The organism is Christiangramia sediminicola, assembly GCF_031344135.1.
Taxonomy (GTDB): Bacteria; Bacteroidota; Bacteroidia; order Flavobacteriales; family Flavobacteriaceae; genus Christiangramia; species Christiangramia sediminicola.
The window spans coordinates 519,042-634,384 of the sequence record NZ_JAVJIU010000004.1 but is presented as its reverse complement, the minus strand read 5'-3'; the positions used below and the strand labels follow the sequence as shown (position 1 = coordinate 634,384).

Here is a 115,343-nt window from a genome sequence, read left to right as displayed (position 1 = left end):
TATATTATGAAATTTTAGAATTAGGTTAGAAAAACATTTCTATTTATATCAATTGAAATCATTTGATACTAATGGTAATTGCCATTTTCAAATCACCTAATTCTGTACTTATTCTGTACTAATAGAAATAAAAAAAGGCTTCCGATTTCTCGAAAGCCTTGTCTTGCTTAGTAGCGGGAACTGGACTCGAACCAGTGACCTTCGGGTTATGAGCCCGACGAGCTACCTACTGCTCTATCCCGCGATATTGGACGGCAAATATAATATCATTTTTGTGATTACACCAAACTTTTTTGCAAAATTATAAAGAGATCCATTGAATTGCTTCCAATCGGTCTTTAAGGTCGAATGTGCGTACATCTACATCCAGCAAACTATCAGACAGATTCACAGCATTTTGAAACCAGGAACTATCAGTAACAATAGCAATTTTATCGAAATGATCAGAATTGGAATATTTAAAAATTATCCCTTTCCATAAGGCCTTAAAAGTGATATGCCTCCCCTTTTCAAGTTCGATGAAGACATTTATTTTATCGTGGATTTCGAGTTTGCTTTTTACTTCAGCGATTATTTCATCGACGATATCATCGGTAAGATCCCGATCTACGATCAATCCGACCACGTGGCCGGCAAGGTCAAAAGTTGATAACATTTAGTTTTGTGTAGAATATGGCATAAATTTAACCAAATATCTCTATTGAGTCCTAGTCCGAAAATAAAATTTTATTGCTCTATATCTGAAGCCTGAAATTCAACCAGTTCATTTTCTTCAAATGCCACCTGAAATTCTATAGGTCTACAACATACTTCACAGTCTTCAATATAGGTCTGTTTCCTTATGGAGGGATCTAGTAATACTGAGATTTCTTCCCAACAGTATGGACATTGAAAAAAGTGCTCGTACATAACTAAAGTTCTACATTCAACAATTGCCCGGTTAACTGAAGTAGTTGTAATTCTGAAAGCTTAGCGTCGTATTTGGCAAGATTAAGACTTGTTCTAGCATCTAGAAGATTGATCTGCGCCTGCCTGAATTCTATCGAAGTAATTCTACCAAGTTTATACTGCTCTTCAGAACGATTAAAATTATCAAGATTGGTACTTACGTTCTCTTCCTGAACCTTCAGAATATAAAGTTTATTCTCATAAGTGCCTAAAGCATTGGCGATATCACGCTGAATTTCGTTTTCCAGTTGCTTCTTACGTATTTCCTGGTTTTCATACCTTATTTTGGAATTCTGAATCAGCACATTCGTTCTTCCGCCATCAAAAATATCCCAACGCAAGCTAACACCTGCAGCAAGTCCATCTGTGGTGGTCGTAGAACCTGGAAAGAAAGCCGTAGCGGCACTTCTGTTCTTATTCCATCCGTATGAACCTGTTAGATCTATTGTGGGCAGATAACCCGATTTATTGATCTTGATATCATATTCACTTATTTCCAGATCCTGCTCAATTTGCAAAATGGAAACGTTATTTGTTTCAGCTTCATCAATAAAACTTTCGAGTTCAAGTTCAGAAACAAAATTCACGGTGGTATCTACCATAAATTCATTGGCGCTTATCTCGCGATTCAGCAATACATTGAGATCTCTTTTGGTATTTCTAAGCTGCTGTTGTGTTTCCAGTAAGGCCACACTATCATTATTTACATCTACCCTTGCGTTTAAAACCACAAGATTGTTAGACTGACCGTATTCAAATTGATATTGTGCCCTGGTAACTCTATTCTTAGAAATTTCCAATGTTTCTTCCAATACATCAATATTTTCTGAAAGCCTGGCAATTTCATAGTAAACACTCATGATCTGAAGCACAGAATTCTCGATGGTTTCTCTCGCCTGAAGTTGCGAAAGATTATATTGCTCCTTTAAACTCTTATAATTATAAAATCGGCCCAGACCATCAAAAAGCGTGTAGCCTAAATTTATTGACGCATTGTAACGATTGCTTTCGATCCCACGCTGATCTACGATATCTCCGCCATTAGGTTCTGTAAGTCGGTTATTAAGATCATAATTAGCTCCGGCAAGGCCTGTTACTGTTGGGAGATATCCTGAATTCCAGATGCTCTGGTTATTTTCAGCTATCTCAACTTCATTATTGGCCAGTTTAATTCCGAAATTTTCTTCCAATGCTCGTGAAATGACCTCCTGTTTTGTTAATAGACTATCCTGAGCAAAACTTTCAGCATTACTTAAAAAGACAATAGAAAAGAATATTATGAATTGAATTGATTTCATTAAATATTATTTACCCTGAGATTGATGATTATTCTGTCCGTTCGCCTCTGCAAGTTCATCATTACGTTTCTGTTCGTCATGTTTTTCCTTAATGGAGCGCTCTACAGATTCTCTGCTAACCTTTTCGCCAGTCTTTAGCCATTTTGCCCTTATTTTGGTAGAATTGGTAATAGACAATAATAACGGTAGTACAAGTAAAGTTAAGAAGGTAGCTACCAGAATTCCATAAGCAATAGAAATCGCCATTGGTTTAAGGAATTGTGCCTGCCTGCTTTTCTCCAGTAATAGCGGAGCAATCCCGGCAATGGTAGTTAATGAAGTAAGGAAGATCGCTCTAAACCTGGATTTTCCAGCTTCAATTAGCGCTGTTTCGAATTTCATACCTTCCCGAAGATAGTTATTGAATTTACCTATTAACACCAGGCCATCATTTACCATAATACCAATAAGGGCGATTATTCCCAGAAGAGACAGAATATTTACTGGAAAACCATGGATAAAATGTCCCCAGGCCACCCCAATAATACTGAATGGGATCATTAGCATTAACAAGAATGGCTGACTGTAGCTTCTGAAAGTAAACGCGATCACTGCGTATATTAAAAACAGGATCACAGGAAATACCTTCTCTGCAGATTTAGTAAGTTTTTCCGCTTCACGATTCTGACCTTCGTAGGAAACAGAGACACTTGGATATTTAGAAAGAATATCCGGCAGTATGTTTCCGTCTATGTTCGCAATCGCATCAGTGGCGCTCGCATCAGGATCTTCCATATCGGCTTCTACTCTAATTTCTCTCAAACCTTCAAGGTGACTAATAGATTCTGTTCCCCTTCTTATCTGGTAGCTGGCAATTTCACCAAATGGAACTCGATTTCCATCTGGAGTTACGATACGCATATCATCAAGATCGTTGATAGATTCCCTGTTTTCGCGATCATATCTCACCCAGACACGAATCTCGTCCTGTCCTCTCTGGAAACGCTGTGCCTGTAGACCAAAGAAACCTGCGCGTACCTGGCTCATTACCTCTCTTAAATTTAGACCTAGCGCGTAGGCGTTTTCATTAAGATCTATGGTAATTTCCTTGATCCCATCAGGATCTGTATCGGTTACATCTTTAAGAACAGGATTTTCGTTCATAGCCGTTTTCAATTCGACTTTCGCCTTTTCAAGTTCCTCCAGGTTATTGCCTATTAAGGAGACTGAAACTGGTTTCCCTCCAAAGTTTCCTCCAGATCCAAAGGTTAAACGTTCCACTCCATAGACTTCTCCCACTTCATCACGAATCGCATTGGTAATTTCTGGCGAACCAAAATCACGTTCTTCTCCAGGAAGCAGATTCACTCTAAGGGACGCTTTATTATTACCAGGTCCAACACGTCTAACAATATTCTGAACAACCTGCTTATTGTCGGTTTGACGTTCAGTAAAATCTTCATTAATACGCCAGGCTGCATCTTCCACCATTGAGATGATACTATCTGTCTTTTGCGGATTGGTTCCTTCTGGCATTAACAGATCTATACTTACTCTATCACTGGCGATACTTGGGAATAAGGTGACATTTACCACTCCCCCCATAACCGATCCAACGGTAAGAATAAATAAAGTGATTAAAATGGAAATACTTAAAAACCTATTGGCAACAGTAGCACGAATAACCGGTTCATAAAGTTTATCACGCAGATAACCCATAAAACTGTCTCCATATTCGTTAAATTTTCTCAGTTTTAGAAAAACTTTAGAAAGACCTTTCTTTTTCTTCTTTTCAGCTTCGGTTTCTCTAACTAGGGCTTTTGAATGAGCTATATGCGCAGGCAGAATGATGAGAGCTTCCACTAGTGAAACTACTAAGGTCAAGATCACTACGGTAGAAACTTCCCCAAAAAACTCCCCAATTCTACTGTCCAGAAATAAGAAAGTTGAGAACGCTAAAACTGTTGTTATGATAGCGGAAAGAATTGGAGGTAATACTTCCATAGTTCCATCTATCGCGGCCTGCACCGGTCTTTTACCTCTTTCGTAATGTTGATAGATATTTTCTGAAATTACAATACCGTCATCTACCAGGATACCTATTACGATGATCATCCCGAATAACGAAAGTACATTTATTGTAACTCCAAAGCCTCCAGCAAATATGAACATTCCAAGAAATGCGATCGGTAGTCCGAATGCTACCCAAAAGGCAAGTCGTGTATTCAGAAAAAAGGATAGAAATAATAATACCAGTAAAATCCCTACTGCCCCGTTTTCAATAAGCAGCTGAGTTCTTTGATTCAAGGTGATACTACGGTCATCCTCTACGATTATTTGTAGCGTATCATTCTTTTGGTTGAATTGCTCTACGTAATTACGAACTTTTTCAGCTGCAGAAATAAGATCTTCGTTATTGGTAGTAGAAATATTAACGCTTACAGCTACTCTCCCATTGATATAGGAAGCATTCGGCGTTTCAGAAAATCTATCTCTAATCGTAGCAACATCTTCCAGTGTAACAGTCGTCCCATCTGGCTGGGATTTTACCACCAGTTTATTTAGTTCTTTTCCGTAATAAGACCGATTATCGGCACGTATTAGAAAATCCTCTTCCTGTGTTTTAATACTACCACCGGTAGTTAAAATATTTGCCTCAGAAACTGCCTGTGCAACTTCAGTAAAAGTGAGATTAAAAGCTAAAAGATCATTTTCATCTACGGCGATCTCTATTTCCTCATCCGGAAAACCAGACAATTCTATCTGTGAAAGTCCGTCCATAGAGCGCAGGTCATACTCTACCTGGCGAGCGATCTGCTTTAAGGTTGCCAGATCAACACCTTCACCGCTAATAAAGAAGTCAAAGGTTTCCCGAATATTTTCCTGCTTTGCAACCACGAGAGGCTCCATTCCCGTTGGGAAATTAGGCACACGATCTACCGCATTCTTAACTTCAGAAAGCATCACATCTATATCTTCATCAGAATCTATTTCAACCGTGATACTACCTCCATTTTCACGGGAAACAGAAGTAACCCTTTCTACACCCACAAGGCCTTTAAGGTTATCCTCAATTTTAAGGACAATACCCTCTTCGATCTCTTCTGGCGCAGCTCCGGGATAAGTAACATTGATATTAATGATCTCAGACTCGATCAATGGAAAGAAGGAGGATTGCATTCGCAACATTCCCACCACACCAAATATCAGGAATGCGATAATCATAACGTTTACCGCAACGTGGTACTTGATAAAGTAACTTATGATCTTTCTCATTGACTAATGCTTTCGGAATTCTGTGGAGTATTATTCCCGGTTTCTGTATTATCGCTTTCAGCAATATTCACACGCATCCCATTATATGCTCCTGAAACCTGTCTGGAAAGGATCACCGCTCCATCAGGCACTCCTTTTATAACCGCTTTTTTATCTGAAAAATAAACCGGATTAACTTCTATGCTTTGAAGTATCGAATCATTAACCGTGAAGATCTCGTTCCTGTCGTTCACAAGACTTCGGTCTATTTCAATGGCATTTTCTTCCTGTTTCGCATCCAGGTTAGCCTGCATGTACATACCTTCCTTAAGAGTACCATCCTTAACTTCAATAAAAACATTTACAGTTTGTGTCGCCTGATCAATTTTAGCATTGATTCGGCTCACCTTCCCTGTATAGGTTCTTTCTCCTGTATTTGTGGTTAAACTTACATTTTCATCCACCTTTAGAAGGTCTGCATATTGTTTTGCAATGGAAACCTGAAGTTCGTAAACATCAGGGTCTATAAATTCTCCTAGCTTCTGTCCATTTCTGATCAATGTTCCCTCTGTAACCAGGGCTTCAGTTAAAACGCCGTCATATGGTGCAGTAATATGATATTTTACAAGTCGTTGTTCAAGATTTTTAATATTGAAGTAAGCTGTATTAACACCTCTTCCGTTTATGAAATAACGTTCGCGATCGTTCGATGGCTCAGGTAATGGCGAAACTGAACTATTCACATCAAAATTGTTCAGGTATTCCTGCCACTTCGGAAAAATTTCAGGATAATCCATTCTAAGATCTGGCATGATCGCGGTGATCTGGTTATAAAGATCACTTTTTGCAGACTGCACGCTTGCAGCGTATTCTGCAGCATCAATTTTCAGAAGCGTTTGACCTCTCTTATAAGCCTGTCCAGATCTGAAAGAATGAGAACTATATCTAAAAACACCCTGCACTTCAGCATATAATTCCACGCGACGTTTTGCCACAAGGTTTCCATTGGCAGGAATGTTTATTGAAATAGTTGAATTTTGAGCCGTATCTACAAAAACTGTTTTTACGGTCTTTTTAGGAGTTGGTTTAGGCTGCTCTTTGCTATCTATAATTAGCTTAGCGCCGAATATTGCACCAATAATGAGCACCACGCCCAAAATCGTGAGAATGATCTTGCGTTTATCCATAGTGTTATTAGGACTACAGTGAGCCCTGAAAGTTTAATTGTAAAGTATAAAAAAGTTATTTCTAACTGATCTGTTCTATATCAAGTTGAAGCTCTTCCCACTCTTCCATCAACTTTTCCAGCTTCTTTTTAGACTTATTATAATTGGTTAGAAAGTCTGGTTTAGTGATCGTTTCTTCATAATTGTTGGCAAGTTGCTTGTCTTTAGTTTTAAGCTCCTTTTCGATTTTAGTGATATTCGCTTCAGTCTTACTCAGCTTATTTTTCAGCCTTTTTAGTTCCTTCTGGTCTGTAAATGAAGTTTTATCTGCCGAATTATTTTTAGACTTGGACACCTTCACTTTATCACTCTTTTCAACAGCCCTCATATCCTGAAGTTTTCGCTGTTCCAGGTAATAATCTATATCTCCAAGATACTCTTTTATTTTATGGTTTCTGAATTCATAAACCCTGCTGGTCAAATTCTGAAGAAAATCACGGTCGTGAGAAACGATGATCAATGTGCCTTCAAAATTATTCAAAGCATCTTTTAAAACATTCTTAGATTTAATATCAAGGTGATTGGTAGGTTCATCCATTACAAGAACATTGAACGGCTCTAACAACATTTTACAAAGCGCCAGCCTGTTTCGTTCACCTCCCGAAAGTACTTTTACTTTCTTCTCCACTTCATCACCTCGGAACAAGAAGGCTCCAAGCATATCCCGAACCTTGGTGCGGTTTTTCTCGTTGGAAGCATCTTCCATAGTTTGCAGAATGGTCTTTTCGCCGTCGAGGTAATCTGACTGATTCTGGGCGAAATATCCAAGTTCTACGTTATGTCCAAGTTTTAAATTTCCTTCATGTTCAATTTCACCGATGATGATCTTAGCCAGCGTAGTTTTACCCTGACCATTCTGACCAACAAAAGCAATCTTACTCTGACGCTCGATCAATAAATTTACATCTCTCAGAACCTTCTTATCCCCATATGATTTTTCCAGATGTTCGGTTTCGATAACTACTTTACCAGGATTTACTGAAACCGGGAAATTTACACTCATCACCGAATTGTCATCTTCGTCAACTTCAATTCTGTCTACCTTCTCCAACTTCTTAATTAGCGATTGCGCCATGGAAGCCTTACTGGCTTTTGCCCGGAACTTATCGATGAGCTTTTCGGTATTTTCAATTTCCTTTTGCTGATTCTTCTGAGCGGCAAGCTGCTGTTCTCTCAACTCTTTTCGGAATTCAATGAATTCTGAATATGGTTTTCTGTAATCGTAAATGCTTCCGAGAGAAATTTCAATACTTCTGTTGGTTACATTATTCAGGAACATTTTATCGTGAGAAACAAGCATCACAGATCCCGGATAATTATTCAGGAAGCTTTCCAGCCAGATGATACTTTCAATATCAAGGTGGTTAGTAGGCTCATCGAGAAGCAGAATATCGTTATTTTGAAGAAGTAACTTTGCAAGTTCTATCCTCATTCTCCATCCTCCAGAGAAAGTCTCTGTAAGCCTATCAAAATCGCTTCTTTCAAATCCGAGTCCCTGAAGAACTTTTTCTGTTTCACCTTCATAATTGTAACCACCAATGATCTCATACTGGTGCGTGATTTCACTCAAATCCTGAATTAGATCATTATATGATTCACTTTCATAATCTGTCCTGGTGGCAAGTTGCTCATTGATCACCGCCATTTTCCCTTCAAGCATCTTGATCTCCTCAAAAGCCTGATGCGCTTCATCAATTACCGTTCTTCCTTTCTCAAATTCCAGATCCTGCTTCAAAAAGCCGATTTTGAGCTCTTTATCTTTTGCGATCTGGCCCGTATCATATTCCTGTTCTCCAGAAATAATCTTCAATAAAGTAGACTTTCCCGCACCATTCTTTCCAATAAGACCAACTCTGTCTCCAGCCCCAAGTCTGAAACTTATTTCCTTAAAAAGGTATTCCCCCTGAAAGGATATTGATAGATTATGAATATTCAGCATTTTGTAACCAATGTAACTTTAAGATTGGTGCAAAGATGCTTAAATTTGTTATGCTAAAAAAATGATATGAAGTTTCTTAAAGGCACTAAAATCTACAGTATTCTTACGGGCACCTGTCCTGTTTGTCACGAAGAAAGCATGTATAAGGAAAGTAATCCTTACAAATTATCCAGAGTTTACCAGATGCACGAAAGATGTAGCAATTGTGGCACAAAATATAAGATTGAACCCTCCTTTTTTTATGGCGCTATGTATGTAAGTTATGGAGTGGGAATTGCCTTCTCGGTAGCAGCATTTATCATTGCACACTTATTCCTGAATGCAAGTCTTCTGGCTTCATTTTTTGCCATCGTAGGAACGCTTGTAGTATTTATGCCGATAATAATGAGACTTTCCAGAAACATCTGGATCAACTTTTTCTTTAACTATAAAAAGAGTGCCGGTAGCGCTTAATTGCCAGAATAGTGCTTTTTACTAAATCTCGAAAGGTCGATCTCAGGATCTAATGGCGAATTATTCTCTATGTTTTCTATAAGGGCTTTAGCCATATTGGGTGCAATAAGAACACCCCGACTTCCAAAACCATTACAGCAATACATATTTTTAATTTCGGGATGAGCCCCAACAATTGGTCTTCTATCCGAAACTGCAGGACGAATTCCAGCTACCTGATCTACAACCTCAAAATCACAAATTACTAGTTTCTTAAGATCATTAATCAATCGTTCCCTGGCTTTTGAAGTTGCTTCGGAAGTTTTATCCTGATGATCGTAGGTTGCACCTACTTTGTACAGATCATCTCCTAAAGGCATTACGAATACCGAAGATTTTACTGCGAAATTCAGTTTTAAATCCTTTGATCTTACGATAATATACTCTCCTTTATTTCCTCTTAACGGCAGATAGTTGAAATATGGATTTTGTTTTAGTCCGAATCCTTCACAGAAAACTATTCTTTTCGACTGAAGTCCGTTATACTCAAAATGATCTTCGGTTATATTCAAAAGTGAGTAATCAAATTTCATTTCTTTAAATATTCCTTTAGCCTTAAGATGATTACGGTAAGAATCAAGAAGATTTTCAGTATCGATATTCCCGGTTTTCAGAACTTTGCCGAATGAAAATTCGGCAATAATATTTGGATTCGAGTTCTTCTGAATCTTGGGATCCAGGAATTCTGCAAGTTTAGGCTTATCTGTAGCTACATACCAATCGTTCTGCTCTTCTACTGAATGAAACCTTCTATAAATATTCCAATTGTGAATAAATTTGGAATCAAGCTTTTTTTCAAGATTTTTATAAAAAGGCAATGCGGTCTGCATTTGTTCAGCGGCATTCCAAGCCGGAGTGAATCTTTTTAAAATTACCGGGTTAAAAATGCCTCCGGCCACATAGGATGACTTTTGAGAATTGTTTTCAAAAACCACATATTTCTTGTTCGCATTTTCTAATTCATCAGAAAATGCCAGACCACTAAGACCTAAACCTACAACAATATAATCAAGCATGAGATAAAGATATTAAGGCTTCTGATCATTTTCAAAAGCAAATAAAAAAAGGCGCTCAAATGAGCGCCTTTAAATAATATTTTTCAGGAATTAGTAACTCCACATATCCTGTTCGAAATTTCGAATCTGTTCCTTTATACGTTGCGATTCCAGCAATTGCATAAAGGCATTTTCAGCAATATATTCATCGATCTCACGATCACCCTGAACGTTATCTTCCTTATAGATCACTCCATCAAACCTTCTGGCATTTAATAAATGATCAAAAGAGATGACTTGCGAAGTATTATTTCCGGTAAAAACTTTAGCATCATGAAGTACCTCACGAGCATCAGGATACCAAACCCAGAATAATTCAACAAGGTCTGTCTGACCCGAATCAATAAAGTTTACATCAGGAGCAACCGGAGCGATTCCTAATAATCTATATTTTAATTCAGCTAGACGCTTATCGAAATACCACATTCCTCTAATATGATATTCAGCAATATCTGCAGATCCAAGGTCACGACGATCAATAAATTGAGCATCTACCTCCTCACCGGCATTATATTGTTCAATACCAAGGTCTGTCGTATCCACTTTTGATAAAGTAGCACCAATATCTTTTAATGTACGCTTTTCAGTGAAATATGAATCTGCATAAACATTTTCAATCTTCCCTTGCTTGATCGCTTTTACAAGCACATCGTAAAGCGCTCTCCTATTTGTACCAATGTTATTGGTGTCTATAGGATAATAAAGAGGAAAGTTCACTCTTTCATCAAGATCAATGATCTCCCAGGTTCCTTTAGACCAAAGGATATCACGATCTCCAACGTAACCATACTCTAATGGTTTATCCTCTTCATCTACTAAAGCCTGAGCTTCCGATTTTTTCCCGATTTGATCAGGTTTATCGGCGTTCAGGATATTTGCCTGACCGAAAGAAGAAACACCCAGCATCATCACGAATCCATATACAAAAATTTCTTTCAAGCTCATTTTTAATAATTTTTAGTTTGTAAGCTCTATAATTACTGGAGCAACCTTTTTAAGTTTATAGCTTGAGTTTCCAGCTAGAGATGCATTAATATCATAGATCGTTACAGATTCACCTCTTCCAGCTCTTCTAAGTGCATTTTTAGCCGCTCCATCAAGTCTACTACCATTTACAACAACCGTTGGTTGTCCCGGTACTTTAAATTTGAACCCTGTAACATTCAGGTTAAGATCAAAATCAAAATCTGGAAGATTAGCACCTATTGTAGATATTTCCAGACTATTTCTTTGCATTGAAACTGTACCGTCTTCACCACGAATAGTACCTACAGGTCTTGGAATATCTTTTACTCTAAATGTCTTTTTATCTGAAACAGTTTTTCCACCTGGAAGTGTACCGCTAACACTGATGGTAACCTCTCTAGCCTGTAGGGTAGTTACATCCATCAGGTAACTTCCGTTTCCTCCAGAAGATCTAAGTCCTGGTGCGTTTGCACTAACATTGCTAACTCCAGGAATAGAAATAGTCATAGGGTTTTGAACACCACGGTAGACCACATTCATTTTATCAGCTGAAATTACTGCTGAATTTGGTAATGGAATTACATTGTAAGAATCAGCAATGGCGATGCTTTTTAAGGAGTCGTTCTCCATATACTGAAGTTCACCAGTAATCTTTTGTTCTCCAACGTTTCCAGCAGGGAATTCCAACATTACCTGACCAGCCTGTGTATTTTCGACGTCCTTACCGTTGATCGTTACATTTTCAAACTGAAGTGTATTATCAAATCTACCTAGTACAACCTTTCCAGTAAAGTTTTCACCGCTAAAGAAAGCAGGTTTGTCTGGTATAACGATAGCCTGATAATTACTTAGAGATACATCGCTCTGTAACTGACCTGATAGCATTGCAGAAAGAATCTCACTTTCAGCGCTCTTTACGTCTGCCTGAATCTGAGTCATTTTAGTTAAGGAAGCGATCATCGGAAAACCTTGATAATGGTAATCTAACCAAGGTTTAGTTACTCCATCACCATCTGTAACCTCATCAGTTGCAAATTCATTTCTGATTTTCTGAGCAAGTTGTGGATACTTTTCTTCAAGAATACCAGCTACTTCTTCTCTGTAAGAATCAATCTGATTTACAAATTCCTCTCCTTTTGGAGATACTCGTCCACTTTGGAAAAACATCTCATCTAACTGATCTGCTTTGTCCATTTCTTCGTAATCCCATTTACCATTATCACCTCTTTCAAGCTCTGTAGTCAATTCAGCCTTCAGGTTATCGATATACTGATTCAATCCAGATGAAAGTTCATCTATTCTATCAGCTTTTTCTTTAATGGAAGTATATTTTGCTGGCTGCTCTTCAACCTTTGCTGCAAGTCCCGCCATATATGCATTATTTCGGGTAGTTGCAGTTGCGTTGGAGGCAGTAAGCTTTTCATTCATCAATCCGAAAGCGGTAAGAACCTCTTTGGACATATTTAGTGCCATCATGGCGATGAAAACCAGGTACATTAGGTTAATCATCTTCTGCCTTGGCGATTGTTTTCCGGATGCCATGTCTAATTAGTTATTTTGAAATTAATAAAACAGCTTAATTGAAAATTCAATTAGACTCTAGGTTTTCCGTTCATTGCAGTTAGCATTCCTCCATAAACATTGTTTAAAGAAGCCATGTTGTTTGCAAGTGAATCCATTTGAGCTTTAAGTTTTCCAGCATTGTCAGCAACTTCCTGGTTAACTTCAGCTTGTTTAGCTGCAGATTCTACCTGAGCTTTATAGATATTATTCAGTGTTTCCATTTGAGCTGCGGCAACACTTAGTTCTTCGCTATATTTCTTTTGAGAAGCCATAGAGTCAACAGTAGGGGCAATTCCTTTGGCAGCTCCTTCAAAATTTCTAATACTTTCTCCAAGAGATGACATAAGGTTTGCATCTAGCTTAGCTTCTCTAAGCATAGCATCTAATTTCTTAGATAACATTCCCTCTGCTTCTTTTTCTTCAACAACTACAGCGTCTCTTCTTCTTCCCTCACCACCGGCAAGTTCTGGATATACTAATGACCAGTCTAAATCGTCATCTACAGGTTCAAATGCAGAATATGCAAATACCAGTGCCTCTACGACAAGACCTAAAATAAGCATTTCATTACCTCCTGGCCAGTGCATGATTTTGAAAAGTGCACCAAGAATTACCACCGATGCTCCCAGACCATACACCATGTTGGTCACTTTTTTTGTTGCTCTTGAATTTGCCATAACTCTAATGTTTAGATTTTCTTAGTTGATTTTATTGATAGGTTTAAGTTCAATTTTTATTAAGGATTCTTCTGATTAAGGGTTACATCTGTTCCCAGGTAATCCTGAACAGTTCTAAATCCAACGTAACTCCTTGCAGAATCCATGTATTCATAATCCCTTGAGCTTACCTGAAGGAAATATGCAACATCTTTCCATGATCCTCCACGCACTACTTTTCTACGATCTTCGGGATTATTAACGGTAGGGTTCATCGTAGACATATATTCATAAGATCCCGGATCGTATGACGAATCCACCCATTCTGCAACGTTTCCAGCCATATTATAAAGACCGTAATCGTTAGGATCGTAAGATTTTGCTTCTACAGTATATAAAGCCTGATCTGCAGCATAATCCCCTCTCAAAGGTTTAAAGTTCGCCATAAAACAACCTCTGTCATTCAAAGTGTAAGGACCACCCCAAGGATATGAAGCTCCTTCTAGACCACCTCTGGCAGCATATTCCCACTCACCTTCGGTAGGAAGTCTGTAAGATGGCACGTTAGCATCACCCTTTTCACGACGGAAATCATTATGATATTTTGTTCTCCACTGAGTAAAAGCTCTGGCTTGTTTCCAGGAAACTCCTACTACCGGATATTCATCAAAAGCACTATGCCAGAAATAATCGTTATGCATAGGCTCATTATATGAATAATTGAAATCTTTGATCCAAACTGTAGTATCAGGATAGATAGCTACTTCTTCATTCTTGATAAAGTTACTTCTCTTGCCTTGCGTTTTAGCTGCAGACTGGATATCCATATAAGAATATCTAAACTTTAATTTCTTAACATCGATAGTACGTTGACCGTTGTAAACTTCATCCATAGGAATATACATGGAATCCATTACCTCTGCATAGTATACATCAGGATAATCCTGTGTATCCCAAACTATATCAATATCCTTGTTTAATCTTCTATTTGCGTAATCATCAGTTGGCCCACCTTGACCATACGTATTAAGCATATACTCTTCATAAGGAGTCATTTCACCTTCTTCAGCATCAGCGAATGCATATTCACCAATCGCATCATCACCAGGTGTAGCGCCCTGTAACTCAGCCATGATCGCGAGATTAACTCTAACAATAGAGTCTTTCACGTAATTCACGAATTGTCTGTATTCTGAATTGGTTATCTCTGTTTCGTCCATATAAAAGGAGCGTACAGTAACCGTTTTTGGAGGTGCATTTTTTTGACCAGCGATATCATCATCAGATTTACCCATAATGAACGCACCGCCAGGGATTAATGTCATACCATAAGGCTTCTCCGGATTCCACTTCTTTCCCTCCGCACCTACAAGCTGTCCACGATCGCCACCGCCACAGCTCGAAAGCAAGGCTAGAACAGCAATGAGCGAAATATACTTCTTCATAATTATCTTAGGTTAAGACATTTTGATTTACGGCAGTAAACCTATCTAATTATTTTTTAAAAAACAATATTTCAGATAAAAATACAGTAAATCAGAATAATGTCTGAATATAATTTTTAGACTTCGTTTTTTCTTTTGGCTTTATACCAGCGTTCCGGAATTACCTGATTGCAAGCTTCGAGATAATCTTCTTCGCTGCATGGTAATAACGTATGCCTTTTTAATTTAGTATTCACATTAGACAAAAATGGAATTTCTATCCACCAGCGCCCGCTCACAGGGCTCTTGAAAAATACCAATACCTCATCATCTATAGGTACCTGATACTTTATAAACTCCTTTTTTGCCGAAATAGTATTTTCATTAGTACGATAATTCACCCCTTCAATGAAATACCAGATGATCTGGGAAACCAGCATATTTGAAAGGCTCCCAAGATGATTTTGATACTCATAAACTCCAAAAGACGATACCTTATCACTTATACCCGCATATCTTGACAGGGCACAAATTTCTCTTCCGTTGAAACCATTTGGGGAATTGAAGTAATCTGTATTCGCTGAAGCTGAATCTATTGCTCCAAGGTCCAGACCAACCAGATTTGCATTTCTGAAAATTGGTTCCATTAATGAAATATCGGAAGTCACTTCTCCTAACCTATAGGCCTCAAAAAATAGCCTTTCCATCAATTCTATTTCTTCCTGGGAATTAAAATAGGTTTGATATCCTACAGCCGAATAATTAAATAAATTATAAGGCTTATCCACTACGATTTTTCCTACATAAGATTGATTAGAAATCATCTTTTCAGCATCCCCAAGATCAAATCCCTTATCAATATTTACGAGATTTACCATCTGATCTAAATTATCATAGGCTCTGTATTGAGCATAAATTAGATCCTGACTTCCTCCTATAATAATTGGCAATATATCCTGCTTAATAAGGCCTTCAACGAGAGATTGTACTGCGAAATACGTATCTTCAATAGTAGCTCCAGGATTAATATCTCCCAGATCTGCCAATTTCAACTTCCAGTTTCCTGGATAAAGACTATAAAACTGACTTCTTACCTCAGAAAATTCTGGTGTTTCGCTTTTTCTAACTGCTCTCCTATTTTCACAAACTCCGAAAATTGCTACGTTTACCCCTTCAAGATCTGGTATTCCAGACCTTTCTGTATGAAGTTTAATATTAGCACCAATAGTTTGCTGATTCAAATGGCTAATCTCGTCCAGAAGATCATCATGTACCGGACTAAGAAAATCGAACTCCATATTTATTTCTTTTTGGTAGTTTTCTTTTTAGCAGTCGTTTTGTTCTTCGTTGCAGTTTTTTTCTTGGCTGCAGGCTTCTTCTTTTTCTTCGTGTTCTTTTCGATGATCTCCTTCACTTCTTCAAGAGTTAATTCATCGGCCTTAGTGGTTTTAGGTAATTCAACTTTTGTTTTACCCTTGATCACATTAAACCTTCCCCATCTTGCCTTCTCAACCCTAATACCTTCATCTTCCCAATGCTGAATAAGCTTTTCTCTCTCCTTCTTCAGTTTATCTTCAATCAACTGTTCAATATCATCCCCAGAAAGATTATCAAAATCATACTTCTTGTTCACGTTTATGAACATATTATTCCATTTAAGGTAAGGACCAAATCTTCCCACACCTTTCTGAACAGGCATTTCTTTGTACTCGTAAATAGGAGCGTCAGCTTTTTCCTTTTCCTTGATAAGCTCCATAGCTCTATCAAAATCAACATTCATAGGGTCTTCACCCTTCTCCAGAGAAACGAATTTTTTTCCGAATCTCACATAAGGACCGTATCGCCCGTTATTCACTTCTACATTTTCTCCTTTATATTCCCCTAATTTCTTCGGAAGCTGGAATAGGTCCATCGCCTCTTCATAGGTAAGAGTTTCCATGCTTTGATCTGGACTCAGGCTGGCAAATTTAGGCTTTTCATCATCCTCAACACTCCCTATCTGAACCATCGGTCCAAATTTACCTAACCTAACACTTACAGGTTTTCCACTCTCAGGATCTTCTCCAAGAATTCTTTCTCCAACTTCCCTATCAGCATTTTTAGCTACATCCTGAACATGAGGATGGAAATCCTTATAGAAGTCCTTCATCATTACAGTCCATTCTTCATTTCCTTCAGCAATATTATCGAAGCTCTCTTCAACTTTTGCTGTAAAATTATAATCAAGAATGTTTGAGAAATGATTGACCAAGAAATCGTTTACTACCATACCCGTAGCGGTAGGAACCAGCTTACCTTTGTCACTACCAACGGTTTCGGTTAATTTTTTCTCTGCAAGTTTATCATTTTTCAGTTTGAACTGAACATAATCTCTTTCGTTCCCGTCTACCGATCCTTTTTCTATATAATTTCTGCTTTGAATTGTAGAAATAGTAGGCGCATAAGTAGAAGGTCTACCAATACCCAACTCTTCAAGCTTCTTAACCAGAGAGGCTTCTGTGTATCTATATGGTGGCCTGGTAAATCTTTCAGTAGCTGTAATATATTCGTTATTCAATAGCTGCTGAACTTTCAAAGCAGGGAGCATTCCGCTTTGTTCTTCATCTTCATCATCACTTCCTTCCAGGTAAACCTTAAGGAATCCGTCAAATTTCAACACCTCACCATTGGCAGTAAAATGATTATCATGTTTATCTGCCTCAATCTTAACGTTTGTTCTTTCCAATTGAGCATCACTCATTTGAGATGCGATCGCTCTTTTCCAGATCAGTTCATATAATCTCTGTTGATCACGCTCCCCTGAAATAGAATGTTTTTGAAATCCAGTTGGTCTAATCGCTTCGTGAGCTTCCTGAGCTCCCTTAGATTTCCCTTTAAATTGGCGAGCTTTCGAATATTTCTCTCCGTAAGCTTTTAAAATTTCTTCCTTTGCTCCTTTTCTCGCATCTTCAGAAAGGTTCACACTATCGGTTCTCATATAGGTAATGTGACCGGCTTCATATAAACGTTGAGCCAAAGTCATTGTTTTACCTACTGAGAAATACAGCTTTCTTGCTGCTTCCTGCTGTAGCGTTGATGTGGTAAAAGGTGGTGCCGGGTTCTTCTTAGCCGGTTTTGTAGTAAGGTCGGCTACTTTAAAATTTGCACCTATATTTTCTTTCAGAAACTTTTCAGCTTCTTCTTTAGTTTCAAAGTTCTTCGGAATTTTCGCTTTAAAAGATTTTCCATCTTCAGTAGAGAACTCTGCATCTATTCTGTAAGACGCTTCCGGAGTGAAATCCTGAATTTCACGCTCTCTTTCTACGATTAGCCGAACCGCTACAGATTGAACACGACCAGCAGAAAGACCTCCTTTAACCTTTCTCCATAATACCGGAGAAAGTTCGTAACCAACCAATCTGTCCAGCACTCGTCTGGCCTGTTGAGCATTTACCAGATTGTAATCTATACTTCGCGGATTTTCAATCGCACGAAGAATCGCAGATTTGGTGATCTCGTGAAAAACTATACGTTTGGTCTTATCTTCCTTTAATTTTAATTCTTCAGCTAAATGCCATGCTATCGCTTCTCCCTCACGGTCTTCATCACTAGCGAGCCATACCATTTCAGCATCTTTAGCAAGCCCTTTAAGCTTCCTAACTACATCCTTTTTATCTTTAGATACAATATATTTAGGCGTGAAATCTCCTTCAGTATCCACCCCAATTTCTTTGGTAGGAAGATCTGCTATATGTCCAAAACTGGAAGCAACCTTATAGTCGGTTCCCAGAAATTTCTCAATGGTTTTAGCCTTCGCAGGAGACTCAACAATCACTAAATTCTTAGCCATAAATCTGTTGGTTTGTAGTTGCAAAAGTATATCAAATTTTTCTTCCGCCCGTTAAACTTGAATTAAAACCGAAACAGGAAGCTTTGAAATACCTGAATTTTCCGCAGATACGGGAAGAAAAAAATCTATTATAGCTAATTGAAAAAGTACGCTATTCTGTAAAATAAAAAACTGAAGATGCCCCGGCAAGATCATATTTTAGATCTGGTGCGATATTTCCTGAAATAGAGGTAGCATCATTGAATGCGAGGACTCTACCTCCATTATTTAGAGCTTCAGCAACAAAGATCACATTATAGGAAGCATCATATACAACATTCACAGGATTACCTAATAAAGTATTAGCACCAGCGATCCTGAATTGATCATCGATACTGATAAATCCGCCATTGGTCGCATTAGAAAATTTTTCTTCAAAATCCTGAATAATGTGCAAACCACCATCTGTGGCAGATTCAGCTTCACCAATATCTGACAGCACCATGATACCATTGTCGAAATCTAAACCATGAGTTCTAATCAAGCCCTGAAAACCAACGATCTTATCTGCAGTTATGATCCTGTTGCCGGTATTATTCTCAATAAAATTTCTATAAACCGCGATCTTATTCGTTTCATCCACCGCAGCGTAAAGATCTGAATTTACAAATTCCAGTCCCCAAACCTTAAACTTTGTGATAAGTACATTTCTAAGAACAAAACCTGTTTCTGTCTTCACATAAATGAATAACCTGCCTTCAGGAGTTGTTTCATCTCCATCAAGATCTGTATTATCTGAAACTACATAAAACTGCCCGTTAACGGCAAGGTCTCTTGGACTTTCAAATTCTGAAGTACTCACAAGCCCGATTTCAGGATTCTGAACTCCTCCAGAACCAAGATCCCTTATCCCGGAATAAGATTCAATTTGATTTGAAGACCTGGAAACGATACTGAAATTATCATCTTCTGAAGAATAATAGAAACCTTCAATATCTGTAGCAGAAACTGAATAATTAGTGATCACTCCGTCATTGATATCATATCTCCTAACCTGTCCACTATGAGTGGTGGCGTATAAATGGGCAACCTCGGAAGTCTCTACATCTGAATTGAGGTCATCATCATTATTGCAGGAAAAAAGTGTAACTGCAATTAAACCCAGTAAATAGAAACGTGTTTTAATCAAAACTTAAATTTTTTACGAATATATAACGAACAAATTTTCGTGATAGTCTAAGCAAGTTAAAAATGTGTTATTTGAAAAATTTTTAACGCGAATTCATCAGTTAATTTACATCTTAAGTAAATAAGATAATAGAAATCTTCTCACATGAAATATTCTGTAATGATGTGTTATTGATGGAATTATCTGAATACAACAAATGGGGAAATAATCGAACTAATAGGTTAATCCTTATTAGGTATTAAAATTTTAAAACACAAAATTATGGGCATTGGACATATGATGAAGTTAGGAAGTAAATTCCTTATTCGTGGAGTCATTTATAAATCGGGGAAAAAAGCTGCAATAAAAGGCGGGAAAGTTGGTATAGGAATATTTTCGGTATTGTATGCAAGCTATATGGCGTTTACACTTTACGAGCTCAGAAAAAAGAGTATAGAGGAACAAAAGAAGCTAAACGTAGATAGAGGTTGGGATCGTGAAACTATTCAAGAAAATTAATTGATCTTCAAATCATTATATAGGTACTCAATTCAATTTCTGAAAAAGACATTCATCTATTCTTTATATTCAGTTTTGAAAACCTTAAATGATCATGCAAAAGTTTCTATTCTTAATTATTTTATTACCAGCATTCAGTTTCACTCAGAATTCAGATTGTGCCTGCTGCACTCCAGATCACGCTGCATTTGACTTCTGGGTTGGCGATTGGGAGGTATTCAACGTCAACGGCGATAAAGTCGGAGAAAATCTGGTAATGAAACTGGAAGATAATTGTATTTTGAATGAAAACTGGCAAAGCGTAAAAGCTGGTTCAGGTAAAAGCTACAATTATTTTGATCCTTCCGATAAAACCTGGAACCAGTTATGGATTAGCAATACGGGAAATATTATCAAGCTAAAAGGTAAAGCTGAACCCAATAAAATGACGCTAAGGAGTGAAATACAGGATGGTAAAAATGGTAAATTTTACAATCAGATCACCTGGACGAAAAATGAGGATGGCAGTGTTACTCAAAATTGGGAGATCTTCGATGAAAATGGTGAACTAACCGGTAATGCCTTTAAAGGTATTTACAGGAAGAAAAATAAATAATTCTTACTGAAAAATACTTTCAGATCCCTTACCTAAAGTTTGGTCTGAGTTTTCAATCCCATCAAATTTCTCTATTCCTTTTTTAAGCCAGTTATAATAAACTTCAGCGTCTGGCTCATAGGCTGAAGGCGCAGTTAGCATTTCCTCATTATGATCAACCAGAACATAGTAAGGTTGTGCATTTGCTTTATACCTAGTTATTTGAAAATCACTCCACTTATTACCGATACTCTCAATTTCTTTTCCGGTAGTTTCAGAAACGTATTGCTCGTTTTCAGGAAGCTTTCTTTTATCATCAACATATAAGGACACTAAAACTACATCCTTTCTAAGAGTTTCCAATATCTGAGGCTCGCTCCAAACGCGCTCTTCCATCTTCCTGCAATTTACACAGGCGTGCCCTGTAAAATCTATTAGCACAGGTAGATCCTTTGTTTTTGCGTATGCCAGACCTTCTTCATAATCATGAAAAGAAACAATATCATGCGGTCCATATTCAGCTCCTTCAGGAAGACCTTCAGAATTCAATACGGCAGCACTGCCCGAACCACCAAGTCCGTCTGGTGATTCACTATACTGCATTGGAGGTGGAAAACCACTGATCATTTTTAATGGAGCTCCCCAAAGGCCAGGAATAAGGTAAATCGTAAAAATCAAGGCCGCTAATCCAGTGATCAACCTTCCTACAGAAATATGTTCTGCTTTCGAATCATGTGGAAGTTGAATTTTTCCAAAAAGATAAAGTGCCAGCATTCCAAAAATCGCGATCCATATCGCCAGGAAGATTTCTCTTTCAAGCATGTGTAATTGAAGAACCAGGTCTGCATTTGATAAAAATTTGAATGCTAATGCCAGCTCAAGAAATCCTAAGGTAACTTTTACTGTATTTAACCAGCCGCCAGATCTGGGAAGTGAATTCATCCAACCCGGAAAAGCTGCAAATAAGGCAAAAGGAAGCGCAATAGCGAGTGAGAAACCTGACATTCCAACTATTGGCGCAATCCCACCTTTGGAAGCTGCTTCAACCAGTAAAGTCCCAACAATTGGTCCTGTACAGGAAAACGAAACTATGGCCAAAGCTAATGCCATGAAGAATATTCCAACCAGTCCGCCTTTATCTGCCTTCGAATCGATCTTTGTTCCCCAACTACTCGGCAACACGATTTCAAATGCACCCATAAAAGAGATTGCAAAGATCACCAGCAGAACAAAGAATATGATATTAAACCAGACATTGGTTGACAACGCATTCAGGGCATCTGCACCAAAAACAACAGTTACAAGTGTCCCCAGTAAAACATATATCACTACAATTGAAATTCCGTAGAAAATAGCATTTCGAATTCCTGCCGCTCTGGATTTGCTTTGTTTCGTAAAGAAACTTACAGTCATGGGTATCATCGGGAAAACACATGGAGTTAGCAAAGCTGCAAAACCAGAAAGGAAAGCGACGATAAAAATTCCCCAGAAGGATCGTTTTTCTTTAGGATTTGCTAATTCTATCTCCTCTCCTTGTTCTGAATTTTTCTCCTGAACATCATCTTTATCCGTTCCAGCCACTTCGTTAGCAGAAGATTCATTAATAACAAAACTGAAATCCCTACTTTGAAAAATACAGGCCTTATCATCACAAGCCTGGTATTCAACTGTTGCTTCAATAACTCCAAGAACAGGATCTGTGACTTCTACTTTCTGGGTAAAAGTGGCGGTAGAATTAAAATAAGTTAGATCCATCTCGAATACATTATCATATTCGGTAATAGATTCACTTTCCTCAGTATCGCCAATTAGCTCAAAATTCTCACCTGCACCGCTAAAATCGAATACAGTTGGCAATGCACCACCATCTGGAAGATCTTGTGAATACAAATGCCAATGATCCTGGATGTATGCATTCATCAACAGTTCATATTCAGTATCTGAAATCTTATTCACCTGAGTTTCCCACTGGACCGGATCGTGAATCTGAGCCTGTGTAAAAAAGGTGGTTAGAAAAATTACAAAGAATAGACTTCTCTTGAGCAGGTTATTTATCATGAAATTAAAATACTGATAAGTGATAAATTATTTGAGTAGCCCAAATTTAATGAATTTAAACCATAATCTTTTTCCAGTTAAGACCGAATATTACATGGCAGAAACCGCATTAAAAAAGGTAGAAATATGTAATTCTAAAAACCGTGGAAGGATTTAGTTTTTTCAAAAATTATTTTCTTCGGAAGCGCTTATCAATTCCAAAGTGAACAAAAAGAAGATAAATTGTAATTAGGACTGCAAGTACCGCGAGTATAATTGAAGCGTAAAATAAGAAATTGACCATAACATCTGATACTTTAAGGACAGACAAAGGCACCGTTTCAGATGAAAATGTATTCCATTTATGAAATACAAAAGTACAGTCAAAGAAGTTAACCGAATGCAACTAAGAAGTAAATTGTTGCTATTATTCGTTAAATGAAGAAATTATTGTAAAACAAAAAAGCCTCTTCCCGTTTAGACGGAAAAAAGCTTTTCATTGGTTAACCATAATCCTCACAACATAGGATATTAACTGGTTAACTACACATCCCTGCTTCCAGGGACAAACAACACAACTAATCTTTAGTGCCAAAAAAAGCCCCCCATGTAGAGGAGCTTCTTTGCAATTTTGCGGTCTGGACGAGACTCGAACTCGCGACCCCCTGCGTGACAGGCAGGTATTCTAACCAACTGAACTACCAGACCGTTGCGTTATTGCGAGGGCAAATATACGCCCCTTTTTAGATTCACCAAACCTTTTTTTTAAAATTTTTCAATGTAAAGTTTCAACCCCTATCCAAACTTTTGTTTTTCAAGTAAATAAGCCGTCATAATATTGTCAAAATTTTTATTGATGTCAGCCTCCACATACTTTATCCTGTATTTAGCGCACTGCATTTTTAGGTCTGAAAGATAATTTTTTACCGCCTTTCTATAATTTTCGCGAATATTATCTGAATATAAATCCACCTCAGCACCCGTTTCAACATCGGTAAACCTACGCGGAATATTCTCAAAACTAAAGTCCAGCTCTCTTTTTTCGTCTATCACATGAAAAAGGATCACTTCATGACGATTGTATTTTAAGTGTCTTAAAGCTTCAAACAGCTTGTCTTCTTCAGCATCTGCCTGAAACATGTCAGTAAACAAAAAGATAAGCGAACGCCTTTTAAGTTTTTCTGCTATTTGATGGAGATAGGTATAGGTATCGGTACTTTTCTTTTTAGCCGAAGTTTGAAGAATTTCATTAAGCTTATTCAATAGCATATGATTATGGCGCTCACTAGACTTCTCCGGAGCGTAGAACTCAAATTCATCACTATATATACTTACTCCTACCGCGTCTCTCTGTCGCTTTAGAATTTCCATTAAACATGCAGATGCCAATACGGAAAAACCAATCTTATTCAGAGTACTTAGATCCTGGTTTTTTAAAACAGGATAGTGCATGGAAGCCGAATTGTCCAATATAAGGTGACACCTTAAATTAGTCTCCTCTTCGTACCGTCGAGTATATAATTTATCAGTCTTAGCGAATAGTTTCCAGTCTATATGCCGGGTGCTCTCGCCATTATTATAGATCTTATGTTCAGCAAATTCCGCAGAAAAACCATGAAACGGACTCTTATGTATACCTGAAATATAACCTTCTACCACCTGTTTTGCCAGGAGGTCCAGATGTAAAAATCCGCCGGTTTCGTGAAGTTCCTTTTCTATATTCATAAGAAGCCTGAAATTACCTATACTTTATGAATAAAAAAAGCCCCGCTTATTGCGAGGCTTTAGTTTATATGATTTCAGTTATTACAATAACTGGTCAATAGCATCAGCATAAGTTTGCTTTGGAGCTACTCCAACCTGACGTCCTACTACTTCCCCATTTTGGAATACAAGTACTGTAGGTATATTTCTTACACCATATTTTGCAGCGAATTCCTGATTAGCATCTACATCTAACTTTCCTACAACGGCCTTTCCATCATATTCAGTACTAATTTCATCGATGATTGGTCCAACCATTCTACAAGGTCCGCACCATGCAGCCCAGAAATCTACCATTACAGGTTTATCACTCTTAAGTACCTGTTCTTCAAAATTTGCGTCAGTTATTTCAACAGCCATAATATATGTTTTTTCTGTGTTCTTAATTTGATTCGTAAAAGTAGTCAATAAAATAATTATTCCTTACACCACCAATATTATATTTGACTATTAGCATATTGGTAGCTTTTATCAGGGATCCTCGTATTCCGTAAAAACGGTTTGCGACCGGGCTTTTGGCGCCATAAGGAAGCTTGCCTCAATCCCTGGCTCTAATTGAGCTTATACATGAATTGCTCCTTTTCCAACATTTCGATCAACTCTTGTGAGATCCTGATCTTCTGCTTTCTGCTTGGCATACGCAATTTCACCTGTTCCTTCATTTCATAAACCACAAAGTTCAAATGACAATCTCCTTTATGCGCAGTAAAAGTATCCTTCAACCATTCGATCTTATCATTTTTAAGATCATCTATATTCATCTGGATAGTTAGCTTTTTCGCGTTCTTATCCATGATATCATGCAGCAGGTTCATATCTCTAAACTGGATTCTAGGTTCACCCTTCTTACCAGTATCCTTATTGGTCCAACCTTCTTTCACAAATGCCTTCATATGAATGAAGTTATTAGGAACAAAGAAATGTTTCATCTTCAGATACTCTTCACCGAATATCTTGAACTCGTATGATTCATCATAATCTTCAACTGTAAAGATAGCCCAGCCTTTACCATTCTTGGAAACCCTGTGCTGTACATCTACAACCACACAACCAATTGTAAGCTCTCGGTTCACTATACTTTCAAGATCCCTGAAATCTGATAACTTACCATTGCAGAAATAGTTCATTTCTATTTTGAAATCATCCAGTGGATGACCCGAAATATATATTCCAACCACTTCTTTCTCGCGACGCAGCTTTTCCATGGTTCCCCATTCTTCACATCCTGGAACCTCCGGCTCCGGGATCTGCACATCACTGGCTTCGCCAAACAGACTTACCTGTGATGAATTTTGATTTTCCTGGAACTTTTGAGCGTATTTAACCACTTTTTCAAGGAAACTCATTCCGCTACCATCATCATGGAAGTATTGAGCTCTATGGGTATTTCCGAAACCATCAAATCCTCCTGCAAGCGCAAGATTTTCAAAAGCCTTTTTATTGGCAGCTCTTAGATCTATTCTTTTGGCCATATCAAAAATAGATCGATATGGTCCTTCTTTAGATTTCCTATTCTCAACAATGGTTTTAACCGCTCCTGAGCCAACACCTTTAATTGCTCCCATTCCAAAACGGACAGCATTATCTTTATTTACTGAGAATTTGTAATATGATTCATTTACATCCGGGCCAAGTACATTCAGCTTCATTCGCTTACACTCCTCCATAAAGAAAGTAACCTGCTTAATGTCGTTCATGTTATTGGAAAGTACCGCCGCCATATATTCTGCAGGATAATGTGCTTTCAAATAGGCAGTCTGGTAGGCGATCCAGGCATAACAGGTAGAGTGAGACTTGTTAAAGGCATATGATGCAAAGGCTTCCCAGTCTTTCCAGATCTTTTCCAGAATTTCTGTAGGATGCCCTTTCTCTTCTCCACCACCAATGAATTTAGGTTTTAATTCTGCAAGTAAAGCGGCGATCTTTTTACCCATGGCTTTACGAAGCATATCGGCTTCACCCTTACTAAATCCCGCCAGCTTCTGCGACAGAAGCATCACCTGCTCCTGGTAAACCGTAATTCCATAAGTTTCTTCCAGGTACTCTTCCATTTCCGGAAGGTCATAAGCGATCTCTTCATCTCCATGCTTTCGGGCAATGAAACTTGGAATGTACTCCATCGGTCCAGGACGATACAAAGCGTTCATAGCGATAAGGTCATCAAAAACTGTAGGCTTTAATGCCTGCATGTGTTTCTGCATCCCGGGAGATTCATACTGGAAGATCCCAATAGTTTCTCCTCTCTGGAACAGTTTATAGGTCTCCTCATCATCCAACGGGAAACTATCCGGGTCCAGGTCTATATCATGTCTCCCTTTTACGATTTTTACGGTATCCTTAATTAAGGTCAAAGTTTTAAGCCCCAGGAAATCCATTTTTAGCAGACCAGCGCTTTCCACCACCGAGTTGTCAAACTGAGTAACATAAAGATCAGAATCTTTAGCAACCGATACCGGCACGTAATTGGTAATATCCCCAGGAGTAATAATCACTCCACAAGCATGAATTCCTGTATTTCTTACCGAACCTTCAAGAATTCTGGCCTGGTTTACTGTTTCAGCTTCCAGATCATCTCCTTCAGATATATTGAAGAGTTCATTTATTTTTTCCACTTCATCGCCACGGAATTTAGACTTAATGGTCTTATCATCCATAGCGAAAAGTTTTCCAAGCTTTGTATTCGGAATAAGCTTCGCGATCCTGTCGGCCTCCATTAATGGAAGATCCAGAACCCTCGCTGTATCACGAATAGATGACTTCGCCGCCATCGTACCATAGGTAATGATCTGCGCAACCTGGTTGGCACCATATTTCTTGATCACATAATCCATTACCCGGCTTCGACCCTCATCATCAAAGTCAATATCAATATCGGGCATACTCACACGATCCGGATTTAAAAATCTCTCAAAAAGCAGATCATACTTTATCGGGTCTATATTGGTAATTCCTAAACAGTATGCTACGGCAGAACCCGCAGCAGAACCACGTCCCGGACCAACCGAAACTCCCATTTCACGGGCAGCACGAATAAAGTCCTCCACAATAAGGAAGTAACCCGGATAACCGGTATTCTCAATAACTGATAATTCGAAATTCAGTCTTTCGGCGATATCATCGGTGATCTCTTTGTACCTGTCTTTTGCACCTTCAAAAGTGATATGTTTCAAAAAGGCATTTTCACCTCTTTTTCCTCCATCTACTTTATCTTCATCACTTAGAAATTCCTCCGGAATCTCAAAAGCCGGAAGTAATACATCCCTGGCGAGTTCAAAAGGCTCAATTTTATCTACGATCTCCTGAATATTACTAATAGCTTCCGGCAAATCCTTGAAGAGCTTCTTCATCTCGTTACCAGATTTGAAGTAATATTCTTCATTAGGTAAACCATAGCGATAACCACGGCCACGGCCTATTGGTGTCGCTTGTTTTTCACCGTCTTTCACACAAAGTAAAATATCGTGAGCATTCGCGTCTTCCTGTTTCCAGTAGTATGTATTGTTCGTAGCGATCAGCTTGACATCATGTTTTTTGGAAAATTCTACCAGAACTGGATTTACCCTATTCTCATCTTCCTGGTTATGACGCATAAGTTCTATATACAAGTCATCACCAAATTCTTCTTTCCACCAAAGCAAAGCCTCTTCAGCCTGCTTTTCACCAACATTCAGAATTTTACTCGGAACTTCACCATATAAGTTACCGGTAAGGACAATTACATCCTCTTTATATTTTTTAATGACTTCCTTATCTATACGTGGCACATAATAAAAACCATCGGTATAAGCCATGGAAGACATTTTCGCCAGATTGTGATAACCCTTTTTATTCTTGGCTAGCATCACCACCTGGTAACCATTATCTTTTCTAGTTTTATCTGTATGATTTTCACAAACGAAAAATTCACAACCAACGATCGCTTTAATAGGTTTTTTTAAATCTTCACCATTTTCCTCAGCAGTGGCATTATGATCTTTGATGCTTTTATTATATGTCCCCACTTCTTTTACAAAATGAAATGCACCCATCATATTCGCATGATCGGTCAATGCAACGGCATTCATATCCTCTTCAGCTGCTGCAGCTACAAGATCTGGAATACTTATAGTTGATTGTAAAACTGAAAACTGCGAGTGATTATGTAAATGGGCAAAAGGAACTTCATCAAGTTTTTCCAGGTTCTCCTGGATCTCTTCGTGTGAAATATCATCTGAAGGCTGTTGTTTTTCAAGCCTTTTCCTGATCTTATCTGAAGCCTTCTTTAGATTGATATGCTTCAGGCCGATCAACTCTATTCTATTCGGATTTTCTTCTGAAAATCTCTCAAAATAGTCTACAGGAACATCAAGCTCCTCGATCGTATAAATTCTCTGACGAACAAGTTCGAGGAAACAACGAGTGGTCGCTTCAACATCGGCAGTTGCATTATGCGCTTCAGCAAAAGCTTCGTCAAATAAGAATTCATGTAATTCAGTTAAGGTTGGCAATTTAAATTTACCTCCTCGTCCTCCGGGAATCTTACATAATTCCGCAGTAGTTTCAGTACAGGTGTCCAACACAGGCATTTCCTGGAGTGAATTCTCAAAATCTCTCCTGATAAATTCCGCACCCATTATATTAAGGTCAAAACCAACATTCTGACCAACTACAAATTTTGATTTCTGCAGTGCTGCATTAAACCTTTCCAGAACTTCATCAAGAGGAATTCCCTGCTCTTTGGCAAGATCTGTCGAGATCCCGTGAATACGTTCAGAATCATAAGGAATATCAAAACCTTCCGGTTGAACCAGGTAATCCTGATTTTCAACAAGATTTCCCATCTCATCATGTACCTGCCAGGCGATCTGTATACAGCGTGGCCAGTTGTCAGAATCGGTTAAGGGTGCGTCCCAGCGCTTGGGAAGTCCGGTAGTTTCAGTATCAAAAATGAGGTACATTCCTTAGTATTTTATGCCTTTCAGAAGAAAATTAGGTGATCCAGAAAATTGAATCATCCGGGCTAAAATAAGGAACTTTATTGCTGAAATAAAACTTAGTTTTCAGGAATTATCAACCATAAAAAAAGCCTCACAAAAACCTGAAATTTCAGATATTTTGTGAGGCCTGATACGAACACTAAAAACTACTACTACTTCAATCAAACATTGCTCGCATCATTTATCTATTCTCTTTATTTACGATCTCTGGATTATTCATCCCAAAACCGAAAGGCTCTTAGGCTTGTTCTTCCAAAGATTTTACTTCGTTAAGCGAAGCCACAATCGCATTCTTTTGTTTCAGTAAAATGTTTCCTGTAGAAGCTGGAATCTCAGACTCTTTTAGAATGTTTTCATATTCTTCTACCGCCGCTTTTTCACCGCGAATTGCCTCTTCTAATACTGCTTCGTCCTTATCATTAGATAAACTAGCTTTTAAATTCATCCATGATCTATGTGCATCACCGGCAAGACTTGTTCCTTTATCTGGGTTCTCACCGAAATTACGGATCTCAGTTTTTAACTCATGTCCAAAATCATATCGTTCCTGCGCTCGCTGCGAAAAGAAACCTTTTAGTCGTTGATTATTTACTTTTTCTGCTGCTAATTTGTAACCTTTCTCAGCATCATAATTCTTCTCTAATAGCTCATTTAGCTTTTTAGAAATCTCTTTTGAATAACTCATAGCTTTATATTTTTCAATTTTTCTTTGAGTAAAGATAAGTCCATAAAACTCCCACAACAACCTATTTAACAGGGTTTAGCACTAATTAACCTCATTTAACAGCTACTAAACTTTTTAACCAAAATTCTTCCTAATGTCCCAATAAAAAGAATACGGACACATGCTTTTTGAGCGATTATAAATTAAGGATGGAAAAACTTGAAAATTAGAAAAATGTAGTATCTTTGCACACTTATTAATAATCGGGGTCGAGTACCCCAAAATTTAATTTTTATGCCAGTAAAAATAAGATTACAAAGACACGGTAAAAAAGGAAAACCTTTTTTCTGGATTGTTGCTGCGGATACCCGCGCAAAAAGAGATGGTAAATTTTTGGATAAATTGGGAATCTACAACCCTAACACAAATCCTGCTACAATCGAACTTGATGTAGACGGAGCTGTTAAATGGTTACAGAATGGTGCTCAACCAACAGATACCGCTCGTGCTATCCTTTCTTACAAAGGAGCCCTTCTTAAAAAACACCTTGCTGTAGGAGTTAAAAAAGGAGCTTTAACTGAAGAGCAGGCTGAAGAAAAATTCAAAGCTTGGTTAGAAGAAAAAGAAGGAAAAGTAGATGCTAAAAAAGATTCTTTAGATAAAGCTAAAGAAGCTGAAAAAGCAAAAGCTCTAGAAGCTGAAAAAGAAGCGAACGCTAAGCGTGAAGCTGAAGCGAAAGAAGCTGAAGAAGCAGAAGCAAAAGCTGCTGCAGAGGCTGAAGCTGCAACTGCAGAAGCAACAGATGAGGCTACTGTAGAGCAGGCTGAAGAAGATGTGGAAGCTGCAACTGCAGAAGAAGCAAAAGCTGAAGACAAAAAAGACGCTTAAAACAGCAACCTGCGATGACTAAGGAAGAATGCTTCTATCTTGGAAGAATCGTTGGGAAATTTAGCTTTAAGGGAGAGGTACTTATTAAATTAGATACCGACGAACCCGAAACTTACACAGAAATGGAATCAGTTCTCGTTGAATACAACGAAAATCTGGTTCCATTTTTTATTGAAAGATCCTACCTGCACAAAAGCACGCTTCTACGTGCTAAATTTGAAGATATAGATACTGAGGATGACGCCGAAGATATGGTAGGCGCCGATGTATACCTTCCTTTATCCATGCTCCCTGAACTTCCTGAAGATAAATTCTATTTTCATGAAATAATTGGCTTCAATGTTATTGACGCTGAACACGGGAATATTGGCCAAATCGTCTCTATAAACGATTCTACCGCCCAGGCTCTTTTCGAGATCGAAAAAAACGGCAAACAAATCCTTATTCCAATGAACGATGAGTTTATTGAAAAAGTAGATAAAAAGAATAAGGAAATATGGGTTACCACTCCAGAAGGACTGGTAGATCTCTATCTTAACTAAGCAAAAGATTTATTCCAGTCGAAAGCTTCCAGTATTGGCTCGAAGGTTACTTTTCCATCTACAATATTAACTCCTTTCGCCAATGCATCATCATCCTGACATGCCTGCTCCCAACCCTTTTCAGCTAATTGCAATACATAAGGCAAGGTCACATTAGTTAGTGCAACTGTTGAAGTATGCGGCACCGCACCTGGCATATTTGCCACACAATAGTGAACTACATCATCAATGATATAGGCTGGCTCTTCATGAGTTGTAGGCCTGGTAGTTTCCACACATCCACCCTGGTCTACCGCCACATCCACGATCACTGTTCCCGGCTGCATTTGCTTCAACATATCACTGGTGATTAATTTAGGAGCTTTCGCACCGGTGATCAGGATACCACCAATTATAAGGTCGCTGGTCTTTATATGTTTTCTAATGTTATATTCATTTGAAAATTCAGTCACCACATGGCTTGGCATTATGTCATTCACATATCTCAACCTATTCATGTTCACATCTAATACTGTCACTTGGGCACCAAGACCAGCCGCCATTTTTGCTGCCTGAATTCCAACGGTACCTGCTCCTAGAATGAGTACTTTCCCAGGAGGAACACCAGGAACTCCACCTAGCAACAAACCTTTTCCTTTCACTGGTTTTTCGAGGTATTTTGCGCCTTGCTGAATTGCCATTCTTCCGGCAACTTCAGACATCGGAGTTAATAAAGGTAATGTACCATCAGAAAGCTGAACTGTTTCATATGCAATACATATAGATTTACTTTTCATCATTGCCTCCGTGAGACCTTGATTGGATGCAAAATGAAAATAAGTGAATATGATTTGACCTTCTTTAATCAACCTATACTCCAGTTCTATAGGCTCCTTAACCTTAACGATCATATCGCTCTGAGCATAAATACGATCAATGGTAGGTAAAACCGTAGCACCGGCAGCATGGTAATCTTCATCATCAAAACCACTACTGTCTCCAGCGGTAGATTGAATCAACACCTTGTGGCCTAATTTAGTAAGTTCTAATACCCCGGCAGGCGTCATTCCTACACGGCTTTCATTGTTTTTGATTTCTTTTGGAATCCCGATTATCATAATAGAAGATTTAGATTCCGAAAAATAATAAAGAAAATAAAAATAGGGGTGTCAAATGATAAAAATAACATTTGACACCCCTATTTAATATTTTAAAGGGGGTTAAATTACAATATTTACAATTTTACCCGGTACAACTATTACTTTTTTAGGGGTAGATCCATCTAATTGATTTTTTGTTCTGTCATCTGCCAGAACTTTTTCCTCAATTTCAGCTTTACCCATGTCTAACGGAAGCTCCATCGTGAATCTCATCTTTCCATTGAAAGAAACAGGGTAATTCTTCATGCTCTCCACCAGGTATTTTTCTTCAAATACGGGATAAACAGCTGTAGTCACAGATTCCGAATTCCCTAACTTTTCCCAAAGCTCTTCAGCAATATGTGGAGCGTAAGGAGCGATAAGCACTGCTAAAGGCTCAAGAATTTCCCGACTATTGCATTTTTGAGCAGTTAGCTCGTTCACGCAGATCATAAAAGTTGATACCGAAGTGTTGAAGCTGAACTCTTCTATATCCTCGGTTACCTTTTTGATAGTCTTATGCAGTGTCTTTAATGAATCTGCAGAAGGTTTTTCGTTTGAAACAGAAAATTCCTCTCCATTGTGATAAAGTTTCCAGAGCTTTTTCAGGAAATTATGTACTCCGGTGATCCCTGCTGTATTCCATGGCTTTGCCTGTTCCAGCGGCCCAAGGAACATTTCGTACATTCTTAAGGTATCTGCTCCATAATCTTTACAGATCTCATCTGGATTCACCACATTATATTTAGACTTGGACATCTTCTCCACTTCTCTGCCTACAATATATTTTCCATCTTCTGTAATGAATTTAGCATCTGTAAATTCCGGACGCCATTTTTTGAATCCTTCAATATCTAACTCATCTGAAGAATTGACCAAGGAAACATCTGCATGAATAGGCTGCACGTTATTGCCTTTAATCTGATTCTTGGAAACAAAGACATTCTCTCCTTCAAGCCTGTAAACAAAAGCGCTGGTCCCAAGGATCATCCCCTGATTGATCAGTTTTTTAAATGGTTCTTCAACAGTCAACCAACCACGATCATGTAAAAATTTGGTCCAGAATCTTGAATATAAAAGGTGACCGGTTGCATGTTCACTCCCCCCTATATATAGATCTACATTCTCCCAGTATTTCTGAGCTTCTTCAGATACGAAGCGATCTGGATTCCCTGAATCCATATATCTGAACAGATACCAACTACTACCAGCCCATCCAGGCATTGTATTCAACTCTAATGGAAAAACAGTAGTATCATCGATCTTATCGTTAGATACTACTTCATTTTTCTCTGTATCCCAGGCCCAATCGGTTGCATTTCCTAATGGCGGCTCACCGGTTTCAGTAGGAAGATACTTTTCAACTTCAGGCAATCTTAAAGGAAGATGCTCCAGATCTATCATTTTCGGCAAACCATTCACATAATAAACCGGGAACGGCTCTCCCCAATATCTTTGACGGCTAAACACCGCATCTCTCAATCTGTAATTCGTTTTTCCGTAACCCTGACCTGTTTTCTCCAGCTCAAGAATTACTTTATTCAGTGCCTCTTTATATTCGAGTCCGCTAAGGAAATCTGAATTCGCGATCACCGTACCTTCTTTCCCGGCATGTGCTTCCTGAGAAACATCTACATTTTCGAAAATGTTTGGTATAGGAAGATCAAAATGTCTTGCAAAATCATGGTCACGCTGATCACCACATGGAACGGCCATTACAGCTCCGGTTCCGTAGCCCGCAAGCACATAATCCCCAATCCAGATTGGGATAGATTCACCGGTAAAAGGATGTTCAGCATAAGCACCGGTAAATACACCGCTTATCGTCTTAACATCGGCCATACGCTCACGCTCGCTTCTTTTAGCACTAGCCTGAATATAAGTCTCAACCTCATCAAGATGTTCAGGAGTTGTAATTTCTTTTACCAGGTCATGTTCCGGCGCAAGAGTCATAAAACTAACCCCGAAAATAGTATCGGGACGGGTAGTAAAAACCCCAACCTTATGATCTGTATCTTTAATATTGAAGTCTACATGCGCACCAACCGATTTCCCGATCCAGTTACGCTGACTTTCCTTTAAACTTTCTGTCCAGTCGATCTTATTAAGATCCTGAAGCAATCTTTCTGCAAAAGAAGAAATCCTCATGCTCCACTGGGTCATTTTCTTTCTAACAACAGGATATCCTCCACGTTCAGAAACTCCATTCACGATCTCATCATTCGCGAGAACGGTTCCCAATTGCGGACACCAGTTTACTTCAGCTTCCGCTAAATAGGTAAGCCTATATTTTAAAAGAATTTGTTCTTTTTCATCTGCTGAAAATTTATTCCAGGCTTCCGCAGAAAAATCTTCAACATCATCATCACAAGCCGCGTTTATTCTCGAATTACCTTCCGAAACAAAAATGTCTTCCAGTTCAGAAATAGACCTTGATTTTTCAGCTTCCTGATCATACCAGCTTTCAAAAAGCTGAATAAAGATCCATTGCGTCCATTTGTAATAATCCGGCTCGCTGGTTCTCACCTCACGACTCCAATCGAAAGAAAATCCAATTTTATCTAATTGCTCTCGATAGCGAGCTATATTATTTTCAGTAGTTACCGCAGGATGCTGACCGGTTTGAATAGCATATTGCTCTGCCGGAAGACCAAAACTATCATATCCCTGTGGGTGCAAAACATTGAAACCCTTGTGACGCTTAAAACGCGCATAGATATCACTGGCGATATAACCCAGCGGATGCCCAACATGCAGACCCGCTCCGGAAGGATAAGGAAACATGTCCAGTACATAATATTTTGGCTTATCAGAATCGTTTGAAGCTTTGAATGTCTGGTTCTCTGCCCAGTATTTCTGCCTTTTTTCCTCGATCTTATTAAAGTGGTAACTCATCTTCTGTCTTTCTTGTCTTATTCTTGGCGTCACTCTGAACTTGCTTCAGAGTCTAAAAATGAGAAGCTGAAACGAGTTCAGCTTGACGATAAATTTCTGAATCGCAAAAATACAATTTTAAAGGACTTATGCGGAATGATTGGAAGTTCTATTATTTCGATTTTCGAGCGGCTGATTCCATAGGTTTCAGGCATTCATAGATATACCTGTTCACCGAAGTCTTCACTCCCAGCTTTTCTCCTTCTTTTACTATAAAGCCATTGAAATTTTCCAATTCTGAAGGTTTACCGTTCATTATATCTCTCTGGGTTGAAGCTGTAGTTCCTTTCGGCTGAGAATTGATAATTTCAAATACCATTTCCAGATGTTTTTCACTGAGCGGGACACCCTTTGCTTTTCCAACTTGGATGATCTCTTTTGCTGAATCTCTCATCATTTTATTGAGATATTCACTATCTCTTATTTTATCTATTGGAACACGAGTGAGCCCTCCAATACCGCTAATAGTAGCTATGAAAAGAAATTTCTTCCATATTTCAAGCTGAATATTCTCCGGAATATTATTTTCAATTCCCGCTTCATCCAGAACATCATGAACTTTCATCACACGATCTGACTTTGAATTATTATTCTCACCAAAAACTATCTTCGGCTCATATGCCGCATGCTTTATCTTCCCGGGTTTTTCAATAAAACTTACAATGAAGCATAAACCTGCCAGGATATTCTTTTCCGGAAGCACTTCTATTAATTTCTCGTAATTATCCGCACCATTCTGCAAAGGAAGAACAATCGTGTTTTCTCCAATTATCGACATCAATTCTGCAGCGACCGATGGAATTTGCCATGATTTGATCCCTAAAATGATAAGATCTGGTTTAGGAACTTCAGAAATATCAGAAGTGGCAATTTTAGGCTTTACCTTAAAATCGCCTTTTATGCTTTCGACCTCAAGCCCGTGTTTCTGGATTTGTCTTAAATGCTCTCCTCTAGCGATCATACTTACATTATGACCTGCATTTGCCAGTCTTCCGCCAAAATAACCTCCAACACCACCTATTCCGTAAACCAATATTTCCATTATTTGATTTTTATCAAATTTAGGAAACTTAACGCGAACGTCATCGTGAACTCGTTTCAGGGTCTCTTTCAAATGATGCTGAAACAAGTTCAGCATGAAGAGATAAGAAATAATAGACCATTCCCAATATTTTGAAAAGTTTAAACGTTTTAAATATTATGAAAGCTGAACTTTCTTATTTTTACAAAAAATCTGAAGTCCCTCTATGACCACATCTTTTGAAAGGTATCAGAAACGCCGACTCATATCTTCCTATTTTTCAGTAGTTATCAGTATTTCTTTGGTATTGTTCCTTTTAGGAATGCTTGGCCTTTTGGTTTTGAATACCAAAAAAGTTGCCGATCATTTTAAAGAACAGATCGCACTTACAGTTTACCTGAAAGATAACGCTAAGGAAGTCGAGATCGAGCAATTGAAAAAGAGCCTGGCCATGGCCGATTATACCAAGTCTACCAACTATGTTTCCAAAGAAGATGCTGCCGAGGCGCATAGTGAAGAGATTGGTGAAGATTTCATGGAATTTCTCGGTTATAACCCACTTCAGAATTCCATAGATGTTTATATGAATGCCGATTTTGTGTCTTCAGAGCAGGTAGACCAGATCGCTGAAGACCTTACTTCAAAGAATTTTGTAGACGAAGTCGTGTATGATAAACCGCTAATTGCATTACTCAACGACAACGTGAAAAAGATTAGTTTCTGGGTTTTAATAGCCAGCGCCGTATTTACATTTATCGCCGTATTATTGATCAACAGTAGCATTAGATTGGCAGTATATTCAAAAAGATTTATCATAAAAACCATGCAAATGGTTGGGGCGACCAAAGGTTTTATTCGCAGACCATTTATCTGGCAAAGCGTAAAACTAGGATTAATTGGCGCTGTACTTGCCCTTATCGGGATGGCTGCGGTTTTATATTACCTAAACAACAGTTTTACCGAGCTTAACCTTTTGGGTGACATTAAGATGCTTGTAATACTGTTCTCCGGAATTTTCCTGATGGGAATTGTAATTACATGGATAAGTACGTATTTTGCGACCTCGCGATTTCTAAACCTGAAAACGGACGAACTTTATTATTAGTAGATGAAAAAGGATAAAGAGATACACAACGGAGGTAGTTTTAATACCGGATTTGTATTCGGCAAGAAGAACTACACTTTTATGTTCATAGGTATGGCGGTGATCGCTTTAGGCTTTATTTTAATGTCTGGCGGTGGTAGCGAGGATCCGAATGAATTTAATGACGCCATATATAATTTTCAAAGAATTCGACTAGCACCGGCACTGGTGCTGATTGGCTTTGCCATTGAGGTTTATGCCATTTTGTTGAATCCCAATAAAAAATAACAAGTTTGGACGTATTAGACGCCGTGATCCTTGGGATCATCCAGGGACTTACCGAATTTTTACCTGTATCCTCCAGCGGACATTTAGAATTAGGAAAAGCAATCTTAGGAGACACCAGTGTTCCTGAAGAATCACTTCTATTTACTGTTGTACTTCACTTCGCGACTGCATTGAGTACGATCGTGGTCTTCAGAAAAGATATTTTGGAAATTATTGGTGGCTTACTAAGCTTTAAATGGAATGAGGAAACTCAATTCTCATTAAAGATCATAGTTTCCATGATACCGGCAGTTCTAGTTGGGCTATTATTCGAAGAACAATTAGAAGCTTTATTCGGTGGTAATATCCTTTTTGTAGGATTTATGTTGCTGATCACTGCATTACTGCTTTGGCTCGCTGATAAGGCCAAGAACACCGGTAAAAAAGTTAGCTATAGCAACGCATTCATAATTGGAGTTTCTCAGGCAATCGCAATGCTTCCTGGGATTTCCCGAAGTGGAGCTACCATTTCAACTTCAGTATTATTAGGTAACGACAAAACTAAAGCGGCCAGATTTTCATTCTTAATGGTGGTGCCTCTCATCTTCGGAAAGATCGCTAAAGATGTTCTAAGTGGCGAATTAATGGAAAGCTCGGCAGATTTTTCAATTCTTGCCGTTGGCTTTATAGCAGCATTTCTTGCGGGGTTAGTTGCCTGTACTTGGATGATCGCTCTGGTTAAAAAGAGTAAACTTTCATGGTTTGCCATCTATTGTTTTGTAGTGGGACTCGCGGCCATTATTTTTGCATATGCACAATAAGGAAATTTCTCCGGAAGAATTTAAAGCAGGACAGGTATTACTTTTCGATAAACCACTAAACTGGACCTCTTTCCAGCTAGTGAACAAGGTAAGATGGCTCATTCGAAAAAGCTGTAATATCAAGAAAATAAAGGTTGGCCATGCCGGGACTTTAGATCCACTAGCAACAGGTTTACTAATCATATGCACTGGAAAATTCACCAAGACGATCCCGGAACTTCAGGGACAGATAAAAGAATACACAGGTACATTTACAGTTGGAGCTACTACTCCATCTTTTGATCTGGAAACCGAAATTGACCAGAATTTCCCCACAGATCATATTACCGAAGAATTACTTCAGGAAACCACAAAAAAATTTATTGGAGAAATCGAGCAAACTCCGCCTGTATTCTCTGCTTTGAAGAAGGACGGAAAAAGACTTTACGAATATGCCCGCGAAGGCAAGGAAGTTGAAGTAAAGAAAAGGAAGGTGGAAATTTCAGAGTTTGAGATCGATACTACTAATTTTCCAAAAGTTGACTTCAGAGTGGTTTGCAGCAAGGGAACTTATATTAGAAGTCTGGCAAATGAATATGGCGAAGCCCTGAATAGCGGCGCACATTTATCTGAATTAAGACGAACTGCCATTGGTGATTATTCCGTAGAAAATGCGTTGGATATCGAATCTTTCGAAAAATTGCTACCTTCACGAGAGAATAATTAAGTCTACTGACTGTTAACTGTATATGAAACGTTTCGAGGATTTTTTTGATAAGCATAAGGCGCTTATCCTTACTACACTTTCGTTTGCTGTCCTGATGCTGGCTCTGTATAATTTTAAGCTTGCTAATAACAATCAGGCGACAGCAGAAATGCTTGTGGATCTGGAACAATTCAAAGTTGAGGAAAAGGAAGAAGTAAAACCCGAAGAGCCAGAACCTCAGCAACAAAACAGGAGAAATATTCAGACTCACCAGGCGTACAATCAGGATAAAGAAACCCGCGAAGCCGACTTCAAAAATCAACTGGATGAGATCTTTGAAAAGAATAGTGCTGAGCAGGAGCAAGCCGAAAATGAAGATTCCGAAGGTTCTGAAGGAAATTATGCCATGAATCGAAAAAATTCTGAAGAGAAGAAAAAACGATCAGATGGAGATGATTCTGGTGAAGAAGACTCTCAAAAATCGGCGGTCTATGATTATAGTTCTATTTCATTTTCCTTAAAAGGAAGACGAGCAGTGAAAATCCCAAATCCTGTTTATACCTGCGATACTGCAGGAAAGATCGTCATCAACATTACGGTTGATGCGAATGGCTATGTTTTAGATTCATCAGTAAACAAAGGAAGTTCTACGAGCACCAATGAATGCCTTACAGAGCGTGCGTTGGAATATTCAGCCGGTGCCAGATTCAGTAAACTCGCCGGTAAAGATTCACAGATAGGCACCATTACCTATCACTTTAGATCATAAATTATGGAAGAAGTTACACGTTGCGGGTGGTGCGTTGGCGACCCTTTATATGAGGCCTATCACGATCACGAATGGGGAGTGCCGGTGCTAGATGATGACACCCTATTTGAATTTCTAACCCTGGAAACTTTTCAGGCAGGTTTAAGCTGGATCACGGTTCTACGCAAAAGAAATAATTTTAGAGAAGCTTTTGATAATTTCGATTATAAGAAGATTGCCCAGTATAAAGATGCCAAGATCACTGAATTGATGCAGAATGCCGGCATCATTCGCAACCAGATGAAGATAAGGGCCACCGTGACAAATGCTCAGGCTTATATGAAAATTCAGGATGAATTTGGAAGTTTCAGCAAGTATATCTGGCAATTCGTGGAAGGCACGCCAATTCAAAATGAAATCGAAAATTATAAAGAAGCTCCGGCTACTACCGAAATTAGCGATGAATTAAGCAAAGATCTGAAAAAGCGCGGTTTTAAGTTTGTGGGTTCTACAGTAATATATGCTCATATGCAGGCTACTGGAATGGTGAACGATCACCAGGTTGACTGTTTCAGACATAAAGAAGTGAAGAAGCTGGGAGAGAAAATGGCTATTTGAGATATTCCAGGAACTCATCCCGAGGAATTTCTTCAGCTCCGAGACTTTCAAGATGATTTGTATAGACCTGGCAATCTATAATTTTCACTCCTTCAATTTTAAGCTTTTCAACCAATTTGATAAACCCAAATTTTGAAGCATTACTCTCCTTAGCGAACATACTTTCACCGCAGAACATATTTTTATCGTGTAAATAAATTCCATAAAGTCCGCCAACTAAATCCTCTCCATTCCAGACTTCAGTTGAAAAAGCAATTTCTTCTTGATGTAGTTTCAAGTAGTTCTCTTTTATAGCTGTTGTGATCCAGGTTCCATCCTGCCCTTTTCTGAATACTTTTCCGCAATTATCCATCACTTTTTCAAACTCCTGATTGAACGTAACCTGAAACTTATCCTGATTTAGTAGCGGTCTCATGCTTCTTGCAATTTTGAGATTTTCAGGAAAAAGAACCATCCTGGGATCGGGAGACCACCATAGCACTGGCTGGCCTTCATTATACCACGGAAATATACCATTATAATATGCCTCTTTTAAGCGCTCAAGACTAAGATCACGACTAACAGCCAGCAAACCGTCAGCGTCAGCAAAGCTTACGGGAGGAAATTTTTCATTTGAGCCTATAAAATACAAGTCTTCTAATTTTATTCTCTGAAAATAAAAAAGTCCGGATACAAATGTACCGGACTTTTTGTTTTTATTCTTTCGATTTAGAAAGGAAGATCGTCGTAATCTTCTTCATTAAGATCGCTTGCAGGCTCGAACTGGTCTGGTGGCGGTACATTAGAACCTCCAGAAGGCTGCTGAGCAGCAAGGTTTTCAATTCTCCAACCCTGGATAGAGTTAAAATATTTAGTTTCTCCCTGTGGGCTCACCCATTCACGACCTCGAAGATTCACTCCAATTTTAACCGGTTGTCCAACCTGAAATGCGTCTAAAAGACTGCATTTATCCTGAACGAACTCGATCATGATGTGCTGAGGATACTGTTCCTCTGTAGTCACAACCATTTCTCTTTTCTGAAATCCATTGTTTCCAAATGTTTTCGTTTCGCCAATAAGCTTGATTTTTCCCTGTACTTCCATTGTCTCGTTTATTTTGCTAATAATATTTTCCAGGCTTCTTCCGGCTGCCCCTTCTCAAGATACACCTGTGCCTGTTTATGAATTTTCTTTTTATCACCGCTTTTTACAAGTTCGGCTTCTTCAGAATTTGCCTTTAAAAACTCCTCAATTTCACCATTGTCAGGCAAGGCTTCCACATTTCCTAATTTCCCAAGATCATTTCCGGTTAGGATCTCACTTGTTCTCACTTCCTCAGGCATGGCATCTACACCAATCCCTAAGGTTGAAAGTGGTTTTGGAACTTCAAACATTCCCATCTTCGCACGAGTATACCAGTTACCGCCCATACGAGCTACCTGGTCTATCTTATGCTGATCTATAAATCCGTCTGCATCCAGGATCTCTTCCTTTATATGCATTTTCACCACGTGGCAAATCACAAGATTTCCAGCACCACCTTCAGTTCCTGTTTCCACGATCTCCTTGATCTTACACTCTAATTGAACTGGAGATTCTGCTACACGAAATGGTTTTACAAGATCTGATTTTTGCATAGTTAACCCAGCCTTTTCAAACTCATTTACACTTTCCGCATATTCAGTACTTGAAAGTGACATTTGCTGAACGATATCATAATTCACAATATTGATCACGACCTCATCTACTTTCTTCGCATTTTCAAAAGTGTGCTTGGTAGTATTGTCTCGACCTCTCCTGGCGGGAGAAAAGATTAGAATTGGCGGATTCGCTCCGAAAACGTTGAAAAAACTAAAAGGTGAAAGATTAGGATTTCCATTTTCATCAATAGTACTTGCAAAAGCAATGGGTCTTGGACCGATGGCTCCCAAAAGGTATTGGTGTAATTTCCCGACACTTACATCCTTAGGTTCTATAGTTAGCATAGATTAATTTTTGCCAAAGATAAAGAATCGAATAAGGAATGAAAAGCAATGCATTACAATAAAAATAGTTTTAAAACGCTTATATTTATTTTGGATTAAAAGCCGGAAACTTACATGAATCTACCCGACGAACGCAGCTTTAATCGCTGGTTTATCATTATTTCCTGCCTTGTGGTCATCGTTCTGGTGCTCTGGAATACAAGTATATTTTTTCAGCGACTTAAAGAAGATGAAAGAGCAAAGATGAATATCTGGGCGCAGGCGCAGGAAGAGCTCAGCAATGCTCCCGAAGATGCCGATCTTAGCCTTATTCTTAAGATTCTGAATAACAATACTACTATTCCCATTATTCATACTGATGAAAATGGAGATATTGCTTATACCACTAATCTTGAACCATCAATTGCTGATAATCCCAAAGAAACACAGGAATATCTGGAGGATCTTAAAGATGAAAATGAGCCAATTTTAATAGATCTCGGAGAAGGACAGATTCAGTATTTATATTATGGGAATTCGCCTGCCCTGAATAAATTAAAGTATTATCCCATCGGGCTAACTTTGATAGGGTTTCTATTTATAGGTGTGGTCTATTTCTTTTATACCACTACCAAATCCAGTGAACAAAATAAATTATGGGCCGGTATGGCCAAGGAGACAGCGCACCAGATCGGGACTCCTTTAAGCTCTTTAATCGGCTGGACTGAAATTCTTAAAACTGAAAACGTAAACCCTTCTTATGTGGAGGAAATGGAAAAGGATATTGACAGGTTACGCACCATCACTGAGAGGTTTTCGAAGATTGGATCCTTGCCGAATTTACAGCAGACCGATATTGTAGCTTCCACCAAGGAAAGCTTCGAATATTTGAAGACCAGAAGTTCGAATCTTATACATTTTAGTATTAGAGCTCCAAGACAACCTATCAACGTTATGCTGAATGAACAGCTCTATAGCTGGACCATCGAGAACCTAGTTAAGAATGCCATAGATGCCATGCGCGGAAAAGGAGAACTTATGATTGAGATAAAGCAGGATCTCAAGCAAGCGCACATCTATATAACTGACACTGGTAAGGGAATAGACAAGAACAGGTATAAGTCTATTTTTGAACCAGGACAAACCACCAAAAAACGTGGTTGGGGTCTTGGATTATCCTTGGCCAGAAGAATAATTGAAGAATATCACAAAGGAAAAATTAAAGTGGCCCGAAGTGAATTGAATAAAGGAACTACTTTCCAAATCAGCTTAAAAAAAGTTTAGAATTTCGAGATATTTTCTCTTAACCAATCGGGCACTGGGAAAGTTTCATTCTTATCAAAATCGAAGCAAACCACCACATCATTCCCTTCAGCACATAATTCCCCTTTTTCATTAAGAATAATATGTTTTAGACCAAAACTCGTATTGCCTATAAAATCAAGTTTAGTCTTTATAATAGCTTTTCCCGGGTAATAAAGAGATTTTTTGAAATCACATTTTGTTGAAACCAGCATAGTTCCCTGATTGGATTTTCGATAATATTCATAAACGCCAGATGCTTCCCAGAAATTAACTCTACCGCTCTGCATAAAACGCATATAGGAAACATTATTCACGTGCTCGTAAATATCAAGATCGCTCCAGTCTACCCTAATTTCAACACTTAATTTAAAACCTGAAAAATCTATCAAAGTTCAATATTAGAGTTTATAGCTTCAGCAAGATCTTTGAATTCCTGATCGCTCATTTCAAAATTGTTTGAAAAATCCATGTCTTTCATACTATTTAAAGGAATTAGATGAACATGTGTGTGCGGAACTTCCAGCCCGACCACAGCCATTCCAACCCTCTTGCAAGGCACAGTTTTTTCCAAAGCTATAGATACGCTTCTGGTAAAACGCATTAATTCCTGATACATCTCTTCTTCCAAATCCCAGATCTTATTTATTTCCTTCTTAGGGATGCACAGCACATGCCCTTTCGCATTTGGCCTGATATCTAAAAAAGCTAGAAACTGACTGTTTTCAGCCACTTTATAAGCAGGCACTTCTCCTTTTACAATCTTTGTGAACAGTGTTGACATAATTAGGTTGGTTTTTTATTAAAATTAAAAAATCCTTTTCCAAAATCCGAAATTACGGTTAAAAGAAAAGGATTAAATATTAACTGAAATGGAAAGGATTATTCTCTCCAGATCTCAATAACTTCAAATTTCACGGTTCCGTTTGGAACTTCTATTTCTGCGGTATCGCCAACCTGCTTACCAAGAAGACCTTTTCCTATTGGAGAATCTACCGAGATCTTTCCAGATTTAAGATCGGCTTCACTTTGCGCAACAAGCATATAAGTCATCTCAGCACCATTCGTCTGATTTTTGATTTTTACATGAGAATGCACCAGGACTTTAGAGGTGTCTAACTGCGATTCGTCAATAACTCGTGCATTAGCAACAACCTCCTCAAGTTTGGAGATCTTCATTTCTAATAGTCCCTGAGCTTCCTTTGCTGCATCATATTCAGCATTTTCACTCAAATCTCCTTTATCTCTAGCTTCAGCGATTGCCTGAGAAGCTTTTGGTCTCTCTACGTCTTTGAGCTGGTTAAGCTCATCTCTAAGTTTTTTTAACCCTTCAGGGGTGTAATAAGATACTTTACTCATAACTTTATCGTTTTAATTTTCGCAGCCAGTGGGCTAGACCCTCCAGAGCCGAAAAATACCTTATAATGATTTTAGTAATAACTGAATCCCAGGATGCGGGATTGCCCGGATCTATAAAGGTTTAGCTTTCCGGGTTTAAACTATTGCATCATTAACTGAAAAAATCCCATTTCTAACGGGATTTCTTTAAACAAATGTAAGAAATTTAATCTTTCGGAACAATTATATTATTTTCGTTGCAACTTGAATTCCTATGAAAAAAATTTTCAGCTTATTAGCGATTTTTGTAATGATCACGGCATGTTCAGGATCTGATGATGAAGTTAGAAACAATCCAAATCTGCCCGATCTCAATTTCAGATTTCAACTTGATCTAAGTTTTCCTGAATACAACAATCTGCAATTTCCAGGTAACGCTTTCGCCACTTATAATTACGGTGTTCGGGGCGTGGTGATCTATAATATAAACAATTCTCAATATGCAGCATTTGAACTAAGCGATCCCAACCATCCTGCGAATAGCTGCTCTGCTATGACTGTTAATGGTGTGATCGCAACCTGTGCATGTGAAGGCAATCAATACAATGTGATCACCGGTGAGATCGTAGAAGGCGACGGACCGTATACCATGAAACCATACCGGGTTAGGAAATCTGGCAATACCATCGAGATCTATAATTAAAAAAGCCTCCCTCTCAAAACCCTACATTTTGAAAAGGAGGCAGCTAAAACCGCTGAAGCGTTTAGAACTTCAACGTTAATCCCAACAAGAAGTTAGTAGTGGCTTGCGGGTAATACCCTGCTCCATCTAAAGTTTGAACTCCGGAAGGAGCATCATCGTTGGGAATATCAAAAGTGTAATAATATCCGTTAGACACGTATTCTTCGTTTAGAATGTTGTTTACCAAACCGGTGATCACAACTTCTTTGAATAACCATGCATCATCCCAGGTGTACTGAACATTAAGATCGTTCACGAAATAACTATCCAGCTTAGAATTATCAGCTTCTACATTGCTCATATATTGATCACTAACATATTTAGAAAGCAAATTAAGTTCCAAACCACCTACAGGCTGATAATTGATGATATTCCCTGCAACGATCTCAGGGGAATATGAAATATCTGTATCTCCATATTCCACTAAGTTTCCATTGAACGGAGAAACAAAATCAACATTCTTATTTCGGCTAAGGGCGATATTTGGCCTAACAGTGAACTTTTCAGACAACCTAACTGTCGCATCTACCTCAAGACCTAATCGATAACTTTTCCCGCTATTCTGCCGAACGAATGCTCCAACATCATCTATGCCTCCGGTTAAGACCAACTGATTCTGATAACCCATATAATAAAGATTAGTATTCAGTTTGAAATTTTCTGAATTATGTCTCCACCCCAACTCAAAGTCATTCAGTTCTTCCGGTTCAGGATCTCCATTTTCATAATCGTTTCTGCTTGGCTCCCTGTTTGCTCGTGCATAAGAAAGATAGAACTGGTTGAATGGATTTAACTGGTAAGTAAGACCTGCTTTGGGATTAAAGAAACTAAAATCATCTTCGTTCTGAAATCTGGACTGATCATCAAGCAAGCCATCAGTCTCATAGTGAACGGTTCTTAGCTGAAGATCTGCATAACCAGCTAATTTTTCAGTAATCGCAAAATTTGCCTTTGCGTAGATGTTGAAATCTGTTTTATCTGCCTGGTTGAAATAATATGGCTCATAAGGATCATTGTTCCTGGCAAATCTGCTGTATACTACTTCTCCAAAATGATCACCTTCATATTTATTCCAGCCACCACCGAAAGTCACATCCCATTTAGTATCCTCATAATTTAGACTGAAAACCGTTCCGTAGAAATGATTGTCCAGCCATTTGGTTCCCACGATGTCTGATGTGTTGATCTCTTCTCCTTCAGATATGAAAGATGGTAAACCGAATTCAGCAAGATCTGCATCCTCGTTGTACTCTTCGTAATATCCTCTCCCATAAGTATAATGTAAAGCTATATTAGAAGACCAGTTATTGCCATAATCCTGATTCCATAGTAATTGGTAATGATCCTGCTTATAGTTATCAGTTTGATTATCGTAATACTTCGTATTCCCATTTTCATCGGTATAGATTCCCGCCGGATTAAACGTCCTGTCATTTTCCAGAGTTTCTTTATCAATACCGTACCACGCCTGGTAAGTCCTTTCACTTCCTCCAAAGGTTAATGCTTTAACGAGTGTATTCTCATCTACAAAAGTTCCCTGCAGAAAATAAGATTTCAGGTCGCTACTGGCTCGGTCTATATATCCATCACTTCTAATCTTTGAAGCTCTACCGGCAAAAGACCAGTGATCATTGATCAATCCCGTGCTAAATTTTACGGTATGCTTAAAAGTATTATAAGAACCGATGCTATTGGCAATCTCTCCCTGAGCTTCTTCTTTATAAGAATCTGTAAGAATATTGAGGCTGGCACCAAAAGCTCCTGCACCGTTCGTGGAGGTTCCAACTCCTCTTTGTAACTGAAGATTTTCTACTGAAGATGCAAAATCACCCAGGTTTACCCAGAAAGTTCCCTGACTTTCCGCATCGTTGTAAGGGATACCATTAATGGTAACGTTCACCCTGGTCGCGTCACTACCTCTCACCCTGATTCCGGTATAACCTACACCGGCTCCAGCATCTGTAGTTGTTACTACATTGGGCATATAGTTCATCAAAACGGGGATATCTTGCCCAAGGTTTCTGTCAGCAATTTCTTCGTTACTTAAATTACTGTAAGTGATTGGTGATTTTTCTGTAACCCTTACCGAAGAAAGAAATACTTCGTCAAGAGTTTCTTCAGCACCAGCAAGGTCTACGTCAAGAACTCTATCTGAGTTGACATTAACTTTCTTACTAATCTGATTTCCGAAGACAAATACGATCGTATAAGAACCTTCTTCTAGGCTTAAACTGTAAAAACCATTTTCATCGGTAAGTGTTCCGGCTCCAGTACTTTTTACATAAACCGAAGCTTCATTCAATGGAGTTCCGTTCTCACTCACTGTTCCTGAGAGCTTGAACTCCTGTGCAAAAGCCTGTAGAGATAAAAAGAGCAGGCCTGCAAAAAATAATACATTTTTCATTCGTAGCAATAATTACGAATAAAAGGGGCGATTATTCTTTTTGTTTAAATCTTAAAAATAAAAAATCCTGAAACTGCCACATGGCAAAATCAGGAGTACATACACTGCACTTTTGTGCAATTCCCTTGGCAGCATTACCTGCCCAGGTTCATTGGGTATGATCTCAGCCCATTTGGGCACCCCTTATGAGATTGTTTCGCAAATGTAATATGCTTTTTTAGAAATACAATACATTTGGGGAGAATTGCCATATTTGGCTTAATTTTAGATTTAAAACTGAGTAATGTTTAGTGCCAAACGCTCCATCACCGCCAAAGTTGTTACCGGATATGTTATTGTCGCCATTTTAGCTGGCCTTGCTGTATGGTATGTTTATAATCAGGTAATCGCGTATTCTGAGATCGCACAATCCAATACAGAAAATAACCAGCAACTTATTCTTGTAAGTGAAATAAGCACGAATCTAAATGAATCTGAAAATACCAGCAGACGGCTTATTCAAACCGGAGATGAAGAGGAATTAGAACTATACAATTCCCAGATAGATACTATAAAATCGAAATTATACCGACTTGAACAGACCTATGAAAATATAGATCTTGAAAAAGAAGCTGATAGTATTACTAAATTACTCGATCAAAAAACCCAGAACTTAAAAGAATTAGTCGCCCTTCGGGATACCGACAGGAATACGAACTATTATTCCAAAGCTTTAAATGAGCTTAGAAATATCGATGCTTCATTTAAGGATTATAATTACGAGAACCGTTTCAGAAACCTGAAGTCTTATCAAAAGGATGTCCTGGTAAAATGGCTGGAATATTCAAGAGAAGATAATGCTGAGCGCATTACCACACAAAGACTGGATTCCCTCGTAAAATCGGTAAAACGTGTTTTAACCGATCTGGAATTTGCCAACAGGCAGTTTCAGAATGAAGTGATCCAGAAGGAAAATGAACTTCTTAATAATGACCTTATTCTTAACCAGCAACTGCAAAGTTTGCTTTCTGAACTGGAATTGAAAGAGCGTGAAAACTCTGTGGAGAGAGCTGAAGTTTTCCAGAACATGTTGAACAAGACTTCTAATATAATCTTTCTTGGTGGCTGTATAATTCTACTCATCATTCTCTATTTCATAATTAATATTATTGGTGACATTACCCGAAGCCAGCGTTATCGCGTTCAGCTTGAAGAAGCGAAAGAATTTGCAGAATCTCTATTGGCGAGTAGAGAACAATTCATGGCTGCGATCACGCACGATTTACGAAGCCCGCTTACAACCGTAATGGGTTATACAGACCTTATTCAAAAAACCGATCTCGACGAAAAACAAAAGCATTATCTCACCCAGATTAAGAAATCTTCTCAATTCATTCTGAGACTGGTAAATGACCTTCTGGATCTTTCGAAATTAGAAGCCGGAAAAATGCTGGTGGAAAAGCTCTCTTTCAATCCCAAGAAACTGATCAGAGACACTGTAAGCAATATTATACCTGCTGAAAAGAACAAGGATGTTGAGATCATTATCGATGTTTCAGAAGAAACCAATGTCCAGATCCAAAGTGATCCTTTCAGGATAAAACAGATCTTGGCAAACCTGATCTCTAACGCATGGAAATTTACTGAGAAAGGTAGTATCCTTATCGCTGCAGAGCTTCAGGAAAAATCGGCCAATGAACATTTTCTGGAAATTCGAGTTAAAGATTCCGGTATAGGTATCTCAAAGGAAATGCAAGCCAGCATTTTCGAAGAATTCTCACAGGAGAACAGCAGTATTGAAAAAAGATTTGGAGGATCTGGTCTTGGCCTAGCGATCACGAAAAGACTTACAGAATTGCTGGAGGGTGAAATAAGGGTTGAAAGTGAACAGGGAAAAGGAAGTGAATTTATTATTAACATTCCCGTAGTGAAGATCTCTGAAAATCGCGAAGAAGCCGAAAGAGAAGAAAAAGAAGAAGACATCGATGATGAAATTTTAAACACTTCTGGTCTAAGAGCTCTTATAGTTGACGATGAGCCGGGACAATTATCGTTAACGGTTGAAGTAGCAAGGTCGATGGGATTTGAAATAGAAACTGCTGAGAATGGAAAGGAGGCCCTTGAAAAACTGAAAATTTCAAATTTCGATATTATTCTTACCGATATTCAAATGCCAATTCTGGATGGTTTTCAACTGATCAAGAATGTTAGAACCAGCCAGGAATATAAAGATATACCTGTTATTGCTCTCTCAGGTAGAACCGATATCGAAAAAAGGGTGTATACGCAGGTTGGATTCAATAACAAATTGCTAAAACCTTATAAACCGAATGAATTAAAAAAGAGCATTGCTAATATTCTAGAATTAGAATATGAAAAACCGGAAACTCCTACTGAAATTCAGAATTCAAAATTGAAATCTGAAAATTATGATCTCACCGATATCTATGAATTCTCAGGACAGGATGACGATGCCATGCAAACTATTATACAGGCATTTCTTCAAGGAGCTGAAAGTAGTCTTCAGGAATTAGAAGCAGCATTTCAGCAAAATGATATTGACCAGATGGGTAAGATCGCTCACAGAATGCTACCAATGCTAAGGCAGATGAAAGCGAATGAAGTGATCGCAATCCTGGTAAAAATGGAAGCAAGAGATAATGTAAGCAAATCTGAATTTTCCTATTTTCAAAGAAAGATCAATCAGCTAATGTCCAGCTTAGAAGAGGGAATTACAGTTTAATACCGTATTGCTTCAACTTGTTGTAAAGGGTTTTTCTGTCTATAGAAAGCATTCTCGCTGCCTTACTTTTATTACCACCCGTTTTTTCCAAAGCATCAAGGATCAATTGCTCCTCGTTCTTATTTTTGAATAAGCCATAGTCATTCTCATTGTTTCGCGTAGAAGTAGCGATTTCATGAGGTAAGACTTTAAGAGGAATAAGGTCGTCCTGCGTTAATAGCACAGCACGCTTCACCATATTTTTCAGCTCTCTTAAATTTCCTGGCCAGTTGTAATTTCTGAAGGCATGTATCGCTTCATCTGTAAAACCAAGGATATTCTTTTCAAGATCTGTATTTGCCTCATCCAGAAACTGATTGGCGAAAAGCATCAAGTCTTCTTTTCGTTCTCTTAAGGCTGGAACTTTAATAGAAAACTCATTCAGCCTATGGTAAAGGTCTTCCCTAAAATCTCCTCCTTTCACAGCTTCCGATAGATCTTCATTAGTCGCGGTAACTACCCTGATATCTACCTCAACTTCATTATTACTCCCTACAGGCTTTATTCTTCTTTCCTGCAGTGCACGTAACAGCTGAACCTGCAGTTCATAGGTGAGGTTTCCAATTTCATCAAGAAATAATGTTCCACCATTTGCGGCTTCAAAATGTCCAGTTTTATCATTGATCGCTCCTGTAAATGAACCTTTTAGGTGACCAAAGAATTCACTGGAAGCGATCTCTTTAGGAATAGCACCACAATCTACTGCGATAAAAGGAGCGGCATGTCTTTTACTTTGCAAATGAATGCTCTTAGCAATTTGCTCTTTTCCGGTTCCACTTTCTCCTGTAATAAGTACCGACATATTTGTTGGAGCCACCAACTCTACGTAATCACTTAACCTTCTGGAAGGTTCACTTACACCCTTCACAAGGTCTAAATTTTCATTTAATGGCCCACGGCTTTTCTTAGCTGGTTTTGGTTTTTCAGCTACTGGAGCAACTTCATTAGTATGAAGTGCATTTTCTATTGTTTGAAGTATAGATTCCGGTCTAAATGGTTTGGAAACATAGTCAAAAGCTCCTTCTTTCATGGCATTCACAGCCATGCTGATCTCAGCATAACTAGTCATGACAATCACCTGGGTCGCTGGATTTTCAGCCTTAACATTCTTCAGAATTTCCAATCCGTCGTTATCTGGTAATCGAACATCGGTAAGTACAAGATCGAATTTATCTGAGGAAATTTTTTTGAAGGCTTCAGAAGCAGAATAGACAAGAGTTACCTTATAATCCCTTTTCTCCAGAAAGGTTTTTAACATGGTTCCAAATGCAACATCGTCTTCAACGACCAGAACTTTAGACATAAATCAATTTTAAAAAGCTAGGCAAAGGTAATAATCTTTAAATCATTAACTTTTAAAAGAAAACATAAAAAAAAGAGAGGCTGTTCTTCAACCTCTCTTTTCTGACAATTTTGTGGTTATATAAACTGTCTAATACAAATTCCCATTTTACAGATTTTTCTTTTTCTCACAATAAACTAGCAAAAAAGCGACCTTTATAGTGTTAGCTTTCTGGTTGTTAGTCATCAGGATTAATCCTGAAAACAGTCACTTTTTTGCGAGTTTGCCGGGGTAGATATACTACTTCTCTATCATTTATCTGCTGTCTCAGAGTTAATCTCTCTGTAAATGGACATCTATTTTTCTGACTCTTCAGTATCGTCTTCTTTAAGCCATTTCCCATCCTGATCGATGTAAACTTTTTCAGTTTCACCTTCTACATCCAACTTAAGCTTATAAACTTTCATTTCACCTTTAGTTTTCACCCAAGCTTCAGAAGCTACTGCTCCATTATAATCTGTAAGCACAGCATCTTTTACGGTTTGTGGAAGAGCCATCACATCTACAGATGCAAATTCATCCTGTTCTACCTCTACTTCAACTTCAGTTTCAATTTCTTCAACATCTTCTACCTGAGCATTCATCTTTTCAGTTGCAAAGAACAAAGCTCCTGCGGTCATCATACTTAATGCTATCTTTTTCATAATTCTAGTTTTAATTGATCTTTTTGGTTATGATCATTTTAGTTATGAAAATTATAGTAGAAGAATTATGCCATTCTTATTTATTTTTGCTAAAGACCAGAAAAACAGGCATATATTATTTTTTTGATTATTTATTTCACAAAATATTATGTAGAAAATTGAAAATATCGCATCCAAATATGTGGATTTTGTTCTACAAATAATATTATTAGAAATGGAGACACGAAATATTATAAAATAGAAAAGGCTCCAAGTCTGGAGCCTTTTCAATCCGAAAATCTAAATTATAAAACAGAATAAATTAGTTAGTTGTCAATTTATTCCATTCCCAATACTAACCTACTTATTACATCGTAAAAATCGTACCACTGCGACAAAACCTCATTCTATCACCTTTAATTACTGAATTTCAGTAGATTAAATATTTTAAAGGATTTTTTCATATTAGAGATTCCACAGATTTTATGTGGAATTTGTTTAAAAATTGAGGAAAAATTCTACAGTTTTTACTTTAATGGATCTTTTCTATTTGCCTTAATCTCAGACTTTTTCTTCTTAGCTTTTAAACGTTTGACCTTTGATGCTTTAGTTGGCTTCGTTTTTTTCCTGGGTTTTGGTCTTTTCAGCGCTTCTTTTAATTCAAATAAAAAATTTTCCGTAACGACATCCTTATTTGTATGCTGGCTGCGAGAATCTTCATTACTCATCTTCAGAAAACCTTCCTTGTTGATCCTACCGGAAAGTTTTTTCAAGATCCTATTTTTTTCATTCTCAGATAAAGCTTTAGAATTTGCCACATCAAAACTAAGCTCTACTTTGGTAGCAGTCTTATTCGCATGCTGACCGCCCGGACCAGAGCTTCTTACGGCTTTAAAATCCAATTCGGTTAGAATGAGTTCCTCATCCATATTACTGTGGCTGGTGTGATTCCTTAAGTAAGTCTGAAACTGTCTTTACCGGATTAAATGTTTCTACCGGCACTTCAACGAAAATAGTATTCCATTTTGCCATTCCACCGTTCCATAATCCCGGACGTTCCAATGCTTTTAATGGTTTTCCATCCTTGGTCTTATCTGCGATGAAACTCATATCCTCATCTACATATTCATTAAGATCATAAGATTCGCCATTATGATCTTTTAAACTGCATACGATGTCTACCGGATTAAAGTGTGTAGCTTCCCTGGCTGTTTTTGCCTGTTGAGGATTATCATTATCTATTTGTGCACCTTCAATGATCTGAAGCGATATTTCACCATTCTTATCCTGAACAAGGAAAGGACCTCCTCCTGGCTCTCCTTCATTTTTAACCATTCCACAGACTCTTAATGGTCGGTGTAGTTTTTCCTGAAGATATTTAGCCGAAGCATCTTCGGAATTTGAATTTTTTACAAATAGTTCTTTATTCAGAAAATCCTGTATCTCATTCATTTTCTCTGAAGTTACATCTCCACTTTCCAAAGCCTTTAGATATTCAAAAACTTTATTCTGAACTTTAAAAAGTTTTCCCCCCAGCATTTTCTTGTGATCTACAACGTTCTGAACCTTATCTTCAGTAACCACATTATCTATATTCTTTACAAATACGATCTCTTCATCAAGCTGATTCATATTTTCGATCAAAGCTCCATGACCACCAGGTCTAAAGAAAAGATCTTCCTCTTCGGTTCTAAATGGTTCAAAATTATTATCTACAGCAATGGTATCGGTTTTTGGATCCTGATAGGAATATTCGATCTCGAATTTAACACCGGTCTTCGCTTCCACTCTTTCTCGTATTTGCTTCCACTCTCCTTTAAACTTATCCTTATCCCCTTTAGCTACTGTAAAATGAATCTTTGCAATTCCGTCTACCTCCGCATATTTTGCCGCTTCCAGCAAATGTTCCTCAAAGGCCGTTGCAACATGTTGATCGTATTTATGAAAAGGAACCAATCCTTTTGGAAGATTACTTAAATATAATCCGTCAGAATTGAGGATGGTTTCTACCAGGATCTTGTGCTGAGCATCATGAGAAAGCTCCGCATAATCAGAATGCTGCTTTTTTGCCTTTTCTATCGCGTGATCGTAAAATGGCAGTTTATCAAGGTGATTAAAAAACCTTTGGAGGTCTGAATCTCCTGTTGAATCCAGATATTCTCTCAATTCGTGTTTTTCAGGATCAAAATCATCAGCAAAGTTGTGTAATGCCTTAAACATTCTTGAAGCTGCCCCGGAAGCAGGAACAAATTTCAGTAGACTATGATTAGCCTTTTCAGCATCATAGAATTCAATTAATTTATGTTTTTCTGTAGATTCAATTTTACTTATTCCCTTCCCTACAGTTGCTGCCTCGGTTATATTAACTTTGATATTCCCTCTTTTAAAGATCTCGATCTGTTCTTTCACTTCTTTAGTTGAAAGTCCTTTATCTTCAATTTGTAAAATATCTCTTTCCTTAAAATTCACGACTCTTTTGATTTTTTAGTTGGTCAATTTTTTTCACTGCGTTTTTAAAACGCTCCTCCCGGTTTCCCTTCAAAATGAAAAAAGGTTTTTGATGCTCTTCCAATGTCTTTTGAAATCTCTGAAACATCCCCTCACGATCGTGAGGCTTATCCCTTAAATCATCAGGAGTCCAGGGAACATCAATATACGTTAAAAAGTATAGATGATAGTGGTTGTTTAACGCATGTTTAAGAAGTCGTGGATCGCAGTAACCGTCGTAATATGCTTCAGAATAAACCTTTAGCTCTAAAAGGTTAGTGTCACAAATAAGGAGATCATCAGCTTCTTTTGAAAGCCTGTTTTCAGCCTCCATCTGTCCTTCAGCAATTGGGATAATATCTTTGGGTTCGCAAACACGTTTTTCAGCATCCCAAACCTCCTGAAGATATTCGCGCATGTATTCCTTAACCATTGGTTCCTGATAGTATCTGGCGAGATCTTCAGAAAGTGTGGTCTTTCCGGTAGATTCAGGTCCAAAAAGGACAATTTTTATGCAGGACGCAGGTCGTTGCGCAAGTTTTTCTTCCATGCTTTGTAACCATAAATAGCAATAATCGTGAATGCCAGGTATTGCAGACTTGTAAAAGTAAGGCCTTTATAAAAATATAAAGGGACAGAGATAATATCTCCAATGATCCAATAGATCCAGTTTTCGATCTTTCTTTTCGCCATTAACCACATTCCTACGAAAAATATCGCAGTCGTTACGGTATCTACATAAGCTGTCCAGTTATTCCATTTATCAAAAAACTCGTAAACTGCAAATACAAAAAGCAAGGTCCCTATAAATATAAGAACAGACTGAATTTGTTCTCTTTTCGTAGTAGAGGTGATTGGTGTGTAATGTTCAGGATCTACTTTCCTGGTCCAGATATACCAGCCGTAAATACTCATGGAGAAATAGTAGGCGTTAATCATCATATCTCCCAATAATTGCCATTGCCAAAGCAAATAGACAAAGATCATGGTGCTTACGATCCCGGTTGGGTATACCAGAATATTATTTTGTTTTGAATACCAAACAGAAAGGAATCCGAAGGTCACCGCAATGATCTCTAGAACGATAAAAAGAGTTGGGTATCCTGAATACTGATCAAAGAAAAAATCAAAAATCGGCTGCATACTCGCTACGGTCAGATTTTACGATCTTCACATACATGAGTCCGCGGTCTATTGCTTCAATTGCATTTTTGATCTCTTTATTTAAAAGCCCCATCACTTCATCATAATCTCCATAAACCTGAGTACTAAGCGGATTTTCTTTTACCGTAAGACCCGATTCTCTCATTTTCTTGATAAAGTTAATGATCGCCGGTTCGTAATCATCCTGAATTGGTGTAAGCGTAAGTTCTACTGAAATGTTCATTGAATTCTGTTTTCAAACCAAAGTTAGCCATTCTCAGAACTTTCAGAAAGACAATTAAGAAATACTGAAGAATAAACTATTGCATGGAATGAATACCTATCATATTCCCTTCGGTATCCTTGGCAAGACTGATAAAACCAAATTCACCAATAGACATTTTTGGCCGAATCAGTTCACCGCCGGCATCTTCAATCCTTGCTTCTTCTACACTACAATCATCACTTCCAAAATATACGAGCGTACTGTTGTTTCCAGCTTCAACTTCCTTTACATGAACCAAGGCTCCAGAAGCCCTTCCTTTAGTTTCCATATCACCGGGAAAAGCCAGCATTTGCAAATTATCTTCCGCAGGATTTCCAATTGGCTTGAGTTCTGTTTGAAAAACTTCTTCGTAAAAAGACCTGGCACGATCAAGATCATTCACATAGATCTCAAACCAGACCACCGGATTAATCATACTCATAATGGATTGATTATTAGTTAGCGAACTAAATTTAATACTTTTTTAATTCAATGGTGAATTGAAAATTTAGGTAAGCTTATTTAAAGAGATTTATTGCTGAAAAGAACCATTTTCAAAAGCTGTTCCTATCACTACAAGATCTGCCCCCGCCTCATAAGCCAACTGAAGTTGTTGTGTGCTGCGTATTCCACCGCCAACGATAATTGGAATATCAAGGGCATTTTTCACCTCCTGAATTATTTCCGCGGAAACCGGATTCTTCGCTCCACTACCCGCTTCCAGGTAAATAATTTTCTTTCCGGAATACTGGCCAGCCAGCGCTGTATTTACGATCTGCTGAATATTATTTTGAGCTAACGGAAGTGTATTACTCTCTTTCTGCACCGAAGTTTCTCTGCCGCCATCTATCAAAATATAACCGGTTGGAATTATTTCAAGATTTGTATTTCTGATCTTTTCTACGGAACGAACCTGTTGCTCTATCAAAAATTCAGGATTTCTACCGGAAATGAGACTTAAAAAGAGTAAAGCATCGGCATGGGAAGAGATCTGGCTATGATCTCCGGGAAAAAGAATAATTGGTAAACCTGTCCGGTTTTTTAGAGCTTTCACAACTTCACAGGTTCTTCCCTTTTCCACCGTACTTCCACCAACGAAAATATGAGTAGTTTCCTCTGGTAGTTTTCCAACAAATTTTGAGGCTTCAGATTCATCAAATTTATCGGGATCTATGAGCACCGCAAGCATTTTTCGGCTCTCATAAGCTGCCTGCTGAATTTCCTCCAGATAACTTTGAACTTCTATCATCAGGCTTTTTGCTTAGAATTAGAAGCCATTGCGTAAACACAGGTGAAATTCTCGAATTCCAGGAAATTAATATCAAACCAGTCATCAATTCCGTTAAACCTAACATGCGTGGTGGTTTCAGCATCATCAAAATCAAAGTCGGTTACATTAATATGTTGTAAAAAACCGACTCCGGGCTGCGCCAGCATTTTATAAACCGACTCTTTTGCTCCCCAAACAATGGTGAGTTTTCTAATTAGTGCTTCTTCATTCGCTAGCGTATGATATTCATCCAGTGGAGTGAATTTATTAGCGATCTTCAGGATCTTTTCGCGCTGCTTTTCAATATCTATCCCAACGTCCATATCGCTGATGATGATCGCGGTAAAATTAAAGGAATGGGTAATAGAGATATATTTGTCATCCTTTAGATGTGGTTTCCCCAGGTCATCGTAATAAAGATCATGATCTGTATAACCAGCTTCAGCCATCAAATGTCTGATGCTCATAAAACCACGTCGGTGGATTTCAGACTTCATTCCGTCCACTCTTTTCTGGCAATGATCTGTTAATTCAACACCTTCAGATAGCCACTCAAAAGATTCTTCAACCTTCCAAATGAAGACTTTAGTACGTTCATCAACTGTTATTGTTTTAAAAAGAGGCATAAAATTTCTAAGCTTTTCCTTATTTTTGCAAGCACAAAAATTGCTAATATTCAAATATAATAATATGTCGACTAAAACAGTACCGTATACCGCCTATAAAGTAAAAGATATTGAGCTTGCCGAATATGGGCGCCGCGAAATAGAACTTGCTGAAGCTGAAATGCCAGGTCTTATGGCACTTCGCAAGGAGTATGGAGAATCCAAGCCACTTAAAGGAGCGAGAATTGCGGGTTGTTTACACATGACTATCCAGACTGCTGTACTTATAGAAACACTTGTTGCTCTTGGGGCAGATGTAACCTGGAGTTCATGTAATATTTTCTCTACCCAGGATCATGCTGCTGCTGCGATCGCTGCTGCCGGAATTCCTGTGTATGCATGGAAAGGAATGACTGAGGAAGAATTTAACTGGTGTATCGAGCAAACTCTTTTCTTTGGAGAAGAGCGCAAGCCATTGAATATGATCCTTGATGATGGGGGAGATCTTACCAATATGGTTCTTGACGAATATCCAGAGCTTGCCGAAGGCATCAAAGGACTTTCTGAGGAGACTACAACCGGAGTTCACAGACTTTATGAGCGTATGAAAAAAGGAACACTTCCTATGCCTGCGATCAATGTGAACGATTCTGTGACCAAGTCTAAATTTGACAATAAATACGGATGTCGTGAGAGCGCAGTGGATGCGATTCGTCGTGCGACAGATGTGATGCTTGCTGGAAAAAGAGTTGTTGTTTGTGGATACGGTGACGTTGGTAAAGGAACCGCGCAGTCTTTTAAAGGTGCTGGTTCTATTGTAACTGTTACCGAAATTGATCCTATCTGTGCATTACAGGCGGCTATGGATGGTTTTGAAGTGAAGAAACTGGAAACCGTGCTTCCAAAGGCAGATATCGTGATCACAACTACCGGAAATAAAGATATTGTTCGCGCTGAGCATTTCGAAGCGATGAAAGATAAAACGATCGTTGCAAATATTGGTCACTTTGATAATGAGATCGCTGTTGCCTGGTTGAATGAAAAACACGGAGATTCTAAAGTAGAGATCAAACCACAGGTTGATAAATATACTATCAATGGGAAGGACATCATCCTTCTTGCTGAAGGTCGTTTAGTAAACCTTGGATGTGCAACGGGTCACCCTAGTTTTGTAATGAGTAACTCATTCACGAATCAGACTTTAGCTCAAATGGAACTTTGGAATAATACCGATAAGTATAAGAATGAGGTTTATATGCTGCCTAAGCATTTAGATGAAAAAGTAGCGAAACTTCACCTGGAAAGAATTGGAGTTGAACTTACTGAACTTAAACAAGATCAGGCTGAATATATCGGAGTTGAAGTAGCAGGGCCGTACAAGCCAGAATACTACAGATACTAATTATTAGATTAGTATATAAGATCAAAAAAGCCTCGCAATTTGTGAGGCTTTTTTGATTAACATTCATATTTTTTATACGAAAGAGTTAATTTTTAAAAAATTATACTATTTTTAAATTCTGATATACATCAGATTACTGATCTGTGTTGAGGATTAACAGCCCTATCTGTTTTGAAGTTGGATTGCGATTAGATGATTTATTGAACTCGTAATTAATGATTTTAAAAACAGGGGAAGCCGAAAACCTATAAGAGTAGGCAAGATTCTTAAACCATTTTCATGAAAAATTCAGTATTACTAGGCTTGGTTATGTTAACCTGTAGCCTAGCAGGGGCACAAAGTGTAAAAGAACCAGATTTTATTGGTGAAGCTTTTATTTTAAAATCAGACTCCACAAGTATACCTCTAGAAAAAGAAACCGTAAAAATCAAAACCAAAGCCGGAGCCAGCGTATATATTGTTGGAATCGGTAAGGTTAAATCTAAAATTGAAGTGGATGGATGTTGCTCTAATGTTCGAACTTCAAAAATAAAGGACTTAATATTGTAGTAAGATCTGTTGATAATCAAACCGATCCATTATCGATCATTAGTCTTTTTAGATTTGATTCGAACAGAAAAGCACGTAAAGCTGAACTATCTTCTACCGGAACTTTTTCAGGAGGATCTAATAATAACCTTGAATACGTAATGTTTCAGGGGAAAAAATTTGGTGAATCTTCTTACATTATTACCGTTCCAGAAATTGAAGATGGTGAATACGGGATCATCGTAAAGAACCCGAACTCACTGGATGAAAAGAGCACTATCGTTTCAACCTTCGGAATAGGAAACTAAGATTATTCTTAAAAAAAAGCCTCGCAAATTGCGAGGCTTTTTTTATTCAGGTTAGTATTGAAAAAATTATTCTGCTCTTTCAAGCTGTCCAACTTTCTCCCACTCAGGATCAATATTAAGGCTCACGCAAATATGAACATCATCTCGATTACTTTTAAATACAACGTCAGAATTATCATTAGCCAACCTAGCGGTCACTTCATCTGGACTTAATTTATACATCGCTCCTGTAATTGGATCTACCACAAGACCGATGATTCCTCCAAATACGATATTACCAATATACCATTCATTGAATTTCTTGGATAAGGTTGCTGAATATGGCTTATAACCATCCATTTTTATAGCTACTTTGTATTCCTGGTTTCTTTTCAGATCTTTTTCTACCGGAGTTTTACCAATCTCCACTTCATTAATGTAAACTGTTGCCGCTGCTGGCATTGAATTAAACCTAATAGTTTGTCTGGAGCCAGATACAATGGTTGCGCAGCTTTGTAAAATTAAAAGGCCAGCCAGAGGAAGAATTTTGAATAGATTTTTCATTTAAAATTTAGATTAGATTAGTCGAGAGTCAGTTTATATTGAGGCAGGCTCGACACGCTGCCTTCAAATTTATATAGGTCAATATTAAGTCTGTAACAACTGCTCCATAGGTCTGGTTCTTTTTTCTCTACAACCTTCACGATATTTGCCCCGTTTTTTCTAGCTTCTAATCTTGCTTTGTTCAGGATGCTATTAAAACTGCAGTCTGTAGAAAATCCGGAATCCTGAAATTTCAGACTTCCGATCTTTACCACCTTTTGTGGAACTTCATGTTTAAGATCTAAAAACGCCACCTCGTCATTTGCCGATAAGGCCGGTTGAGCATTAGTAAGATTGGATTTGATCTTAGGGCTACAGCCTGCAACCACAATGATCAATAAAACAACAAGTCTTTCCATAACTATTTAAGCATGAGTTAATTTCAAATTTTTGCGGCGTGAATTTATATTATTTTTAGACTCAAGAGTGAATTTTCTCAAAATATTTTTCGAGTGTTAAAATTTTCGATTCCAATATTTGCTGAATTAGCCTTAAATTGAGGTTTTATTGAACCTGAAAACCATTATAACTGACTAATAAAATTCATCAAGAATATGAAAAAATCAATATTACTCTTACTAATGTTCGCTATGATCACGAGCTGTAAGGATGAAAAAAAGAATGATTCCGCTGAAAAAGAAGAAAACCGTGTAAGCGCTCAATTTGACAGTATCCTGAACAATTATTATGAAGATGGATTGAAGCTGAATCCAATTTCGGCTACTACTTCCGGAGATATGCGCTATAATGACCAATTCCCTAATTTTCTTTCACAGGAATATGAGGACAGCCTGAGAAATTATTATACGAATTATAAAGAAGAGATCTCACAGATCAACGACAACGATCTTAGCGATACTGAAAGAATGAGCAAAGACATCCTTGAATGGGAATGTGACATGAATCTTGAGGCAATGGAATTTAAAAAAGGGAAATATATGCCTATAGACCAGATGTGGTCTGTTAATCTTTTTATGGGTCAGCTGGCTAGCGGTGCGGGAGCTCAGCCATTTAAAACCGTAGAAGATTATGAAAACTGGATGAAAAGGGTTGACGGTTATTTAACCTGGATGGAATCTGCTGAAAAAAATATGAGAGAAGGCATGGAAAAAGGCTATGTTCTACCTGCTTCACTTATTCAGAAAGTAATTCCGCAGATGAAGTCGATGACAGATGCAGATATGGAAAATCATTTATTTTACGGACCTATAAACAATATGCCAGATAGTTTTTCTGAAGAAGAAAAGAAACAGATTACGGAAAATTACAGGAAAATGATCAAGGAAAAGGTGATCCCGCAATATGAGAAAATGCATAGCTTTTTAAAAGATGAATACCTTCCGGAAGGTCGTGAATCAAGCGGAATTGCAGGAATTCCTGATGGTGAAGCATACTACAAACACCAAATCAAGCTCTACACAACTACCGATATGACTGCTGAAGAAATTCACCAATTAGGTTTAGATGAAGTAGAACGCATTTCAAAGGAAATGGAAAAAGTAAAAGAAGAAGTCGGTTTTGATGGAGATCTAAAATCATTCTTTAATTATGTGCGAGAGAATAAAGATCTGATGCCTTATACTAAACCCGAGGAAGTGATCGCAAATTTTGAACAGATCCATGAAACAATGAAACCTAATATTGACAAGCTTTTTAGTGTTACTCCAAAAACAGAATTTGAAGTTAGACGAACCGAAGCATTTCGTGAAAATTCGGCCAGCGCCGAGTATAATCCCGGATCTCTTGACGGTACCAGACCGGGAATTTTCTATGTGCCAATTCCAGATGCATCAGCTTACAATACTTATAGCGACGAATCCTTATTTCTTCATGAAGCGATTCCCGGGCATCATTATCAGGTTTCTTTAACCCAGGAAAATGAAGAACTACCAGATTTTAGAAAAACCTTATGGTATAGTGGTTATGGTGAAGGCTGGGCATTGTATTCAGAATCACTCGGAAAGGAATTAGGGCTTTATACAGATCCTTACCAATATTTTGGAACTCTGGGTGCAGAAATGCATCGCGCAGTAAGACTAGTGGTTGATACAGGTTTACACAGCAAAGGATGGACTCGTGAAGAAGCCATTCAATATTCTTTAGAGAATGAAGCTGAACTGGAAGCAAGTGTGATATCTGAAATTGAAAGATATATGGCTAATCCCGGCCAGGCATTATCTTACAAGATCGGGCAATTAAAGATCAAAGAATTAAGAGAACGCGCGAGATCACAAATGGGAGATAATTTTGATATCAGAGAATATCATAAGGAAGTACTGGAAACAGGTTGTATTCCACTTCAACTTTTGGAACGTAAGATCCATAACTGGATCGCTGAAGCGAAGTAAGGTTTTTAGAAATAGCAGAAAGCCCTTCTGGAATTCGTCAAGCTGAACTTGATTCAGGATGACGATATTTAAAATCTCAGAAGGGCTTTTTATTTATAACCTGGTATGCTCTTCCCCAGAATAAAATCGCGCTCAATTAATTTAATTTCATCATTTTCCTGAAGCTTAACCACACCATCACTCCCACGTGGAGGATCTTCCATATGATGTCTGGTCAATAATGGATCTCCCTCAAAAAAATAAGCAGATAAGTAATAATAGCTACCGTCTGGTTCCAAAATTATAGGGTGAATATGAGCTGGGTTTTTTCCATCGGGATAACTACCGGGAATTTGCGAATAAAACGTATAACGACCATCCTTATCTGTCTTTATCCAGCCTCGAATATATCCATGCCGCTCAGCCCAGCCTTTTTCATCTCCTTTTGTTGGATAAACACCTTCAGCATTTGTATGATGAATATATAAAATGACATCTTTTGCCGGAGTGGTTCCATTGGCCTGGTAGATAACACCAGTGATCTTCAATTTATTTTCTGCGGAAGCGAATTCGGGAAGTGTATCTGTATTCTTCAGTTCACCTTCATATTCCAGAACTGCTTCACAACCTTCACAAGGACCACCAATCAACTCAAAGTCCTTATTTTCCTGTGATCTTGCGCAGGAGAATAGAAGCAATGATATTCCGAAAATGATGATCCTGAAGTACATGCTAATAAATTTAAGCATTTTAGCCCTAGTAATCAATTAGTTAAATTGATCCGGAAATTTATTCGTTTCATCTAAAATCCTATGCTCAAATAAACATTATTGACTGTTATTCAGTAATTTAGAGTATGACTTTAAATTGACCAAAAGATGAAACTATTAAAAATGATACCGCTTTTCACACTGCTGTTTTTATTCAGTTGTAATGATGCCGAAAAGAAAGAAGCCGATGACATGGACGATATGGCTGAACAGGCTGAAACACGTGATCCTGCTGAAATCAACAAACAATGGATAGACTCCTGGAATAAAAATGACGCCAGTACCCTGGATAGTTTGACTGCAGGTGACGCTGTTTTATATATGCAGGGAAAAACTATGAATACAGATAGCATCAGAGCCTGGTACAAAGAAACTGCGCCGATGATGGAAGGACTGAAAACAAGATCGGAAAAGAACTTTTCGGGAAAAGACCTTGCCTATGATGCGGGAACTTATAGTCACGGAGTCAAAGGAGACAGCACCGGAACTACTTTTGAAGGTGCGTATACCTTCATCTGGAAAAAGACCAATAATGACTGGAAACTTCAGGTTTTGAATATCACTGATAAAACTCCAGATTCAACCGCAGTTGAAATGGAAAATGAATAAAAAATCTTAGAAGCCTAAAAATAAAAGCCCTTTTAAGAAAGGGCTTTTATTTTTAGTTTAGTGAAGATTGAAAATTCTTCATCATCTTATAGATGCATTTAAATACAAATTTCCGCTTCTTTCTTCCCGGGGCTTTTTCAAACCGGAACTTAATAAACTTTCCTCCCGGTTCGTTGTTTGAAAACTGATAATTTGTACCGTCCAGAACAAAACGTGTCTTTTCAGAAAAGATAAAATCAGACACATATTTCTTTACCAACCTGCGTTTACCTGATGAGCCCTCCATAATTTTTGGTTATTGGTTAGAACAATTAAGGTACGAAAAAAATCAATTAGAGCTTTTTATATTATTTATCCCACGGCTAATTTTTGACTTTCTTTTAGAATATATGGAGGTATAGACTCTTCTAATTTCCACTCGATATTCATAGGTTTTTCTCCATTGTAGCTTTGAAATTCAACTTTACCTAAAAACACATAACCCATTGTAAATCCATATTCATCTTTAGCCTGTTCTCTCACAAATAATAGAACATTTTTCTCGCTATTGATATATGCCTGACCCTTAGGAGTATTTGGAGAAGCACTATTTTGTGTTTGCCAATGAAATAGGTTTTTATTCAGGGCATAATCCTCATACATAGTGGTAGGTGAATATTCTTTATCAGACTTCTTTAAAGTTACAAATAATGCTTCTGTATTTATTGATTTTTCATAAGATGCTCCTTCTCTGCTAGGTTTAGACTTTTTGAATTTATGCCTTCTAATTGCAACAAGTATTTGATTACGATTATATCGACTATGAATTTTTAATGGAAATGAGAATCCAAGTTCGATAGGCTTTTCTATAAAATCTATTTTCTCAATGCAAAAATCAACTACCTCTTTTATTTCCTTAACCATTTCAGGATTTCTGTTGATTTGATTGAGACTTTCTTGTAAATCCTCGAATCCGATATCGGGACCAGATTTCTGCCAGATATCGTAATGAAACATTAAGGCTTTTAAACGATCCTCTTCTGAATCTTCAGACACTTCAAAGTTTGTTACACATAATCTCTTTATAAAATTTAAATAGCTAACAGAATTACAATTTATCAATCTACCGGTAATGAAATTTGCTATTTCTTTTTCATTAGGTTCGAAGAAGTCTTCGATTACACCGGCATCTGCACACAACCTTTTCCAACTTCCTTTCTTATAAACTTGTTGTATTTCAAGATGATGAAAATCTAAAAAGTTCGAAAGATTGAGTGTTCTTGTAGAATGGTGCTTAAAAGTTTTAATTTTTTGAAGGAGCTGAGGTCTTCTAAATTCGGTAGCTTCTCTAATATTTCTAAGAATTACTTCTTTAGCCTTCCTTTCTAAAACAATAGAGCATCCCAAGGGTAAATGTGGAAATTCATCTTCAATTTCCTTAATTACAGAAGTATGTGTTTTACCGATTAGTGCTCTGAATTTATGCTCAAAATCATATTCTGGTCTAGCGTTCCCTACAAAATCTAAAACAGTAAGGCAATCCTTATTTTCTGCTAAACGAAGTCCTCTACCAAGTTGTTGCAAAAAGATTGTCAAGCTTTCAGTTGGTCTCAAAAAAAGAACTGTATCAATTTCAGGAATATCAACACCCTCATTAAAAATATCGACTACAAACAAATAATTAATCTCCTTTTTACTTAACCTGTCTCTTAATATTGTTCTATCTGAGCTATTTCCACTAACCAAATAATCAGCCTTTAGTCCGGCGAGAGTGAATTTGTCTGCCATGTATTTAGCATGATCTTGACTGACACAAAAACCCAATGCCTGCACATCATTGACATCAGTTAGATATTCCTCACAATTCTTAAGTATATCTCCAACCCGACGATCGTTCTCTGTATATAATTTGGTTAGTTCTTTGATCTCATATTTACCATTTTTCCAACTTACATTTGATAGATCAATAGAATCTGAAAGTGCGAAATATTGGAATGGAGAAAGTAGTTTTCTATTTAGGGCCTCTGGAAGTCGAATTTCGGCAGCAATTTTGTCATGAAAATCCTCAGTAATATCACCACCATCCATTCTTTCTGGTGTTGCCGTAAGACCCAATAATATTTGAGGATTAAACCTTTTTAATATAGGCCTATAGCTATCGGCCTTGATATGATGAACTTCATCAACAATAATATAATCGAAGAAATTTATGTCTAATTCTAGTTGGCTAAGCCTACTATTCAAAGTTTGAACTGAGGCAAAAAGCTGATCATATTTCTCAGGTTCATAACCTCCTACCCATAATTCTCCGAAATTTGAATCTTTCAAAACATGTTGAAACGTTTTTTGAGCTTGCTCAAGAATTTCCTTTCTATGAGCAACAAATAAAAATCTCGGATTTTGAATTGAGCTTTTAAATCTTTTGAAGTCGAAAGCAGATATTACAGTTTTACCCGTTCCTGTAGCAGCGACCACTAAGTTCTTGTTCCGTTTGTGGAGAATTCTCTCTGATTCTAGCTTAGAAAGAATTTCCTCCTGATAGGGATATGGTTTGAGGTCGAAAAATGATGTGATTTGATTTGCTCCTTGATAACTCTGCCTTTTTAATGAACTAATTAGTTTCTCTCTATCCTTATCTTTCTCGTAAGGTTCAAATTCTGGATCTTCCCAATAAGTCTCAAATGTTTTTTGAAACTTATCTATTATATGTCCTATTTCCTGGGTTGTAACTTTCAAATTCCATTCTAAACCATTGGTTAATGCAGATCTCGAAAGGTTAGAAGATCCTATATAGCCTGTATGAAAACCTGATTTCCTTAGAAAGAGATATGCTTTCGCATGTAACCGTTCATGTTCAACATTGTAAGACACTTTAATTTCTGTATTGGGCAATGTAGATAGATATTCTATAGCTTTAGGATCTGTTGCTCCCATGTATGAAGTTGTAATAATCTTTAATTTTCTACCACTACTTGTAAATTCCTCCAATTCCTTTTTGAAAATTCTAATCCCTGAAAATTTTATGAATGAAACAAGCCAACAAATTTCATCTGCAGAAAGGATTTCTTTTTTAATCTCACTCTCTAATGAGATTCCAGTATTATTCCCCGTAAACAATTCACTTTGGCTCAGTCGAGTATATGGTGTTATTTCTTTTAGTCGATCTTGTAAGTTTGAATGGGGAAAGTTAGACTTGGAAAAAACAGCTTCTAATATTCTTCCTTCATTTTCAATAAGGTTATCTGTTAGATCTAAATTTTGAAGTTCTTCAGCTAACAATTTTATAATCTTATTAGAGATTTCAATTTGCCTTATCGGCCTTTCTTTATCTTTGATTTCATTTAAAGCAAAACGGATTGTTTCTGATAAGTAGAGACTTAAATATTGGGACGCTTCCTCTTTATCTAAAGCGGTTTTACTAATATGAAATTTTTTACTGTCAAGTGAATCTAATTTATTAGCTACAAGTTTATTTATTAACTGCTCGTAAAGTCCTGTTTCAAAACTCATTTAAAATTTTGTATATAATATTGAACAATTGGAATATCTGCTTCGGCCCAATCAAATTTTTCTAATTGGCAAACAGTTGACCATTCTATCTTAGAATGTTCTTTTAAATCAATTTCTGAAGTTTGTAGGGAACAACGAAATGGTATGAGCTCTATAATCTTATTTTTAGAATATTCATGTGTGTTCGAAGGAAGACGCTGTTTGATATAAATATCTATTCCCAGTTCTTCTTTTATTTCTCTTCTAAGACAATCTTCTAATGTTTCTCCCTCTTCAAGTTTCCCACCAGGAAATTCCCATTTTAAAGGTAGACTCATCTTTTCACTCCTTTGAGCACATAAAATTCGATCGTTATATTCGATTAAGGCACACGTAACTTGAATCAATCCGATTTTTTCGATTATTAGTGAATTAAAAATACATGTTTAGTTAAACAATTTGTTTCAAATGTAATTTACTTTTTAACGCTCCACCAACATCTGCAACCAGAATAATTTTATAATTTTGGAATATTTCCAATTAAAAGGAATATTTCCTAATTATGAAGAATACAAAGTCTATAATTCACCTGGATCTGGATACTTTTTTTGTTTCGGCAGAAAGACGTCTGGATTCTAAATTAAACGATAAACCGCTTATTGTAGGCGGGCTGGGAGACCGTGGCGTGGTAGCCGCCTGCAGTTATGAAACCCGTAAATTCGGAGTTCACTCGGGAATGTCTATGAAGGTAGCGAGACAACTTTGTCCACAGTCTATCGTCATTAAAGGAAATGCTTCCACTTACACCAAATTTTCCCACGAAGTGACCGAGATCATCCGCAGTAAAGTGCCTTCGTTTGAGAAAGCCAGCGTAGATGAATTCTATGCAGATCTTACCGGGATGGATCGTTTTTTCGGGATTAGCCAGTTTGCCAAAGAACTTCAGCAAACCATTTTAAAGGAGACCTATTTACCTATCTCTTTCGGACTTTCTCAAAATAAAGTAGTTTCAAAAATAGCCACGGGAGAAGGCAAACCTTACGCCCAGAAGATCATAGAAGCAGGAACCGAAAAAAGCTTCCTTGCTCCTCTCGCGGTGAATAAGATCCCAATGATAGGGAATAAGACCTTTCAGAAATTACTGAATCTTGGAGTCCGTAGAATTGAGACCATTCAAAAGATGCCGGTAGAAGTTCTGGAGAGTGTTTTGGGAAAAAATGGACGCACCATCTGGAAAAGAGCTCATGGTATAGACAATCCGCCAATCATTCCTTTTCACGAGCGAAAATCGATCTCAACCGAACGTACTTTTAATCGTGACACCATAGATATGATACGTCTGCACGGAACACTGGTAGCGATGGCTGAAAGTCTTGCATATCAGCTAAGGCGGGGAAATAAGCTCACTTCGAATGTAAGCGTGAAAATTCGCTATTCAGATTTTCAAACCTACAGCAAGCAGATCAAGATCCCTTATACCAGTGCAGACCATATTTTAATTCCGAAAGTAGAAGAGTTGTTTAAGAAACTATACACTCGCCGGTTACTTATCAGGTTGATTGGCGTGCGTTTTAGCGGACTCGTAGGTGGTCATTACCAGATCAATCTTTTTGATGATTCTGAAGAAATGCTGAACCTCTATAACTCCCTGGATAAAATAAAGAATCGTTTCGGGGAACATAGCGTGATGCGCGCTACCTCTATGGATGCAAAAACTATCGGAAGAATGGGAAATCCCTTCAACGGGGAACCACCCATTGTGCTTGCTCATAGAAAGCAGTAAAAATTGAAAAATAAGGATCGATAAATGATAATTGAACTTTGTTTCTAAACTGTCACACATATTATTCTTTGCGCTACGGCACAATGTCTACCCGTGAATTATGTCAGCTGGCGGAATCTAATGGCGTGAATCAAATTGCGCTAACAGATATTAATAATACTTCTGCCTGTCTTGAATTCATCAAACTCAATAAAAATTCAGATTTAAATGCATTGGTTGGGATAGATTTCAGGAATTCTGCAGATCAGCAATATGTAGGAATTGCGAGAAATAATCAAGGATATAAGCAACTTAACGATCATCTTTCAGAACATATACATGAGAAAAGGAATTTTGAAAATGAAGCTCCACTCCTACCCGATTGTTATATTATATATCCTTTTAAAAAAATATCAATCACCAGAAAAACCGATTTCAGGAGTAATGAATTTATCGGAGTTTCCATAAATGATCTTCGAAAATTAAAATTTTCAGAGTATCGAAAACTGGAGAATAAGCTGGTAATTTTTGAAACGGTAAGCTTCCGAAATAAAAAAGATTTTAATGCCCATCGCCTGTTACGAGCTATTGATAATAACACATTGCTTAGTAAACTTCCGGAAAGCGAACAGGGTTCGTTATCAGATAAAATGATTGCGGAAGAAATACTCTTGAAAGGGTTTGAGGAATTCCCGCATATCATTAAAAATACTGAAAAATTATTTGATTCCTGCAAAGTAGACTTTGAATTCGGAAAAGGTCAGAACAGAAATCTTCTCGTTCTGGAGACTCCTGAAAAAGACCGGGAAAGGCTTGTAGACCTCTGTTATCAAAAGTTACCTGAAAGGTATTCAGATCCCGGGAAAAAAGTACTGGACAGAGTAAAAAAAGAACTCAATACCATTATTAAGCTTGGCTTTGTTTCTTATTTCCTGATCAATCTGGAGATCGTGAATTACGCCCGTTCTAAAAATTATCCTTTTGTTGGGCGAGGTAGCGGCGCAAATTCCGTGGTTGCATACATTCTTGGTATTACCAATGTAGATCCCATCGAGCTTGATCTCTATTTTGAAAGATTTATAAACCCGAACCGAAGTTCTCCGCCAGATTTCGATATCGATTTTTCCTGGAAAGACCGTAATGATGTGACCAATTTCATTTTCAGAAATTATCGCCATACTGCATTAATGGGAACTTACGTAACTTTTAAAAGCAGGGCCGTTGCAAGAGAATTAGGAAAAGTCTTTGGTCTTCCAAAAGAGAACATAGACAAGCTTTCTCAGGGTTTTTACGACTTTAAAGATCTGGATCACCTGGAAAAACTGGTACTGAGATATAGTCGATTAATTGATGGCTTTCCCAATTACCTAAGTGTTCATTCCGGCGGGATTTTGATTCTGAATGAATCTGTGCATAATTACGCCGGAACTTTTTTGCCTCCAAAAGGCTTTCAAACCATTCAGATAGATATGAATATCGCTGAAGATGTTGGCATTCACAAATTTGATATTCTGGCTCAACGCGGACTTTCCAAGATCACAGATGCTTTGGAGATCATTAAACAAAATCAGCCGAACGCCAAAATTGAGGATATAGAAAACATCAAACTCTTTAAAGAAGATCCTGCCATTAATGATCTTTTGAAAGTAGGTGATTGCATGGGTGTTTTCTATGTGGAATCTCCGGCCATGCGCGGGTTGCTTACAAAACTGCAAACCGACAATTATATGAACCTGGTTGCGGCCAGCTCGGTTATCAGGCCCGGAGTCTCCAGTGCCGGTATGAAGGAAGAATTTATTAGAAGACATCGAGATCCTGAAAAGAAAAAGGAGGCTCATCCTGTAATGCTGGAGATTATGGAAGACACTTACGGTGTCATGGTCTATCAGGAAGATGTGATGAAAGTAGCGCATATTTTCGCCGGGCTGGATCTGGATGATGCTGATGTGTTACGCAGGGGAATGAGTGGTAAGAAGACTTCTAAAGGTCAGATGGAAAAGATCGAACATAATTATAGAGAAAATTGTGCGCAGCGTGGATATCCCCTTAAATTGACTAACGAGGTATGGGAACAGATCTCTTCCTTTGCCGGTTATGCATTTCCAAAAGGGCATTCTGCTTCTTATGCAGTAGAAAGTTATCAGAGTTTATATCTCAAAAAATATTTCCCTCTGGAATTTATGGTAGCAGCTATTAATAACGGAGGAGGTTTTTATAATCTTCAAACCTATATTCAGGAAATAAGAAATTGCGGAGGCAAAATTCATGCGCCATGTATTAATAGAAGCGACCATCCCAACACGATCTTCGGAAAAGATATTTATCTCGGGTTCGGTTATATTAAGGAACTCGAGAACAAGACTATTCAACAAATATTGGAGAACAGGCAGTTTTTCGGTCAGTTCAGATCTTTGGATGATTTTATAGATCGTATCGATATTTCCATTGAACAGATAAGCCTATTATTGAAAATAAATGCATTCAGGTTTACTGGATTAGATAAACATGAATTGTTATGGAACGCTTATTTTAAACTGAATAAATCCAGGCCGAAAAGCAACCAGGCGCTCTTATTCAAGCCTCAACATCGTGAATTCGAACTTCCGGAATTTGAATTTTCAAAGATCATTGAAGCCTACGACCAGATGCAATTGCTCGGTTTCCCATTATGTAATCATTTTGATCTTTTAGCTGAACCAATGCACAATACATTAACTGCCAAAAAACTGAAGCATCATATTAGTAAAAATGTTGAGATCTATGGAAATCTGGTTGATTATAGAAAGACTGGGACTTCAAATGGTAAGTACATGTATTTCGCTACATTTTATGATATCCTCGGAGATATCTTTGATGTAGTGCTTTTCCCTAATGCTGCAGAGAAATATCCTATTAGAAGTGATGGTATTTATAAATGCTCTGGAAAAGTAATGTGTGATCTTGGATATGTGTCTATAGAAATAAATTGGATCTCCCGCCTTACTACCCAAACTGATCCAAGATTGGTTGGCTCAAATTTTAAAATCTCTCTAAAATAAAAAGCAGCCTCAATGAGGCTGCTTTAATAATATCATATAATTAAATTATGGCTCAACCGTAATTTTAAAAACTGCAGAATCAGAACAATCATCCCCAGTAACAGTATAAGTAGTTGTAAACGTTTGAAAGTTATTAGAAAGATACATATTAATCAATTCCTCTGGATCTGGATCAAATGTTCCAGTGGTAGAGACACCAGCATCTAATTGCCTTATCAGATATCTCCCCAGTCGAGCTGGCGTATATAAATTATTTAAAACATAGGTATTTGTTAAACTTATAGATACATCTGATCCTGCACTAACATTACAAACCGGTTCATTCGGAGGAATACATACATTATAAGTTAAATAAGCAGATCCATTTTTCCATCCATTTAAAGTTTCACTTCCAACCCAACTAACATAACTTCTTCCATTTTCATCTACAACAGTAATTCTTGCAACTAAAACCATAGAACTTTCTACTGAAAATTCAAATTTTGAATAGCCAATTGAATTATAGTCATATTTATCTAATTTTCCAGGAATAACTCCTCCGTTACTTGCTGGGATTGCAGAAACGTCATTAGCCTTCAAAATTAAAATCTCAGAAAGAGAATACCCCATATTAATTTCAAATTCCACAAATGCAGTTTCTCCATCGTTAGAGTTAGACAAAATAACAGATCCAAATTCATTACCTGAGTCTATTAAATCAAAGAAGTAAGGCTCACAGATTTCGCTAGCTTCGAGATTAAATGTATTCAAATAACTCTCTTCGTAGTTCAATTCGTCATTATCAACGGTACAACCCATAAATAATAACCCCAAGATCGCAACAATTATAAAATAATTTTTCATAAAACACTGGTTATTAAAGTTTTTCGGCAGAAAAATAATAATAACGGTTGGATCTAAACAGAAAAATTTCAATAACTCGTTATGATTAATTATTTTATCGATATAATACCAATTAATATCATTACTTATAAATTTAGCACTTAAATAATCCAAAAAAAAACAGCGCTGTTTCCAGCGCTGTTTATTAAATTGAATAAATAATTATATTATTCTATAACTTCAATACTAAGCTTTGTAGAATCTGAACATTCTTCTTCATCAACCGTATATGTAGTTGTAAACACTTGGAAATTATCCTTCTGATAACTCTGAATTAAGGTTTCCATTGAAGGAGTGAAGGTACCATTCACAGAAACACCTGAATCCAACATTCTCAAATAAAATCTTCTCAATCTGGAAGGGGTATACAAGTTATTTTGAACGAATGAATTAGTTCGAGTAACAAACTTATCCTCTCCTGCACAAGCTGGTAGTACCTTCACGGTAATTTTAACTGAATCCGTACAGTCACCAAAATCCACAGTGTAAACAGTTGTAAAAGTCTGATAATTATCTCTTAAGTAAGAATTGCCAATTGTAGCAATTTCAGGTGAAAATGTTCCATTTAAAGGAACTTCATCATTAAGTAGGCCTAAATAATAATTTTTCAATTTCACAGGATCATTACCTATATTTTCCTGTATAAATTTATTTTCAACTTCTTGATATATATCATCTCCAATAAAACAAGTAGAAGGCTCTTCTATTTTTTCTACTACAACAATGCTTAATTCAGTGAAATCTGTACACCCTCCCTCGCCAACAGTATAAACGGTAGTAAAAGTTTGAAAATTAAAATCCTGATAAGATAAAATTAAAGATTCCATAGAAGGACTAAAAGTTCCATCTGTAGGCACACCTTCATCTAATAATCTCTTAAAGTATCTTTCCAACCTTGCTGGAGTATATAAATTATTCATTACATACTCATTAGTAAGCGTAATTGAATTATCAGCACCAGCTGTCACATCACAAACAGTAACATCAGCAACGCCAATTTCTTCATTAACTATCTCGTCATTATCAACGGAGCAACCCACAAATAACAACCCCAATACGGCAATAAAATAAAAATTTCTCATAAATCAAATGGTTAATATTGTTTTTCAAAGGTAAAACTACGAATAACAACCATCGTCCAAATCACTCTTACAACTTATTCGTTAATAAGACTATAATCATCGATATAATACTGTTTTTTAAGAAGATTTAAGAGTAATTTTCTTTTTTTTAATAAGCCTAGACTGACAAAATATAATATAAATTATAATAATTTTATATAAATAATTTTTTCAAAAATCTAGATAACAGTTTTGAATAAAATTTTTACTATTTAGCCTAAAATAGTTTTAGTTTCAGAGTTCTATATTTGTAAAAAAAAATGTCTCTTAAAAAACATCTTGAAGGAAAAGGATATCACCGTATCAAGCTCAAATTTACCAAAACAAATCACCTGGAAGTCGAAGCTAAGATCAACAATATTAAGGGTGATTTTATTTTAGATACGGGTGCTTCCAGCACTTGTGTAGGTATAGAGGCTGTAGAACATTTTGATCTACTCTCTGAAGATAGCGACGTAAAAGCTGCCGGAGCCGGAGCAACAAATATGCTTACGCAGATATCTCAAAAAAATAGAATAGAAATTAGCAGTTGGACAAAGAAAAAAGTAGATCTTGTTCTTTTCGATTTAAAGCATGTGAATGAAGCACTTATAAATCACAAAGCTGAAAAAGTACACGGAATCATAGGCGCAGATATTCTCAAAAAAGGGAAAGCCGTAATAGATTACAAAAACAAGGCTTTATATTTGAAATAAAGGGAAAAATCCCCTTTGACTTGGGCGAGTTAAAAAATTAAATTTGAGTGGTTACAATTTAATTTTACTACGTATCAAAACTAAAGCATTTTCTCAACTCATTTTCGTTTTACTAGCCGTCTTGGTTGTAGGAACTTTAGCATTGAACGTAATTCGTTTGTTAGTTTTGTTTTAATTTTTGTTAGAGAATAAAAAAGGTCCGCAATTGCGGACCTTTTTTTATAATATTAATTTCTGAACTATAGTTCAAGAGCTCTCTTTACATCATTATCCATTAATAATTCCTCCGGATTCTCCAATGCTTCTTTCACAGCCACAAGGAAACCAACAGATTCTTTACCATCAATGATTCTGTGATCATAAGACAGTGCAACGTACATAATAGGTCTTATCTCAACATGTCCATCTATTGCAACCGGTCTCTCTACGATATTGTGCATTCCAAGGATCGCACTTTGCGGAGGGTTGATAATTGGTGTTGAAAGCATAGATCCAAATACACCACCATTAGTAATGGTAAAAGTACCACCAGTCATTTCATCTACCGTGATCTTTCCGTCACGAGCTCTAAGAGCAAGACGCTTAACCTCTGCCTCTACTCCGCGGAAGCTCAGATTCTCTGCATTTCTAATAACCGGTACGGTTAGACCTTTAGGTCCAGAAACAGCGATACTAATATCTTTATAATCGTAGCTTATTTGGTAATCACCATCTATCATAGAATTCACTGCAGGATACTCTTCTAATGCACGAATAACTGCTAAAGTGAAGAAAGACATAAAACCAAGGCTTACACCATGCTTATCTTTAAACTCCTCTTTATATTTCTTTCTAAGCTCGAAGATAGGAGACATATCTACTTCATTAAAAGTAGTAAGCATTGCCGTGTCGTTCTTTGCGCTTACCAATCTTTCAGCAAGCTTACGACGGAACATAGACATCTTCTTCTTCTCTTCTCCTCTGGTTCCAGTTCCAGGAGTTCCCATAGATGCTTTTGCCTCTACAGCATCTTCTTTAGTTATACGACCATCACGCCCTGTTCCCTTAACATCCTTAGATTCAATTCCTTTTTCATCAAGAATTTTCTTTGCTGCAGGAGATGGGCTCCCGGTTGCATAAGTATCATCCTGCTTTTGAGAAGGAGTACTTGATTTTGAAGGTGTTTCAGTTTTAGCTTCTGCCTTATCACTGTCTTTTTTATCTTCAGTTTTTTCCTGGCGCTCTTTTTCTTCCTCTTCTGCAGGCTTATCATCTGAAGAATCTCCACCTCCTGGCTTTTCAGCTTCAGTATCGATTAAACAAACTACCTCACCAACTTCTACCACATCACCTTCTTCAGCCTTAAGCGTGATAATACCGCTTGCTTCCGCCGGAAGTTCAAGAGTTGCTTTATCACTGTCAACTTCGGCTACTGCCTGATCTTTTTCAACGTAATCCCCGTCTTCTACCAGCCACTGAGCTATTTCAACTTCGGTGATACTTTCCCCGGGTGAAGGAACTTTCATTTCTAAGGCCATGATTATTATCTATTTTGGTTCCTGAAATTCAGGAAATTGATTCTTAATTATTTTCTTCTTCGTTTAAATTCTTGTCAAAAACACTGTTGATCACACGCTCGTGACGTTTTTTGAAACGCACAGAACTACCAGCAGCAGGTGAACCATAGAATTTACGGCTACAAACTCTGAATTTTCGTGCTTCTTCAAAATGTAATAATAAGTGACCGTAAGCTCCCATATTTCTAGGTTCTTCTTGAGCCCAAACTACATCATCAGCATTTTTATATTTTTCCATTATCTCTTTCATATCTGAAATCGGTAACGGGAATAATTGTTCTACTCTTACAAGCGCTACGTCGTCTCTATCATTCTCTTCTCTATGCTTTAAAAGATCATAATAGAACTTACCTGTACAGAAAACCAGCGTTTTAGTATTTTCAACTTTCGCCTCGCTATCGTCAATTACAGGCTGGAAACTTCCCGTTGCAAACTCCTCTTTTGTAGAGATCACTTTTGGATGACGTAATAAGCTTTTAGGAGTGAAAATGATCAATGGCTTTCTAAATTTAGCCTTCATTTGTCTCCTTAAAATATGGAACATGTTCGCCGGAGTTGAAATATCGGCAACATACATATTGTCTTTTGCACAAAGCTGAAGAAAACGCTCCATTCTACCTGATGAGTGTTCTGCCCCCTGACCTTCATATCCATGAGGTAGAAGCATCACCAAACCATTCTGTAATTTCCACTTGTCTTCAGCGGCAGAAATATACTGATCTATCATGATCTGAGCTCCGTTAACAAAATCTCCAAACTGAGCTTCCCATATTGCCAGCGTTGTTGGACTTGCCATGGCGTAACCATAATCGAATCCTACAACACCATATTCTGATAATAGTGAATTGTAGATAAAGAAATCTCCTTCTCTACCTTTTATATTATTATGAAGAATGATTTCTTCTTCACTGTCTTCAACTTTTACCACGGCATGACGGTGAGAGAAAGTTCCTCTCTCCACATCCTGACCGCTAATTCTAATATTATAACCTTCAGCCATTAAAGATCCATAGGCAAGATGTTCGGCCATAGACCAGTCCAGCTTATTATCTTCAAAATACATTTTCTTTCTCCCGTCTATGATCTTTTTGATCTTTCTCATAAACTTCTTGCCTTCCGGCAATTCAGAAATGGCTTCTGCTACTTCATCTAATTTTTCGATATCAAATGTTGTATCCACATTATCCATCATTTCATCTTCCTGAACGTTTTCAAATCCATCCCATTCATCTTGCATGAAAGGAGTGATTCTTGTAGTTTCTTCCTTTCGGGAATCCTCGAGTTTTTCCTCAAGCGCAGCTTTATAAGTTTCCTCAAGTTTTTTCAGGTAATCATCATCTGCAACCCCTTCTTTCTTCAGCTTTTCAAAATAGATATCTCTCGCATTTTCATGCTTAGAAATAGCTTTATAAAGTTTTGGCTGAGTAAATCTTGGCTCATCACCTTCATTATGACCATATTTTCTATAACCAAGCAGGTCTATAAATACGTCTCTTTTAAATTTCATTCTGAAATCCAGGGCAAAAAGTATTGCATGCACCACTGCTTCGGCATCGTCTGCATTTACGTGTAATACCGGTGAAAGCGTAACTTTCCCGACATCTGTACAGTAAGTAGAACTTCTTGCATCCAAATAATTCGTTGTAAATCCAATCTGGTTGTTTACAACAATATGAATGGTTCCGCCGGTTTCATAACCTTCCAGCTGAGCCATTTGTACTATTTCATAAACAAGTCCCTGTCCTGCGATCGCGGCATCTCCATGCACCAGGATTGGTAACACTTTAGAGTTATCACCTTCGTAGCGACGGTCTTGTTTAGCACGCGTAATTCCTTCTACTACCGCACCTACAGTTTCAAGGTGTGAAGGGTTTGGTGCTATATTTATGTTTATTTCATTTCCGTTATCGGTAGTCCTGCAAGAGGTCCACCCAAGGTGATACTTTACATCCCCATCGAAAATGTCCTGTTCGTAATCTTTACCGTCAAATTCGCTAAAAATATCTTTAGCACTTTTTCCGAAGATATTTGTAAGGGTATTAAGCCTACCACGGTGAGCCATCCCCATTACAAATTCTTTCACACCAAATTCAGCTGCTTTTTCAATCAAAGCATCAAGTGCCGGAATTAAACTTTCTCCTCCTTCCAGAGAAAAACGCTTTTGCCCAACATATTTCGTATGAAGAAAACCTTCAAAAGAAACTGCTTCATTAAGTTTCTTAAGAATTTGCTTTTTCTGAGTTTCATCAAATTTTGGATGATTCTCATTGACGTTCAATTTATTCTGAATCCATTCAATTTCTTCCGGCTTACGAATATACATATACTCGATACCGATAGACTCGCAGTAAATCCTTTCAAGATGCCTGATGATCTCCTTCAGAGAAGTTGGTCCTATTCCAAGAATATCTCCAGCATTGAAAGTGGTACTAAGATCACTTTCCTCAAGTCCGAAATTTGAAATATCTAAGGTTGGTGAGTATTTTCTACGTTCTCTAACAGGGTTTGTTTTGGTGAACAAATGACCCCTGGTTCTGTAACCGTCAATTAAGCGGATTACCTGAAATTCTTTAATGACGTGTGCTGGTATTTCTCCTTCAGCAAAATCTACAGGAGCTTCCCCCAATACTTCTTCAGAAACACCATCTTGTTGCATTCCAAAGTCAAAACCTTGAAAAAAAGCCCTCCAACTGGGCTCAACACTATCAGGATGTTTTAAATATTGATCGTAAAGTTCTGCGAAATATGCAGTATGAGCAGCATTTAGAAATGAAAATCTATCCATAAAATTGAAACAAATGTTTCTTTTGTTTATAAAAACATAGCAAAAATACAATTTTTAAAAAAAACAGCTTGCAGGCATTATGATAATTCTCTATTGGATTATAGGAATTTTAACACTGCCCGAAATAGTGAGCCTTTTCAGCTTAAAATGAATAGCTTAAATATTTCTGGATTAAACCTGACGCTCCATAAGCATCTCACCAAATTTGCGAAGTGGTTCTTTCTTTTCATCAGATAACTGAATTTTATCCAGGATTTGAAAAGCTTTATCGGTGTAATTTTCAATCTCTTTTCTGGTAAGTTCGGCCGCTCCACTACTTTCAAAAAGTGATTTTACGGCTTCGATTTTTCCAGAATTTTCTGCAGGTGAAATCGTATATAAGTGTTCCAGTTGAAGAGCTTCGCTTTTGCTAGCAAGTTCCAGAGTTTTCAGGTAAAGAAAAGTTTTCTTATTCTCAATAATATCGCCTCCCGGTTGCTTTCCGAAGGTTTCAGGATCACCAAAAGCGTCCAGGTAATCATCCTGAAGCTGAAACGCAATTCCTAATAATCTGCCGTATTGGTAGATCGCTTCTTTACATTCTTTTGAAGTCTGAGCAACGATCGCACCCATTTGTAGAGAAGCACCAACGAGAACGGCGGTCTTATATTCGATCATCTTCAGATAATCATCAATACTTACATTATCCCTGGTCTCAAAATCTATATCATACTGCTGGCCTTCGCAAACCTCTATTGCAGTTTTTGTAAATAAAGAGGATAATTCCTTAAAAGTATCTCCTTCATAATTTTCAAAAAGCTGGTAGGCATTGATGAGCATTGCATCCCCAGAAAGGATACCCGTATTAATATCCCATTTCTCGTGCACGGTTTCTTTGCCTCTTCTTAGGGGAGCATCATCCATAATATCATCATGGACAAGGGAAAAATTATGAAAAACCTCAATCGCCAGTGCGGCATCCAGAGCTTTTTTATAGTTGCAGTCAAAAATTTCAGTCGCCATTAAAACCAGAACGGGTCTCAGCCTTTTCCCGCTTTGCTCAAGAATATAAACCATAGGCTCATATAAATTGGCAGGTTCTTTTACCCTGATCTTTTCGTGTAGATAGTCGATTATAGCTTCTCTATACTGGGAAATGGCATGCATGAATTGAAAAATTTTCCGCTAAAATACCATAATTGAAACTAATTCAAATTTAAAGCCCATGTTAAAAAATGGTAAACTTTGGAAACTTTTTTTGTTTATAAAGTTTCCTAGACATACTTTTGCATCAAATTTATAAGTGAGGTGAGAGAGAAAATTTTAAATACAGCCGCAGATATGTTTCTAACATATGGCTTTAAGAGTGTGACGATGGATGATATTGCCGAAGCTTTGGGAATATCTAAAAAGACCATTTACGCTCACTACTCTACAAAGAACAAGCTGGTAGTTGCGACAAGTTTACATGTGGTAGACAGAATTAATTGCGGAATCGATGAAATTAGGGAGAAGGGACAAAATCCTATTAAAGAGAATTACGAGATCAAGCATTTTGTGGTTCATCATTTAAAGGGAGAAAAGACATCTCCACATTATCAGCTTCAAAAATATTATCCAAAAGCCTATGACAGTTTAAAGAACAAGCAATTTGAGCTTCTGGAAAATTGCATGATAGATAATATTCAAAGGGGAATTGAAGGCGGTTACTACAGAAAAGATATTCGTGTAGATTTTATAAGCAGAATTCATTTTATCGGGATGATGGGTATTAAGGATACCGATCTTTTCCCTATCGAAGAATACAGCCATCCAAAATTGATGGAGTATTTCCTTGAATATCATTTACGAGCTATTTGCACACCCAAAGGAGTTAAAATTCTAGAAGAACTAATCAACAATAATGAGAAATAAAAAATTGAACATATTCAGTCTCCTGATGCTGATTTCAGCAACTCTGTTCGCTCAGGAAGACAGTTTAAAAACCTATCAATTCTCCCTGAACGAAGCGATAGAATTTGGACTAACAAATAATTATCAGTCAAAAATTGCCCAGAAAGATGTAGATATCGCCCTGAAACAGAAATGGGAGATCATCGCCCAGGGATTACCACAGATAAATGGTTCTGTAGACTATCAAAATTACCTGAAGCAGCCGGTTACATTATTACCTGCAGAAATTACAGGCGGTGAGCCGGGAACATTCACTCCGGTTACTTTTGGAACCAAACAGAGCATGAATGCTACAGGCACCTGGAATCAATTGATTTTTGACGGATCTTATATCGTAGGTATCCAATCTGTAAAAACCTTGCTACAAATTTCGAAAAATGCCAAAACAAAGACTGACCTGGAGATCAAGAACGGGATCATCAATGCTTATGGAAATGTTCTTTTAGCAGAGGAAAGCGTAGAAATCATTGAAAGAAACGTGGAAACTGTTCAGAAGAATTACGATGATACGCAGAAGATCTATGAAAATGGCTTAACCGAACAGGAAGATGTAGAGCAGCTGGAGATCACCTTACTGAGATTGAAGAACAACCTCAGCAGAAGTGAAAGAATGCGAGACATTTCTTATGAACTACTAAATCTTAGTCTGGGAATTCCGGTTGAGAATGATGTGGTTCTTACTGATGATCTTGATGCTCTTGCCATGCAATTCTACGATCCGGAAATATTGAACAGGAATATTCCGGTTGAAGAGAATATAGATTACAGGATCGCTAAAAATTCAGCAGAATCTGCAGAGATCCAGGTAAAACTTCAGAAAGCTAAAGCACTTCCAACCTTAAGCGGATTCGTGAATTACGGTTATCAAGGCTTCAGCAATAAATTTACTTTTCTTAATAGCGACCAGGAATATTTTGGCCAGTCGGTCTTAGGAGTGAGTCTAAATATCCCAATTTTCAGTAGCGGAATGAGAAGTTCCAGAACTCAGCAAAGAGAACTGGAATATGAGCAAGCAAAGCTGGATCTTGAGCGTACAGAAAACGAAGTGAAACGCCAGATAAATATGGCAAAAAGTGAATATGAATTCAGCATTGAAAATTATCAGAATTCAATTAGAAACCTTGAACTGGCAGAAAGAATTGAAGATAAGAACCAGATAAAATTCTTTGAAGGTATTGCCAGCAGTTTTGAACTAACCGAGGCGCAAAGACAATTATATTCAGCACAGCAGGAATATTTACAATCTATGCTGGATGTGATCACAGCGAAGGCTGAACTTGAAAATTTACTTGACACAAGAACTTACAACGATGAACAATAATCTCCCATTTATATTTAAGAATATGAAAAAGTTAATCCTATTAATTGGACTGCCTTTAATATTGATTTCCTGTGGTGAAGGAAAAAAGAATTCTACAGAAGCTGTTCTGGAGAGCAATGACACTGAGAAAATTCAGCAAAAGAGAGATGAACTTACCAATCAACTTGTTGAATTGGAAACAGAGATCAAACAGCTGGATGCAAAACTGAAGGAAATAAATCCTGAAAGAAATATTCCACTTGTGACTTCTTACGCAGTAGAATCTGAAAAATTCGATCACTTTCTTGAACTTCAGGGAAGCGTGGAAACTAAAAAGAATGTTGTCCTGAATGCTGAAATGGGTGGTGTACTGGAAAGAATATATGTAGAGGAAGGACAGAAAGTTTCAAAAGGACAGACTTTAGCGAAGATCGATGATGGTGGATTAAGCCAGCAACTTGCGCAGATGCAAACCCAGCTGGAACTTGCCAAGACAACTTTTGAACGCCAGAAAAGACTCTGGGATCAGCAAATTGGAAGCGAGATGCAATACCTTCAGGCGAAGTCTAATTACGAAGGCCAGGTGAATGCAGTGAACCAGATGAAAAGTCAGGTAGCGAAATCTGTAGTCACCGCACCTTTTTCAGGAGTTATAGATGATATCATTACCGAACAGGGAAATGTGGTTTCTCCGGGACAAACTCAGATCCTAAGAATTGTAAATCTTGATGATATGTATATCAAAACAGATATCCCTGAAAGTTATATTTCTAACGTGACTAAAGGTAAAACGGTAGAGGTGACTTTCCCGGTATTGGGTGACACGGTAGAAACAAAGATCAAGCAGACTGGAAGTTATATCAATCCTAACAACAGGACTTTTAATGCCGAGATCGAAGTACCGAATAAAGAAAAGAATATTAAGCCAAACCTGACGGCGCGTGTAAGAATTAACGATTACACCAATGAGAACGCCATTTTGGTTCCTCAGAATATCATTTCTGAAAATGCCGAAGGTCAGCAATATTTGTACGTTTTAGATGAGCAGGAAGATGACCACGCGGTTGCAAAAAGAGTGATCATTGAAACTGGAAAATCTCAAGGTGATAAGATCGAAGTTCTAAATGGTTTAAAGGACGGCGACATGATCATTCAGGAAGGTGCACGTAGTGTGAAAGAAGGACAAACCGTCAAACTAATCAATTACTAAGCTAATTATGGCGAAAAAGAAAACACATCTGGAAAAAGAGTTTGCTCTTTCTTCCTGGGCGATAAAGAACAAAACCACGATCTATGTGGGTATGATCCTTATCCTTTTCTTCGGTATTTCTGCTTATTTCAGCATGCCAAGGGAAAGCTTTCCGGAAGTAAAGGAAACCAAAATATACGTTAGTTCATTATACCCTGGAAATACTGCCGAGGATATTGAAAAACTACTAACTAACCCGTTAGAGGATAAGCTGAAAACGGTGAGTAACGTGGTGGAGATCACCTCTACTTCACAGGAAGATTACTCGATGATCATCGTGGAATTCGATGAAGATATTTCAGTAGAACTTGCCAAACAGAAAGTAAAAGATGAAATAGATTCTGAAACCTCCGGGGAAGACTGGCCAACCTTTAATGGTGCCAAGGTTGAACCCAATGTTTTCGAATTGAGTTTATCTGAAGAAATGCCAATTCTGAACATTAACATTTCCGGAGATTATCCTGTGATGAAGCTGAAGGAGTTTGGTGAATATCTTCAGGATGAGATTGAGAATTTACCGGAGATCAAAAAAGTTGATATTCGTGGTGCTCAGGATAAAGAAATTGAAGTTGCTGTAGATGTTTATAAAATGATGGCCTCTTCGGTTAGTTTCAATGATATCACCAGCGCCATTAATAATGGTAACATGACTATGTCTGCAGGTAATTATGTAACCAGCGGACAAAGAAGAACCATCAGAATTCTAGGTGAAATTGAAGATCCTCAGGCTCTTGAAAATTTCGTGGTAAAATCTGAAGACGGTGATAATGTTTACCTGAAAGATATTGCAGATATTACCTTCAAGGAAAAAGACAAAACCACTTACGCTCGTGAATTTGGTCATCAGGTAGTGATGCTTGATGTAAAAAAACGATCAGGTAAGAACATGGTTACTGCTGCTGAAAAGATCGAGGAGATCGTTAAAAAAGCTCAGGCAGATGTTTTTCCTTCTAATCTTGATATTTCCATCACCAATGACCAGTCGTCTAAAACTATTGGCCAGGTAGACGATCTTGTGAATAACATCATTTTCGGTATTATCCTGGTGGTGACCGTTCTAATGTTTTTCCTTGGATTTAAGAATGCACTTTTCGTAGGTTTCGCGATCCCGATGTCGATGTTCATGTCTTTAATGATACTGAATCAGCTTGGATATACTATGAATACGATGATTCTTTTCGGATTGATCATGGGTCTGGGAATGCTCGTGGACAACGGAATTGTAGTGGTTGAAAATGTGTATCGTCTCATGGATGAGGAAGGCTATAGCAGGATTGAAGCCGCCAAAGAAGGTATTGGTGAAATTGCCTTTCCTATTATTATTTCTACAGCTACTACAGTGGCAGCCTTTATTCCGCTAGGATTATGGCCAGGATTAATGGGGCAGTTCATGATGTATTTCCCGATCACCTTATCGGTAGTATTAGGATCTTCATTATTTGTAGCGATATTTTTTAACTCTGTACTTGTATCCCAATTTATGAGTACGGAAGATAGAAACATGCCATTAAAAACGATCATTAGAATTTCAAGCATTATTGCAGGAATAGGAATTTTGATCCTCATTTTTGGTGGAGAGTATCGCGCTCTTGGAACCCTGATGATATTTACAGCAATCATGCTTTGGGTTTACAGGTTATTCCTGAGAAAAATGGCAAATAAATTCCAGACAAGTTCACTTGTGAAACTAGAGAACTGGTACGAAAGAAGACTTACCTCTTCATTTAAAAAGAAAAGACCATATTGGATCGTTGGAGGAACCTTCTTGTTATTGATCGTAGCATTTATGGCTTTTGGAGCCTCGCTAGCATCACAAAGAACCAAAGTAGAATTCTTCCCGGACAACAAACCAAATCAGATCATTGTTTATATCGAATATCCTGAAGGAACTGATATTGAAAAAACCAATGCCATCACTAAAGAAATAGAACAGAGAGTATATAAAGTTCTGAATAGTGATGAATATATGGATGACGGTTATAACTTTATGGTAGAAAGTGCCGTTTCCCAGGTTGGTGAAGGTGCTGGTAACCCTCAGACCGATGGAGGTTCGGCTGCAGAAATGCCGCATAAAGGTAAGATCACCGCTTCTATGCGAGAATACAAATATCGTAGAGGAAAAGATAGTGAGATCTTACGTCAGAAAGTTCAGGAAGAACTTGCAGGAATTTATCCTGGAGTACTTATTTCCGTAGAAAAAGACCAGAACGGTCCTCCTGCTGGTGCGCCAATTAACATCGAACTTGAAGGAGATGACTATAATGAATTGATCGCCGTTGCAGAACAAATGCGAGAGTATATCAATACTAAAAATATCCCTGCAATCGATGAGCTTAAGATCGATGTGAACAAAGACAAGCCATCTATGCTTGTGGAAGTAGATCGTGAAAAGGCTGGAGAACTTGGAGTGAGTGCTGGACAGGTTGGACAGCAACTTAGAAACTCGATCTTCGGAACAAAAGCCGGAGTTTACAAAGAAGGTGGTGAAGATTATGATATCTACGTAAGATTTAACGAAGATAGCAGGTATGATAATAGTGCTTTATTCAACCAGACGATAACATTCAGAAATAATAAAGGTCAGCTAAGGGAGATTCCTGTTTCGGCGGTTACTTCCAAAAGCAATAAATCTGGATTTAGCGCTATAAAACACAGGGATACGAGAAGAGTGGTTACTATTTACTCTGCATTAACTCCTGGTTATACGGATGCTGGCGCAGCAGTAGGACAGATCCAGAATGAAATGAGAAATTTCCATGGTGTTCCAGATAATATTAAGATCGATTACACCGGACAGATCGAAGAGCAGAATAAACAACAGGCATTCCTGATGGGCGCTTTCTTTAGCGGATTAGGCTTGATCTTCCTTATTCTGATCTTCCAGTTCAATTCGGTTTCAAAACCTTTAATAATTATGATCGCGATATTCCTAAGTTTAATCGGAGTATTTGGAGGAATTGTAATTACAGGGTCTGCTTTTGTAATCATGATGACCATGATGGGAATTATTTCTCTCGCGGGTATTGTTGTGAATAATGGGGTAGTTCTGCTTGATTATGCTCAACTCCTCATCGACAGGAAAAAGCTCAGACTTGGAGTTCCGGAAGAAGAATTTTTATCTAAAGATGAACTTTTACTTACCATCATTAGAGCAGGTAAAGCACGTTTAAGACCGGTATTGCTAACAGCGATCACCACGATATTAGGACTTATACCTTTAGCGATAGGTCTGAATTTGGATTTCTTCTCGCTGTTCAGCGAGTTTGATGCAAACATTTATTTTGGTGGTGATAACGTGATCTTTTGGGGGCCGCTGGCATGGACAGTAATTTATGGATTACTTGTAGCTACATTCCTTACTTTGATCATTGTGCCGCTATTGTTCTATATGGCAATTAGAATCAAGATGTGGATCCATTCAAATAGAAGTAATACAGAAACTGCAACCAGAAAAGATCCTGAAGTTGTAGAATACGCAGAGTAAATTTACACAGAATAAATAAAAAAAGCCCGAAGCATTGCTTCGGGCTCTTTAATAATATAACTTTTTCTCTATAGGTTATTTACCAGAGAACTATCGCTTTTCCAGCTATTCACATTCGCGATTACGCTATTTTTATAGTCCACTTCAGTAAGTTTATTTTCAGACCAGAAAAACCATTTCCCGTTCTTTTTACCATTTTCGTAATTCGCGATGGCTGTCTTTTCACCATCTTGGTTGTAAGAAATCCATTTTCCGTGGAGTCTCCCGTCCTTGTACGTACCTTCCTGTCTAACACTTCCATCTTCATAATAAAACGTTCCTTTAATTAGATCTCCCTCTCTTTCAAATGCAGGTTCAGGGGTATTATCTTGCGCCAATGCAGTTCCTCCTACCAGGAATACTGTGGCTAAAAATAAATTCTTTATAGTTTTCATAGCTCTTTTCAGTTAACATTAACCTTACAAATATAGCCAAAGTTTACAAATAAGCAATAATTAGGTAACGTTAAGTTAACATTGGGGTCTTTTTAAACTGTTTTTCAAGGTCTTACAATTTGAAGAAATGATAACATTGAAATATTAATCAATAATTTTTAATCATTAATGGTTCAGTAAAAGTGTTTAACTTCTTACTTTTGTGCCCATTCTAAATTTGAAGGATAAAATGTATAGAAGTCACACCTGCGGTGAATTAAACGCACAACAGATAGGTAATAAAGTAACTCTCTCTGGATGGGTTCAAAAAGTGAGAAACAAAGGATTTATGATCTGGGTAGATCTTCGCGATCGCTACGGGTTAACCCAGTTGATATTTGATGAGGAACGTTCTTCAAAAGAATTGATGGATAAAGCCGGAAGCCTGGCGCGTGAATTTGTAATTCAGGTTGAAGGTTCTGTGATTGAAAGAGAATCTAAAAATCCTAATATTGCTACCGGTGAAATTGAAGTGCTTGTAGAGGATTTCAAGATTCTGAATTCTTCTAAAACTCCGCCGTTCACTATAGAAGACGAAACCGATGGTGGTGAAGACCTTAGAATGAAATACCGCTACCTGGACATAAGGAGAAATCCGGTAAAGAATAAATTAATGTTCCGCCACCAGGTAGGAATGAAAGTAAGGAATTACCTTTCTAATGAAGGTTTTATTGAGGTCGAAACTCCTTACCTGATTAAATCTACTCCAGAAGGTGCTCGAGACTTCGTTGTTCCTAGCCGAATGAACGAAGGTCAGTTTTACGCGCTTCCACAGTCACCACAAACTTTCAAACAGTTATTGATGGTAGGTGGAATGGATAAATATTTTCAGATCGTAAAGTGCTTTAGAGATGAAGATCTTAGAGCTGATCGACAGCCGGAATTCACTCAGATTGACTGCGAAATGGCTTTTGTAGAGCAGGAAGATATTTTGAATATTTTCGAAGGCCTTACCAGGCATTTACTTAAGGAAATCAAAGACGTAGATGTAGCTGAATTCCCAAGAATGACCTACGACGATGCCATGAGAAAATATGGTAATGACAAACCGGATATTAGGTTCGGGATGGAATTTGCCGAATTAGATGACCTTGCAAAGAACAAAGGCTTCAATGTATTCGATCAGCAGGAATTGGTAGTAGGAATTGCTGTTCCGGGTGCTGCTAGCTATACAAGAAAAGAGATCGACAATCTTATTTCCTGGGTTAAAAGACCACAGGTTGGTGCAAACGGACTTGTTTGGGCGAAATATAATGAAGACGGAAGTTTAAAATCTTCTGTAGATAAATTTTATTCTCAGGAAGATCTCAAAGCATGGGCTGAAGCTACCGGAGCAAATCCAGGAGATTTAATTCTGGTTATGGCAGGAGATTCAGCAAAGACCAGAACTCAGTTAAGTGCTTTAAGAATGCATTTAGGAAACGAGCTTGGCCTAAGAAAAGCTGATGAATTTGCTCCGTTATGGGTAGTAGATTTCCCTCTTTTAGAATGGGATGAGGAAACTGAAAGATTCCATGCGATGCACCATCCCTTTACCTCACCAAAGAAAGAAGACTTCGCACTTTTGGAAACAGAACCGGCAAAAGTAAGAGCCAATGCCTATGATCTAGTTTTAAATGGTAACGAAATTGGTGGAGGATCTATAAGAATTCACGATAAAGAGACGCAGTCTCAAATGTTCAAATATCTTGGTTTTACTCCTGAAGAAGCAAAAGAGCAATTCGGATTTTTAATGGACGCATTCCAGTATGGCGCTCCTCCACATGGTGGAATTGCTTTTGGATTTGACAGACTTGTAGCAATACTTGGTGGACAGGAAAGTATTAGAGATTTCATCGCCTTCCCTAAGAATAATGCGGGTCGGGATGTTATGATAGATGCTCCTGCAAAACTTGATGAACAGCAACTTAACGAGTTACATCTTAAGTTGAAATTATAAAATAAAGATCCCGCGTATTGCGGGATTTTTTATATTCACAGGCTTAATCATTAGAATGTGACGAAATTCAGAAATTCATTACTGCATAAATTTTTGAACTGGAAATCCAGGAATCTTTCTCATCGTCAGTTCTTAATGTTTTTAAGCGCTGTGATAGGTTTTATTGCCGGTATATTCGCGGTGATCATCAAAAACCTTACACATTTAATTCAGTCCTTATTAGAGGGAGAATTTATAGCGAATTATCACGATGCTTTTTATTTTATATTTCCGGTTATCGGTCTCCTGATCGTTTATCTGATTATTAAATTTATTCTCAGAAGGAAGGTAGGACACGGTATTCCCACAACCCTTTACGCGATATCCAGGCAGAAAGGGATCATGAAACGATTCCAAATGTACGCATCGCTAATAACGGCACCTATTACAGTGGGTTTTGGTGGTTCTGTAGGACTGGAAGGACCAACGGTTGCCACCGGTGCATCCTTAGGATCGAACATTTCCAGGATTTTCCTGATGAATCAGGCATCAAGAACCTTATTGATTGGTTGTGCAGCTGCCGGTGCCATGTCTTCAATTTTCAAAGCTCCAATTGCGGCTATTATTTTTGCCATTGAAGTTTTTAGTCTGGACCTTACACTAGCCTCCTTATTGCCATTGTTGACAGCTTCGGTTTCAGCAATTCTCACCTCCTATTTTTTCTTTGGAAGTGAGATCATTTTACCTTTCAAACTGGAAGATGCTTTTACTATTTCCGAAGTGCCTTATTATATTTTACTGGGAATTATAGCTTCGGTTTGTTCGGTATATTTTTCGAAAATCTATTTCGGGTCCACCCGACTCCTGGCAAAGATCTCATCTCCATTTGTCCGGCTCATCATGGCAGGATTAGGACTGGGAACACTCATATATTTTATTCCTCCATTGTATGGTGAAGGTTATAATGTTATAAATAACCTGCTACAGGAAAATTACTTGCAGGCTTTAGGAACCAACCTATTTAATGCCTATCTGGAAAACATCTGGGTGGTCATAATTTTACTGGCCGGTTTGGTGATATTCAAAATCATAGCTTCTGCGCTAACATTTAGTGCTGGTGGAGTTGGTGGTATTTTTGCACCGGTGATGTTCATGGGAAGTGCTATGGGTCACTGTTTCGCTCTTATTATCAATAACCTTGGCATATTTAAACATCAAATCTCGGTAAGTAATTTCACCCTGGTGGGAATGGCCGGTTTGATGGCTGGTGTTTTACACGCGCCGCTCACAGCGATCTTTCTTATTGCTGAACTCACCCACGGTTATGAACTATTTATACCCTTAATGATAACTGCTGCGATCTCATATATGATCACAACTAAATTCGAACCACATTCAGTTTATACAATGGAACTGGCGCAAAGAGGAGATTTACTAACTCATGATAAAGATCAAACCGTTCTTACCTTAATGAATATTTCCCAAGTGGTAGAAAAGAATTTTATCCCTTTGGAAATTGATATGAATCTTGGTGATGTGATTCATCAGGGAGTAGTTAAATCCTCAAGAAATATCTTTCCTGTAATAGATGAGGATAGAAAATTTATGGGTATTATATTATTAGATGACATACGGTCTATCATGTTCAATGAAAAGCTATATGACGAGGTGAAAGTTCAGGATATCATGCAACAGGCTCCGGAAACCATCGATATTGAGAATGACCGCATGAAAGTGATCATGAAGAAATTCCAGGAAAGTAAAGCATGGAACTTACCGGTAGTTGAAAAAGGGAAGTATGTTGGTTTTATTTCTAAATCAAAATTACTTACCGCTTACCGGCAGAAATTAATAGAAGTGACTGTTTAGTCGATTAAAAATATTGTAGGAAATGAAAATATTCATGAAAATTCTAGGGATCGCAATTTTAATAGCTATCGGCGTTGGATTCTATTTCAGGTTGACCGATAGAATTTTAACCGGAGACAGGATTATCGGAATATCGGTTCTGGCAAGCGCATTTATACTCATGCCAATCTTTTTGGCAGTGCGATGGAGGGGAAAAAAATTAAAGGATTATACTCTGTCTGAGGAGAATATGAAAAAAATGAGAGATAAAGGAATCGACTAAACTCTCACAAAAAAAATCATAAAAAAAACTGATTTTCAGCCAATTCTAATTTTTTATCTATTATGTTTGTGCTTTATTAATTATTATTTTTTATGCAAGGCACAGTAAAATTTTTTAATGAATCTAAAGGTTATGGATTCATTACTAACGACGACACCAAAAGAGACATTTTCGTACACATCACTGGTTTAAACGGTGAAACTATCCAGGAAGGTGATAGAGTTGAGTACGAAGAAACAGAAGGAAGAAAAGGAGTGAACGCTACAGAAGTACGCGTGATCGAATAATATATTTTTTCTGATTACAGAGTAAAAAAGCCGCTTTTTAGCGGCTTTTCTTATGTTTAGTTCTGAGTTTTAAGACTTTCTCCTACTCCTTTCAACATGGTTCTGGTTAATTTCTCCAGATCGAAATCATGTTCCCAACCCCAGTCTTTACGAGCTTCAGAATCATCAATACTTGAAGGCCACGATTCAGCAATACTTTGCCTGAAATCCGGAGCGTATGAAATTTCAAAATTCTCTATATGCTTTCTGATCTCTCCAGCTAACACTTCAGGAGTAAAGCTCATTGCAGCAAGATTATAAGAGGATCTTACTTTGATCTTTTCCGCAGGTGCCTGCATAATATCTACGGTTGCTTTGATCGCATCATCCATGTACATCATAGGCAGCGCAGCATCTTCCGCCAGGAAACTTATGTAAGAAGAATTCTTTAGTGCTTCGTGAAAGATCTCAATAGCATAGTCTGTGGTTCCACCACCAGGTAATGTCTTATAAGAAATAATTCCAGGATATCTGATGCTTCTCACATCAACACCGAATTTTCGGTGATAATATTCACACCATCTTTCACCGGTCTGCTTGCTAATCCCGTAAACTGTAGTTGGCTCCATTACCGTTGTTTGCGGAGTATCATCTTTAGGAGTTGTTGGTCCAAAAACAGCAATACTTGATGGCCAGAACACCTTTTTAATTATACCTTCCTTAGCAATATTTAAAATATGGAACAGGGAATCCATGTTTAGGTCCCAGGCTTTCATTGGAGCTTTTTCTGCAGTAGCACTAAGCATGGCTGCCATTAGGTAAACTTCTTTTACCTCATAATCTGCGATCACTTTTCTAATGTGAACCTCATCTGTAGCATTAAGGATCTCAAAAGGACCAGATTGCATTAACTCTTCTGCTCCTTCCCTGATATCACTCGCGATCACATGATCGTTTCCATGAATATCCCTTAGTTTCAACGTAAGCTCTGTACCAATTTGTCCGCAGGCACCAATGATTAAAATCCTTCCGGCCATAAATTAAAATTTTTGCAAATATATTTATTTATACAGAGGAATCGATAATCTTAATATTTTCTTGACGTTCTTTATTAAGAATCATTCAATGATTTTTTATTCTGAGTAAATCCAGCAAATATTGAATAACTTTGTAATACTTTGAATATTCCACTATGTATAGATTGATCTATTTTCTTCTGATAATTAGTATAATTTCATGTAAATCTGAACAAGATAGCAAGGATTCTATCGAAGACAAACAGGATACTACCGCTTTTCAGAAAAAACTGAAGATAGAAGAACCTCAATTTACCCTGGAACCTGAAGCACGAAAATATGCTCTTAACTGGGTAGAATATATCACTGCGCAGAATGAAATTAGACAATTGGAAGATGCATCCATTAATGACGTTATGAATAATGCGCCACTTATCGCGCAGATCATGGAATCGCTTAAAAATTCGGTTCCAGATAGTTTGAGATCGGTTGCTGTAGAATCCAGGCTGAATGTTGTAAATACCAAAGCACAGCTTTTAAAGCAATATTCAGGAAAGCAGGAACCAGATGCCGAAGAGATTGCGCAGACTACGCAAGAATTGCATTCAGAATTCACAAATCTAAAACTTCAAATGAACGAGATATTCTTAAAATCTCTGGAAGATTTTGAAAAGGAACTCGATGAGTTTGAAAAATTAGAAAGAGAACAGGATTCAATTTCAGAAGACTTTTAACCAATCACTAAAAGTTGTAACTTTTAAGAAACTTAGACCAATGAAAAAATCTTTAATCTTCACTTTAGTATTCACAGCTTTGCTTTCGTTTAATAACCTGAACGCACAGGTTAAGAATACTGAAGAGAACATCAGCGCTGTCAAGAGACAGATCAATAAGACCATCGGAAAATGGCATAAAGCAGCGGCTGCTGCGAATTTTGATGATTATTTTAATTTAATGACCGAGGATGCCATCTTTATAGGAACCGACGCTACTGAAAACTGGACTTTACCAGAATTCAAGAAGTTCTCTAAACCGTATTTTGATGCCGGCAAAGCCTGGAACTTCTCAACGCTGGAAAGAAATCTATATGTTCATGAAAATATTAGGGTTGCATGGTTTGATGAACTGCTGGATACACAAATGGGAATTTGCAGAGGCTCTGGTGTATTGATGAAAGAGAACGGAAAATGGAAAATTCATCATTACGTGCTTTCAATTGCTGTTCCTAACGAGAACGTAGATGAGCTTACCCTAATGAAGAAAGATTTTGATGAAAAACTTATCAAAAAGCTGAAAAGAAAACAGAAATAAGCGAAATCTGATGTGGGCTTCCCATGTTAGATTTTGAATCGCAATAACTTAACGCCAAAGATCCGCTGAGAAAACCTTTGAATTTTTAGCGGATTTTTTACTTTAGCGAGCATATTTACATTTATCAATTAAAACAATGAAAAAAACAAACAGATTTCTTCTTTTATCCTTAGTTGGAGCAGGTCTTTTTACAGCTTGTAACGATGATGATAAGAAAGTAGAAGAAAAAGATGAGGAGATCCATGGTATTAACCTTGCGTACATGGATACCACAACAACCCCGAATGAGGACTTTTTCCGTTTTGTGAATGGAGCCTGGCTGGACAGCACAGAGATCCCTAACGACCGTACAAGATGGGGAAGTTTTGATGAACTGCGCCAGAGAACAGATGAAGATGCTTTGGCACTTCTAAATAAAACTGCAGAAACCGACAGCCTTGATGGTACCACAGATTCTGGAAAAGCCGTTTATCTTTATAAGAGTATCATGGACACCGTGACCAGAAATGAACAAGGTGTTGAGCCGGTTAAACCGTACCTGGCAAAAATAGACTCCATTCAGTCTAAAGAGGATCTTCAGGATTATCTAGTTGAAATGAGCGAATATGGAAGCGCAGGATTCTTTTCTTTCGGTGTTGGTGCCGATAGCAAGAATTCAGATATGAACGCTGCCTACCTTAGTCCATCAGGTCTTGGACTTCCTGAAAGAGATTATTATTTACTGAACGATTCAGATTCTAAAGATAAAAGAGAAAAGTACAAGACTTTTATCACAGAAATGCTTCAGTATATAGACTATTCAGAAGAGGATGCTTCTAAAGCTTCTGAAACTATCCTTGCTTTTGAAACTAAACTTGCAGAACCTCGCCTGGATAAAGTTGAACGTCGTGATGCCAGAAAAACTTACAATCCAATGACGGTTGCCGAAATTCAGAAAATGACTCCGGCATTCCAGTGGAACGAATATTTTGAAGGTATTGGTGCAAAAGATCTTGATACTGTGATCGTTTCGCAACCAAAATATATGAGGGCTTTACAAAGTCTTATCGCTGAAAATTCTGTTGAAGAATGGAAAACTTACCTAAAGTGGGACCTTTTCAATAACGCTGCTTCTGCTCTAACCACAGATCTTGAAAGAGAATCATGGGAGTTTTACAGCAAAACTCTTAGAGGAGCTAAAGAACAAAGACCAAGAGACGAAAGAGCTTTAGGGTCTATAAATGGAATTCTTGGTGAAGCACTTGGAAAACTTTATGTAGCTGAACATTTCCCTCCAGCGGCAAAAGAGAGTGCAAAAGAAATGGTAGACAACATTCTTAAAGCTTACGAAACCCGAATTAATAACCTTAGCTGGATGAGCGAGGACACCAAGAAAAAAGCGCTTGAGAAACTAAGTACTTTTAATGTGAAAATTGGTTATCCTGACGAATGGAGAGATTATAGCGATCTTGAAATCGTGAGCCCGGCAGATGGAGGTTCTTACTTCCAGAATATGTTGAACGCTCAAAAATGGAGAGTTGCAGAGAATATGGCAGATCTTGGTCAGCCAGTAAATAAAGATGAGTGGTTCATGTCTCCGCAAACCGTGAATGCATATTACAACCCTCGTTATAATGAGATCGTTTTCCCGGCAGCTATTCTTCAGCCACCTTTCTACGATTACAAAGCTGATGCGGCTGTAAATTATGGTGGAATTGGAGCTGTGATCGGTCACGAGATCTCTCATGGTTTTGATGATAGTGGAGCTCGTTTTGATGCAGAAGGAAACCTGAACAACTGGTGGACAGATAAAGATCTTGAGCAGTTTGAAGGACTTGGAAATGATCTGGCTGAACAATACAGTGCTATTGAAGTGATGGACAGTGTATATATCAACGGGAAATTCACCCTTGGAGAAAATATTGGTGATCTTGGTGGTGTTAATGCCGCGTACGACGGACTTCAAATACATTTAAAAGAAAATGGTGATCCTGGTAAAATTGACGGTTATTCTCCGGAACAACGTTTTTTCCTTTCATGGGCAACCGTTTGGAGAACCAAAATGCGTGATGAAGCTTTAAGAAACAGAATCAAAACAGATTCTCATTCTCCAGGAATGTACAGAGCTTATGTGCCGCTTCAGAACATCGATGCGTGGTACGATGCCTTCGCTATTAAAGAAGGAGATAAAATGTATGTAAAACCAGATGAAAGAGTGAGAATCTGGTAATATCATCATATTAATAATATCAAGACCGGTTAATAGCCGGTCTTTTTTTTGCGCTAAAATGATTTTACGAAATTCTATACTACAATACTAACAATGATATTTTTTCTCTTAAATCGGCCAAGCTTTGTAGGATTTTTTTAGTTTTGTGAAAATTTTAAGATTTTCCTGAGCAAAGCATTGCTCTCCAATTCAAAGTTTTAGTTTTAAAATGAAATACTTCACCACTTTAATTCTGGTTTTTACATCGATTTCTATTTTTTCTCAAAAAGTTTACGATTATCCAGAAGCTCCGAAAGACTCTACCACAAATGTTTATTTCGATGAGGTTATTGCCGATCCTTACCAGTGGATGGAAGATCCTAACAATCCAGAATTAGATGAATGGCTGGATGAGCAAGTCAGTATTACAAAAAAATTATCCAGCAGGCAAACCAATTTCTGGAGTCTTCGTAAGCAGGTTGCTGCCATGTTCAGGATACAAAGAGAAAACACAAGGGATTATGTTGAGGTAGAATCTAAAAAGGACAAATTTGATACTAAGCATGAGTGGAATCCTTATACAAGTAGTTCTGATTTCTTTTACAAACTTGAGGAACAGAATAACTGGAAAAAGCTTATAAAGGGAAATGAACTGATTAAAAAGAAAGGCGATCATGTTCTTTACAGGCATTCTAGTATCAATGAAAAAGAGAATTTAATGGCTCTTGCCGTTTCACTAAATGGTAGTGACTGGGCTACGGGATATATTTTTGATCTAACCACAGGTCAGAAATTTCCATATACCATAGAAAATATTAGAACTGGGTCAAATTTTGAATGGAATGGTCGCGATCTTTATTATACCAGTTATAATAAACCAAAAGAAGGAAGAGAATTATTAGATAAGGCGACCGGTCAGAAATTAAATAAGCTTTCCTTAAGTAAAACCGATGTGCAACCGGAGCTTGTTTATAAAAATCCCGATACCACAGGTATTAATGGTTTTAGTTTTGATATTTTGAATGAGAAATTACGTTTATATCATCCTGTAAATTCCCGAGGCAAGTGGTATAGATCCATATCCATCGCTGATCTTACGCAGGAAAATTTCTTCCCAAGAAGATTTATAGTTTACCCGGCAGATGACAAACAGGAATTAAGGATAGTTCACACCAAGAACGATTCGATTTTCTTAAGAACTAATATTGGAGCACCAAACGGGAAAGTGCTTCTGGCCAATATTAATACACCGAATAAGCTTAGCGAATTAATTCCCGAATATGATCTTGATCTTCAATACGTAAACAAATTAGGTAAAGGCAAACTTGCCTGTATTTATAGAAAAGACGGACAGAACTTTGCACTAATTTTTGACATGAAGGGTGAATTAATTCGCAAGATAGATTTTCCAAAGGGTAAGAGACTGAACGATTTTTACGAATTATCTGATGAAGCTGAATACACAAATTTCAGTATCAATTCCTTTTATCATCCTAAAACATGGTATCAGCTAAACCTAAAAACCCTGGAATTTAAACCAGCTGAATCGGTGATAGTACCTTTCGGGGTTGAAAACCTGGAAACAAGATTTGTCACCTATACATCTAAAGATGGCATCGAGGTAGACATGTATATTACTTGTGATAAGAATACTGTTCTGGACGGAACCAATCCAGTACTTATGTACGGTTATGGTGGATATGGAACCACAGTTGAGCCATTTTTTGAAAAAACCACTGGGCTATTATTGGCTCACGGAGGTATTCTAGCAGTTCCTAACGTTAGAGGTGGCGGCGGAAAAGGCGATGACTGGGCACTAGCCGGCAGAAAACTAAACAAGCAAAAGGCCATAGATGATTTTATTGCTGCAGGTGAATATCTTATTGATAATAAATATACCAATCCAGATAAGCTGGTAATTAACGGAGGTTCTCACGGCGCCCTATTGGTAGAATCTTCAGCAATTCAACGTCCGGAGCTTTTTAAAGCGGTAATTGCTGAGGCCGGGCCTTATGACATGCTTAGGTTCAGTAAATTTACCGTGGGTGGTCTTAGTGGTAACCTTAAAGAATTCGGAAATCCCGATAATATTGAAGATTATAAAAATCTTAAGTCCTACTCACCCTTGCACAATATTGAGGACGGAAAACTTTACCCGAACACTTTATTGATCACGGGAGATACAGATGATCGAGTTCCACCATTACATACGTATAAATTCCTGGCAAAACTTCAGGAGGAGGCAGATCCTAAAGGTTTGTACCATATGTATATAACTCCTGGATCGGGCCATGGAGGCGCACTTTCCCAGGAAGATTGGGAAGCTAAAACTTTATACGAATATTACTTTATGTTCGAACAACTTGGAATAAAAATTTAAAGGTTCAGATTAAATTTCATGTAGTTTAATTGATTAATTTTCAGAATATTAATAAGCTGAAAATGAAATTAAATTCCCTGTTTATTTTTTTGGCAGTGTTTTTCTTAAATGCTGAAACTTCAAATTCTGGTATAAGTGTTTGCAGTCAGGAGGATAATTTTGACTGGATAATTGGAGAATGGGTTAGAATTAATGACAAAGAAGGAATTACTACTACTGAAAAATGGGAGAATTCATCTGATAATATGTATTCCGGGATTGGCCTCGCTAGCAAAGATGGCGAAATTGTTTTTAGAGAAGACCTCAGGATTTTAAAGAAAAATGATACCTGGATTTACGAAGTTACTGGAGTAAATTCGGATACAACCAATTTTTTAATTAGTTCGATTACTTCAAACTCTTTTACCGCAATAAACCTTGATAATCCATTTCCTAAAGAAATAAATTATCGTGCAGAAGAAGGCAGACTGATCGCTGAAATTTCAGATGACGAGAATAAAATAGTTTTTGAGTTTAGGAAAGATCAGAAATAAAGAAACGCATTCTGAATATGCTCTATCCGTGTTCCGGCTTTATTCTTTATGATCGCTATAATATCGAAACGAACATCTACCTCTAAACCGGAATCTTCCACATAGAAATTCATGGCTTTAACCAGCTGCTGGATCTGTTTTGGCTTTACAAAATCCTGTGGATTTCCAAATTCCGGTGTGCTCCTTGTTTTTACTTCAGCAGCGATGATTAATCCTCCCCTTTTTGCTATGATGTCTACTTCAGCTTTCTGATAGCGATAGTTCAGCTCAAGGATCTCGTATTCCTTCAATCTTAGATACTCCAAAGCCAGCTCCTCCCCTTTTTTACCAAGTTCGTTATGCTCTGCCATGGTTTATACTTTGATTACATTGCGTAGTTGATCATTATAGAACCTACCTTTAATTCCATTGCTTGAATCTCTTCTGGAGAGGCTTTGATAATCTTATCTCCATAGAATTTATTGTCAGGCTTATTTCCTGCTTTTAAGAATACTCTTAACCCGCTCTTCTCAAGCTTACCACCATTCCAATCTACAGCACCGCTATAATCCCATCCAAAACCGTAAAATGCGATCTCTTTCCCGTTCATTTCATTCAGCTCAGCATAGGTCGTCCCGATATCTACTCCAGTCTCAGAATTCCATTTTCCATTGCTGGAATAACGTAGGTCGTAAATATCTTTTCTGTTTTTATCCTGCCAGGTAATATGAAGTTCATTTTCGGTTCCAGGATACAGGATAGTAAAAGGTCTTTCATCAGTCCCTTCTTCAAAAATATCGGCCCCTTCTTCAATATTAGCATCAGGATAATTTTTATCTATATCTTCAGCGCTCATTCTTCCGAGATTTTCAACGGTATACTTGGCTGAACTTCCAGAAGTTCCTTTTTTTGCACTATTACAAGCTACGATTAAAAGTAAGGTTGCAACTATAAATATTTTACGCATTTTAGTGTCATTTTGGGTAAAAGTAGAAAGTTATTCTTAACAGCTTTTGCCTTTTACAAGAATTTAACGCGTAATCGAACGCCTTTGCTTAACTTTACGGCTCTTAAAAAAGGACTTAGAATAATGAACAAAAATCCTCAGAGATTTACGATTACAGCGGCCTTACCTTATACAAATGGGCCTATTCATATTGGACATTTAGCCGGTGTTTATGTTCCGGCAGATATTTATTCCCGTTTTCTTCGAATGCAGGGGCACGATGTGGCCTTTGTTTGCGGTAGTGATGAGCACGGTGTGCCTATTACCATTAAAGCGAAAAAAGAGGGAGTAACTCCGCAGGATGTAGTTGATAAATACAACGGGATCATTAAAAAATCCTTTGAAGATTTTGGAGTAAGCTTTGATAATTACTCCAGGACTTCTGGAAAAACTCATCACGATACGGCTTCAGCATTTTTCAAGAAAATGTATGACGATGGTAAATTCATTGAAGAATCTACCGAGCAATTATATGATGAAGAAGCAGGACAGTTTCTGGCTGATAGGTTTGTGACCGGTACCTGCCCAAAATGTGGAAACGAAGAAGCTTATGGTGATCAGTGTGAAAATTGTGGTACTTCGCTAAATGCTACAGATCTTATCAATCCAAAATCCGCAATTACTGGTGCTGTTCCAACTTTAAAGGAAACACGCCACTGGTTTCTTCCGCTTGATCAATATGAAGACTGGTTGAAAGAATGGATCCTGAAAGGTCATAAAGCCGACTGGAAATCGAATGTTTACGGTCAGGTGAAATCATGGATAGACGATGGGCTTCGTGCTCGTGCCGTAACCCGTGACCTGGAATGGGGAATTCCTGTTCCTGTTGAAGGAGGCGATGGAAAGGTGCTTTACGTATGGTTTGATGCGCCTATTGGCTACATCTCTTCTACCAAAGAGTGGGCTGAACGTGAAGGTAAAGACTGGGAGCCATACTGGAAAGATGAGAACACGAAATTGGTTCATTTCATCGGAAAAGATAATATCGTTTTTCACTGTATTATTTTCCCGGTAATGTTGAAAGCTCATGGAGAATATATACTTCCGGAAAACGTACCTGCCAACGAATTCCTGAATTTGGAAGGAAAGAAACTTTCTACCTCCAAGAATTGGGCAGTTTGGTTACATGAATACCTTGAAGATTTCCCGGGACAGCAAGATGTTTTAAGATATGTTTTAACGGCGAATGCTCCGGAAACTAAAGACAACGATTTTACCTGGAAAGATTTCCAGGCTAGAAATAACAATGAACTGGTTGCCATCTTCGGAAACTTTATTAACCGTGTGGTGGTTCTAACTAATAAATATTATAACGGAATTGTTCCTGAACCGGGTGAATATTCTGAAGTTGATGAAAAGACGATCGCTGAGTTAAAAGCTTATCCATCTGTGATCGCAAGTTCTATTGAAAGATACAGATTCAGAGAAGCTCAGGGAGAGTTAATGAATCTTGCCAGGCTGGGTAACAAATACCTTGCAGATGAGGAACCATGGAAACTTATAAAAACAGACGAAGAACGCACGAAGACCATCATGTATGTGGCACTTCAGATCGCTTCTGCCCTGGCCATTATCAGCGAACCTTTCCTCCCATTCACCTCAGCAAAATTGAAAAAGATGCTGAATCATGTGGATGAAAATTCAGATAATACACCAGATTGGGAAATTATAGGAACCAAAGAGGCTCTAATTCCGGGTGGTCATAAAATTGGAAAAGCTGAATTATTATTCAGCAAGATTGAAGATGAGCAAATGGAAAAACAACTAGAAAAATTAGAAGCTACTAAAACCGCCAACGCCATGGAAGATCAGCAGGCAGAGCCTCAAAAAGATATTGCAACTTTCGAAGATTTCACAAAAATGGATCTTCGTGTAGGAACTATCATCGAGGCAGAGAAAATGCCGAAAACCAAGAAACTGATGGTTCTCAAAGTAGATACAGGAATTGACAAAAGAACCGTGGTTTCAGGAATCGCAGAACATTTTAAAGCAGAAGAAATCATTGGTAAAAAAGTGACCGTTCTTGTAAATCTTGCACCTAGAAAACTTCGCGGAGTGGAAAGTGAAGGAATGATCTTGATGACTGAAAATGGCGAAGGAAAACTGGTTTTTGTCAACCCTGATGAAGAAGGCGTTAAAAGCGGAACAACTATAAATTAAAATTGAACGCCTCACCTTTGTGAGGCTTTTTTATTTTTATGCTCAAAATCGCTTTTCATCCCATCTATAAACATCCTCTGCCGGAAGGGCATCGTTTTCCTATGGAAAAGTATGATCTGCTACCAAAGCAACTTTTACATGAAGGAACTTGTGAGGAGTCTAATTTCTTCCAACCAGATTTTCCTGAAAAAGATCTAATTCTTGCTGTTCATGAAAAAGATTACTTCAAACGGTTACTAAAATTAGAACTTTCTAAAAAGGAGGTAAGGGTATCTGGTTTTCCACTTTCCCAGGAATTGGTAAACAGGGAACAGATCATTGCTGACGGAACTATAAAAGCCTGCGATTTTGCCATCAAATATGGTGTTTCCATGAATATAGCAGGTGGGACACATCATGCATTTACCGATAGAGCTGAAGCTTTTTGTTTACTAAATGACCAGGCTATAGGAGCGAGATATCTTCAGAATAAAGGAAAAGCAGATAAAATTCTTATTATAGACCTCGACGTTCACCAGGGAAATGGAACAGCCGAGATTTTCAAAAACGATAATTCGGTTTTTACATTCTCCATGCACGGAAAAGGAAATTATCCTTTCAGAAAAGAGAAATCAGATCTGGACATTGAGCTACCCGATGGAACCAAAGACGAAGAGTATCTAAAAAGACTAAAATCGACGCTCCCGGAACTTATTGAGAAAACCAAACCGGATTTTATTTTTTATCTCTGTGGCGTCGATATTCTCGAGACCGATAAGCTCGGACGTCTCTCCTGCTCTATTGATGGTTGCAAAGAACGTGACCGCTTTGTTCTACAAACCTCTCACGATCTTGAAATTCCTGTTGAATGCAGTATGGGTGGAGGATACTCGAAACAGATCAAGCATATTATCGAAGCTCACGCAAATACTTACCGACTTGCCCAAAAGATCTATTTTTAGATAGATCAACTTGTAATATAACAGTTTCAGAGATCGCAGAATTTACTTCAAAATTTCATCTGAAGGTTGCAAATAGCTCTTTTCTAAGATTTTAATTTCTATATTTAAGAGCCCTACTCGACCCTTTTAATCAAAAATTTAAATCAATTATCAATTATGAGAAGACTATTCTTGATCGCCTTCCTATGTATTATAGGATCATCACAGGCACAAAATTTTAAAGCAGACGATATTAATATCGATTATGAAAGGTTTGTTTTGCCAAATGGTTTAACACTTCTGGTTCATGAAGACCACAAAGCTCCTATTGTAGCCGTTAACGTATGGTACCATGTTGGATCAAAAAATGAAAAACCAGGTAAAAGTGGATTTGCACACTTATTCGAACACCTAATGTTCAACGGTAGTGAGAACTTCAAAGACGATTATTTCCAGGCAATTGAAAGAATTGGCGGGACTGATGTGAATGGTACTACAAATTCAGACAGGACAAATTATTTTCAGAACGTTCCGGTAGCGGCACTAGATCAGGTTCTATTTTTAGAATCAGATAGAATGGGGCATTTTAAAGGTGTTATTAGCCAGGAACTTCTGGATGAGCAGCGAGGAGTAGTTCAGAATGAAAAGCGCCAAGGAGAAAACCAACCATACGGCCAGCAATGGAATTATTTAACCAAAGCAATGTATCCCGAAGGACACCCATATTCATGGACGGTGATCGGCGAAATGGAAGATCTTAATGCCGCATCTATCGAAGATGTAAAAGAATGGTTTGAATCTTATTACGGACCAAACAATGCCGTCATCGCGATCGCCGGAGATATTACTCCAGATGAAGCTCATAAAAAGGTATTAAAATATTTCGGAGACATTCCGGCTGGACCAACTATTGAAAGGCAGGAAAGAAATATTCCGGAACATCCAACAGATACTTATCAGGTGTATGAGGACAGAATTTCAGAAAGCAGAGTACTTTATGCCTGGAATTCTCCTGAATTTGGATCTGAAGAAGATCTTTATTTTGACCTAATTGCAGCAATTTTAAGTAGCGGAAAGAATTCCAGACTTTACAAAAATCTGGTTTACGATAATCAGATTGCCAGCTATGCACAGGCTTATCAGGCCTCCTCTGAGATTGCCAGTAGATTTATTGCGCAGGCCAATGTAAAACCCGGTGCTGATATAGAAAAAGTAAAAACCGAAATGATGGCTGAGATCAATAAATTTGTGGAGGAAGGGCCAACTGAAGCTGAACTTAAAAGAGTAAAAGCTGAATATTTCGCCAATTTCATTAAAGGAATGGAACGTATTGGTGGTTTTGGCGGAGTTTCAGATATTCTTGCTTCCAATGAAACCTATCACGGTGATGCAGATTATTACAAACAACAACTTGAATATGTTGAGAATGCAAGCGTTCAGGATTTACAGGCCACAGCAAAAAAATGGCTTACTAAAGGAAAGCATACGCTTATCGCTAAACCTTTTCCGGAATATTCAATTACAGAAACTTCTGTAGACCGTTCTAAAATGCCGAAAGTGGCCGAAGCAAAACCATCTAAATTTCCAGATGTACAGCGTTCAACTTTAAAAAACGGGATGGAGATCGTACTGGCAAAACGTGAGGGCGTTCCAACTATCGTAATGGATGTTATGTTTGATGCCGGTTATAAGACAGATTATCTTTCAAGCCCGGGAACAGCTTCCCTGGCGATGAATCTTCTGGATGAAGGCACTAAAAACCTGAATTCATTACAGATAAGTGAACAATTACAATTGTTAGGAGCTGATTTGTTCACTTATTCTGATATGGATATTTCTACCGTTAGTCTTCGAACTCTAAAACCAAGTCTTGAAGCGAGTATAGATCTTTTCTCTGATGTGCTTTTGAATCCTTCATTTCCGCAAAAAGAATTCGACAGACTAAAGACTGAGCAATTAAATGGAATTAAAAGAGAAAAATCTCAACCCATCACAATGGCTCTTAGGGTAATGAACAAATATCTTTATGGCGAAGATCACCCATATAGCGGTCCTCAAACCGGTTCTGGATACGAGGATACCGTTGAGAATATGAAAAGAGAAGATGTGGTTGAGTTCTATGACACCTGGCTAAAACCAAACAATGCCACCCTTGTGGTAACGGGAGATATTGAAATGGCTGAATTGAAAAGCTATCTTGAAAAATCTCTTGGAAAATGGAAAAAAGGTGATGTGCCTCAAGTAACTTTTACCAAACCAAAAACCGATACTAAAAACACTCTTTACCTGATGGATCGTCCAGAATCTCAGCAATCTGTGATCATCGCTGGGCATCTCACCGGAAAATATGGTGAGCAACCTGAGTATGCCGTAGAACAGATGGTAAATATTCTGGGTGGTGAATTCACTTCCAGGATCAATATGAACTTAAGAGAAGATAAGCACTGGGCTTATGGTGCAGGAGGATTTGTAATGGGAACAAAAGAAGAAAGACCATTTTTAGTTTACGCTCCTGTTCAAACCGACAAATCAGCTGAATCTGTTACTGAACTGAGAAAGGAAATCTCTGAATTCGTAACTACAAGACCGGCTACCGCCGAGGAAGTTGAAAAGGTAAAAACCAATCAGGTGTTAGCTTTGCCAGGACAATGGGAAACTAATGCAGCAGTAAATAATTCATTGAAGAATATTGTAAAATATGATCTTCCAGATGATTATTATAAAACTTACGATGCAAGCATTCGCAATTTGAGTGCTGCAGATATACAAAAAGTGAGTAAGGAAATGGTAGACCCAGATAAGGTAAACTGGTTTATTATTGGAGACAGAGCCAAAATCGCTTCCAAACTGGATGAACTAGGTTTTGATGAGATCATAGAAATTGATGTGAATGGTGACCCGATAAAACCTAAGACTATCAAGAAAGAAAAGATGAAAGAACAAATGGATAACTAAAAATTAAAACCCCGCTTTACCGCGGGGTTTTTTAATTCCTGAAAATTATTTCCCAAGCAATAGAAGCTCATTGCACACTACCTCGGTGATATATCGTTTTAAGCCATCCTTATCTTCGTAGCTTCTGGTGGTAAGTTTACCTTCTATTCCAACTTCTTTCCCCTTAGGAACATAATTCTCAATTAATTCTGCCGTTTTACCCCAGGCCACAATATTATGCCATTGCGTATCTGTGATTTTTTCTCCTTTTGAGTTTTTATAGCTCTCATTTGTGGCTACTGAAAATTTAGCCAGTTTCTTTCCAGATTCGAGATTTATGATCTCCGGATCATTACCTACATGCCCAATCAATTGTACTGTGTTTCTTAAAGTGCTCATAACTAAAGAATTTATTGCAGCTGAAAATCATTCGTTCATTTCAACGATACAAATATGTGGCAGCTTGATTACTCTAATCGTCTGTAAAGTATTTGTATCTGTTTACTTTCGTTTGTAAACGTTTAAAAATGAATAATTGATAATTTGAAGTTTTCAAATGCCTGATATTTGCCATGCTTACTTTATTTTTAGCCTTTTAAATTCGATAAAATGAATAACAGAAACATCAGTAATAAATTCAGAATATATCACAGGTATTTGGGCTTTTTCCTTGCCGGTATCATGGCTATGTATGCTATTAGCGGGATCGTTCTCATCTTTAGGAATACAGATGCCTTTAAAATTGAAAAAACTGTAGAAAAAGAAGTTGCCAGTAACCTTAGCGATGACCAGATTGGTAAAACTCTTAGAATAAAAGATTTTAAGATTGAAAGAACCGAAGGAGATAAAGTCTATTTTGAGGAAGGTGTTATGGATAGATCTACAGGAATCGCCACTTACAAAGTAAAGCAGTTACCGGTCATCCTTGAAAGTTTTACAAAGCTGCACAAGGCGAATACCAATAAACCGCTGTTCTTTCTGAATATCATCTTCGGACTTTGCCTGTTGTTCTTTGTGATCTCTGCATTCTGGATGTTCATGCCTTCTACCAAGATCTTCAGAAAAGGGATTTTCTTCACTATTGGTGGGATTATTTTAACTTTGATTTTACTTCTTGTTTAGATGAGCCTAGAAAAAGCATATAATCAATGGTCTACTCAATACGATACTAATAAAAATCGCACACGGGATCTTGATCAAAAACTTACTATAGAAGTTCTTGAAAAACTTCATTTTAAGTCAGTGCTTGAACTCGGTTGTGGAACTGGAAAAAACACGCAATGGCTCGAATCCAAATGCGAAAAACTCCTGGCGGTCGACTTTTCAGAAGAAATGCTAACAATAGCTGAGACCAAAATCAATAATGATCATGTAAAATTTCAAAGAGCAGATATCACGAAAAAATGGAGCTGGACTTCTGAAAAATTTGATCTTATTACCTGCAATCTTATTCTCGAACATATAAAAGATCTTGATTTTATATTTAGCCAGGCGAATGAAAAATTAAAAGAAAACGGATATTTTTTTATTTCTGAACTACATCCATTTAAGCAATATGTAGGTTCCAAAGCGAGGTTTGAATCTGAAGAAGGACTTATTGAATTAGAAACTTATACTCATCATATTTCTGAATTTCTGGATGTGGCAGGATCAAATAAATTCCATCTGGTAGATCTTCAGGAATGGTTTGATGAAGAAAATGAGAACCCGCCCAGAATTCTTAGCCTTCTATTTCAAAAGTAGAAAGAGCATTTGATTTTAGCTCTGAAAATTAGATGTACGCAACCTTTTCCCCTGCAATGCATCTATTAAAAAAGAAACAACCTTACTATGAAAAAGTTCGCTATACTATTTTGCATTTCCTTACTTACCTATTCCTGCAGCAAATCTGATGACGGAGACGGGAATACTGATGCTGACTTTATCGTGCACAGAAATTCAACATTATCTATTATCGAGAATAACAATGCTGCCAATGTAATGGTAGAAAATGGTGAGAACCTCGTTTTTGAATATAGATTTTCTACGGAAGGCGAACCACAAATTGCAGATGATGAATATACCGAAATCGTATATTTTGAGCTGGATGCTAACACCGAAGATTTTAACTTGAATTCTAATGATTTTGAAGCAGCTAATGCTTATGTAGGTAGATTCTGTTTCTGCGGAAATACTGGTTTTTTCCCTATTTCTAATGGCGAGATCATAGGTGAAAAAGTTGGGAGTAGAGACTGGAAAGTTTCACTCGCTGTAGAGGCGATAATCGAAGCACAGGAGAATTCCCCTGAAATGAGTATTGAAGCTGAAGCTTCCGGGATTTTCAGAACCAGAAATTGATCTTACTCATACGATTTTAATCGACTTATTTTTTTTAGCTATATTCCGTTATGGAAAAATCCTGTCCGGAATGCGGAGAGAAAATTATAGGTAGAACCGATAAGAAGTTTTGTAGCGACTATTGCCGTAACGCTTATCATAATAAGGCCAATAAAGACTCCAGTAAGCTAATTAGAAATACGAATAATCTACTTCGCAAGAATTACCGAATTCTTTCGGAACTTAATCCTAATGAAAAGACTTCGGTTTCTCGGACGAAATTGCTGGCTAAAGGTTTTAATTTCGAGTTTTTCACCAGTATTTACACCACCAAGATAGGAAACCAGTATTTCTTCGTGTACGATCAGGGATACCTGAAACTGGAAAATGATTTTTATGCTTTAGTTAAAAGGAATTAATATTTCCTTGAGAATTTTCTCAGTCTTTCTTGATTAACTTATTCAACATGAAAAAGTTATTGATCCTCGGAATATTAATCTGCACTTTACAAACCATGAATTCTCAAGATTTAAAAGAATATCAATGGGAAAATAGGCTCGTAGTCGTTTTCTCAACGAATCACACCAATGAAATTGTTCAACAGCAATTAGAGATCTTCAAAAAGAACAAAAAAGACTTTGAAGAAAGAAAGCTTATAATGATACAGGCTGTTCCGGGAAAACATAAGGAAATTTTTCCTGAAAATTCAGACTGGAAAAAATCTGATGTTTATAATTCTAAAAAAGAAACAGATTCTGAATTTGAAGTGATTCTTTTAGGACTAGATGGAGGAGTTAAATTAAGGCAAAGTGAACTTCTTCAAACCAAAAAGTTATTCGGCCTGATAGATTCCATGCCTATGCGAAGAGCAGAAATGCGTGATAATTAGTGAGCCCACGTATGTGACCTAAGTTTTATAGCCGCTCTTAAAACATCACGCTGACTTATTTGCCCGATCAATTTACCATCTTCTAGGATCGGAAAACGTCTGAATTTCATTTCAGTGAATTTCCTGGCAGCTTCCAGAACGTTCATATTTCCATCGATAGTCTGCACATTCTTCACCATCCGCTTACCCACCGTAAGATCGCTCATTGGCATGTTGTAATAACGACTGTCTGAGATCTCTTTCATACAATCCCCCTCAGAGATCATCCCCAGCAATTCCATTTTTTCGTTGACGATACATCCTCCGGAAATACCATGTTTGATCAATTTTTCCATCACATCCATAATGTTTTCATGTTCTCGAAAAGTGACCAGGTTTTCTGTCATGTAATCTCTTACTGAAATTCGCGTTTCTGTAGGTTTTTCCGGAGCCGCACGCTTACCCATAAAACTTTTGATTCCCATTTTATAAACTTTTGATTACTAATTACTTAAATATAAGAATTTTTAGTTTAGCATGCAGAGGCGTAAATTCCTTGTCTAATAATCAAAAACTTATTTAACTTTAAGATTTCTGAACCTAAATTCATGAATAACCGATTTACCGGCTTAGTTGCCTTTCTGCTTATTATCGTTGCCGTTTGGCTGAGTTTTAATTTCGATCAGCCTGATTATAAAGCTGATACTTCACATAATCTTACCGAGTTCTCAACTACAAGAGCTTTTAAACACGTGGAGGCGATTGCAAAATCACCACATTATGTTGGTAGTCCTGCTCATAGTATTGTAAGAAATTATATTGTAGATCAGCTGCAGAATTTAGGACTGGAAGTTCAAACACAGGAAGGCTATAATCTCAATAAACATGGTGTAATTGTAAAGCCTCAGAATATTCTGGCGCGAATAGAGGGAAGCGAAGATGGTGATGCTCTTGTATTGATGACGCATTACGATAGCGCTATGCATTCTTCTTATGGAGCCAGTGATGCCGGTAGCGGCGTAGCAACCATATTAGAAGGGATAAGGGCTTTTCTAGAAAAGAACCCGGAACATACCAATAACATCATTTTACTTTTTACTGATGCTGAAGAATTAGGTTTGAACGGTGCCGGTCTTTTTATAGAAGATCATCCCTGGGCACAGGATGCTAAACTTGCTCTGAATTTTGAAGCTCGCGGAAGCGGTGGTAGTCCTTTCATGCTTTTAGAAACAAACGATAAAAATGCTAGACTTATAGAGGCTTTTGAAGAAGCAGGCACCAAATATCCGGTTACCAATTCGCTAGCTTACAGCATCTATAAAATGCTTCCTAATGATACAGATCTTACCGTACTCCGGGAGCAGGGGAATATAAATGGATATAATTTTGCCTTTATAGATGATCATTTTGATTATCATACTGCAACAGATACTCCTGAAAATCTAAATAAAGAAACGCTAGCACACCAGGGCAGCTATTTAATGCCACTCCTGGAATATTTCAGTAATACCAATCTGGATAATCTTTCCAGTGACCGTGACCTCATTTATTTCAGTCTGCCATTTGGAGAGTTTGTAAAGTACCCTTTTGCGTGGATCATGCCTATGCTTTTATTGGCAATTGTTTTGTTCCTTGTTCTCGTAATTTATGGGATCAACAAAGGCCGGCTTGATTTTATAGATATTCTGAAAGGCTTTATTCCTGTTCTGCTAAGTCTTATTTTTTCCGGATTTCTGGTCTGGGCATTCTGGCAATTCTGTCTTTTTATTTATCCGGAGTATTCTGAAATGGAACACGGCTTTACCTATAATGGGTATACCTATATCGCAGTTTCAGTTTTCCTTGCACTTTCGGTTTGTTTTATGACTTATCATTTACTTAGGAAAAGTTTAAGGACAGCCTCTGTATTCGTTGCTCCATTAACGATTTGGTTAGTTATATGTGCCCTTGTTGCAGTTTATCTGAAAGGAGCTGCGTATTTTATCATACCGGTATACTTTGGATTGCTTCAGCTTTTTGTGATGATACGCCAGGAAAATCCGAAAAGGATCCTGATGGTGTTACTTTCCTGTCCTGCAATATTTATTTTACTACCCTTCATCTGGAGCCTACCAGTTGCTTTAGGCCTGAAAATGCTATTTGTAACTGCTATTCTGGTAAGTTTATTATTCTTTCTATTTCTTCCGTTATTCGGATATTTCAGAAGGCTTAAATCTTTTGCAGTTCTATGCTTTCTAATCTTTAATGTACTTATCTTCGTGGCGCATTATTATTCAGATTTCAGCATTGAAAGACCTAAACCTAACAGCCTGGTTTATTTACAGGATCTGGATGAGAAAACCTCAAAATGGTATTCTTATGATAAGATGCCAGATGAGTGGACTTCGGAATTTTTTGGTGAAGATCCTGAAGTGAATTCACATACTGAATCTAATTTCAGCAGCAAATACGGTAGTAGTTTCAGTTATAAATCTGAAGCGCCTTTTATCGATATTCCTCAACCGGGAATAAGCATTGAGAATAAAGGTCTGGATAGTCTTAATAATCAAAGATATTCAGTTAAGATCGCGCCTAACAGAGAGATCAATAGAATGGAGATCTATGAAACTAAGGATGTAGATTTTAAAAGCTTCCAGGTGAATGGACTTGAAGCAGATGATGTTTATTTAGGTGAAAATGCTTTTCACATGTTTACCAGGCGATGGAGAGAAAGACTTCTCACCTATTATGCCTCCAACCAGGATACCCTGAGACTGGAATTTAGTGTTGAAAAAGGAGAGCTGCCAGAATTTGTTTTATACGAATCTGCTTACGACCTTATCGGCAATAAAGAATTAAAGGTTAAAGAGCGTCCCGAAGGCATGATGCCACGGCCATTTGTATTGAATGACGCCACCATTTTAAAGAAAACAATAAGAATTAAAGAATAGAATGAAGATATCGATACTGGGATGCGGATGGCTGGGAATGGAACTTGGAAAAAGACTTCGAAAAGAAAATCATGAAGTTAGAGGTTCTGTTACCAGGATAGAGAGAATGAGCGAAATACGGTCTGCAGGCGTGGTGCCTTATTCTATCAAACTTTTTGAAAAAGGGATCCAGGGAGATATCAGGTCTTTTCTTTCCGGTGCAGAAGTTCTTATCGTTGATATTCCGCCGGGATTGCGTAAGAATCCGGAAGTGAATTTTGTAAAGAAGATCAAGAAGCTTATCCCATACATTGAAAAAGCTTACGTGAAAAAAGTGATTTTTACCAGTTCTACTTCTGTTTATGAGGATACCGAAGACTTTCCGGTTTATAAAGAAGATGCTGAAACTAACAATTCAGATAACATCGCTATTCAACTTCGAAATGCAGAATTATTATTCCTGAATAATGAGAATTTTAATGCTTCAGTATTACGTTTTGGAGGTTTGATTGGCGAAAAAAGACATCCTGTGAACCATTTATCTGGAAGAACAGGTGTAAAGAATCCTGAAGCTCCAATTAATCTTGTTCACCAGGAAGATTGTATCGCGGCGATCTTTAAATTGATCGATAAGGAAAAGGACAATTCTGTTTGGAATATAGTGTATCCAGAACATCCTCCAAAAGAAAAGTATTATTCTAATATCGCTTCAGAAAGAGAACTCACAAAAGCCGAATTTGACCATACTGAAGCCTCCAAAGGAAAAAAAATAAGTTCTGAAAAGATTCAAAAGGAACTCGGTTTTAAATTTTCGAAATCTATTTACTAGTTATTTTACTTTCAGGAGAAAACTTCCGGTAAGATTTTTAGTCTGTAACTTGTCATTAGCATTATACACTAGAATATCAAAATTGCCTTCTACAGTTTCTTCGTCCCATAAGGTGATCTCAATATATCCGCTTTCATCACTATCGT

General features: G+C 37.7%; 102 protein-coding genes and 2 tRNA genes (1 of these 104 only partly in view). 45 read left to right on the top strand and 59 right to left on the bottom strand.

Annotation, left to right across the window (positions count from 1 at the left end):
• Positions 1 to 171: 171 nt before the first annotated feature.
• From RE431_RS13395 to RE431_RS13365, 7 genes are all read right to left on the bottom strand, one after another.
• Positions 172 to 244: transfer RNA gene (locus RE431_RS13395), tRNA-Met, on the bottom strand.
• 57 nt (positions 245 to 301) lie between these two features.
• A complete protein-coding gene (locus RE431_RS13390; protein WP_309562495.1) occupies positions 302 to 655 on the bottom strand; it encodes a SpoIIAA family protein in 354 nt (117 codons plus the stop codon).
• A 71-nt stretch (positions 656 to 726) separates the two neighbouring features.
• Complete coding sequence (locus RE431_RS13385; protein WP_309562494.1) at positions 727 to 909, bottom strand: CPXCG motif-containing cysteine-rich protein; 183 nt, start codon at positions 907 to 909, stop codon at positions 727 to 729.
• Positions 910 to 911: 2 nt separating this feature from the next.
• Entirely contained in the window at positions 912 to 2,246 is a 1,335-nt protein-coding gene (locus RE431_RS13380; protein WP_309562493.1) for a TolC family protein, read from the bottom strand.
• 6 nt (positions 2,247 to 2,252) lie between these two features.
• Positions 2,253 to 5,501 carry an efflux RND transporter permease subunit gene (locus RE431_RS13375; protein ID WP_309562492.1) on the bottom strand — a complete coding sequence of 1,083 codons (3,249 nt, stop codon included), beginning with the start codon at positions 5,499 to 5,501 and terminating at the stop codon, positions 2,253 to 2,255.
• Entirely contained in the window at positions 5,498 to 6,667 is a 1,170-nt protein-coding gene (locus RE431_RS13370) for an efflux RND transporter periplasmic adaptor subunit (protein ID WP_309562491.1), read from the bottom strand. Before RE431_RS13370 ends, RE431_RS13375 begins: the two co-directional genes overlap by 4 nt.
• Positions 6,668 to 6,728: 61 nt before the next feature.
• Complete coding sequence (locus RE431_RS13365; protein WP_309562490.1) at positions 6,729 to 8,645, bottom strand: ABC-F family ATP-binding cassette domain-containing protein; 1,917 nt, start codon at positions 8,643 to 8,645, stop codon at positions 6,729 to 6,731.
• A gap of 66 nt (positions 8,646 to 8,711) precedes the next feature.
• On the opposite strand from RE431_RS13365, the gene RE431_RS13360 reads away from it, so the two are divergent.
• The gene (locus tag RE431_RS13360; protein ID WP_309562489.1) at positions 8,712 to 9,098 is read left to right on the top strand and encodes a DUF983 domain-containing protein; all 387 of its coding nucleotides are present in this window, start codon (positions 8,712 to 8,714) and stop codon (positions 9,096 to 9,098) included.
• Here RE431_RS13360 and RE431_RS13355 read toward each other — a convergent pair.
• From RE431_RS13355 to RE431_RS13320, 8 genes are all read right to left on the bottom strand, one after another.
• Complete coding sequence (locus RE431_RS13355; protein ID WP_309562488.1) at positions 9,095 to 10,153, bottom strand: NAD(P)/FAD-dependent oxidoreductase; 1,059 nt, start codon at positions 10,151 to 10,153, stop codon at positions 9,095 to 9,097. The genes RE431_RS13360 and RE431_RS13355 overlap by 4 nt on opposite strands.
• A 90-nt stretch (positions 10,154 to 10,243) precedes the next feature.
• Complete coding sequence (porN, locus tag RE431_RS13350; protein WP_309562487.1) at positions 10,244 to 11,137, bottom strand: type IX secretion system ring subunit PorN/GldN; 894 nt, start codon at positions 11,135 to 11,137, stop codon at positions 10,244 to 10,246.
• Positions 11,138 to 11,149: 12 nt separating this feature from the next.
• Positions 11,150 to 12,700, bottom strand: coding sequence for a type IX secretion system motor protein PorM/GldM (porM, locus tag RE431_RS13345; RefSeq protein ID WP_309562486.1), 1,551 nt, complete (start codon positions 12,698 to 12,700; stop codon positions 11,150 to 11,152).
• Positions 12,701 to 12,750: 50 nt separating this feature from the next.
• Positions 12,751 to 13,398 (bottom strand): type IX secretion system motor protein PorL/GldL, encoded by a 648-nt coding sequence (gene porL / locus RE431_RS13340; RefSeq protein WP_309562485.1) that lies wholly within the window; start codon positions 13,396 to 13,398, stop codon positions 12,751 to 12,753.
• A 59-nt stretch (positions 13,399 to 13,457) separates the two neighbouring features.
• Complete coding sequence (gene porK / locus RE431_RS13335; protein WP_309562484.1) at positions 13,458 to 14,822, bottom strand: T9SS ring complex lipoprotein PorK/GldK; 1,365 nt, start codon at positions 14,820 to 14,822, stop codon at positions 13,458 to 13,460.
• A 116-nt stretch (positions 14,823 to 14,938) separates the two neighbouring features.
• On the bottom strand, positions 14,939 to 16,099 hold the full coding sequence (locus RE431_RS13330) for a formimidoylglutamase (RefSeq protein WP_309562483.1): 1,161 nt from the start codon (positions 16,097 to 16,099) through the stop codon (positions 14,939 to 14,941).
• Between the two features lie 2 nt (positions 16,100 to 16,101).
• Complete coding sequence (gene topA / locus RE431_RS13325) at positions 16,102 to 18,630, bottom strand: type I DNA topoisomerase (RefSeq protein WP_309562482.1); 2,529 nt, start codon at positions 18,628 to 18,630, stop codon at positions 16,102 to 16,104.
• Positions 18,631 to 18,781: 151 nt separating this feature from the next.
• Positions 18,782 to 19,798, bottom strand: coding sequence for a hypothetical protein (locus RE431_RS13320; protein ID WP_309562481.1), 1,017 nt, complete (start codon positions 19,796 to 19,798; stop codon positions 18,782 to 18,784).
• 261 nt (positions 19,799 to 20,059) lie between these two features.
• Between RE431_RS13320 and RE431_RS13315 the strand changes: the two genes are divergently transcribed.
• Entirely contained in the window at positions 20,060 to 20,296 is a 237-nt protein-coding gene (locus RE431_RS13315) for a hypothetical protein (RefSeq protein WP_309562480.1), read from the top strand.
• Positions 20,297 to 20,390: 94 nt separating this feature from the next.
• The gene (locus RE431_RS13310; protein WP_309562479.1) at positions 20,391 to 20,891 is read left to right on the top strand and encodes a hypothetical protein; all 501 of its coding nucleotides are present in this window, start codon (positions 20,391 to 20,393) and stop codon (positions 20,889 to 20,891) included.
• 3 nt (positions 20,892 to 20,894) lie between these two features.
• On the opposite strand, the gene RE431_RS13305 is transcribed toward RE431_RS13310, so the two are convergent.
• From RE431_RS13305 to RE431_RS13280, 6 genes are all read right to left on the bottom strand, one after another.
• Positions 20,895 to 22,928 (bottom strand): protein-disulfide reductase DsbD family protein, encoded by a 2,034-nt coding sequence (locus tag RE431_RS13305; RefSeq protein WP_309562478.1) that lies wholly within the window; start codon positions 22,926 to 22,928, stop codon positions 20,895 to 20,897.
• A 613-nt stretch (positions 22,929 to 23,541) separates the two neighbouring features.
• Positions 23,542 to 23,615: transfer RNA gene (locus RE431_RS13300), tRNA-Asp, on the bottom strand.
• Between the two features lie 87 nt (positions 23,616 to 23,702).
• The gene (locus RE431_RS13295; protein ID WP_309562477.1) at positions 23,703 to 24,632 is read right to left on the bottom strand and encodes a DUF58 domain-containing protein; all 930 of its coding nucleotides are present in this window, start codon (positions 24,630 to 24,632) and stop codon (positions 23,703 to 23,705) included.
• A gap of 81 nt (positions 24,633 to 24,713) precedes the next feature.
• Entirely contained in the window at positions 24,714 to 25,031 is a 318-nt protein-coding gene (gene trxA / locus RE431_RS13290) for a thioredoxin (RefSeq protein WP_089666357.1), read from the bottom strand.
• Positions 25,032 to 25,222: 191 nt separating this feature from the next.
• Complete coding sequence (gene dnaE, locus RE431_RS13285; protein WP_309562476.1) at positions 25,223 to 29,608, bottom strand: DNA polymerase III subunit alpha; 4,386 nt, start codon at positions 29,606 to 29,608, stop codon at positions 25,223 to 25,225.
• 277 nt (positions 29,609 to 29,885) lie between these two features.
• Entirely contained in the window at positions 29,886 to 30,332 is a 447-nt protein-coding gene (locus tag RE431_RS13280; protein ID WP_309562475.1) for a ferritin-like domain-containing protein, read from the bottom strand.
• Between the two features lie 273 nt (positions 30,333 to 30,605).
• Between RE431_RS13280 and RE431_RS13275 the strand changes: the two genes are divergently transcribed.
• Both RE431_RS13275 and rimM read left to right on the top strand, forming a co-directional pair.
• A complete protein-coding gene (locus RE431_RS13275; RefSeq protein WP_309562474.1) occupies positions 30,606 to 31,199 on the top strand; it encodes a 30S ribosomal protein S16 in 594 nt (197 codons plus the stop codon).
• Between the two features lie 14 nt (positions 31,200 to 31,213).
• Complete coding sequence (gene rimM, locus RE431_RS13270) at positions 31,214 to 31,741, top strand: ribosome maturation factor RimM (protein WP_309562473.1); 528 nt, start codon at positions 31,214 to 31,216, stop codon at positions 31,739 to 31,741.
• Here the strand turns inward: rimM and ald are convergent.
• The 3 genes from ald to RE431_RS13255 all read right to left on the bottom strand — a co-directional run bounded on the left by ald (position 31,738) and on the right by RE431_RS13255 (position 36,835).
• Entirely contained in the window at positions 31,738 to 32,838 is a 1,101-nt protein-coding gene (ald, locus tag RE431_RS13265) for an alanine dehydrogenase (protein WP_309562472.1), read from the bottom strand. The two genes, rimM and ald, sit on opposite strands and share 4 nt — an antisense overlap.
• 102 nt (positions 32,839 to 32,940) lie before the next feature.
• Positions 32,941 to 35,754, bottom strand: a complete 2,814-nt coding sequence (gene leuS / locus RE431_RS13260) for a leucine--tRNA ligase (protein WP_309562471.1) — start codon at positions 35,752 to 35,754, stop codon at positions 32,941 to 32,943.
• A gap of 151 nt (positions 35,755 to 35,905) precedes the next feature.
• Positions 35,906 to 36,835: a ketopantoate reductase family protein gene (locus tag RE431_RS13255; protein ID WP_309562470.1), complete on the bottom strand. Its 930-nt coding sequence runs from the start codon at positions 36,833 to 36,835 to the stop codon at positions 35,906 to 35,908.
• A gap of 205 nt (positions 36,836 to 37,040) precedes the next feature.
• On the opposite strand from RE431_RS13255, the gene RE431_RS13250 reads away from it, so the two are divergent.
• Genes RE431_RS13250 through RE431_RS13225 form a run of 6 tightly spaced genes read left to right on the top strand, consistent with a single transcriptional unit; the run spans position 37,041 to position 41,037 of the window.
• Positions 37,041 to 37,919, top strand: coding sequence for a cell division protein FtsX (locus tag RE431_RS13250; protein ID WP_309562469.1), 879 nt, complete (start codon positions 37,041 to 37,043; stop codon positions 37,917 to 37,919).
• Between the two features lie 3 nt (positions 37,920 to 37,922).
• Complete coding sequence (locus tag RE431_RS13245) at positions 37,923 to 38,186, top strand: DUF3098 domain-containing protein (protein WP_309562468.1); 264 nt, start codon at positions 37,923 to 37,925, stop codon at positions 38,184 to 38,186.
• A 5-nt stretch (positions 38,187 to 38,191) separates the two neighbouring features.
• Positions 38,192 to 38,986, top strand: a complete 795-nt coding sequence (locus RE431_RS13240) for an undecaprenyl-diphosphate phosphatase (RefSeq protein WP_309562467.1) — start codon at positions 38,192 to 38,194, stop codon at positions 38,984 to 38,986.
• Entirely contained in the window at positions 38,976 to 39,692 is a 717-nt protein-coding gene (truB, locus tag RE431_RS13235) for a tRNA pseudouridine(55) synthase TruB (protein WP_309562466.1), read from the top strand. Before RE431_RS13240 ends, truB begins: the two co-directional genes overlap by 11 nt.
• A gap of 22 nt (positions 39,693 to 39,714) precedes the next feature.
• A complete protein-coding gene (locus RE431_RS13230; protein WP_309562465.1) occupies positions 39,715 to 40,440 on the top strand; it encodes an energy transducer TonB family protein in 726 nt (241 codons plus the stop codon).
• A 3-nt stretch (positions 40,441 to 40,443) separates the two neighbouring features.
• On the top strand, positions 40,444 to 41,037 hold the full coding sequence (locus RE431_RS13225) for a DNA-3-methyladenine glycosylase I (RefSeq protein ID WP_309562464.1): 594 nt from the start codon (positions 40,444 to 40,446) through the stop codon (positions 41,035 to 41,037).
• Here the strand turns inward: RE431_RS13225 and aat are convergent.
• The 3 genes from aat to RE431_RS13210 all read right to left on the bottom strand — a co-directional run bounded on the left by aat (position 41,030) and on the right by RE431_RS13210 (position 43,001).
• A complete protein-coding gene (gene aat, locus RE431_RS13220) occupies positions 41,030 to 41,668 on the bottom strand; it encodes a leucyl/phenylalanyl-tRNA--protein transferase (RefSeq protein ID WP_309562463.1) in 639 nt (212 codons plus the stop codon). The two genes, RE431_RS13225 and aat, sit on opposite strands and share 8 nt — an antisense overlap.
• A gap of 77 nt (positions 41,669 to 41,745) precedes the next feature.
• On the bottom strand, positions 41,746 to 42,120 hold the full coding sequence (locus tag RE431_RS13215; RefSeq protein ID WP_300439684.1) for a DUF3127 domain-containing protein: 375 nt from the start codon (positions 42,118 to 42,120) through the stop codon (positions 41,746 to 41,748).
• Positions 42,121 to 42,128: 8 nt separating this feature from the next.
• Positions 42,129 to 43,001, bottom strand: coding sequence for a flavin reductase family protein (locus tag RE431_RS13210; RefSeq protein ID WP_309562462.1), 873 nt, complete (start codon positions 42,999 to 43,001; stop codon positions 42,129 to 42,131).
• Positions 43,002 to 43,115: 114 nt separating this feature from the next.
• Here RE431_RS13210 and RE431_RS13205 point away from each other — a divergent pair, with 114 nt between their 5' ends.
• Positions 43,116 to 44,264, top strand: coding sequence for a sensor histidine kinase (locus RE431_RS13205; RefSeq protein ID WP_309562461.1), 1,149 nt, complete (start codon positions 43,116 to 43,118; stop codon positions 44,262 to 44,264).
• On the opposite strand, the gene RE431_RS13200 is transcribed toward RE431_RS13205, so the two are convergent.
• The 3 genes from RE431_RS13200 to greA form a co-directional block, all read right to left on the bottom strand.
• Positions 44,261 to 44,674, bottom strand: a complete 414-nt coding sequence (locus RE431_RS13200) for an acyl-CoA thioesterase (protein WP_309562460.1) — start codon at positions 44,672 to 44,674, stop codon at positions 44,261 to 44,263. The two genes, RE431_RS13205 and RE431_RS13200, sit on opposite strands and share 4 nt — an antisense overlap.
• A complete protein-coding gene (locus RE431_RS13195; protein WP_309562459.1) occupies positions 44,671 to 45,066 on the bottom strand; it encodes an HIT family protein in 396 nt (131 codons plus the stop codon). The genes RE431_RS13200 and RE431_RS13195 overlap by 4 nt, the downstream gene beginning before the upstream one ends.
• Positions 45,067 to 45,164: 98 nt before the next feature.
• Positions 45,165 to 45,641, bottom strand: a complete 477-nt coding sequence (gene greA, locus RE431_RS13190; protein ID WP_309562458.1) for a transcription elongation factor GreA — start codon at positions 45,639 to 45,641, stop codon at positions 45,165 to 45,167.
• Between the two features lie 253 nt (positions 45,642 to 45,894).
• Between greA and RE431_RS13185 the strand changes: the two genes are divergently transcribed.
• The gene (locus tag RE431_RS13185) at positions 45,895 to 46,323 is read left to right on the top strand and encodes a Rieske (2Fe-2S) protein (RefSeq protein WP_309562457.1); all 429 of its coding nucleotides are present in this window, start codon (positions 45,895 to 45,897) and stop codon (positions 46,321 to 46,323) included.
• Between the two features lie 61 nt (positions 46,324 to 46,384).
• Here the strand turns inward: RE431_RS13185 and RE431_RS13180 are convergent, their stop codons facing one another.
• On the bottom strand, positions 46,385 to 48,766 hold the full coding sequence (locus RE431_RS13180; RefSeq protein ID WP_309562456.1) for a TonB-dependent receptor: 2,382 nt from the start codon (positions 48,764 to 48,766) through the stop codon (positions 46,385 to 46,387).
• A 283-nt stretch (positions 48,767 to 49,049) separates the two neighbouring features.
• Between RE431_RS13180 and RE431_RS13175 the strand changes: the two genes are divergently transcribed.
• Positions 49,050 to 51,488, top strand: a complete 2,439-nt coding sequence (locus tag RE431_RS13175) for a hybrid sensor histidine kinase/response regulator (protein WP_309562455.1) — start codon at positions 49,050 to 49,052, stop codon at positions 51,486 to 51,488.
• Here RE431_RS13175 and RE431_RS13170 read toward each other — a convergent pair.
• The 10 genes from RE431_RS13170 to RE431_RS13125 form a co-directional block, all read right to left on the bottom strand.
• Positions 51,478 to 52,830 carry a sigma-54-dependent transcriptional regulator gene (locus RE431_RS13170; RefSeq protein ID WP_309562454.1) on the bottom strand — a complete coding sequence of 451 codons (1,353 nt, stop codon included), beginning with the start codon at positions 52,828 to 52,830 and terminating at the stop codon, positions 51,478 to 51,480. The two genes, RE431_RS13175 and RE431_RS13170, sit on opposite strands and share 11 nt — an antisense overlap.
• A 335-nt stretch (positions 52,831 to 53,165) precedes the next feature.
• Positions 53,166 to 53,513, bottom strand: coding sequence for a hypothetical protein (locus RE431_RS13165; protein ID WP_309562453.1), 348 nt, complete (start codon positions 53,511 to 53,513; stop codon positions 53,166 to 53,168).
• Positions 53,514 to 54,019: 506 nt separating this feature from the next.
• Positions 54,020 to 54,421, bottom strand: a complete 402-nt coding sequence (arfB, locus tag RE431_RS13160) for an alternative ribosome rescue aminoacyl-tRNA hydrolase ArfB (RefSeq protein WP_309562452.1) — start codon at positions 54,419 to 54,421, stop codon at positions 54,020 to 54,022.
• Position 54,422: 1 nt separating this feature from the next.
• Positions 54,423 to 55,961 (bottom strand): DUF4301 family protein, encoded by a 1,539-nt coding sequence (locus tag RE431_RS13155; RefSeq protein ID WP_309562451.1) that lies wholly within the window; start codon positions 55,959 to 55,961, stop codon positions 54,423 to 54,425.
• Positions 55,951 to 56,529 (bottom strand): AAA family ATPase, encoded by a 579-nt coding sequence (locus tag RE431_RS13150; RefSeq protein ID WP_309562450.1) that lies wholly within the window; start codon positions 56,527 to 56,529, stop codon positions 55,951 to 55,953. Before RE431_RS13150 ends, RE431_RS13155 begins: the two co-directional genes overlap by 11 nt.
• Positions 56,490 to 57,122, bottom strand: a complete 633-nt coding sequence (pnuC, locus tag RE431_RS13145) for a nicotinamide riboside transporter PnuC (RefSeq protein ID WP_309562449.1) — start codon at positions 57,120 to 57,122, stop codon at positions 56,490 to 56,492. Before pnuC ends, RE431_RS13150 begins: the two co-directional genes overlap by 40 nt.
• On the bottom strand, positions 57,106 to 57,366 hold the full coding sequence (locus tag RE431_RS13140; RefSeq protein ID WP_309562448.1) for a YkoF family thiamine/hydroxymethylpyrimidine-binding protein: 261 nt from the start codon (positions 57,364 to 57,366) through the stop codon (positions 57,106 to 57,108). Before RE431_RS13140 ends, pnuC begins: the two co-directional genes overlap by 17 nt.
• 76 nt (positions 57,367 to 57,442) lie before the next feature.
• Complete coding sequence (locus RE431_RS13135) at positions 57,443 to 57,829, bottom strand: VOC family protein (RefSeq protein ID WP_309562447.1); 387 nt, start codon at positions 57,827 to 57,829, stop codon at positions 57,443 to 57,445.
• A 90-nt stretch (positions 57,830 to 57,919) separates the two neighbouring features.
• Entirely contained in the window at positions 57,920 to 58,636 is a 717-nt protein-coding gene (locus RE431_RS13130) for a phosphoglycerol geranylgeranyltransferase (protein WP_309562446.1), read from the bottom strand.
• Entirely contained in the window at positions 58,636 to 59,283 is a 648-nt protein-coding gene (locus tag RE431_RS13125; RefSeq protein ID WP_309562445.1) for a 4'-phosphopantetheinyl transferase family protein, read from the bottom strand. Before RE431_RS13125 ends, RE431_RS13130 begins: the two co-directional genes overlap by 1 nt.
• A gap of 64 nt (positions 59,284 to 59,347) precedes the next feature.
• Between RE431_RS13125 and ahcY the strand changes: the two genes are divergently transcribed.
• The 3 genes from ahcY (at position 59,348) to RE431_RS13110 (ending at position 61,500) form a co-directional block, all read left to right on the top strand.
• Positions 59,348 to 60,664, top strand: coding sequence for an adenosylhomocysteinase (gene ahcY / locus RE431_RS13120; protein ID WP_309562444.1), 1,317 nt, complete (start codon positions 59,348 to 59,350; stop codon positions 60,662 to 60,664).
• Between the two features lie 279 nt (positions 60,665 to 60,943).
• Positions 60,944 to 61,213 (top strand): hypothetical protein, encoded by a 270-nt coding sequence (locus tag RE431_RS13115; protein ID WP_309562443.1) that lies wholly within the window; start codon positions 60,944 to 60,946, stop codon positions 61,211 to 61,213.
• A 140-nt stretch (positions 61,214 to 61,353) separates the two neighbouring features.
• Positions 61,354 to 61,500 (top strand): hypothetical protein, encoded by a 147-nt coding sequence (locus RE431_RS13110; RefSeq protein ID WP_309562442.1) that lies wholly within the window; start codon positions 61,354 to 61,356, stop codon positions 61,498 to 61,500.
• A gap of 66 nt (positions 61,501 to 61,566) precedes the next feature.
• Here RE431_RS13110 and RE431_RS13105 read toward each other — a convergent pair whose 3' ends face one another.
• On the bottom strand, positions 61,567 to 62,043 hold the full coding sequence (locus RE431_RS13105; protein WP_309562441.1) for a PEGA domain-containing protein: 477 nt from the start codon (positions 62,041 to 62,043) through the stop codon (positions 61,567 to 61,569).
• Positions 62,044 to 62,060: 17 nt separating this feature from the next.
• Positions 62,061 to 62,441, bottom strand: a complete 381-nt coding sequence (locus RE431_RS13100) for a hypothetical protein (RefSeq protein WP_309562440.1) — start codon at positions 62,439 to 62,441, stop codon at positions 62,061 to 62,063.
• Between the two features lie 195 nt (positions 62,442 to 62,636).
• Here RE431_RS13100 and RE431_RS13095 point away from each other — a divergent pair, with 195 nt between their 5' ends.
• Positions 62,637 to 64,430 (top strand): DUF885 domain-containing protein, encoded by a 1,794-nt coding sequence (locus tag RE431_RS13095; protein ID WP_309562439.1) that lies wholly within the window; start codon positions 62,637 to 62,639, stop codon positions 64,428 to 64,430.
• A gap of 89 nt (positions 64,431 to 64,519) precedes the next feature.
• Here the strand turns inward: RE431_RS13095 and RE431_RS13090 are convergent, their stop codons facing one another.
• Positions 64,520 to 65,140 (bottom strand): intradiol ring-cleavage dioxygenase, encoded by a 621-nt coding sequence (locus tag RE431_RS13090; RefSeq protein WP_309562438.1) that lies wholly within the window; start codon positions 65,138 to 65,140, stop codon positions 64,520 to 64,522.
• A 147-nt stretch (positions 65,141 to 65,287) separates the two neighbouring features.
• Between RE431_RS13090 and RE431_RS13085 the strand changes: the two genes are divergently transcribed.
• The gene (locus tag RE431_RS13085; RefSeq protein ID WP_309562437.1) at positions 65,288 to 65,788 is read left to right on the top strand and encodes a YybH family protein; all 501 of its coding nucleotides are present in this window, start codon (positions 65,288 to 65,290) and stop codon (positions 65,786 to 65,788) included.
• Between the two features lie 52 nt (positions 65,789 to 65,840).
• Here the strand turns inward: RE431_RS13085 and RE431_RS13080 are convergent, their stop codons facing one another.
• The 3 genes from RE431_RS13080 to RE431_RS13070 all read right to left on the bottom strand — a co-directional run bounded on the left by RE431_RS13080 (position 65,841) and on the right by RE431_RS13070 (position 69,663).
• Entirely contained in the window at positions 65,841 to 66,074 is a 234-nt protein-coding gene (locus tag RE431_RS13080; protein WP_309562436.1) for a hypothetical protein, read from the bottom strand.
• Positions 66,075 to 66,139: 65 nt separating this feature from the next.
• Positions 66,140 to 69,277 carry a DEAD/DEAH box helicase gene (locus RE431_RS13075; protein WP_309562435.1) on the bottom strand — a complete coding sequence of 1,046 codons (3,138 nt, stop codon included), beginning with the start codon at positions 69,275 to 69,277 and terminating at the stop codon, positions 66,140 to 66,142.
• On the bottom strand, positions 69,274 to 69,663 hold the full coding sequence (locus RE431_RS13070) for a (deoxy)nucleoside triphosphate pyrophosphohydrolase (RefSeq protein ID WP_309562434.1): 390 nt from the start codon (positions 69,661 to 69,663) through the stop codon (positions 69,274 to 69,276). The genes RE431_RS13075 and RE431_RS13070 overlap by 4 nt, the downstream gene beginning before the upstream one ends.
• A 155-nt stretch (positions 69,664 to 69,818) precedes the next feature.
• Between RE431_RS13070 and dinB the strand changes: the two genes are divergently transcribed.
• Both dinB and RE431_RS13060 read left to right on the top strand, forming a co-directional pair.
• Complete coding sequence (dinB, locus tag RE431_RS13065) at positions 69,819 to 71,039, top strand: DNA polymerase IV (protein ID WP_309562433.1); 1,221 nt, start codon at positions 69,819 to 69,821, stop codon at positions 71,037 to 71,039.
• 38 nt (positions 71,040 to 71,077) lie between these two features.
• Positions 71,078 to 74,056: a DNA polymerase III subunit alpha gene (locus RE431_RS13060; RefSeq protein ID WP_309562432.1), complete on the top strand. Its 2,979-nt coding sequence runs from the start codon at positions 71,078 to 71,080 to the stop codon at positions 74,054 to 74,056.
• 45 nt (positions 74,057 to 74,101) lie between these two features.
• Here the strand turns inward: RE431_RS13060 and RE431_RS13055 are convergent, their stop codons facing one another.
• Positions 74,102 to 75,052 carry a hypothetical protein gene (locus RE431_RS13055; RefSeq protein ID WP_309562431.1) on the bottom strand — a complete coding sequence of 317 codons (951 nt, stop codon included), beginning with the start codon at positions 75,050 to 75,052 and terminating at the stop codon, positions 74,102 to 74,104.
• A 53-nt stretch (positions 75,053 to 75,105) separates the two neighbouring features.
• Positions 75,106 to 76,020, bottom strand: a complete 915-nt coding sequence (locus RE431_RS13050; RefSeq protein ID WP_309562430.1) for a hypothetical protein — start codon at positions 76,018 to 76,020, stop codon at positions 75,106 to 75,108.
• Positions 76,021 to 76,319: 299 nt separating this feature from the next.
• Between RE431_RS13050 and RE431_RS13045 the strand changes: the two genes are divergently transcribed.
• Positions 76,320 to 76,754 (top strand): retropepsin-like aspartic protease, encoded by a 435-nt coding sequence (locus tag RE431_RS13045; RefSeq protein WP_309562429.1) that lies wholly within the window; start codon positions 76,320 to 76,322, stop codon positions 76,752 to 76,754.
• A 239-nt stretch (positions 76,755 to 76,993) separates the two neighbouring features.
• On the opposite strand, the gene odhB is transcribed toward RE431_RS13045, so the two are convergent.
• The 3 genes from odhB to RE431_RS13030 form a co-directional block, all read right to left on the bottom strand.
• The gene (gene odhB, locus RE431_RS13040; protein ID WP_309562428.1) at positions 76,994 to 78,271 is read right to left on the bottom strand and encodes a 2-oxoglutarate dehydrogenase complex dihydrolipoyllysine-residue succinyltransferase; all 1,278 of its coding nucleotides are present in this window, start codon (positions 78,269 to 78,271) and stop codon (positions 76,994 to 76,996) included.
• 43 nt (positions 78,272 to 78,314) lie between these two features.
• Positions 78,315 to 81,095, bottom strand: coding sequence for a 2-oxoglutarate dehydrogenase E1 component (locus RE431_RS13035; RefSeq protein ID WP_309562427.1), 2,781 nt, complete (start codon positions 81,093 to 81,095; stop codon positions 78,315 to 78,317).
• 171 nt (positions 81,096 to 81,266) lie between these two features.
• Positions 81,267 to 82,241, bottom strand: a complete 975-nt coding sequence (locus RE431_RS13030; RefSeq protein WP_309562426.1) for a polyprenyl synthetase family protein — start codon at positions 82,239 to 82,241, stop codon at positions 81,267 to 81,269.
• Between the two features lie 141 nt (positions 82,242 to 82,382).
• On the opposite strand from RE431_RS13030, the gene RE431_RS13025 reads away from it, so the two are divergent.
• Genes RE431_RS13025 through RE431_RS13010 form a run of 4 tightly spaced genes read left to right on the top strand, consistent with a single transcriptional unit; the run spans position 82,383 to position 89,060 of the window.
• Positions 82,383 to 82,988: a TetR/AcrR family transcriptional regulator gene (locus tag RE431_RS13025; protein ID WP_309562425.1), complete on the top strand. Its 606-nt coding sequence runs from the start codon at positions 82,383 to 82,385 to the stop codon at positions 82,986 to 82,988.
• Positions 82,978 to 84,348, top strand: a complete 1,371-nt coding sequence (locus tag RE431_RS13020) for a TolC family protein (RefSeq protein ID WP_309562424.1) — start codon at positions 82,978 to 82,980, stop codon at positions 84,346 to 84,348. The genes RE431_RS13025 and RE431_RS13020 overlap by 11 nt, the downstream gene beginning before the upstream one ends.
• 22 nt (positions 84,349 to 84,370) lie before the next feature.
• Entirely contained in the window at positions 84,371 to 85,537 is a 1,167-nt protein-coding gene (locus tag RE431_RS13015) for an efflux RND transporter periplasmic adaptor subunit (protein WP_309562423.1), read from the top strand.
• Positions 85,538 to 85,544: 7 nt separating this feature from the next.
• Complete coding sequence (locus tag RE431_RS13010) at positions 85,545 to 89,060, top strand: efflux RND transporter permease subunit (protein ID WP_309562422.1); 3,516 nt, start codon at positions 85,545 to 85,547, stop codon at positions 89,058 to 89,060.
• Between the two features lie 68 nt (positions 89,061 to 89,128).
• Here the strand turns inward: RE431_RS13010 and RE431_RS13005 are convergent, their stop codons facing one another.
• Positions 89,129 to 89,494 (bottom strand): toxin-antitoxin system YwqK family antitoxin, encoded by a 366-nt coding sequence (locus RE431_RS13005; protein WP_309562421.1) that lies wholly within the window; start codon positions 89,492 to 89,494, stop codon positions 89,129 to 89,131.
• Between the two features lie 229 nt (positions 89,495 to 89,723).
• On the opposite strand from RE431_RS13005, the gene aspS reads away from it, so the two are divergent.
• The 4 genes from aspS (at position 89,724) to RE431_RS12985 (ending at position 93,869) form a co-directional block, all read left to right on the top strand.
• Complete coding sequence (aspS, locus tag RE431_RS13000) at positions 89,724 to 91,472, top strand: aspartate--tRNA ligase (RefSeq protein ID WP_309562420.1); 1,749 nt, start codon at positions 89,724 to 89,726, stop codon at positions 91,470 to 91,472.
• A gap of 57 nt (positions 91,473 to 91,529) precedes the next feature.
• Positions 91,530 to 93,320 (top strand): chloride channel protein, encoded by a 1,791-nt coding sequence (locus tag RE431_RS12995; protein WP_309562419.1) that lies wholly within the window; start codon positions 91,530 to 91,532, stop codon positions 93,318 to 93,320.
• Between the two features lie 22 nt (positions 93,321 to 93,342).
• Positions 93,343 to 93,582, top strand: coding sequence for a hypothetical protein (locus tag RE431_RS12990; protein WP_309562418.1), 240 nt, complete (start codon positions 93,343 to 93,345; stop codon positions 93,580 to 93,582).
• Positions 93,583 to 93,674: 92 nt separating this feature from the next.
• Positions 93,675 to 93,869, top strand: coding sequence for a cold-shock protein (locus tag RE431_RS12985; RefSeq protein WP_072553653.1), 195 nt, complete (start codon positions 93,675 to 93,677; stop codon positions 93,867 to 93,869).
• Positions 93,870 to 93,925: 56 nt separating this feature from the next.
• On the opposite strand, the gene RE431_RS12980 is transcribed toward RE431_RS12985, so the two are convergent.
• A complete protein-coding gene (locus RE431_RS12980; protein ID WP_309562417.1) occupies positions 93,926 to 94,885 on the bottom strand; it encodes an NAD-dependent epimerase/dehydratase family protein in 960 nt (319 codons plus the stop codon).
• Positions 94,886 to 95,040: 155 nt separating this feature from the next.
• On the opposite strand from RE431_RS12980, the gene RE431_RS12975 reads away from it, so the two are divergent.
• The 5 genes from RE431_RS12975 (at position 95,041) to RE431_RS12955 (ending at position 101,276) form a co-directional block, all read left to right on the top strand.
• Positions 95,041 to 95,598 carry a hypothetical protein gene (locus tag RE431_RS12975; protein WP_309562416.1) on the top strand — a complete coding sequence of 186 codons (558 nt, stop codon included), beginning with the start codon at positions 95,041 to 95,043 and terminating at the stop codon, positions 95,596 to 95,598.
• Positions 95,599 to 95,638: 40 nt separating this feature from the next.
• Complete coding sequence (locus RE431_RS12970) at positions 95,639 to 96,175, top strand: nuclear transport factor 2 family protein (RefSeq protein WP_309562415.1); 537 nt, start codon at positions 95,639 to 95,641, stop codon at positions 96,173 to 96,175.
• Positions 96,176 to 96,311: 136 nt separating this feature from the next.
• Positions 96,312 to 98,384 carry a M13 family metallopeptidase gene (locus RE431_RS12965; RefSeq protein ID WP_309562414.1) on the top strand — a complete coding sequence of 691 codons (2,073 nt, stop codon included), beginning with the start codon at positions 96,312 to 96,314 and terminating at the stop codon, positions 98,382 to 98,384.
• Between the two features lie 208 nt (positions 98,385 to 98,592).
• A complete protein-coding gene (locus tag RE431_RS12960; protein ID WP_309562413.1) occupies positions 98,593 to 100,743 on the top strand; it encodes a prolyl oligopeptidase family serine peptidase in 2,151 nt (716 codons plus the stop codon).
• 89 nt (positions 100,744 to 100,832) lie between these two features.
• A complete protein-coding gene (locus tag RE431_RS12955) occupies positions 100,833 to 101,276 on the top strand; it encodes a DUF6265 family protein (protein WP_309562412.1) in 444 nt (147 codons plus the stop codon).
• On the opposite strand, the gene RE431_RS12950 is transcribed toward RE431_RS12955, so the two are convergent.
• Complete coding sequence (locus RE431_RS12950; RefSeq protein WP_309562411.1) at positions 101,267 to 101,626, bottom strand: YraN family protein; 360 nt, start codon at positions 101,624 to 101,626, stop codon at positions 101,267 to 101,269. The two genes, RE431_RS12955 and RE431_RS12950, sit on opposite strands and share 10 nt — an antisense overlap.
• Positions 101,627 to 101,640: 14 nt before the next feature.
• Positions 101,641 to 102,222 carry a hypothetical protein gene (locus RE431_RS12945; protein ID WP_309562410.1) on the bottom strand — a complete coding sequence of 194 codons (582 nt, stop codon included), beginning with the start codon at positions 102,220 to 102,222 and terminating at the stop codon, positions 101,641 to 101,643.
• A gap of 123 nt (positions 102,223 to 102,345) precedes the next feature.
• On the opposite strand from RE431_RS12945, the gene metG reads away from it, so the two are divergent.
• The 3 genes from metG (at position 102,346) to RE431_RS12930 (ending at position 108,296) form a co-directional block, all read left to right on the top strand.
• Positions 102,346 to 104,421 carry a methionine--tRNA ligase gene (gene metG / locus RE431_RS12940; protein WP_309562409.1) on the top strand — a complete coding sequence of 692 codons (2,076 nt, stop codon included), beginning with the start codon at positions 102,346 to 102,348 and terminating at the stop codon, positions 104,419 to 104,421.
• A gap of 38 nt (positions 104,422 to 104,459) precedes the next feature.
• Positions 104,460 to 105,362 (top strand): histone deacetylase family protein, encoded by a 903-nt coding sequence (locus tag RE431_RS12935; protein ID WP_309562408.1) that lies wholly within the window; start codon positions 104,460 to 104,462, stop codon positions 105,360 to 105,362.
• Between the two features lie 156 nt (positions 105,363 to 105,518).
• Complete coding sequence (locus RE431_RS12930) at positions 105,519 to 108,296, top strand: M16 family metallopeptidase (RefSeq protein ID WP_309562407.1); 2,778 nt, start codon at positions 105,519 to 105,521, stop codon at positions 108,294 to 108,296.
• Positions 108,297 to 108,341: 45 nt separating this feature from the next.
• On the opposite strand, the gene RE431_RS12925 is transcribed toward RE431_RS12930, so the two are convergent.
• Positions 108,342 to 108,674: a single-stranded DNA-binding protein gene (locus RE431_RS12925; protein ID WP_309562406.1), complete on the bottom strand. Its 333-nt coding sequence runs from the start codon at positions 108,672 to 108,674 to the stop codon at positions 108,342 to 108,344.
• Between the two features lie 210 nt (positions 108,675 to 108,884).
• Here RE431_RS12925 and RE431_RS12920 point away from each other — a divergent pair, with 210 nt between their 5' ends.
• The 5 genes from RE431_RS12920 (at position 108,885) to RE431_RS12900 (ending at position 111,480) form a co-directional block, all read left to right on the top strand.
• Positions 108,885 to 109,397, top strand: a complete 513-nt coding sequence (locus RE431_RS12920) for a PepSY domain-containing protein (protein WP_309562405.1) — start codon at positions 108,885 to 108,887, stop codon at positions 109,395 to 109,397.
• Complete coding sequence (locus RE431_RS12915) at positions 109,398 to 110,018, top strand: class I SAM-dependent DNA methyltransferase (RefSeq protein WP_309562404.1); 621 nt, start codon at positions 109,398 to 109,400, stop codon at positions 110,016 to 110,018.
• 87 nt (positions 110,019 to 110,105) lie between these two features.
• Complete coding sequence (locus RE431_RS12910) at positions 110,106 to 110,612, top strand: hypothetical protein (RefSeq protein WP_309562403.1); 507 nt, start codon at positions 110,106 to 110,108, stop codon at positions 110,610 to 110,612.
• Between the two features lie 50 nt (positions 110,613 to 110,662).
• A complete protein-coding gene (locus RE431_RS12905; RefSeq protein ID WP_309562402.1) occupies positions 110,663 to 111,010 on the top strand; it encodes a hypothetical protein in 348 nt (115 codons plus the stop codon).
• 47 nt (positions 111,011 to 111,057) lie between these two features.
• The gene (locus RE431_RS12900; RefSeq protein ID WP_309562401.1) at positions 111,058 to 111,480 is read left to right on the top strand and encodes a DUF4174 domain-containing protein; all 423 of its coding nucleotides are present in this window, start codon (positions 111,058 to 111,060) and stop codon (positions 111,478 to 111,480) included.
• Here the strand turns inward: RE431_RS12900 and RE431_RS12895 are convergent.
• A complete protein-coding gene (locus RE431_RS12895) occupies positions 111,477 to 111,944 on the bottom strand; it encodes a CBS domain-containing protein (protein WP_309562400.1) in 468 nt (155 codons plus the stop codon). The genes RE431_RS12900 and RE431_RS12895 overlap by 4 nt on opposite strands.
• Before the next feature lie 123 nt (positions 111,945 to 112,067).
• On the opposite strand from RE431_RS12895, the gene RE431_RS12890 reads away from it, so the two are divergent.
• Together RE431_RS12890 and RE431_RS12885 are read left to right on the top strand one after the other, a co-directional pair.
• Positions 112,068 to 114,389 carry a M20/M25/M40 family metallo-hydrolase gene (locus tag RE431_RS12890; RefSeq protein WP_309562399.1) on the top strand — a complete coding sequence of 774 codons (2,322 nt, stop codon included), beginning with the start codon at positions 112,068 to 112,070 and terminating at the stop codon, positions 114,387 to 114,389.
• A 1-nt stretch (position 114,390) separates the two neighbouring features.
• On the top strand, positions 114,391 to 115,197 hold the full coding sequence (locus RE431_RS12885; protein WP_309562398.1) for an NAD(P)H-binding protein: 807 nt from the start codon (positions 114,391 to 114,393) through the stop codon (positions 115,195 to 115,197).
• On the opposite strand, the gene RE431_RS12880 is transcribed toward RE431_RS12885, so the two are convergent.
• A protein-coding gene (locus RE431_RS12880; protein WP_309562397.1) for a hypothetical protein crosses the window boundary here: on the bottom strand, positions 115,198 to 115,343 show its final stretch. Its footprint extends 412 nt past the window's final position; 146 of the gene's 558 nt are visible here — the last part of the coding sequence; its start codon lies off the right edge, out of view; the stop codon is at positions 115,198 to 115,200.

Excerpts from the sequence above, each read along its gene's own strand:
- RE431_RS13390 (WP_309562495.1), bottom strand. The coding sequence starts at position 655 with ATGTTATCAACTTTTGACCTTGCCGGCCACGTGGTCGGATTGATCGTA.
- RE431_RS13385 (WP_309562494.1), bottom strand. The coding sequence starts at position 909 with ATGTACGAGCACTTTTTTCAATGTCCATACTGTTGGGAAGAAATCTCA.
- RE431_RS13380 (WP_309562493.1), bottom strand. The coding sequence starts at position 2,246 with ATGAAATCAATTCAATTCATAATATTCTTTTCTATTGTCTTTTTAAGT.
- RE431_RS13375 (WP_309562492.1), bottom strand. The coding sequence starts at position 5,501 with ATGAGAAAGATCATAAGTTACTTTATCAAGTACCACGTTGCGGTAAAC.
- RE431_RS13370 (WP_309562491.1), bottom strand. The coding sequence starts at position 6,667 with ATGGATAAACGCAAGATCATTCTCACGATTTTGGGCGTGGTGCTCATT.
- RE431_RS13365 (WP_309562490.1), bottom strand. The coding sequence starts at position 8,645 with ATGCTGAATATTCATAATCTATCAATATCCTTTCAGGGGGAATACCTT.
- RE431_RS13360 (WP_309562489.1), top strand. The coding sequence starts at position 8,712 with ATGAAGTTTCTTAAAGGCACTAAAATCTACAGTATTCTTACGGGCACC.
- RE431_RS13355 (WP_309562488.1), bottom strand. The coding sequence starts at position 10,153 with ATGCTTGATTATATTGTTGTAGGTTTAGGTCTTAGTGGTCTGGCATTT.
- porN (WP_309562487.1), bottom strand. The coding sequence starts at position 11,137 with ATGAGCTTGAAAGAAATTTTTGTATATGGATTCGTGATGATGCTGGGT.
- porM (WP_309562486.1), bottom strand. The coding sequence starts at position 12,700 with ATGGCATCCGGAAAACAATCGCCAAGGCAGAAGATGATTAACCTAATG.
- porL (WP_309562485.1), bottom strand. The coding sequence starts at position 13,398 with ATGGCAAATTCAAGAGCAACAAAAAAAGTGACCAACATGGTGTATGGT.
- porK (WP_309562484.1), bottom strand. The coding sequence starts at position 14,822 with ATGAAGAAGTATATTTCGCTCATTGCTGTTCTAGCCTTGCTTTCGAGC.
- RE431_RS13330 (WP_309562483.1), bottom strand. The coding sequence starts at position 16,099 with ATGGAGTTCGATTTTCTTAGTCCGGTACATGATGATCTTCTGGACGAG.
- topA (WP_309562482.1), bottom strand. The coding sequence starts at position 18,630 with ATGGCTAAGAATTTAGTGATTGTTGAGTCTCCTGCGAAGGCTAAAACC.
- RE431_RS13315 (WP_309562480.1), top strand. The coding sequence starts at position 20,060 with ATGGGCATTGGACATATGATGAAGTTAGGAAGTAAATTCCTTATTCGT.
- RE431_RS13310 (WP_309562479.1), top strand. The coding sequence starts at position 20,391 with ATGCAAAAGTTTCTATTCTTAATTATTTTATTACCAGCATTCAGTTTC.
- RE431_RS13305 (WP_309562478.1), bottom strand. The coding sequence starts at position 22,928 with ATGATAAATAACCTGCTCAAGAGAAGTCTATTCTTTGTAATTTTTCTA.
- RE431_RS13295 (WP_309562477.1), bottom strand. The coding sequence starts at position 24,632 with ATGAATATAGAAAAGGAACTTCACGAAACCGGCGGATTTTTACATCTG.
- trxA (WP_089666357.1), bottom strand. The coding sequence starts at position 25,031 with ATGGCTGTTGAAATAACTGACGCAAATTTTGAAGAACAGGTACTTAAG.
- dnaE (WP_309562476.1), bottom strand. The coding sequence starts at position 29,608 with ATGTACCTCATTTTTGATACTGAAACTACCGGACTTCCCAAGCGCTGG.
- RE431_RS13280 (WP_309562475.1), bottom strand. The coding sequence starts at position 30,332 with ATGAGTTATTCAAAAGAGATTTCTAAAAAGCTAAATGAGCTATTAGAG.
- RE431_RS13275 (WP_309562474.1), top strand. The coding sequence starts at position 30,606 with ATGCCAGTAAAAATAAGATTACAAAGACACGGTAAAAAAGGAAAACCT.
- rimM (WP_309562473.1), top strand. The coding sequence starts at position 31,214 with ATGACTAAGGAAGAATGCTTCTATCTTGGAAGAATCGTTGGGAAATTT.
- ald (WP_309562472.1), bottom strand. The coding sequence starts at position 32,838 with ATGATAATCGGGATTCCAAAAGAAATCAAAAACAATGAAAGCCGTGTA.
- leuS (WP_309562471.1), bottom strand. The coding sequence starts at position 35,754 with ATGAGTTACCACTTTAATAAGATCGAGGAAAAAAGGCAGAAATACTGG.
- RE431_RS13255 (WP_309562470.1), bottom strand. The coding sequence starts at position 36,835 with ATGGAAATATTGGTTTACGGAATAGGTGGTGTTGGAGGTTATTTTGGC.
- RE431_RS13250 (WP_309562469.1), top strand. The coding sequence starts at position 37,041 with ATGACCACATCTTTTGAAAGGTATCAGAAACGCCGACTCATATCTTCC.
- RE431_RS13245 (WP_309562468.1), top strand. The coding sequence starts at position 37,923 with ATGAAAAAGGATAAAGAGATACACAACGGAGGTAGTTTTAATACCGGA.
- truB (WP_309562466.1), top strand. The coding sequence starts at position 38,976 with ATGCACAATAAGGAAATTTCTCCGGAAGAATTTAAAGCAGGACAGGTA.
- RE431_RS13230 (WP_309562465.1), top strand. The coding sequence starts at position 39,715 with ATGAAACGTTTCGAGGATTTTTTTGATAAGCATAAGGCGCTTATCCTT.
- RE431_RS13225 (WP_309562464.1), top strand. The coding sequence starts at position 40,444 with ATGGAAGAAGTTACACGTTGCGGGTGGTGCGTTGGCGACCCTTTATAT.
- RE431_RS13215 (WP_300439684.1), bottom strand. The coding sequence starts at position 42,120 with ATGGAAGTACAGGGAAAAATCAAGCTTATTGGCGAAACGAAAACATTT.
- RE431_RS13210 (WP_309562462.1), bottom strand. The coding sequence starts at position 43,001 with ATGCTAACTATAGAACCTAAGGATGTAAGTGTCGGGAAATTACACCAA.
- RE431_RS13205 (WP_309562461.1), top strand. The coding sequence starts at position 43,116 with ATGAATCTACCCGACGAACGCAGCTTTAATCGCTGGTTTATCATTATT.
- RE431_RS13195 (WP_309562459.1), bottom strand. The coding sequence starts at position 45,066 with ATGTCAACACTGTTCACAAAGATTGTAAAAGGAGAAGTGCCTGCTTAT.
- greA (WP_309562458.1), bottom strand. The coding sequence starts at position 45,641 with ATGAGTAAAGTATCTTATTACACCCCTGAAGGGTTAAAAAAACTTAGA.
- RE431_RS13185 (WP_309562457.1), top strand. The coding sequence starts at position 45,895 with ATGAAAAAAATTTTCAGCTTATTAGCGATTTTTGTAATGATCACGGCA.
- RE431_RS13180 (WP_309562456.1), bottom strand. The coding sequence starts at position 48,766 with ATGAAAAATGTATTATTTTTTGCAGGCCTGCTCTTTTTATCTCTACAG.
- RE431_RS13175 (WP_309562455.1), top strand. The coding sequence starts at position 49,050 with ATGTTTAGTGCCAAACGCTCCATCACCGCCAAAGTTGTTACCGGATAT.
- RE431_RS13170 (WP_309562454.1), bottom strand. The coding sequence starts at position 52,830 with ATGTCTAAAGTTCTGGTCGTTGAAGACGATGTTGCATTTGGAACCATG.
- RE431_RS13165 (WP_309562453.1), bottom strand. The coding sequence starts at position 53,513 with ATGAAAAAGATAGCATTAAGTATGATGACCGCAGGAGCTTTGTTCTTT.
- arfB (WP_309562452.1), bottom strand. The coding sequence starts at position 54,421 with ATGGATGAGGAACTCATTCTAACCGAATTGGATTTTAAAGCCGTAAGA.
- RE431_RS13150 (WP_309562450.1), bottom strand. The coding sequence starts at position 56,529 with ATGGAAGAAAAACTTGCGCAACGACCTGCGTCCTGCATAAAAATTGTC.
- pnuC (WP_309562449.1), bottom strand. The coding sequence starts at position 57,122 with ATGCAGCCGATTTTTGATTTTTTCTTTGATCAGTATTCAGGATACCCA.
- RE431_RS13140 (WP_309562448.1), bottom strand. The coding sequence starts at position 57,366 with ATGAACATTTCAGTAGAACTTACGCTTACACCAATTCAGGATGATTAC.
- RE431_RS13135 (WP_309562447.1), bottom strand. The coding sequence starts at position 57,829 with ATGAGTATGATTAATCCGGTGGTCTGGTTTGAGATCTATGTGAATGAT.
- RE431_RS13130 (WP_309562446.1), bottom strand. The coding sequence starts at position 58,636 with ATGATAGAAGTTCAAAGTTATCTGGAGGAAATTCAGCAGGCAGCTTAT.
- RE431_RS13125 (WP_309562445.1), bottom strand. The coding sequence starts at position 59,283 with ATGCCTCTTTTTAAAACAATAACAGTTGATGAACGTACTAAAGTCTTC.
- ahcY (WP_309562444.1), top strand. The coding sequence starts at position 59,348 with ATGTCGACTAAAACAGTACCGTATACCGCCTATAAAGTAAAAGATATT.
- RE431_RS13115 (WP_309562443.1), top strand. The coding sequence starts at position 60,944 with ATGAAAAATTCAGTATTACTAGGCTTGGTTATGTTAACCTGTAGCCTA.
- RE431_RS13110 (WP_309562442.1), top strand. The coding sequence starts at position 61,354 with ATGTTTCAGGGGAAAAAATTTGGTGAATCTTCTTACATTATTACCGTT.
- RE431_RS13105 (WP_309562441.1), bottom strand. The coding sequence starts at position 62,043 with ATGAAAAATCTATTCAAAATTCTTCCTCTGGCTGGCCTTTTAATTTTA.
- RE431_RS13100 (WP_309562440.1), bottom strand. The coding sequence starts at position 62,441 with ATGGAAAGACTTGTTGTTTTATTGATCATTGTGGTTGCAGGCTGTAGC.
- RE431_RS13095 (WP_309562439.1), top strand. The coding sequence starts at position 62,637 with ATGAAAAAATCAATATTACTCTTACTAATGTTCGCTATGATCACGAGC.
- RE431_RS13090 (WP_309562438.1), bottom strand. The coding sequence starts at position 65,140 with ATGTACTTCAGGATCATCATTTTCGGAATATCATTGCTTCTATTCTCC.
- RE431_RS13085 (WP_309562437.1), top strand. The coding sequence starts at position 65,288 with ATGAAACTATTAAAAATGATACCGCTTTTCACACTGCTGTTTTTATTC.
- RE431_RS13080 (WP_309562436.1), bottom strand. The coding sequence starts at position 66,074 with ATGGAGGGCTCATCAGGTAAACGCAGGTTGGTAAAGAAATATGTGTCT.
- RE431_RS13075 (WP_309562435.1), bottom strand. The coding sequence starts at position 69,277 with ATGAGTTTTGAAACAGGACTTTACGAGCAGTTAATAAATAAACTTGTA.
- dinB (WP_309562433.1), top strand. The coding sequence starts at position 69,819 with ATGAAGAATACAAAGTCTATAATTCACCTGGATCTGGATACTTTTTTT.
- RE431_RS13050 (WP_309562430.1), bottom strand. The coding sequence starts at position 76,020 with ATGAGAAATTTTTATTTTATTGCCGTATTGGGGTTGTTATTTGTGGGT.
- RE431_RS13045 (WP_309562429.1), top strand. The coding sequence starts at position 76,320 with ATGTCTCTTAAAAAACATCTTGAAGGAAAAGGATATCACCGTATCAAG.
- odhB (WP_309562428.1), bottom strand. The coding sequence starts at position 78,271 with ATGGCCTTAGAAATGAAAGTTCCTTCACCCGGGGAAAGTATCACCGAA.
- RE431_RS13035 (WP_309562427.1), bottom strand. The coding sequence starts at position 81,095 with ATGGATAGATTTTCATTTCTAAATGCTGCTCATACTGCATATTTCGCA.
- RE431_RS13030 (WP_309562426.1), bottom strand. The coding sequence starts at position 82,241 with ATGCATGCCATTTCCCAGTATAGAGAAGCTATAATCGACTATCTACAC.
- RE431_RS13020 (WP_309562424.1), top strand. The coding sequence starts at position 82,978 with ATGAGAAATAAAAAATTGAACATATTCAGTCTCCTGATGCTGATTTCA.
- RE431_RS13015 (WP_309562423.1), top strand. The coding sequence starts at position 84,371 with ATGAAAAAGTTAATCCTATTAATTGGACTGCCTTTAATATTGATTTCC.
- RE431_RS13010 (WP_309562422.1), top strand. The coding sequence starts at position 85,545 with ATGGCGAAAAAGAAAACACATCTGGAAAAAGAGTTTGCTCTTTCTTCC.
- RE431_RS13005 (WP_309562421.1), bottom strand. The coding sequence starts at position 89,494 with ATGAAAACTATAAAGAATTTATTTTTAGCCACAGTATTCCTGGTAGGA.
- aspS (WP_309562420.1), top strand. The coding sequence starts at position 89,724 with ATGTATAGAAGTCACACCTGCGGTGAATTAAACGCACAACAGATAGGT.
- RE431_RS12990 (WP_309562418.1), top strand. The coding sequence starts at position 93,343 with ATGAAAATATTCATGAAAATTCTAGGGATCGCAATTTTAATAGCTATC.
- RE431_RS12985 (WP_072553653.1), top strand. The coding sequence starts at position 93,675 with ATGCAAGGCACAGTAAAATTTTTTAATGAATCTAAAGGTTATGGATTC.
- RE431_RS12980 (WP_309562417.1), bottom strand. The coding sequence starts at position 94,885 with ATGGCCGGAAGGATTTTAATCATTGGTGCCTGCGGACAAATTGGTACA.
- RE431_RS12975 (WP_309562416.1), top strand. The coding sequence starts at position 95,041 with ATGTATAGATTGATCTATTTTCTTCTGATAATTAGTATAATTTCATGT.
- RE431_RS12970 (WP_309562415.1), top strand. The coding sequence starts at position 95,639 with ATGAAAAAATCTTTAATCTTCACTTTAGTATTCACAGCTTTGCTTTCG.
- RE431_RS12965 (WP_309562414.1), top strand. The coding sequence starts at position 96,312 with ATGAAAAAAACAAACAGATTTCTTCTTTTATCCTTAGTTGGAGCAGGT.
- RE431_RS12960 (WP_309562413.1), top strand. The coding sequence starts at position 98,593 with ATGAAATACTTCACCACTTTAATTCTGGTTTTTACATCGATTTCTATT.
- RE431_RS12950 (WP_309562411.1), bottom strand. The coding sequence starts at position 101,626 with ATGGCAGAGCATAACGAACTTGGTAAAAAAGGGGAGGAGCTGGCTTTG.
- RE431_RS12945 (WP_309562410.1), bottom strand. The coding sequence starts at position 102,222 with ATGCGTAAAATATTTATAGTTGCAACCTTACTTTTAATCGTAGCTTGT.
- metG (WP_309562409.1), top strand. The coding sequence starts at position 102,346 with ATGAACAAAAATCCTCAGAGATTTACGATTACAGCGGCCTTACCTTAT.
- RE431_RS12935 (WP_309562408.1), top strand. The coding sequence starts at position 104,460 with ATGCTCAAAATCGCTTTTCATCCCATCTATAAACATCCTCTGCCGGAA.
- RE431_RS12930 (WP_309562407.1), top strand. The coding sequence starts at position 105,519 with ATGAGAAGACTATTCTTGATCGCCTTCCTATGTATTATAGGATCATCA.
- RE431_RS12925 (WP_309562406.1), bottom strand. The coding sequence starts at position 108,674 with ATGAGCACTTTAAGAAACACAGTACAATTGATTGGGCATGTAGGTAAT.
- RE431_RS12920 (WP_309562405.1), top strand. The coding sequence starts at position 108,885 with ATGAATAACAGAAACATCAGTAATAAATTCAGAATATATCACAGGTAT.
- RE431_RS12915 (WP_309562404.1), top strand. The coding sequence starts at position 109,398 with ATGAGCCTAGAAAAAGCATATAATCAATGGTCTACTCAATACGATACT.
- RE431_RS12910 (WP_309562403.1), top strand. The coding sequence starts at position 110,106 with ATGAAAAAGTTCGCTATACTATTTTGCATTTCCTTACTTACCTATTCC.
- RE431_RS12905 (WP_309562402.1), top strand. The coding sequence starts at position 110,663 with ATGGAAAAATCCTGTCCGGAATGCGGAGAGAAAATTATAGGTAGAACC.
- RE431_RS12900 (WP_309562401.1), top strand. The coding sequence starts at position 111,058 with ATGAAAAAGTTATTGATCCTCGGAATATTAATCTGCACTTTACAAACC.
- RE431_RS12895 (WP_309562400.1), bottom strand. The coding sequence starts at position 111,944 with ATGGGAATCAAAAGTTTTATGGGTAAGCGTGCGGCTCCGGAAAAACCT.
- RE431_RS12890 (WP_309562399.1), top strand. The coding sequence starts at position 112,068 with ATGAATAACCGATTTACCGGCTTAGTTGCCTTTCTGCTTATTATCGTT.
- RE431_RS12885 (WP_309562398.1), top strand. The coding sequence starts at position 114,391 with ATGAAGATATCGATACTGGGATGCGGATGGCTGGGAATGGAACTTGGA.